The 115,343-nt window shown below is 40.6% G+C and carries 87 protein-coding genes, 1 tRNA gene and 1 pseudogene (2 of these 89 running past the window's edge); 50 read left to right on the top strand and 39 right to left on the bottom strand.

Annotated elements, in window-relative coordinates; translation table 11 throughout:
- Positions 1-864 carry the 3' portion of a PhoD-like phosphatase gene (locus H6G76_RS00705; protein ID WP_190694251.1) on the top strand. The gene continues 1,446 nt to the left of window position 1, outside the view, so only the last 864 of its 2,310 coding nucleotides appear in the window; the start codon falls outside the window, past its left edge; its stop codon occupies positions 862-864.
- A gap of 121 nt (positions 865-985) precedes the next feature.
- Here the strand turns inward: H6G76_RS00705 and H6G76_RS37990 are convergent, their stop codons facing one another.
- Entirely contained in the window at positions 986-3,301 is a 2,316-nt protein-coding gene (locus tag H6G76_RS37990) for an ATP-binding protein (protein WP_190694253.1), read from the bottom strand.
- 1,022 nt (positions 3,302-4,323) lie between these two features.
- Between H6G76_RS37990 and H6G76_RS00715 the strand changes: the two genes are divergently transcribed.
- The 5 genes from H6G76_RS00715 (at position 4,324) to purU (ending at position 9,900) form a co-directional block, all read left to right on the top strand.
- Positions 4,324-5,325: an ABC transporter ATP-binding protein gene (locus H6G76_RS00715; protein WP_190694255.1), complete on the top strand. Its 1,002-nt coding sequence runs from the start codon at positions 4,324-4,326 to the stop codon at positions 5,323-5,325.
- Positions 5,326-6,138 (top strand): ABC transporter permease, encoded by an 813-nt coding sequence (locus H6G76_RS00720; protein WP_190694257.1) that lies wholly within the window; start codon positions 5,326-5,328, stop codon positions 6,136-6,138.
- 193 nt (positions 6,139-6,331) lie between these two features.
- A complete protein-coding gene (locus tag H6G76_RS00725) occupies positions 6,332-8,212 on the top strand; it encodes a Gldg family protein (RefSeq protein ID WP_190694259.1) in 1,881 nt (626 codons plus the stop codon).
- Positions 8,213-8,287: 75 nt separating this feature from the next.
- The gene (locus tag H6G76_RS00730) at positions 8,288-8,911 is read left to right on the top strand and encodes a DUF4340 domain-containing protein (RefSeq protein WP_190694791.1); all 624 of its coding nucleotides are present in this window, start codon (positions 8,288-8,290) and stop codon (positions 8,909-8,911) included.
- Between the two features lie 134 nt (positions 8,912-9,045).
- On the top strand, positions 9,046-9,900 hold the full coding sequence (gene purU, locus H6G76_RS00735) for a formyltetrahydrofolate deformylase (RefSeq protein ID WP_190694261.1): 855 nt from the start codon (positions 9,046-9,048) through the stop codon (positions 9,898-9,900).
- 76 nt (positions 9,901-9,976) lie between these two features.
- Here the strand turns inward: purU and H6G76_RS00740 are convergent, their stop codons facing one another.
- Complete coding sequence (locus H6G76_RS00740; RefSeq protein ID WP_190694263.1) at positions 9,977-11,047, bottom strand: patatin-like phospholipase family protein; 1,071 nt, start codon at positions 11,045-11,047, stop codon at positions 9,977-9,979.
- Between the two features lie 353 nt (positions 11,048-11,400).
- Here H6G76_RS00740 and H6G76_RS00745 point away from each other — a divergent pair, with 353 nt between their 5' ends.
- The 3 genes from H6G76_RS00745 (at position 11,401) to H6G76_RS00755 (ending at position 14,392) form a co-directional block, all read left to right on the top strand.
- On the top strand, positions 11,401-12,087 hold the full coding sequence (locus H6G76_RS00745; protein ID WP_190694266.1) for an ATP-dependent Zn protease: 687 nt from the start codon (positions 11,401-11,403) through the stop codon (positions 12,085-12,087).
- A 71-nt stretch (positions 12,088-12,158) separates the two neighbouring features.
- Positions 12,159-13,079, top strand: coding sequence for a ribonuclease D (locus H6G76_RS00750; protein WP_190694268.1), 921 nt, complete (start codon positions 12,159-12,161; stop codon positions 13,077-13,079).
- Positions 13,080-13,564: 485 nt separating this feature from the next.
- Complete coding sequence (locus H6G76_RS00755; protein WP_190694793.1) at positions 13,565-14,392, top strand: tetratricopeptide repeat protein; 828 nt, start codon at positions 13,565-13,567, stop codon at positions 14,390-14,392.
- Between the two features lie 187 nt (positions 14,393-14,579).
- Here H6G76_RS00755 and H6G76_RS00760 read toward each other — a convergent pair whose 3' ends face one another.
- Positions 14,580-16,334 (bottom strand): serine protease, encoded by a 1,755-nt coding sequence (locus H6G76_RS00760; protein WP_190694270.1) that lies wholly within the window; start codon positions 16,332-16,334, stop codon positions 14,580-14,582.
- Positions 16,335-16,409: 75 nt separating this feature from the next.
- Between H6G76_RS00760 and H6G76_RS00765 the strand changes: the two genes are divergently transcribed.
- Positions 16,410-18,563, top strand: a complete 2,154-nt coding sequence (locus H6G76_RS00765) for a pentapeptide repeat-containing protein (protein ID WP_190694272.1) — start codon at positions 16,410-16,412, stop codon at positions 18,561-18,563.
- A 47-nt stretch (positions 18,564-18,610) separates the two neighbouring features.
- Here H6G76_RS00765 and H6G76_RS00770 read toward each other — a convergent pair whose 3' ends face one another.
- Positions 18,611-19,453, bottom strand: a complete 843-nt coding sequence (locus H6G76_RS00770) for a methyltransferase domain-containing protein (RefSeq protein WP_190694274.1) — start codon at positions 19,451-19,453, stop codon at positions 18,611-18,613.
- A gap of 251 nt (positions 19,454-19,704) precedes the next feature.
- On the opposite strand from H6G76_RS00770, the gene H6G76_RS00775 reads away from it, so the two are divergent.
- The 3 genes from H6G76_RS00775 to H6G76_RS00785 all read left to right on the top strand — a co-directional run bounded on the left by H6G76_RS00775 (position 19,705) and on the right by H6G76_RS00785 (position 22,339).
- Positions 19,705-21,039: a TrkH family potassium uptake protein gene (locus H6G76_RS00775; protein ID WP_190694275.1), complete on the top strand. Its 1,335-nt coding sequence runs from the start codon at positions 19,705-19,707 to the stop codon at positions 21,037-21,039.
- Between the two features lie 136 nt (positions 21,040-21,175).
- Positions 21,176-21,871, top strand: coding sequence for an NAD-binding protein (locus H6G76_RS00780; RefSeq protein WP_190694277.1), 696 nt, complete (start codon positions 21,176-21,178; stop codon positions 21,869-21,871).
- 84 nt (positions 21,872-21,955) lie between these two features.
- Positions 21,956-22,339: a DUF4346 domain-containing protein gene (locus H6G76_RS00785; RefSeq protein WP_190694279.1), complete on the top strand. Its 384-nt coding sequence runs from the start codon at positions 21,956-21,958 to the stop codon at positions 22,337-22,339.
- Between the two features lie 42 nt (positions 22,340-22,381).
- On the opposite strand, the gene psb32 is transcribed toward H6G76_RS00785, so the two are convergent.
- Positions 22,382-23,116 (bottom strand): photosystem II repair protein Psb32, encoded by a 735-nt coding sequence (psb32, locus tag H6G76_RS00790; protein WP_190694281.1) that lies wholly within the window; start codon positions 23,114-23,116, stop codon positions 22,382-22,384.
- 354 nt (positions 23,117-23,470) lie between these two features.
- On the opposite strand from psb32, the gene H6G76_RS00795 reads away from it, so the two are divergent.
- On the top strand, positions 23,471-24,640 hold the full coding sequence (locus H6G76_RS00795; protein ID WP_190694283.1) for an MFS transporter: 1,170 nt from the start codon (positions 23,471-23,473) through the stop codon (positions 24,638-24,640).
- Between the two features lie 17 nt (positions 24,641-24,657).
- Here the strand turns inward: H6G76_RS00795 and H6G76_RS00800 are convergent, their stop codons facing one another.
- From H6G76_RS00800 to gyrA, 3 genes are all read right to left on the bottom strand, one after another.
- Entirely contained in the window at positions 24,658-25,356 is a 699-nt protein-coding gene (locus H6G76_RS00800) for a Uma2 family endonuclease (RefSeq protein ID WP_190694285.1), read from the bottom strand.
- A gap of 172 nt (positions 25,357-25,528) precedes the next feature.
- Complete coding sequence (gene lnt, locus H6G76_RS00805; RefSeq protein ID WP_190694795.1) at positions 25,529-27,160, bottom strand: apolipoprotein N-acyltransferase; 1,632 nt, start codon at positions 27,158-27,160, stop codon at positions 25,529-25,531.
- Positions 27,141-29,723 (bottom strand): DNA topoisomerase (ATP-hydrolyzing) subunit A, encoded by a 2,583-nt coding sequence (gene gyrA / locus H6G76_RS00810; protein WP_190694287.1) that lies wholly within the window; start codon positions 29,721-29,723, stop codon positions 27,141-27,143. Before gyrA ends, lnt begins: the two co-directional genes overlap by 20 nt.
- A 476-nt stretch (positions 29,724-30,199) precedes the next feature.
- Here gyrA and H6G76_RS00815 point away from each other — a divergent pair, with 476 nt between their 5' ends.
- Positions 30,200-30,412, top strand: a complete 213-nt coding sequence (locus tag H6G76_RS00815) for a hypothetical protein (RefSeq protein ID WP_190694289.1) — start codon at positions 30,200-30,202, stop codon at positions 30,410-30,412.
- Positions 30,413-30,658: 246 nt separating this feature from the next.
- Here the strand turns inward: H6G76_RS00815 and H6G76_RS00820 are convergent, their stop codons facing one another.
- Positions 30,659-31,897: a chloride channel protein gene (locus tag H6G76_RS00820; RefSeq protein WP_190694797.1), complete on the bottom strand. Its 1,239-nt coding sequence runs from the start codon at positions 31,895-31,897 to the stop codon at positions 30,659-30,661.
- Between the two features lie 301 nt (positions 31,898-32,198).
- Here H6G76_RS00820 and H6G76_RS00825 point away from each other — a divergent pair, with 301 nt between their 5' ends.
- From H6G76_RS00825 to H6G76_RS00850, 6 genes are all read left to right on the top strand, one after another.
- Positions 32,199-32,429: a type II toxin-antitoxin system HicB family antitoxin gene (locus tag H6G76_RS00825; RefSeq protein ID WP_190694291.1), complete on the top strand. Its 231-nt coding sequence runs from the start codon at positions 32,199-32,201 to the stop codon at positions 32,427-32,429.
- A gap of 111 nt (positions 32,430-32,540) precedes the next feature.
- Positions 32,541-32,759, top strand: a complete 219-nt coding sequence (locus H6G76_RS00830; protein WP_190694292.1) for a hypothetical protein — start codon at positions 32,541-32,543, stop codon at positions 32,757-32,759.
- A gap of 49 nt (positions 32,760-32,808) precedes the next feature.
- On the top strand, positions 32,809-33,729 hold the full coding sequence (locus H6G76_RS00835) for a histone deacetylase (RefSeq protein WP_190694294.1): 921 nt from the start codon (positions 32,809-32,811) through the stop codon (positions 33,727-33,729).
- Positions 33,730-34,399: 670 nt separating this feature from the next.
- Entirely contained in the window at positions 34,400-34,537 is a 138-nt protein-coding gene (locus H6G76_RS00840) for a hypothetical protein (RefSeq protein ID WP_190694296.1), read from the top strand.
- A gap of 167 nt (positions 34,538-34,704) precedes the next feature.
- Positions 34,705-35,151: a tellurite resistance TerB family protein gene (locus H6G76_RS00845; RefSeq protein WP_190694298.1), complete on the top strand. Its 447-nt coding sequence runs from the start codon at positions 34,705-34,707 to the stop codon at positions 35,149-35,151.
- Between the two features lie 266 nt (positions 35,152-35,417).
- Entirely contained in the window at positions 35,418-35,969 is a 552-nt protein-coding gene (locus H6G76_RS00850) for an acireductone dioxygenase (protein ID WP_190694300.1), read from the top strand.
- Here H6G76_RS00850 and H6G76_RS00855 read toward each other — a convergent pair.
- The gene (locus H6G76_RS00855) at positions 35,966-37,789 is read right to left on the bottom strand and encodes a tetratricopeptide repeat protein (protein ID WP_190694302.1); all 1,824 of its coding nucleotides are present in this window, start codon (positions 37,787-37,789) and stop codon (positions 35,966-35,968) included. The two genes, H6G76_RS00850 and H6G76_RS00855, sit on opposite strands and share 4 nt — an antisense overlap.
- A 280-nt stretch (positions 37,790-38,069) precedes the next feature.
- Between H6G76_RS00855 and H6G76_RS00860 the strand changes: the two genes are divergently transcribed.
- Positions 38,070-38,327, top strand: a complete 258-nt coding sequence (locus H6G76_RS00860) for a hypothetical protein (protein ID WP_190694304.1) — start codon at positions 38,070-38,072, stop codon at positions 38,325-38,327.
- Positions 38,328-38,611: 284 nt separating this feature from the next.
- On the opposite strand, the gene H6G76_RS00865 is transcribed toward H6G76_RS00860, so the two are convergent.
- The 4 genes from H6G76_RS00865 to H6G76_RS00880 form a co-directional block, all read right to left on the bottom strand.
- A complete protein-coding gene (locus H6G76_RS00865; RefSeq protein ID WP_190694306.1) occupies positions 38,612-39,325 on the bottom strand; it encodes a rubrerythrin family protein in 714 nt (237 codons plus the stop codon).
- A 204-nt stretch (positions 39,326-39,529) separates the two neighbouring features.
- On the bottom strand, positions 39,530-41,002 hold the full coding sequence (locus tag H6G76_RS00870) for a serine hydrolase (protein ID WP_190694308.1): 1,473 nt from the start codon (positions 41,000-41,002) through the stop codon (positions 39,530-39,532).
- A 126-nt stretch (positions 41,003-41,128) separates the two neighbouring features.
- Positions 41,129-42,442 carry an efflux RND transporter periplasmic adaptor subunit gene (locus tag H6G76_RS00875; protein ID WP_190694310.1) on the bottom strand — a complete coding sequence of 438 codons (1,314 nt, stop codon included), beginning with the start codon at positions 42,440-42,442 and terminating at the stop codon, positions 41,129-41,131.
- A 462-nt stretch (positions 42,443-42,904) separates the two neighbouring features.
- Positions 42,905-42,977: transfer RNA gene (locus tag H6G76_RS00880), tRNA-Arg, on the bottom strand.
- 361 nt (positions 42,978-43,338) lie between these two features.
- Between H6G76_RS00880 and H6G76_RS00885 the strand changes: the two genes are divergently transcribed.
- From H6G76_RS00885 to H6G76_RS00895, 3 genes are all read left to right on the top strand, one after another.
- A complete protein-coding gene (locus H6G76_RS00885) occupies positions 43,339-43,995 on the top strand; it encodes an Npun_F0813 family protein (RefSeq protein WP_190694311.1) in 657 nt (218 codons plus the stop codon).
- A gap of 146 nt (positions 43,996-44,141) precedes the next feature.
- Positions 44,142-44,993, top strand: a complete 852-nt coding sequence (locus H6G76_RS00890) for a hypothetical protein (RefSeq protein ID WP_190694313.1) — start codon at positions 44,142-44,144, stop codon at positions 44,991-44,993.
- Between the two features lie 14 nt (positions 44,994-45,007).
- A complete protein-coding gene (locus tag H6G76_RS00895; RefSeq protein ID WP_190694315.1) occupies positions 45,008-46,015 on the top strand; it encodes a transposase in 1,008 nt (335 codons plus the stop codon).
- A gap of 71 nt (positions 46,016-46,086) precedes the next feature.
- Here the strand turns inward: H6G76_RS00895 and H6G76_RS00900 are convergent, their stop codons facing one another.
- A complete protein-coding gene (locus H6G76_RS00900) occupies positions 46,087-47,034 on the bottom strand; it encodes an ADP-ribosylglycohydrolase family protein (protein ID WP_190694317.1) in 948 nt (315 codons plus the stop codon).
- 480 nt (positions 47,035-47,514) lie between these two features.
- On the opposite strand from H6G76_RS00900, the gene H6G76_RS00905 reads away from it, so the two are divergent.
- The 4 genes from H6G76_RS00905 to H6G76_RS00920 all read left to right on the top strand — a co-directional run bounded on the left by H6G76_RS00905 (position 47,515) and on the right by H6G76_RS00920 (position 53,280).
- A complete protein-coding gene (locus H6G76_RS00905; RefSeq protein ID WP_190694319.1) occupies positions 47,515-48,051 on the top strand; it encodes an outer membrane beta-barrel protein in 537 nt (178 codons plus the stop codon).
- A gap of 530 nt (positions 48,052-48,581) precedes the next feature.
- Positions 48,582-50,546, top strand: coding sequence for a sulfite reductase, ferredoxin dependent (sir, locus tag H6G76_RS00910; protein ID WP_190694321.1), 1,965 nt, complete (start codon positions 48,582-48,584; stop codon positions 50,544-50,546).
- Positions 50,547-51,264: 718 nt separating this feature from the next.
- On the top strand, positions 51,265-51,687 hold the full coding sequence (locus H6G76_RS00915; RefSeq protein WP_190694323.1) for a BON domain-containing protein: 423 nt from the start codon (positions 51,265-51,267) through the stop codon (positions 51,685-51,687).
- A 741-nt stretch (positions 51,688-52,428) separates the two neighbouring features.
- Positions 52,429-53,280 (top strand): amino acid ABC transporter substrate-binding protein, encoded by an 852-nt coding sequence (locus tag H6G76_RS00920; protein ID WP_190694324.1) that lies wholly within the window; start codon positions 52,429-52,431, stop codon positions 53,278-53,280.
- Between the two features lie 173 nt (positions 53,281-53,453).
- On the opposite strand, the gene H6G76_RS00925 is transcribed toward H6G76_RS00920, so the two are convergent.
- The 5 genes from H6G76_RS00925 to H6G76_RS00945 form a co-directional block, all read right to left on the bottom strand.
- Complete coding sequence (locus tag H6G76_RS00925; RefSeq protein WP_190694326.1) at positions 53,454-55,460, bottom strand: TrkA family potassium uptake protein; 2,007 nt, start codon at positions 55,458-55,460, stop codon at positions 53,454-53,456.
- 197 nt (positions 55,461-55,657) lie between these two features.
- Positions 55,658-56,854 (bottom strand): glycosyltransferase family 4 protein, encoded by a 1,197-nt coding sequence (locus H6G76_RS00930; protein WP_190694328.1) that lies wholly within the window; start codon positions 56,852-56,854, stop codon positions 55,658-55,660.
- A gap of 90 nt (positions 56,855-56,944) precedes the next feature.
- Positions 56,945-58,180, bottom strand: a complete 1,236-nt coding sequence (locus H6G76_RS00935; RefSeq protein WP_190694329.1) for a glycosyltransferase family 4 protein — start codon at positions 58,178-58,180, stop codon at positions 56,945-56,947.
- A gap of 178 nt (positions 58,181-58,358) precedes the next feature.
- The gene (locus H6G76_RS00940; protein WP_190694331.1) at positions 58,359-59,159 is read right to left on the bottom strand and encodes a WecB/TagA/CpsF family glycosyltransferase; all 801 of its coding nucleotides are present in this window, start codon (positions 59,157-59,159) and stop codon (positions 58,359-58,361) included.
- 510 nt (positions 59,160-59,669) lie between these two features.
- Positions 59,670-59,867 carry a hypothetical protein gene (locus H6G76_RS00945; protein WP_190694333.1) on the bottom strand — a complete coding sequence of 66 codons (198 nt, stop codon included), beginning with the start codon at positions 59,865-59,867 and terminating at the stop codon, positions 59,670-59,672.
- A gap of 200 nt (positions 59,868-60,067) precedes the next feature.
- On the opposite strand from H6G76_RS00945, the gene H6G76_RS00950 reads away from it, so the two are divergent.
- Positions 60,068-61,249, top strand: coding sequence for a sugar MFS transporter (locus tag H6G76_RS00950; protein WP_190694334.1), 1,182 nt, complete (start codon positions 60,068-60,070; stop codon positions 61,247-61,249).
- 17 nt (positions 61,250-61,266) lie between these two features.
- Here the strand turns inward: H6G76_RS00950 and H6G76_RS00955 are convergent.
- The 3 genes and pseudogenes from H6G76_RS00955 to H6G76_RS00965 all read right to left on the bottom strand — a co-directional run bounded on the left by H6G76_RS00955 (position 61,267) and on the right by H6G76_RS00965 (position 65,040).
- Positions 61,267-61,655 (bottom strand): annotated as a pseudogene (locus tag H6G76_RS00955) (type II toxin-antitoxin system VapC family toxin).
- Positions 61,652-61,894 carry a hypothetical protein gene (locus H6G76_RS00960; protein ID WP_190694336.1) on the bottom strand — a complete coding sequence of 81 codons (243 nt, stop codon included), beginning with the start codon at positions 61,892-61,894 and terminating at the stop codon, positions 61,652-61,654. Before H6G76_RS00960 ends, H6G76_RS00955 begins: the two are co-directional and overlap by 4 nt.
- Before the next feature lie 227 nt (positions 61,895-62,121).
- On the bottom strand, positions 62,122-65,040 hold the full coding sequence (locus H6G76_RS00965) for a cation-transporting P-type ATPase (protein WP_190694338.1): 2,919 nt from the start codon (positions 65,038-65,040) through the stop codon (positions 62,122-62,124).
- A gap of 230 nt (positions 65,041-65,270) precedes the next feature.
- On the opposite strand from H6G76_RS00965, the gene ppsA reads away from it, so the two are divergent.
- The 10 genes from ppsA (at position 65,271) to H6G76_RS01015 (ending at position 79,735) form a co-directional block, all read left to right on the top strand.
- Positions 65,271-67,772, top strand: a complete 2,502-nt coding sequence (gene ppsA / locus H6G76_RS00970; protein ID WP_190694340.1) for a phosphoenolpyruvate synthase — start codon at positions 65,271-65,273, stop codon at positions 67,770-67,772.
- 265 nt (positions 67,773-68,037) lie between these two features.
- Positions 68,038-68,574: a bidirectional hydrogenase complex protein HoxE gene (hoxE, locus tag H6G76_RS00975; RefSeq protein WP_397333628.1), complete on the top strand. Its 537-nt coding sequence runs from the start codon at positions 68,038-68,040 to the stop codon at positions 68,572-68,574.
- Complete coding sequence (gene nuoF, locus H6G76_RS00980; protein ID WP_190694341.1) at positions 68,561-70,171, top strand: NADH-quinone oxidoreductase subunit NuoF; 1,611 nt, start codon at positions 68,561-68,563, stop codon at positions 70,169-70,171. Before hoxE ends, nuoF begins: the two co-directional genes overlap by 14 nt.
- A gap of 105 nt (positions 70,172-70,276) precedes the next feature.
- Positions 70,277-70,993 (top strand): bidirectional hydrogenase complex protein HoxU, encoded by a 717-nt coding sequence (gene hoxU / locus H6G76_RS00985; RefSeq protein ID WP_190694343.1) that lies wholly within the window; start codon positions 70,277-70,279, stop codon positions 70,991-70,993.
- Entirely contained in the window at positions 70,981-71,523 is a 543-nt protein-coding gene (locus tag H6G76_RS00990; RefSeq protein ID WP_190694345.1) for an oxidoreductase, read from the top strand. The genes hoxU and H6G76_RS00990 overlap by 13 nt, the downstream gene beginning before the upstream one ends.
- Positions 71,524-71,664: 141 nt before the next feature.
- Positions 71,665-73,116 (top strand): Ni/Fe hydrogenase subunit alpha, encoded by a 1,452-nt coding sequence (locus H6G76_RS00995; protein WP_190694346.1) that lies wholly within the window; start codon positions 71,665-71,667, stop codon positions 73,114-73,116.
- 9 nt (positions 73,117-73,125) lie between these two features.
- Entirely contained in the window at positions 73,126-73,581 is a 456-nt protein-coding gene (locus H6G76_RS01000) for a hydrogenase maturation protease (RefSeq protein ID WP_190694348.1), read from the top strand.
- A gap of 184 nt (positions 73,582-73,765) precedes the next feature.
- The gene (gene nifJ, locus H6G76_RS01005; protein ID WP_190694350.1) at positions 73,766-77,413 is read left to right on the top strand and encodes a pyruvate:ferredoxin (flavodoxin) oxidoreductase; all 3,648 of its coding nucleotides are present in this window, start codon (positions 73,766-73,768) and stop codon (positions 77,411-77,413) included.
- Positions 77,414-77,570: 157 nt separating this feature from the next.
- Complete coding sequence (locus tag H6G76_RS01010; protein ID WP_190694352.1) at positions 77,571-78,608, top strand: dihydroorotate dehydrogenase-like protein; 1,038 nt, start codon at positions 77,571-77,573, stop codon at positions 78,606-78,608.
- A gap of 11 nt (positions 78,609-78,619) precedes the next feature.
- The gene (locus tag H6G76_RS01015) at positions 78,620-79,735 is read left to right on the top strand and encodes an ATP-dependent 6-phosphofructokinase (protein WP_190694353.1); all 1,116 of its coding nucleotides are present in this window, start codon (positions 78,620-78,622) and stop codon (positions 79,733-79,735) included.
- Positions 79,736-79,931: 196 nt separating this feature from the next.
- Here H6G76_RS01015 and H6G76_RS01020 read toward each other — a convergent pair whose 3' ends face one another.
- Positions 79,932-80,468, bottom strand: coding sequence for a universal stress protein (locus H6G76_RS01020; protein ID WP_190694356.1), 537 nt, complete (start codon positions 80,466-80,468; stop codon positions 79,932-79,934).
- 411 nt (positions 80,469-80,879) lie between these two features.
- On the opposite strand from H6G76_RS01020, the gene H6G76_RS01025 reads away from it, so the two are divergent.
- Both H6G76_RS01025 and H6G76_RS01030 read left to right on the top strand, forming a co-directional pair.
- Positions 80,880-86,225: a translocation/assembly module TamB domain-containing protein gene (locus H6G76_RS01025; protein WP_190694363.1), complete on the top strand. Its 5,346-nt coding sequence runs from the start codon at positions 80,880-80,882 to the stop codon at positions 86,223-86,225.
- 368 nt (positions 86,226-86,593) lie between these two features.
- Positions 86,594-86,803, top strand: coding sequence for a hypothetical protein (locus H6G76_RS01030; RefSeq protein ID WP_190694365.1), 210 nt, complete (start codon positions 86,594-86,596; stop codon positions 86,801-86,803).
- Positions 86,804-86,851: 48 nt separating this feature from the next.
- On the opposite strand, the gene H6G76_RS01035 is transcribed toward H6G76_RS01030, so the two are convergent.
- From H6G76_RS01035 to H6G76_RS01045, 3 genes are all read right to left on the bottom strand, one after another.
- Positions 86,852-87,655 carry a hypothetical protein gene (locus tag H6G76_RS01035; RefSeq protein WP_190694367.1) on the bottom strand — a complete coding sequence of 268 codons (804 nt, stop codon included), beginning with the start codon at positions 87,653-87,655 and terminating at the stop codon, positions 86,852-86,854.
- Between the two features lie 84 nt (positions 87,656-87,739).
- Positions 87,740-89,968, bottom strand: coding sequence for an ATP-binding protein (locus tag H6G76_RS01040; protein WP_190694369.1), 2,229 nt, complete (start codon positions 89,966-89,968; stop codon positions 87,740-87,742).
- 341 nt (positions 89,969-90,309) lie between these two features.
- Entirely contained in the window at positions 90,310-92,265 is a 1,956-nt protein-coding gene (locus H6G76_RS01045) for a DUF1565 domain-containing protein (RefSeq protein ID WP_242056278.1), read from the bottom strand.
- Between the two features lie 248 nt (positions 92,266-92,513).
- On the opposite strand from H6G76_RS01045, the gene H6G76_RS01050 reads away from it, so the two are divergent.
- Together H6G76_RS01050 and thiS are read left to right on the top strand one after the other, a co-directional pair.
- Positions 92,514-93,632 (top strand): thiamine phosphate synthase, encoded by a 1,119-nt coding sequence (locus H6G76_RS01050; protein ID WP_190694370.1) that lies wholly within the window; start codon positions 92,514-92,516, stop codon positions 93,630-93,632.
- Between the two features lie 46 nt (positions 93,633-93,678).
- Complete coding sequence (gene thiS, locus H6G76_RS01055; RefSeq protein WP_190694372.1) at positions 93,679-93,891, top strand: sulfur carrier protein ThiS; 213 nt, start codon at positions 93,679-93,681, stop codon at positions 93,889-93,891.
- Here the strand turns inward: thiS and H6G76_RS01060 are convergent.
- Positions 93,888-95,099 carry a glycosyltransferase family 4 protein gene (locus tag H6G76_RS01060; protein ID WP_190694374.1) on the bottom strand — a complete coding sequence of 404 codons (1,212 nt, stop codon included), beginning with the start codon at positions 95,097-95,099 and terminating at the stop codon, positions 93,888-93,890. The two genes, thiS and H6G76_RS01060, sit on opposite strands and share 4 nt — an antisense overlap.
- 1,384 nt (positions 95,100-96,483) lie before the next feature.
- Between H6G76_RS01060 and H6G76_RS01065 the strand changes: the two genes are divergently transcribed.
- Together H6G76_RS01065 and H6G76_RS01070 are read left to right on the top strand one after the other, a co-directional pair.
- Complete coding sequence (locus H6G76_RS01065) at positions 96,484-97,461, top strand: DUF1517 domain-containing protein (RefSeq protein WP_190694375.1); 978 nt, start codon at positions 96,484-96,486, stop codon at positions 97,459-97,461.
- A 164-nt stretch (positions 97,462-97,625) separates the two neighbouring features.
- The gene (locus H6G76_RS01070; protein WP_190694377.1) at positions 97,626-97,850 is read left to right on the top strand and encodes a Uma2 family endonuclease; all 225 of its coding nucleotides are present in this window, start codon (positions 97,626-97,628) and stop codon (positions 97,848-97,850) included.
- Positions 97,851-97,945: 95 nt separating this feature from the next.
- On the opposite strand, the gene H6G76_RS01075 is transcribed toward H6G76_RS01070, so the two are convergent.
- Together H6G76_RS01075 and H6G76_RS01080 are read right to left on the bottom strand one after the other, a co-directional pair.
- Positions 97,946-98,854, bottom strand: coding sequence for an LD-carboxypeptidase (locus H6G76_RS01075; protein ID WP_190694379.1), 909 nt, complete (start codon positions 98,852-98,854; stop codon positions 97,946-97,948).
- Between the two features lie 244 nt (positions 98,855-99,098).
- Positions 99,099-99,284, bottom strand: coding sequence for a hypothetical protein (locus H6G76_RS01080; RefSeq protein WP_190694381.1), 186 nt, complete (start codon positions 99,282-99,284; stop codon positions 99,099-99,101).
- A gap of 26 nt (positions 99,285-99,310) precedes the next feature.
- Here H6G76_RS01080 and H6G76_RS01085 point away from each other — a divergent pair, with 26 nt between their 5' ends.
- Together H6G76_RS01085 and H6G76_RS01090 are read left to right on the top strand one after the other, a co-directional pair.
- The gene (locus tag H6G76_RS01085; protein WP_190694383.1) at positions 99,311-100,696 is read left to right on the top strand and encodes a sensor histidine kinase; all 1,386 of its coding nucleotides are present in this window, start codon (positions 99,311-99,313) and stop codon (positions 100,694-100,696) included.
- A gap of 81 nt (positions 100,697-100,777) precedes the next feature.
- Positions 100,778-101,233, top strand: coding sequence for a DUF2141 domain-containing protein (locus H6G76_RS01090; protein ID WP_190694385.1), 456 nt, complete (start codon positions 100,778-100,780; stop codon positions 101,231-101,233).
- Here H6G76_RS01090 and H6G76_RS01095 read toward each other — a convergent pair.
- Positions 101,228-102,403, bottom strand: a complete 1,176-nt coding sequence (locus H6G76_RS01095) for a peptidoglycan-binding protein (RefSeq protein ID WP_190694386.1) — start codon at positions 102,401-102,403, stop codon at positions 101,228-101,230. The two genes, H6G76_RS01090 and H6G76_RS01095, sit on opposite strands and share 6 nt — an antisense overlap.
- A gap of 281 nt (positions 102,404-102,684) precedes the next feature.
- Positions 102,685-103,755, bottom strand: coding sequence for a DMT family transporter (locus H6G76_RS01100; protein WP_190694388.1), 1,071 nt, complete (start codon positions 103,753-103,755; stop codon positions 102,685-102,687).
- 301 nt (positions 103,756-104,056) lie between these two features.
- Here H6G76_RS01100 and H6G76_RS01105 point away from each other — a divergent pair, with 301 nt between their 5' ends.
- Both H6G76_RS01105 and H6G76_RS01110 read left to right on the top strand, forming a co-directional pair.
- Positions 104,057-106,177, top strand: a complete 2,121-nt coding sequence (locus H6G76_RS01105) for a serine/threonine-protein kinase (RefSeq protein ID WP_190694389.1) — start codon at positions 104,057-104,059, stop codon at positions 106,175-106,177.
- Positions 106,178-106,362: 185 nt separating this feature from the next.
- On the top strand, positions 106,363-106,959 hold the full coding sequence (locus H6G76_RS01110; protein ID WP_190694391.1) for a Uma2 family endonuclease: 597 nt from the start codon (positions 106,363-106,365) through the stop codon (positions 106,957-106,959).
- Between the two features lie 21 nt (positions 106,960-106,980).
- Here the strand turns inward: H6G76_RS01110 and H6G76_RS01115 are convergent, their stop codons facing one another.
- The 7 genes from H6G76_RS01115 to H6G76_RS01145 all read right to left on the bottom strand — a co-directional run.
- On the bottom strand, positions 106,981-107,574 hold the full coding sequence (locus H6G76_RS01115; protein WP_190694805.1) for a type I restriction endonuclease subunit R: 594 nt from the start codon (positions 107,572-107,574) through the stop codon (positions 106,981-106,983).
- Positions 107,575-107,589: 15 nt separating this feature from the next.
- Positions 107,590-109,347 carry a serine/threonine-protein kinase gene (locus H6G76_RS01120; protein WP_242056280.1) on the bottom strand — a complete coding sequence of 586 codons (1,758 nt, stop codon included), beginning with the start codon at positions 109,345-109,347 and terminating at the stop codon, positions 107,590-107,592.
- A 356-nt stretch (positions 109,348-109,703) separates the two neighbouring features.
- Positions 109,704-110,558, bottom strand: a complete 855-nt coding sequence (locus H6G76_RS01125) for a protein-glutamate O-methyltransferase CheR (RefSeq protein ID WP_190694393.1) — start codon at positions 110,556-110,558, stop codon at positions 109,704-109,706.
- Positions 110,558-111,622 (bottom strand): chemotaxis response regulator protein-glutamate methylesterase, encoded by a 1,065-nt coding sequence (locus H6G76_RS01130; RefSeq protein WP_190694396.1) that lies wholly within the window; start codon positions 111,620-111,622, stop codon positions 110,558-110,560. Before H6G76_RS01130 ends, H6G76_RS01125 begins: the two co-directional genes overlap by 1 nt.
- Before the next feature lie 93 nt (positions 111,623-111,715).
- Positions 111,716-113,020 carry a methyl-accepting chemotaxis protein gene (locus H6G76_RS01135; RefSeq protein ID WP_190694397.1) on the bottom strand — a complete coding sequence of 435 codons (1,305 nt, stop codon included), beginning with the start codon at positions 113,018-113,020 and terminating at the stop codon, positions 111,716-111,718.
- 12 nt (positions 113,021-113,032) lie between these two features.
- Positions 113,033-113,482, bottom strand: coding sequence for a chemotaxis protein CheW (locus H6G76_RS01140; RefSeq protein WP_190694399.1), 450 nt, complete (start codon positions 113,480-113,482; stop codon positions 113,033-113,035).
- A protein-coding gene (locus H6G76_RS01145) for a chemotaxis protein CheA (protein ID WP_190694401.1) crosses the window boundary here: on the bottom strand, positions 113,475-115,343 show its 3' portion. The gene runs 438 nt beyond the window's last position; 1,869 of the gene's 2,307 nt are visible here — the last part of the coding sequence; its start codon lies off the right edge, out of view; its stop codon occupies positions 113,475-113,477. The genes H6G76_RS01140 and H6G76_RS01145 overlap by 8 nt, the downstream gene beginning before the upstream one ends.

The raw sequence follows: 115,343 nt of genomic DNA on the forward strand, positions 1-115,343 counted from the left end.
TTAAAGCAACAATTACTTGAGCCGTTACAACAAACTGCCAATACCAATATTCAAGCTACATTTGTAATTGCACCCACCAATGTATTTGGCTTAAAAGTAATTGATTGGGTTCACCATTGGCACTTGCAAAACGAGATAGTTTTTGCCACCGATGTGGGTGATGCCTGGAATATTCATACCGAAGCATTAGCACAATTTCTCAGCACATTATTTGACCAACGTCAACAAGTAATTGTACTGTCAGGAGACATTCATTATAGTTCTGTGGTAAGACTATCGCATCAACGCAGGCATTCGCAATCGCAATCTGTATTGGTGCAGTTAACCTGTAGTGCCTTAAAGAACGAAGAATTGCTGACGCGGTTAATTCATACCAAATTGAAAGATTGGTTATTACCAGAGAAAGTGCGATATTGGCTAGGCTGGAATAATCCAGATGATATGGTAGAAGTCTCAGCCAAACAATGGCAAAGCGATCGCCTGCATCACCCAAATAAAACATCTAGACAACGCCAGCAGTTAATTACCTCTGATTGGCATTGTGCATTGGAATTGATTCCCTGCCGCAGAACTCAAACTGCTGACTTCAGCACAGATATTTTAGCTTTAGTTGCCCCTTGGAACCGACCAGAAAAATCAAAATGGCGATCGCTACAACCATTAATGTTTTGGAAAGCCCGTTGGTTTCAAGATGGAAAAGAAGTAATCGGAGTGAATAATATCGCCTTGGTACAGTTTGAATTGACCGATGAAAGCCATGTCGGCAAAGTCATTCAAGACTTATATTGGTTTTCTGCCTGGTATAAAACAGAATTAGTCTACAGTCGTTTTGAAAGTCCGTTTTTTAGGTTGCATAGCAGGTGACAGGTGATACAAATTCGCAATTCGCAGTTCGCAGTTCGCAATGACGCTCCTACGTCGCTAACGCAATTGAAAAACTCAGATTTGGTATAATTTCTCCCCTGCCCCCCTGCTCCTCCGCTCCCTACCGTATTGCTAGCCTTGCAACTATCGCAACCACCTGTGCTGGTTCCAGAGGCTTGGGAATGTGTGCTTGGTAGCCGGAAGCGATCGCCTTGGTTCTATCTTCTTCTCGTGCAAAGGCTGTCACCGCTACGGCAGGAATATGCACACCTCCCTCAGTTTCCCACTTTCTAACTTTGCGGATAAAATCATAGCCGTCTTCTAGTGGCATCCCGATATCGCAAAGAATTACTGCGGGTTTCCACGAGAATACCTCTTTTAGCGCGTCTGCGGAACTTCCACAGGCACGCACTTCTGCCCCTTCCTGCATGAGTACTGCTGACAGAAGATCGCACGCGTCTGGTTCGTCATCAACTACCAGCACTCGCACATCCTGAAGTTTCGATAAGCTTTTATCCGCAGATATATTTAGAGACGGGCTAACGCTATGCTGACGAGCAATCACAGGCAATTTAATAGTGAAAGTTGCCCCTTTGCCCTCACCATCACTATCAGCCTGTACTGTGCCGCCGTGAAGTTCGACTAAATGACGGACGATCGCCAAACCTAGCCCCAAGCCGCCAAATTTCCTGGTAGTTGAGCCGTCAGCTTGGCGGAAGCGATCAAAAACATATGGCAAAAACTCTGCGTTGATACCCACACCAGTGTCACGCACTATCACCTCGACAAATGAGTTAACTTGCTTAAGTTGCACTTCCACCCGTCCACCTTGAGGCGTGAATTTAACCGCGTTCGAGAGGAGGTTCCAGACTACTTGCTGAAGCCGATTTTGGTCGCCTAAGACAGGTTCAACCTCGGCAAGTTGTAGCTGCAAATCGATATCTTTGACTTCTGCTGCGTGGCGCACCGACTCGATCGCACTGACAATAACGCTGGCTAAGTTTAGCGGCTGTGGTTCGAGATGAAGTTTCCCAAGAATGATCTTTGATGTATCAAGCAGGTCATTTACCAATTGTGCTTGGGCTTTGGCATTCCGTTCAATAGTAGCGATCGCCTGTTGTATCTTTTCTTGATCAAGCTTCCCGGTACATAGCAAATGGGCCCAGCCGCAAATAGCATTGAGAGGAGTTCTGAGTTCGTGAGAAACGGTAATTAAAAACTCATCCTTAAGACGGTTAGCTTCCTCTGCCTCATTCTTTGCTGCTTCCACCTGCCTTAAGTGTTCGTCTCGCTCATGCTGTTGCTGCGATAGAAGTTCCGCCGAAAATTTTAATGCCTCGCCTAACAAAGCTACTTCCTTAATAGTTGAGGCACTGATGCGCGGACATTCACCGTTGGCGAGTGCCTCTGCCGCCAAAGCAGCCTCAGAGATGCTTTGAGATATCCACTGCGAGAGGAAGAGTGCGCCTGCACCACTTACCAAAAGCAGTACTAGGCCAATTTCAATAACAAGCCACATCGCATGGCGCGCCGGACTGTCAATTAGCTCAACAGGAACGACGACGGCAGTTGTCCAGTTAGAAAAATTGGCTCGCCTGAAGGCAACATAAACTAGCTTTCCCTCCAAGGTCGTTTCGCGGTAGAAGCCTTCTGTGGTTGCCGCGATACGCTTCAAAAAAGACGGAGTACCGTGCTGCCCTACAAAGCGATCGGGATTGCGAGTCCGAGCGACAACAACACCATGACCATCAACAACAGTACGTGTCCACTCGCTATCAATAGTTGTCTTGGTATTAATAATGTTAGTTAGTGCTTCTGAGGTGATGAGGGCAGTCAGCACATACCGTAACTTGCCATCACGCATGACTGGAACACGGACAGGGAAAGCCCATGTTTGCTTAATACGTGAAATTGCGAGGTACCCAACTGTTGGCTGGAGTGTTTTGACAACACGCCGCACGCTTTCAGGCTCATTGGCAAAGGGTAGTGCAGTGCCGAAAGGACGAGAAGTATTCAATATCTGTTGTCCTTCTGGTTTTAGCAGGATGACAGCTAACCAAGTCGGCTGCGTCTGCACTGTGCGCTGCGCCTCGCTATAAAAGGCTTTTAAGTCACGCTGGTTGAGCCTGTCAGAGGCTGCCAGGGCTTGGAGTGTCCGAGTTGTGCTGGAAACTTCGCGCTCGACATCTTGCGTCAAATTGCGTGCCTCTAAAATCAAGCGGCGTTCTGATGCTGCACGTTCATTCAGCGAGAGTTTGTGTACAACCGCAACGCCAAAAAGGACAACTGGCAGTAAGGCCCCGGCGACAAGTAACACAAGGTGCCACTTCAGAGCCAGCGTGCGTCCGCCAAAAGCATTCAAAGTGAAATTTATACTTGTTTTACACAAACCAACTCCCAAGGATGAAGGGAATTTGGTTTTATTAGATCTTGTCACGCTCTTTTGCTAAAAGCACACTAAGTGATTTGTGTACTATCATGCTTGGATTATAACTACCAATTAATTTTGTGTTAGTGCTATGGGAATCAGGTTTGATTACTGAAAATAGTTGTGTAGAACGGCAATAGGCAATAGGCAATAGATTTTTTTGCCACTGATTTAGGTTGCTATTAGTTCTCAAATATTTTCTTTTTGATTATCAAAGTTAAAATACTATGGGATGATAAATTTTATATCTTACACAGATTTTTATAGTATTTGTTAATATATTTAATAACCGCTTGCTTGCGTCCAATAATCTTTTCAATTAACTCAATCAAGCAATTTTTCTAGTTTTTTAGTGAATGTTCTACTAGATAGCTGATTTTGGCTTTGATTACATTTTTAGCTTGCTTGTGCAGTTTTGATTTTATTTACTTTAACTCATTTTAAATTGATTTTGTAGCTATACATATGATGGCATTCATCTAAAACTTTTATCTTATTTGTAGACAGGGATAACTATAGTTTTAGCTATCTATAATATTGTCTAATGATGTTCAATAGTGAAAAAAAAGGTCTGGCTCACCACCAAACCTGAATATAAATCCAGTGCATAACAACATCCCTGATTTATTTACTCATGTTTTTCACTCCAGAGCATCTTCCTCTAGGATGTGTCTAAATATCGTAAAAGCTGATATTAGATGAGCTTGTCCAGTTGTGGTGCATCTAACTTACAGATTTTTCCTGTTCGTAATCATTATTTGGGCAACGAACTGCACAGATGCAGGGAACCCAAAGCGATTTTTACTAATGATTTAGATTTGTATAAGCTAATCATTATAAATGAATAAAAATGTTATAAAACTTAAAATATCTCTCAAAGAGTTACGCATGAAAAATGAAAAATTATCAGCCTCTCTCGTTAGCTGAATTTGTCTTAACTTATTTAACTACGCAGCACTGATTATAACTGTTATTCCATGATGATCTAAGATTGTTGGGTATTCTCTAGTTTGCGATCGCCACGCTTACCAATGATTGAAGTCGAACATCTTAGTAAAACCTACAGTTCTACCCCAGCGATTACTGATGTCACCTTTAGGGTTGAGGAAGGGGAAATTTTAGGATTTTTAGGGCCGAATGGTGCTGGTAAAACCACCACTATGAGAATTTTAGCAGGTTATTTACCTGCAACTAGCGGGACAGCAAAGATTGCTGGGTTTGATGTCCATGAAAATTCCTTGGCGGTGCGTCAACGAATTGGTTATTTACCGGAAACACCGCCGTTATATCCAGACATGACGGTAGAGGGCTTTCTGCACTTTGTCGCCCAAATTAAAGGAGTACCCGCAGGCGATCGCGCTGCCAAAGTCCAAACAGCAATTGAAAAGTGCAACTTACAAGACAAGCGGCGGGTAATTATTCGTAAACTTTCTAAAGGATATCGCCAAAGAGTCGGCATTGCTCAGGCGATCGTTCACGATCCGCCAGCGATTATTTTGGATGAACCCACCGTTGGACTTGACCCCCGCCAAATTATTGAAGTGCGAAATTTAATTAAAAGTCTGGCGGGGACACACACAATTATTTTGTCTACGCACATTTTGCCAGAAGTCAGCATGACCTGTAGTCGCGTTGCGATCATCAATCGCGGTAAGGTTGTCGCTACCAACACTCCAGAAAGCTTGATGACCCAGTTGACAGGAGGCTCAGGTTATGAATTAGAAATCGAGGGCGAAGCTAACCTTGCCAAACAGGTATTGCAAAACGTAGCCGGCGTGAGTTTGGTAGAATCAATTCCTGGTTATCACCTCACTGATGCTAAGGACGGCCGCAGTTACTTGCGAGTCATCTCACGACCTGGAACAGAACCAGGAAGGGATATTGCCGCCACCTTAATTCGTGCCGGGTTTGGATTACAAGAAATGCGCCGGGTCAGTGCCACCCTAGAAGATGTGTTCTTGCAACTAACCACAGAAGAAAAGCATCTTGAATCAGAGGTAGACTCAGCAGCTAAAGAAGGAGAAGCAGCATAAATGGGTATAGTGCTGGCGAATATTATTGCTATTTATCGCCGAGAATTACAGAGTTATTTTGCATCGCCTTTAGCTTATGCGATCGCTGGCGTGTTTTGGTTCATTGCTGGCATATTGTTTTTTTTGATATTGCTAGGGCCGACTGGCTTGATAGCAGAAGCCGCCTATACAGATGTACAAGGTCAACAGTTAGGTGTACCAGTTTCTTTGGATGTCGGTGCGAGATTGGTGCAAGACTTTTTAAATGGATTAGCGTGGATATTATTGTTTGTGCTGCCAATGCTGTCAATGGGACTTTACGCCGAAGAACGGAAGCGTGGCACACTAGAACTTTTAGCAACATCTCCTGTGACCAACTGGGCGATCGCCGTGGGGAAATTATTGGGAGTGCTAACATTTTTTATTACCATGATTTTGCCGTTGGTATTACTAGAGGCGATCGCCTTGAGTAGTGCTAACCCGCCCATCCAACCAGCATTGCCTTTGTTAGCGCATCTAGGATTAATCTTGTTGGCAGCATCAATCTTGTCTTTAGGAATGTTTATTTCCTCCTTAACAGACAGCACAATTTGGGCGGCTGTCTTCACCTTTGCCGCAGGTTTTTTACTATTATTAATCCCAGATTTTGTTTCTCAAAAAATCGGAGGTTCTTTAGGAGAATTCCTAGGGAATTTATCACTAGTTAAACATTACAACACCTTAGTACAAGGAATTTTTGATACCAGCAGTTTAATTTTATTTGCCAGTTACATATTTTTAGGCATTTTTCTGACGGCGCAATCAATTGATGCACTGCGCTTTCAACGGCAGTAATTATGAGTCATGAGTCAACAAGAAGGGTGTAGGGGATAGGGTGTAGGGTGTAGGGAAGGTGTTGGTAGGGGCTTGTATCCCCTAACACAATTGCCCTTAAGGGCAGGGCTTGTATCCCAAGGGTTGTTGGGGCTATTTCTTCCCCCACACCCCGCCCCAACGGGGCTTGGTCAGTAGTAAAGGCAAAGGACAAATGACAAAAAAGACGAAAAAAATTGCAAAAAAGCAACTTTGGCAATATTTATTTTGGCTAGGCCCGTTTCTTTTGATTGCTGGCGTAACAGCAGGTTTAGTTGCCGGAAGTTGGGGGTTAATTCCCCTAGCATTGATAATTTCGGGAACTGTCATTATTATTTTATGGATAGTATGGCAAAGCCAGCGCAATAATTGGTGGGGTCGTCGTTCTACTCAAGCTGGTACTAATGCTTTAATCGCAACTTTGTCTGTAATTCTAATTTTAGGATTAATTAACTTCTTGGGTAGCCGCTATCATGTACGTGCAGACTTAACAGAAACTCAGTTATTTACCCTTGCACCCCAATCACAAGCAATAGTTCGTGGCTTACAACAGCCAGTAAAATTGTGGATATTTAGTCCTAATCCAAATACCCAAGACAGAGAATTACTAGAAATTTATCGTCGCCAAAATCGCAATTTTGAGTTCGAGTATGTCGATCCTCAAGCTAGACCAGGAATTGCCGAAAGATTTGGTGTTAAAGATTTTGGAGAAGTTTATCTAGAATCTGGAAATAAACGGCAATTAGTTCAAACTATAAATGAGAATGAAAGACTATCAGAAGTTAGATTAACTAATCGCTTACAACAAATTACTAGTTCAACTACAGCTAAAGTTTATTTACTTCAAGGTCACGGAGAACGTCCACTTAATGCTGTTGAAGGCGGAATGTCACAGGCTGTTCAAGCATTAACTGATAGAAATTTCACTACAGCACCGTTAAATTTAGTAGAAAGTCCCAAAGTTCCTGATGATGCTGCCAGTGTTATCGTAGCTGGCCCTAAACGCGGACTGTTTGACGCTGAAGTTAAAGCTTTACAAGATTATCTCAACCGTGGCGGTAATCTGTTGGTGATGATTGACCCTGCTACTGACCCCAAACTCACCAGCTTGTTACAACAATGGGGTGTTCGCTTAGATAATCGTTTAGCAGTTGATGTCTCCGGTACTGGTGTAGGACTAGGGCCAGCTGCACCTATCATCAATGAATACGGACAACACCCAATTACTAAAGATTTCGGTAACGGTATTTCTTTTTATCGCTTGGCTAGACCAATAGAAATTACTCCTGTGGATGGTGTTCAGTCTACGCCCCTACTACGTACCAAACCTTATCCTAATAGTTGGGCTGAAAGCGATTTGCAAAGCGAAAAGTTAGAGTTTAATGCTGATAAAGACCTCAAAGGGCCTCTGACTTTAGGCGTAGCGTTGTCGAGAAAACTACCAGCTACAAACCCAACGCCTGCACCTTTACCAACACCAACAACCCAAACTCCGGCGAGTCCAACTCCTACAGCAGCGACAACACCTGCACCTTTACCAACACCAACAACCCAAACTCCGGCGAGTCCAACTCCTACAGCAGCGACAACGCCTGCACCTTTACCAACGCCCACAACCCAAACTCAGGCGAGTCCAACTCCTACAGCAGCGACAACTCCTGCACCCTTACCAACACCGACAACTCAAACTCAGGCGAGTCCAACTCCTATAGCAGCGACAACGCCAACAACACAAGGTCAAGCTAGTCCAATTCCTGCCACCGCAGAGAAATCTGCAACAGTAGCCAAGGAATCACGGTTAGTAGTGGTAGGAAATTCTGATTTTGCCAGCAACGGACTATTTGAACAGCAACTAAATGGCGATGTATTTCTCAATTCTGTAACTTGGCTGAGTCAACAAGACCAGCAACCTCTTTCAATTCGTCCCAAAGAAGTGAAAAACCGCCGACTCAATTTATCAGGTATACAAGCTAGTTTCTTAGCACTAACTTCTTTGTTATTTTTACCTGTGATTGGTTTCTTAGCAGCCGGTTTAGTCTGGTGGCGACGACGCTAAGAGGCAGGGGTGCAGGGGAGAATAACTAATGACAAATGACCATTGACAAATGACAAATGACCATTGACTAACAAGATGAAATTGCCACGCACGACTTTAATTTTGGTATTCTTGGCGCTGGGTTTGGGTGGTTTCGTATATTTCTATGAAATTAAAGGCGCAACTCAGCGAGAAGAAGCGAAGGAGAAACAACAGCAAATTTTCTCTTTTGCGGAAGATGATATACAGTCTTTGACAGTTCAGACAAAAAATAACACTGTGGTTTTGGAACGGAACAATCAATCTAGCAATCCTAAGTGGTTGCTAAAATCGCCAGTATCACAGCCGGGAAATGATGCTATTGTTGCTTATTTAACGGATTTGTTGGTTAAGGGTAAGAGCAATAACACTTTATCAATTCCTGCTAATCAACTGGGAGAATTTGGTTTAAATCAACCCCAAGCAACTATTAAAGTGAACCTAAAAAATCAGAAAACTCATCAATTAGTTTTGGGCAAATCTGATTTTAATAACCGTTTTGTGTACGCTCAAGCTGACTCGGCTACGCAACCAAATGGCAATCTCAATGTATTATTAGTATCTACAGATTTTCAAAACGCAGTCAATCGGGAGTTATCAGAGTGGCAACAGCCAGCTAATAATAGTCCATCAACACCTTTACCCAGCCTAAACCTACCAACGCCAGCTAAAACTCCATAAAAACAAAGAAGCACCAGGCGATTAGAAATCGCAGCTATACAAACAAAACCTGCCTGCGCGGGTTATCTGTCTGTGTCGCTATTTTTAACTCTGTAACCTATAACCTATCACCTGTAACCTGTAACCTGCTTTATATGTCCAACCCAACTGCAAGCTTGCTGATTTCTTGCCCTGACCAACGAGGATTAGTAGCAAAAATTGCTAATTTTATTTATGCCAATGGTGGCAATATTATTCATGCAGATCAGCACACAGATTTTTCGGCTGGGTTATTTCTGACGCGGATTGAATGGCAGTTGGAAGGGTTCAATTTACCTAAAGATTTAATTGGCCCTGCGTTTAATGCCATAGCCCAACCTTTAGGTGCAAAATGGGAACTACATTTTTCTGATTCTGTACCACGCATAGCTATTTGGGTCAGTCGTCAAGACCACTGTTTATATGATTTGATTTGGCGACATCGTGCCAAAGAATTTGCGGCAGAAATTCCTTTAATTATTAGCAACCATCCACATTTAAAAGTTGTTGCAGACCAATTTGGTATTGATTTTCATCACATTCCTATCACTAAAGAAAATAAACTAGAGCAAGAAGCCAAACAATTAGAATTACTACAACAGTATAAAATTGATTTAGTAGTGCTGGCAAAATATATGCAAATTGTCAGCGAAAATTTTATTGCTAAGTTCCCCCAAATTATTAATATCCATCACTCATTTTTACCCGCTTTTGTCGGGGCGAATCCCTATCACCGAGCGTTTGAAAGAGGGGTGAAAATTATTGGCGCAACTGCTCATTATGTCACCTCAGATTTAGATGCTGGTCCAATTATTGAACAGGATGTAGTTCGCGTCAGTCACCGCGATGAAGTTGAGGATTTAATTAGAAAAGGTAAGGATTTAGAGCGGATTGTTTTAGCAAGGGCGGTGAGATTACACTTGCAAAATCGTGTGTTGGTTTATGGTAATCGCACCGTCGTATTTGAGTGATGGCTATCTATAGGCAATAGGCAATAGGCAATAGACAGTAGATTTGTTTGGCTCTTATTGAGGGTTGCTATAGAATTTACATTGGTTTGTCATTTGCTGAAGTCAAATTATTAATAAGTTGCTCTAATTTGTTATTAGTTTCAGGTTTATTAATGTAATCTTCAGCAGTCTTTTGCAAGGCTTCAATATTTTCCTGATTAGCACTGAAAGTGGATATATTTGTGGTGAGAGTAGGTTGAAAACGAAAATATAAATCATTATTCATAATTTGCGTGGATATATAGCCAACGGAATCGCTAGCACCATCGGAAAATACATCCACCAGTGGGATACCTCGCAGTGGACTAATCCATTCTGCTGCACCCCAACCTCTGGCCTCTGGAATACCAATTCGATTAATGCTTTTACCTGTACCAAAACTGGTAACGACAATCTGATCTATAGGTACACTATTTTCTGGCTGTTCATTGTTCCACTTCAGACGTTCTGCGATCGCACATAAGGCTGGATCATTGGCAAATACTCCACCATCAACTAAGGGTATACCTTTTTCTTTAGGTATTGCATAGCCATTACTACTCCAATCTGCAATAAAATCTGCGTTAGTCATAACATGGCCAGGAAAAGCAATTGGTGCAGCTGCTGAAGCCCGACAAATTTCCCATACAGGAATACTTTGATGTAATTGTTTAGTGTTTTTAAACACCACAACTTCTCGATTATAAGTATCGTAGCTAGTAATTAGGGTCAGTTTTTTTAGTTGACCAAAAGTAATATTATCTCCAAACACTCCAGGGCCTTTCAAAACTTGCTCTAACCCTTTACCATCAAAAATTGGTTGACTATATCCAATCCGAAATCGGCTCAATAAACTAGATATAACATCTGGAACTCTGGGAAAGATAACAATTGCTTGATTTAAATAAAGTTCCTTAATTTGGGTAGCACTCATCCCTTTAGAGATACCGCAAGCAATCAGACTACCGGTGGATGTGCCAGCAATAATATCAAAGTAATCTTTAAGCGATTTGTTGCGATCGCGTTCCTTTAATTTTGTTTCTAATTTCTCTAACATGATGGCTGTAATCAGCCCCCGGAGTCCACCACCATCAAGAGAGAGAATCCGACACGATGCATTATTTGCCATTTTTTATCTTCTTAATACTAAATTATGGTTTAACTATTGAGAGACTCAGATCCTTGACTTCTTAAAGAAGTCAAGGATCTCTTTATTCGATAGCAAAATATCTATAGCTAGCTACCGCTTTGATAACATTAATTTTTCCTCGAAATTCTGTAAAAAATATAAATAATTTTCTTGATTTGTAGTTTTAAGTGATTGCGCCTACAAGTTGCACTATTGAAATTGTAAATAAAAGACTCAAACCCTCTCCCCTGCACAAGAGCGGCCTATTTGTATCAAATTTAAAGTGAAACTGTATAAGGTGTCAGCGATCGCCGCATAATTAAGAAAGATTAAGCTATAGTTAAAAATTCAAAATGAGCCAGACAGCCCTCAATTTAGTCGCTATATCCGTCTTTCTAATGACTTTCTCCGCACTGCTGGGGCCATTCATCAACTTATCACCCGCAGTACCAGCCCTCGCCACCTTCGCCATCTTGGGAATCGCCACCTTAGACAATTTCACCTTACAAGGAAAAGGCGGAACCATCCTGTTAGATTGGATTGCGGGATTTTCGAGTGAACACCGCGATCGCATTATCCACCACGAAGCCGGACATTTTTTAGTAGCTGATTTGCTGGGTATTCCTGTGACTGGTTACACCCTCAGCGCGTGGGAAGCTTGGAGACAAGGACAAGCAGGACAAGGTGGTGTGGCTTTTAATGATACTGAGTTAGCCGCGCAATTAGAAAAAGGTTCCATCAGCGCGCAAATGCTAGACCGCTACTGCACAATGTGGATGGCTGGTATTGCGGCGGAAGCTTTAGTATATGAGCGTGCCGAAGGCGGTGGTGATGATAAAACTAGGCTGGCAGAGGTATTAAAAATTATCGGTTTTTCCGAGTCAGCTTTTCAGCAGAAACAACGGTTTCATATCCTGCAAGCCAAAAATTTATTACAAGAAAATTGGGATAGTTACCAAGCTTTAGTTCAAGCGATGCAACAACGCGCCTCGGTTGCAGAATGCCAAAGTGCGATCGCTAGTGGAATAAGTCAAAAGTAGAAAGGTAAAATACCATCTCTCCTCTGCCCCCCTGCCTGCCGCCACAGACAAACTGCTGAACTGAACAATTTATGCCTTATTTGACTGATGCAAGCGAAATTCAAGACATCGTTGCTAAATATACCAAAGCGAAAACTCTGTGGATAGATACAGAAGTAGCTGAATATAACAGCCGTAATCCTAGATTATCCCTAATTCAAGTATTAGATGATCCTGAGGATATGAGTGGCGATCGCGTCTTACTTTTAGACGTACTCGATCAGCCTGATGTCGTCGCTAATTTCATTGAGCAAATTATGCTCAATCCGGCTATCGAAAAAGTGTTTCATAATGCTAGTTATGACTTGAAATTTTTAGGTAATAAAAAAGCTAAAAATATTACTTGTACTTTAGATATCGCTAAAAAAATTCCTTATTATTTATTACCTGTTCCTAATTATCAACTCAAAACTCTTGCTGGTCTTTTATGTAACTTTCATAACGTTGATAAACAAGAACAAAATAGCGATTGGGGACAACGACCTTTAACAGAAGAACAAATAGACTATGCTTACCTCGACTGCATTTATCTTGCTCAAGTGCATCGGCGTTTGTTAGAATTAGAAGCAGAAAGTAATCCCGATCCAGAAACAGAAAATTTAATAGCTCTCGGCATTAAATACACACAACTTGAGGAGCAATGGAAGCTATTAAATTCAGAATATGAGCATTTGCAAGAGCGGATTAAAAAAGCTATGCAGACGCAAAATGTATCAGAAACATCCTTTTGTAAACTGAGTGGCTATGAACGCAAAACTATAAAAACCCAGTTTGCAGAATTAGCCAGACTAGTACAAACTAAAGGTTTAAATTTAGACTTCCCCGTGACATTGACTCAAAAACTGCAAAAAGATTTAGGTGAAAACTTAGAAGAATTATCTGTGGAGATAGACACTAATACAGCTTGGCGGCTGACTTCTAAATCTCAGGAATATAATGACGAGAATCCGTAAAAAGTTTTAATATTAATTAAAGTTCTTTAAAAAATTATAAAGTAGTTCTAAATAATTCTTATATAAAAAGATCCCTGACTTCTTCGAGAAGTCGGGGATCTGAAGCCCACTAATTTTTAAATTAAATTTTGAGTATCAGCAGTTACAAGCGTAAATAGTGCTAACAGCATAAAAAGTAACTTTTAAATACCAAAATAACAGATATAAAGTTGATAAAGTTCCCGGTTGAGGCGGCAGATATCCGTTATTAAACCTAGGGAATATATAGCACTCCTACTTAATTTACAAACTAGTCGTGGAGGCAGGTAATAGGCAACAGACTTTTTTGGATCTCATACACGGTTTGCTATATAACTTTTGCAGTCTCAGTGACTTTGCACGTCGGCAAAAAGTTAGAATCGCGTTCAATTTAAAAAACGAACCAAATTGGGTGCTAATTTAATCCAGGTAGATAACGGTTGAGAGCAACTTATAAAGCTGCGGTTATGGAGCAAAAGCGGGTGAAGGTAAAAAAAACATTGACCACAGTTGTGCTTGCCACATTGAGCGCAATTACTCTTGTCTCATGTAATAGAGACAAGAGTGTTTTAGTGACAGAAGTAGGAGTCACACCTCCCAGCCGCCGTACCATTAAAACCTCTCAAGCTGGCGCACTGTATCTTCAGGGGCAAAATCAGCACCTTAAAGGTGATTTAGATGCAGCGATCGCATCTTATACTAAAGCACTCAACCTAAATCCTGAATATGGTGCAGCCTACAAAGCACGCGGCCTAGCCCATTTTGATATGGGAGACAAGCAAAAAGCGATCGCAGATTACAACGAAGCCCTACGCCTTTCCCCCAACGATGCCGAAGCCTATAACAGCCGAGGAAATGCCCGTGCCTCACTGGGAGATAATAGAAGTGCGATCGCTGACTATAACCAAGCAATTAAGCTTTCACCCAACTATGCAGAAGCTTATAATAACCGCGCCAACGCCCGTGCAGCCTTAGGTGAAAAAGACGGCTCCCTAGAAGACTACGACCAAGCAATACTCCTCAATCCCCGATATGCGATCGCCTATAATAATCGCGGCAACGCCCGTGCAGTCAAGGGAGATAAACAAGGAGCCATAGCTGATTATAACGAAGCCATACGCCTCAACCCGCGTTTTGCCCCAGCTTATAATAACCGAGGTAACGCTCGTGCCGCCCAGGGAGATAAACAAGGCGCAATTAAGGACTTAGAACAAGCCGCAGCTATCTTTCAAAGCCAAAATAATCAACAACTGTATCAAGAAGTAATGAATAATCTCAGAGAACTGGGGCAGTAAGCTGTTAATCACCTAATTTGCAGTTTAGACCGCAGAGGGGCAGGGGAGCAGGGGAGAGGCTTTGATACTCGTTCACCAGTATTAATAACAGTAAAATGAGTTAACGCGATCGCCTATTGCACCTAATTATCTGTTAAGCAGTGCATTATAGTTGTTGGGTTTTGCTATCGCTCTCCCCATGCTAAAACTATTCATTTTTCAGTACTTCTAAAGCTTTGAGAATACCTTTAGTAAGACTCTGACCAAGAATGTCAGCAGCACTAGGGTCTCGTTGTATCTTTTCTAGAGATTCGCGATCGCTTTTATTAGCTAAATCACCTACAAAAATTACAACTGCTGGTAGATTCACCTTTCGGCAAAACATTAAACCACGAGTATTGGTATAAGAATCAGGAAAGGCACGGATGTAGAACGATGGATTGTCTTGTTGAAGAACTGTTTCTAACACTTGTGCCAATTGTTGAGCGCGGGGATTGCCAGCGTTGTAGTAGAGTTTGATGCTAAAGTTTTTAGATTTATTAGAAGTATCTGAACTATTAACCAAAAGTTCAATCGCTAGTTCACCCTTTTGTTCCAGATTGCGCTGCTGGTTAATATCTTGTACAGCCAGTTTCAAGGCTTCCGATTCATCTGTCCGTCCAGAGATGGAGACAACATCCACATTTTCACTTGCAGTCTTCATTTCTTTAATAATTGACTGTCGCAGGTTCTCCATTGCTTTTTGTTCTAGTGCTGCGTCATTTCCTAAAACTGAATTTCTTTTTCTTGCGGCTAGGATAAATACTTGAGGTTTGATGGATGGGATAATACCTTTGAGGTACGTATTAATAAAATCCTGCAACCGTGTATTGCTATTTTGTTGTTTCAGATCTTCCAAAATGCAATCCATCCGAATGCCTAGATAACCCTTGACATTCCCCTCATTATTTAAGACTGCGGCTTGATGAATCCCAACTACCTGCCACTCTGTATTAAACACAGGACTGCCTGAGGAACCTGGTTCAGCATCGGTGTCATATTCCAGAAAATTCTCATACACATTGACGAGACGATTATTAAACACAACAACTTCCTTGGGTCGTCCCCCAGGATGCTGAATCATGTGGATAGGATCACCGTCAATATTTTTGTTCTCGATGAGGGTTAAAAAATTAGGTTCAATGGCTGCTTTGAGGTCGGAATCAGTAGCCAAAATGTCAATTATGCGCGGAGCCACTTCTCCTGTTAAGTCTTGTGCTAAATTAACTTGCCCAAAGGTTTTACTTGCAAAATTACCGTTGAGTGGCTTCAGTTTCAGCAACACGTAATCTAGTTCTGGCTTGGATGAAGTGACCCGAAAATCAGTGTCAAACTCATACTTGTCTAATTCAGCCAATAGTTCTGGGTCGCTTTTCTGTCCCAGGCGATCTGCTTCATAGTTAAACACCGCACGAAATTCATTCAGATCAATGTGGTCTTGATCTTCTACTACATGGCGATTTGTGAGCAAGTAGTCACCACCCACAAGAAATGCGGAGGCATAAGGTAAATAAACGTTTGGGGCTTGAGTTTTAAATCTATCTGGCTCATTAATGGGGTCAATGCCATACCATTTGAGGGTTGTTGCTTGCAGCTTTACATCCTCTCTAGCTGCTTCGATTAATTTATCTAAATCTTCGGGTTTATCAATTCGGCGGACTAGACAGCAAACACTTTTACCAGCCTCTAGGCCTGTCTCAAAAAAACTGAAAGGTAAAAAATCGTTCTCGTTTAAAACTGGAGTCAGAGGTTGACTAATTTTCTGCTGTAGTCGGTGTAATCGCTGATTGATCAAATTTGCCAGCAAGCTTCCTGAAACACGGCTTTCGTCTAAAGGTATGTCCTGTGCATCAGATTTAATGTCTTGTAGCACTGTCCAAATCTTGAATTTAGGCCATATTCTATTCAGTACAATCTTTGCCATAAGATATTTTGAAATTATGTGCTAATTTTATACAAGCTTTTTACTGAAATAATAAGTGGCTGTCATATTACTTAAATGAATCAGGCATCACCATTAACCGGCCAGTCTCGCTTGATTGATCTCAGAGGAAAACGCGTTTCGCAAGAAATGCTGAGTCAAGTGGACTTGAGGCAATGTTTACTAGGACTTTCTTTAGCAAGCCGAATTGGTATATTTTTTTTCAGCTTATTACTGGGCGTATTATGTGCAGTAGTAGCAGCCATAGCTGGAGGTCGGTTAGCCCTGGATCTAGGATTTTTAGATCAGCTAGGGCGGTGCTATGTAACAATCGCAACTGTGGCAATTATTTTAGCTGCGTTTGTTTTCTGGGCGCACAGCCAATGGATGCAAAGTATTTTAGTTGCATTGGTTGGATGCTGGCTGGGTTTGCCGATTTTAGTGCTGGTTGTACTGGGTTATGGGGATTTTATGTTCCTTATCCCTTTAGTTGGTACTTTATTGACAGCTTGTTCGCTGTTGAGTTTAGTTGGTTTGAGCTTGACGAGTTCACTGTTAGCTATAGGCTTTCAACGACAATTTCGCTGGTTCCAAGGGTTGTTGCTAGGTAGCTTTATGGTGTTGTGTGGTGCAATGGGAGTGATCTTAGCGACAAGCGGTATTTTAGATAATGAGCATTTAGACAAAATACGGCCTACTGCACCCATGATAGTTTCTATGACTGGATTCATAGGATGGTTAGGTAGTAGTGTTTTGGCTGTAGCGATCGCTTTGGTTATTCTGCGATTACGGCAAAACAACCATCTTAACCCAGGACAACCTGATGTCATACTGGCATTGGGAAAAGCGATCGCTAACTTGGGAGGCACTTCTTTTCGGGAGTTAGACTTAAGCCAAATCAACTTTTCCGGCACATCCTTAGCAAACATCGACTTGCGGGCAACTAAACTCTACAGGACGAGATTTTCTCATACCACTGCTTGGGAAGCCGCAACGGTAGATAATTCCTACTTAGATTTGCATCAGCCCCAAGTTCAATCTTTACTAGCAGGAGAACCCAAAACCAAAAATTTTTGTCGTACCAACTTGCGGGGAGCTTATCTGCAAGGGGCAAACTTAGAGGATTTCGACTTCACAGAGGCAATTTTGGATGGCGCAGACTTTCGAGGAGCTAACCTTCGTTATGCCAAATTTGTGCGATCGCTTGTGACTAATGTGGACTTTTCCCAAGCAGATTTAACTGGTTGCTGTGTGAGAGATTGGAGCTTTAATCGCCATACTTGTTTTCAAGGAGTTATTTGTGATTATATTTACCGTGACTTTGAAGATGGTAAGCCTGAACAGCGTTATCCATTAGACCGAAACTTTTTACCAGGAGAATTTGAGGCGATCGTTCGTAAGCTAGAAACTTCTTATGAACTAGTATTTGAGCAGGAAATTGACCCTATCTCCCTCAGTTTTGTGTTTGAAAAATTTCGTTTGGAAGATGAAAGTCTAGGCTTAGAGTTGCAGGGTTTAGAACAACGTGGCGATTTATGGATTGTTAAAGTGGGTCATCGAGAAGGAGTTTCTCGTTCCCAAGTGGTGGAACGAGTTAATGAAACTTACGAAGAGCTACGTCAAATGTTTGAGGCTCGTTATCAGTTAGCTTTAGAAGCAAAGGAAGGTGAAATTGCTAGGCTGAATAGTTACTATCAGCTATTAATAGATATGTACGGACAATTCTTACAAAAATTAGTTGAACGTACAGGTAGTTCGGCTGCAATTTACCTGACAAATCAAGTAGGAAAAATTATGGAAAATCAAAACATTAGTGCTGGTGGTAATGTAGATGCCTCTACAGGGGCAAAAATTACAGCAGGAAGAGATATTACAGGTTCAACTATTAATTTGGGCGAAATTAGTGGTAACGTGTCAAACGTTGTCAATCAACTGCCTAGTTCTCCAGATCCTACTCAACCTGGAATTAAAGAACTACTGCTTCAACTTCAAAAAGCAATTGATGAAGATACTGATTTACCTTCCGAAGATAAAGCCGATTTATTAGAACAGGTGAAAGCTTTGGCAGAAGCAGAGCAAACACCTGAGCCAGAGAAAAAGAAAGGATTAGCGCGAAATGCCAAAAAAATCTTTGACGCGACATTGAAGAGTTTGCCAGACACTGCAAATATTATCGAGGCGTGCAGTAAGCTATTACCGCTTATTCTCAAAACTTTGGGATTTCCCGCATAGTGTTTTGCACCATCCTGCGCCCTCTTTTCATTCATGTCTGTGCATCTTTACTTATTACCAGCTACCAACCCAAACCGCACCAACCCCCGCTCATAACCGCGACTCATTAACCCCAGCGATAATGCCCCCTGAATAGTATTCCAGCCAGAACGCAACAAGCCAAAAATTGCACTTGGAGTCAACGCCGAATCAATTACCATATTCCAAAATGGCGCAACAGCCTGCGACCAATCAGCTGTGCGGATATTGTGTAATGGTAATTGACGGGCAATTTCTTCATATTGGGGTAACGAAATCACATAAGGCAAACAATACACGCGGTAAATATCTTGCAAGTGCTTTTGTTCATCCGCCGTTAATGGTGCTTCATCTGTTGGTCGATGACACCATGTAACCATAATCAAAGTTCCACCGGGCTTTAATACTCGATAACACTCCTGCATAAACTTGGTTTTATCAGGCATATGTTCGCCACTTTCCAGCGACCACACCAAGTCAAAAGTATTATCTGCAAAAGGCATAGCCTGAGCATCAGCCACCAAAAACTTACTTCTGAGATTTAATAGCATTTCCTGGGCGCGTTCTGTGGCTCTCGCCGCTTGCACAGGACTTAAAGTAATACCAGTACTCCTAGCATGAAACTTTTCTGCCAAATATAAAGAACTACCGCCAATACCACAACCTACATCCAAAATATTAGTTGCAGTTTCTACACCAGCCCAATTCAGAATTTCTTCAATTAAATCAATTTGCGCCTGACGACGGTCTTTTTTTAGCTTTCCATCTGCACCATAGTAGCCGTGGTGCATATGTTCTCCCCAAATTTCTTCCCACAAACCAGAAGAAGCATCGTAAAACTGCTGAATTTGCTGATATAGTGTTGTACTCATAAAACAAATAATGCTAAGACAAATCAAAGTTTAAATAAACATACTCGTTAGGCTACCATGTGTGTTCTTAATTAAATAAAGTTTGTATATCACTTAGGCGACTGGAAGTCTTAACTACATAGACAAAACCCACGGAGGTGGGTTTGAAACTCTTGATCTTTATTAGTCTGCTTTCGCGGACTTTGTTTGTGTAGTAGTGAATTCTATTTGCCAAATGCTTCCTTGGAAGAATTTAGAGGCTCTACCTAAATATGACTGTTTCGCGGACAATTTGCTTGGGATTTCTGGCTGTCATCACTGTGGGGACGATTTTGCTGATGCTGCCTATTTCAACTAGCGACGGCAGCTGGAATAACTTAGTTGTGGCATTATTCACCTCAACATCCGCCGTTTGTGTGACTGGCTTATCAGTGGTTGACCCTGGGACTTATTTTTCTTTTTGGGGACAACTGTTTATTGCGCTGTTAGTTCAGATTGGTGGGTTGGGTTATATGACAACTACAACCTTTTTGATTTTGCTAATTGGGCGCAGATTTGACCTCCGGCAAAAAATGGCGATTCAACAAGCATTAGACAGACCAGGAATGCACGGTAGCTCCCACGTTATTCGCTCAATTATTGCCACTACTTTAATTTTTGAAATTACAGGTATATTTCTGCTTCTACCCGCTTTTGTTCCGCAATATGGTTGGTCACAAGGGCTATGGTTAGCGATTTTTCATAGCGTTAACTCTTGGAATAATGCAGGTTTTAGCTTGTTTAAAGATAACTTAATTGGTTATCAAACATCTGTGTTAGTGGTTTTCACAGTTACTACATTAATTATCTTTGGTGGCATTGGTTATCAAGTCATTTTAGAGATGTATCTTTGGTTACGCGATCGCGTACTCAAACAGAAGACAAATTTGGTACTTTCTTTAGATTTCAAAGTAGCCACCAGTACAACTTTAATCCTGTTATTTATCGGCACATTTGCTTTCTTTTGTATAGAAGGTAGAAACCTTGATACCTTTGGAAAATTAAATTTTGGTGGTCAATTTTTAGTGGCTTGGTTCCAATCTGTTACCCCTAGAACTGCCGGGTTTAATACTATTGATATTAGTCAAATGACCACGGCTGGTTTATTTATTACAATCGCACTGATGTTTATTGGGGCAAGCCCTGGCGGTACAGGCGGCGGCATTAAAACTACAACTTTACGAGTTCTGACTAGTTGTACTAAAGCAATTCTTCAAGGCAAAGAAGAAGTTTTATTATATGAACGTAGCATAGCAATATCTTTAATATTAAAAGCTGTGGGTGTATTAGTCGGTTCCGTAGCTACGGTAATTTTTGCAACGATTCTTATCGCCCTTACAGACCCACAATTAGACTTTATTCAAATTCTGTTTGAAGTAGTATCTGCCTTTGCAACAGTCGGTCTTTCTACAGGCATCACAGGCACAGTATCTACCGCAGCTAAACTGATATTAATTATGACTATGTATATCGGTAGAGTAGGTGTTTTACTATTAATGTCAGCTATTTTAGGTGACCCTCGTCCTAGTAGAATTCACTATCCTGAAGAAAACTTACTGGTGGGATAGCCGTACTTTGTATCAGTGCCATTAACCTAAGCTGATAAAATGTAAAACACTAGGCAAAAAATAAAAATTGTTACTTTAAGTTAGATTGAAGCATTTTTTGTCCTAAATACAGGGAGCGTTAATAAGGATAGCAACTGTGAATCTTGCATCACTAGGATTTTTTCGCAGTTTACGTAAAGATAACCATCAATTTGCTGTAATTGGGTTAGGTCGCTTTGGTCGGTCTGTTTGTTCAACACTGCATAAATTTGGTTATCAAGTGCTAGCAACAGATGTTGATGAAAAAAGAGTATCAGAAGCTTTGACAGAAGAAATAGTAAGTCATGCTTTGCAACTAGATTCAACAGAACCAGCAGCACTCAAAGAAGCAGGAATTTTTGAATTTGATACAGTAATTGTAGCGATTGGTAATTATGTTCAAGAAAGTATTGTGACTACTCTCAATGTTAAAGAAGGTGGTGTACCTCACGTTGTGGCCAAAGCATCAAGTGAAGTTCACCGCAAGTTATTAAAGAGAGTTGGTGCAGACCACGTTGTTTTTCCTGAATATGAAGCAGGCTGTGCTTTAGCGCGTACCCTCACCAAACCATCGATATTAGATAGATTTGACCTCGACCCAGATCATAGTATTGTCGAGTTGATAGTTCCCGATGAATTTCATAGCAAAACCATTACAGAAATTCAACTGCGTAACCGTTATGGGTTAAATTTGCTGGCTGTGAGTCAAGATGGCAAATTTGTAATTAATCCAGACCCTCTCAAGCGTCTAGAACGTGGTTCCGCAATGGTAGTTATTGGCTGCAACAAAGATATTAATCGCTTACCAATTTAATGCTCTAACTAAGGAAAATAAGAATTACACTTAAGTATATGGTGTAATAACCCTGAATAAAGAATTTTGTTTTTGATAGCGGTTATGGATTTAATAGTTAAAGATTTAGCAGCCATTGATGATCGACTTTCTCAGCGTCATATTGACCTTGACCCGGCTGGATATTTCATCATCTATTTAGATAGAGGCGAGGGATTAATTTATGCAAAGCATTTCACAAATGTCATTGATGAACGTGGTTTAGCTATAGATCCCGAAACAGGTAAAGTAATTCCTGCCAAAGGTAAAGTAGAAAGAACTCACACCACAGTTTTTAATGCTAGAACAGCCAAAGAACTCTGCGTCAAAATTTTTGAACAAACTCAACCCTGTCCAGTTACTCAGTTAGACCATGCAGCCTATTTAGGCAGAGAATTTGTCCGGGCTGAAGTAGCTTTAGTGACAGGGCAAGAGTATGTTCAAGACTAAGAAAAGTATGAAGTCTGAAATTTCAGACTTCATACTTCAGAATTAGCCGTTAGATGGTGGTTGATAGACTAGATAGATGTAGTAAGTCGCCATCGGGATAATGGTTGCAGCAATTAGCAGTCCTACCACCCAAGCAGTCGCGTTACCTTGGTTGGTGTCTTCTGCTTTTGTGAAGGTGCCTTCTACCTGTACGTTGTCAGCAATTTGGGGTGGGCCGGGGTCGGGTTCACCAGAGAGAACTTTAACTAGGCGATCGCTCGCATCTAAAAATGCTTGATTATATTTATTACCATTGCGTAATGGTGCAGCTAAGGTTTCAGCTGCGATACTCTCGGCAATAGAATCAGTTAGCAAAGACTTGACTTTATCTCCGCTAAGAATCGCAGTATTGTTGGTAACGGTATCCAGCATTAACAAAGTTTGGTTGGCTTGCGCTTCCTTTGTCGGGAACCATTTTTCAAAAAGCCCTTTAGTAAAGCTTTCTGAGGTTTCACCATAGTCTAAACGGCGAATGGTGACAAATCTCACTTCATTGCCAGTTTTCTTTGCCAAATCCTCAAAGGCACTACTAATCTTACCTTCGTTGATGCGACTAATAACTTCACCTTGATCTACAACCCAGTCACCGCCTGGGGTTAAATTAGGAATTTGATACACGCCAGTAGCTAGCGCAGGGCTAGCCAAAAGCGATGCACCAAGAATAATTGCCAGTATTGGTGTAAGCAGCCAAATGATGTATGTTTTAATGCCAAATACTGTTCTGAGGAGCTGGTTCATTGGATTGATCCTAAGACAGACTAGCACCAAAAATACTACACAATTAATGACAAAATCACCTGGTTAGAGAATTTATCTATGTAAAAAATTAGAATGCTGTTGAGAGTTGACTGTCAAAGTTCAACGACTCCATGAAGTGATCATGCAATAAATAGTAATTTTTGTACTGTCAGGCTGAATCCAAATGTTTAGAACTGACTTTGCTATCTATTCAAGAACATTATGATATAACCGAATTTCTGCCTTAGCTGCTACATAAAGTAATTTTTGGGAAACAGGGTGGTTTTTTTCCGGTTGCAAACGCAGAGTGAAGACAGACTTTTATAAAGTAGCAATTTGAATAGATACAAGAGTATGCCACAGAAATCAGCCGCCTTGAAGTTTGTGATTTTACTGGGCTTTGTTAGCCTCTGTGCTGATGCCACCTATGAAGGAGCGCGTAGTATTACGGGGGCTTATTTGCAGGTTTTGGGAGCAAGCGGCACTGTGGTAGGCCTAGTAGCAGGCTTTGGAGAACTAATTGGTTATGGCTTGCGCCTAGTCATTGGATATCTCAGCGACCAGACGCGCAAGTATTGGGGTATTACAACTTTAGGATTTATTTTGAACACTGCCGTTGTACCACTATTAGCCTTTGCAGGGAGATGGGAAGTTGCAGCAGGTTTGATGATGGCAGAACGCACAGGTAAAGCCGTGCGTACACCCCCAAGAGATGCACTTCTGTCTCATGGTGTGAGTCAAATTGGCAGAGGTTTTGGCTTTGGTCTGCATGAAGCAATGGATCAAACCGGCGCGGTGATGGGGCCTTTAGCGGTAGCCGCAATGGTTTATTTCCAAGGAGAGTATCGCAACGGCTTCACGATTTTGATTGTACCTGCGGTGTTGGGATTGATTGTGTTATTGGTTTTGCAATTCCTTTATCCCAACCCCAGCGATTTAGAAATCGAACATGAAATTAATGAAGAAGACGGAATCCCGCGAGCATTTTGGATTTATCTTGGTGCTGTTGCCATTATTGCGGCTGGTTATGCAGATTTTCCCTTAATCGCTTTTCATTTTCAAAAAGGAAATATTGCTTCAGGACAAACAATTCCCCTATTTTATGCGTTTGCAATGGGAGTTGATGCTGTAGCTGCACTCATATTTGGCTATCTGTTTGACCGCGCAGGTATTTCTATTTTGATGGTTGCGGCTTTTGTTTCATCCTTTTTCGCACCGTTGGTATTTTTCGGCGATACCCAACTAGCACTTTTAGGCATCGCATTTTGGGGTATTGGGATGGGCGCACAAGAGTCAATTTTAAAAGCGGCGATCGCCGGACTCGTACCCAAAAACAAACGCGCCACAGCTTATGGTATCTTTAGCACTGGCTATGGTTTTGCTTGGTTTTTAGGCAGCACTTTAATGGGTGTTTTGTATGATCGCTCTCTCACCCTATTAGTAGTATTTTCCACCGCCACTCAACTACTAGCAATTCCCTTCTTTGTTTGGGTGCAATTGCAAGCGAATAAATCTAAACTATAATTAACCGACAAGCCTTTTTAAATCAAAGAATCTGGGTCTACACCCAGGTTTCTCAATTGTTCGGCTAATATTTGAGCGCGTTGTTCTGCTTGTTGTAAGCGTTCTTCTGCTTGTTGCGCCCGTTCTTCGGGTGTTAACAAACGCCTTCCTTGTTCGTCATACCAATAAAGCCACTCTCGCGTAATTCCTAGATAAGTTCCTCTTTCATAGCCAATTTTTAAACCAATTTCTGTGAGCCAAACTGGGTTTCCTGGTAGTAATTTATATTTCCCATCCGCTAAATAATATACTTCTAAACGAGCTTTTTGCCGCCGTAGGGGATTGTAAATCACATAATACAAAATTCCCAACTTAGCATAAAATTCTTTTTTACTAGAATATTCTCCTCGACGTTTGTGAGAAACTACCTCTAACACCATCGTTGGTACGCGCCTTTCTTCCCAAAGCACATAGCTGAGACGCAAGTTTTCATCGAGAATGCGTTCTACACCCAGACTCAAAAACCCATCCGGAACAATAGCTGGCTCATCAGGATCGTAATAAATCCCCATATCAACGCCAAAAAACCAGTCCATTCGCTCTGGCCAAGCCATAGCTAAGATAGCTTTGAGTAAACCCGGAATTAAATCTTGTAGTTCGTTATCCACAGGGGTGTCGTCTGAGTCTGGCAAATCCTCAGCCGAGGGTAAGCAATCCAACGGATCGTACTGTAGCATGGGCTGATACGCGATTATTACCTAGTTTTAGTCTAATTAAATTAGGTTAAAGTTTTCAGAATTTTAAAATTACAGCAATATTGGGTACTTTTGGTGCCATTTTCTCCTATTTCCCTCAACTACACTCCTCTTCCTTTGCGTTCCTCCGCGCGTACTCTGCATCCCTCTGCGTTTAAAATACTTTCGCCACAAACCAACCTACAACACCCAAACCTAAAAATAACGGTGTCAACCAATCACCCCAACGCACATATAAAGTCTGCGTTTGGCGGCGATATATGGTTTCTGCGTGAGTTTGGTAGATGTTATAGCCAGATATCCACAGAGTTCTGCCGTGAGAGTCTACAAAAGCCGAATACCCGGTATTTGTTGCCCTTGCAGACCATCTATCAGTTTCAATTGCTCGCATAATATCCTGTGCATGATGCTGAAATGGCATAGCTGCACTGTAATGAGCATCGTTAGAAGAACTAAGGATAAATTGCCCACCCGCCGCAGCTTGACGGCGAAATATCTCAGGAAATGCAGATTCGTAGCAAATACCTACAATTGCCCGTCCAAAGGGTGTATCAAATATCTGGTTGGCTGCACCATGAACTTGATGTTCATCCAAAGGTGACAAGCGGCTGACTAGTTTACCTAAAATTTCTTCAAAGGGAATAAATTCACCCAATGGTACTAATTTAGATTTATCGTAGCGGCTGGTAACTTCGCCCTGACTATTAACTGTAAATAAACTATTTGTATAACTGCGTCCGCGTTCGCCAAAAGCGCCAACCCAAACCAAAACCCCTTTTTGCTGTACTGCGGAAATTAGAGGAGTGTCGCCTAAGTTACGTTCAAATATAGGTAAAGCACCTTCGGGTGTGAGAACGGCATTCACACCTTGTTCGGCTAGAGTTAAATAGCCGCTAGTATAGCCTGTGATGGCGCGGCGATAACCTTCGGGTTTGACTTTGATTTTGTTGGGGATGTTACCTTGAACAACTCCGATTTTTAAGGCGGCTTCTGGTGGTTGGGCTAAGGGTTGGCTATATAAGAAAAAGCCAAGCAGGTGTAAGGTGATGAATAGTCCTGTGGCAGTAATTAAATATTTATTTACGAACCGCCGAGGCGCAGAGAAGCCAGTACGTTGGGCGGGTTCCCCGACTTGAAGCAACTGGCGCGACGCAGATGATAGATAGGCTTCGGCGATGAGGCCGTTGATAGCAGCGATCGCAGCTGTTACAGTATTAGGGCCAGAGAGTTGACCGAGATGTAAAATTACTAGATTATGCGGTGATTGAGTGTAAGCTAGAGAACTCCACCACAAGGAACCAGAACTCCACAAGCTTTCTAAGGCGCACCAGATGGCTGTACCAATTAGAACGCGTAACCACGGTTTTGACTGATTCAAGCGTGCCATGACAGCAGCCCAAATACTAACAAATAGCCCTCCCCATAGGCTAATAAATCCCCAGCAAAATAGGGTAATAGCCAAACTCGGCCACCAAGGTACACCCAACCAATCCATAGGGTGAATCCCGGTAATCCAAAAGAGGGCAACGCTGTGATAACCTATACCCCAAGCCAAGCCGAGGAGAGGAGAAGAGGCTTTTTTCTTATTTGCAGAAGTAACAACTAATACCCAAAGCGGGGCTAAGGCTATCCAAGCCAAAAACCATGCACCCACGGGGGCGACGGTTAGCCCCATCAAAACACCACTGAGTAAAGCAATTAAGTAAGGAAGCATGGAAGTTATTCTTTCCCCCTGCTTCCTCTGCTTTCCTTGCTCCCCCGGCTTTTTACTCTGCTTCTTCTGCATCACCAGTATCAGGCGGAACGATCGCAACGCCTGTAATTGCGTCATCTTCATCCAAGCGTTGCACTCTTACACCAGTTGCCGAGCGCGATTGGATGGAAATCGCATTGGTAGCCTGACGGATAATAATACCGCGATTTGTCACCATCATGATTTCATCATCGCTGTTGACGATTTGCAAGGTTGCTAATTTGTCTTTGGTTTTGCGGTTCTTGAATTTGGTAGCCATTAAACCTTGACCAGCACGGTTTTGCAATCGGAATTGGGCAACAGGTACACGTTTGCCATATCCGCCCATTGTGATGACTAACACCCAAGGCCCAACACTGCTGTTTTCGGGTACTTCTGTGGTTTCTTCCACAGTTTCGATATCTTCGGTTTCGACCTCTTCGATTTCTGGTTCCTCCGTGTTGAGGGTGTCCAGAATGGCTGCGGGAATAATATCCATCCCCACGAGTTCGTCGCCGGTTTTGAGTTTCATCGATTTCACGCCCCGCGTCGCCCTACCCAGAGGACGCAGTTGTTCATGGGTACATCTAAAGTGAATCGCCATCCCTAGACGAGAACCAATGATGATGCTGTCTTCGACTCTGGCGCGACGTACCCACCGCAGTTGATCACCTTCTTCCAAGGAAATGGCAATTAAACCATTCGCCCGAATATTACTAAAAGCAGCTAATGCGGTTTTCTTGATATTGCCACCTTTAGTCAGCATGACTAAATATTCGTCGTCGCTGAACTCGTCAACCGGGACAATCGAGGTGATTTTTTCTTCTTTGGGAATGGGTAGCATCTGCACTATGGGTGTGCCGCGACTGGTACGCGAACCCACTGGAATTTGATAAGCTTTGAGACAGTAAACTACGCCGCGATCGCTAAAGAATAAAACACTATCGTGATCGCAGCAAGTTAAGAAATGCTCTACGGTGTCATCATCTTTTACCTTGGCAGCAGCTTTGCCTCTGGTGGCACGGCTTTGTGCCTCGAAGGTGTTCACAGGCATCCGTTTGATGTAACCTTGTTCTGTTAACAGAATAATTGCCTTTTCGTTAGCAATCAGGTCACGTTCATCAATTTCACCTTCGGCGTGAGTAATAACTGTACGCCGGGGTGTGGCAAAGCTAGTTTTAATTTGCGAGATTTCAGTTTCAATAATTTCTAAGATTCTTTCTCGCCGTGCCAAAATATCTTGCAAATTGGTAATCTGTGTTTGCAAATCTTCATGTTCTAGGCGAATTTTATCTGCTTCTAGGGCAGTTAACCGCCGCAGCTGCATTTGCAAAATCGCATCGGCTTGAACTTCCGAAAGCCCGTAAGTTGTGATTAACTCACCTTTAGCTGTGGGTGCATCAGGGGCATGACGAATTAGATTTATAATTGCATCTAAATGTGATAGAGCAATCAATAACCCTTGCAATATATGGTCGCGTTCTTCCGCTTTTCGCAGTTCGTAGCGGGTGCGTCTGGTAATAGATTCGATGCGGAAATCTAGGAAGACTTCTAAGAACTGCTTGAGGGTGAGAATTTGCGGTTCGCCGTTGACCAACGCCAGCATATTCGCCCCAAAGTTAGCTTGCAGTGGGGTTTGCTTGTAAAGGTTGTTCAATACCACACGGGGATAAGCATCGCGCTTGAGTTCGATGACAATTCGCATCCCGTCGCGATCGCTTTCGTCCCTGATATCTGCAATGCCTTCAATCCGCTTATCGTTCACTAATTCGGCGATTTTCTCGATTAATGCCGCTTTATTAGTTTGATAAGGCAGTTCGGTAACGATAATTGCTTCTCGTTCTGGACGACCGCGTTGTTCGATGGTTTCAATGTTAGCGACACCGCGCATGGTAATGGAACCGCGCCCAGTGGTATAAGCTTCTTTAATTGCTGCCGTTCCGAGAATCTGCGCCCCAGTGGGAAAGTCTGGACCAGGGATATGCTGCATTAACTGGAGGTCGGTGATTTCCGGATTGTGAATCAATGCGACTACCCCGTCAATCAGTTCGCCTAAGTTGTGGGGAGGGATATTAGTTGCCATCCCCACAGCAATGCCTGATGAACCATTTAGTAGAAGTTGAGGAATCCGCGATGGCAGAACTGTTGGTTCTTGCTGGGAACCGTCGAAGTTGTCAGCAAAGTCTACGGTTTCTGATTCGATGTCTTGTAGTAAAGCAGCACTAGTCAAAGCTTGCAAGCGACATTCTGTGTATCGCATTGCGGCTGGCGGATCGTTATCTACTGAACCAAAGTTACCATGACCATTAATTAGGGGCGATCGCATGGAAAAATCCTGCGCCATCCGCACCAAGGCATCATATACTGCTGTGTCGCCGTGAGGGTGATATTTACCCAACACTTCCCCAACCACACGAGCGCACTTTCTAAACGGGCGATCGTGCAATAAACCTAGCTCGTGCATTGCGTAGAGGATACGGCGATGCACAGGTTTCAGACCATCCCTGGCATCTGGCAGCGCCCGACCCACTATCACACTCATGGCGTATTCCAGATAAGACCGGGACATTTCGTTCCGGAGATCTGTTGGGATAATCCTCTCCTGTGAGGTTGTCATAACCTAAAAAACTCCAAAAATCGTAGATTTTAGCCTTTACAATTGGCAAAGCGTAAAATTATTCCAAATTACTCTTGAATAATTGACATATTTTGATACAATTCTAGCACGTATTGTTTTTTTTTGCCCCAACAGTTAACCTATAAGTATGATGGCAATTGGTATTTTTGGGCGCGGTAAATAGCATCTAATTAAAAAAGTTTTAGCTACAAAAAATAAATTACTAAAATTCTCCCAAAAAAGGGTAAATCCGCCCAATTACTAAGGAATGACTGAGCCTACATCAGCAAGAGGAAGTAAATGGCATTCAGTTAAAAATTCCGATAGACACGATAAGCAGAAAAACTAACAATCTAAAGAAATTTTGAATAATTTTTTTTAGCTCTTGTTATCAGATTATCCGGTTTATGATAGTAACGATCGCCAATCAATATTGATTTTCGCAGTAGTTATTTAATCGAGGTTCTGAGGCACTGATGACATTTCAACAATTAGCAATAGGTAGCTATTTTCGTTTACCTGGTGTAAGTTATGGCTGTGTATATAGAAAGGCCAGCCATTCTTGTGGCAGTTTAAATGCATTATTACAGACAATACGCCCAACAACAAAAGTTATTCCCCTAAATGCGGCAGCAGTCGCTAAATATTTGGCGGATAAAAAAGAAGCTCTGAATAATCTCAAGATTTAGTTATAAGTTTTGATAACTACACATACTTGTTTAGGCTAGGGAATAGGGGACAGCAAAGAAATAACATCGAAATTGAGTTTCTGCAAAAATCAAAATGAGTCGTGCATAAAGAATTGATTGCGAATTTTTAAACAAATGGGCTGAAAAAACCAAACTATACGCCTAAAAAACTAGTCCCTAGCCTTTAATCCCTAGTTCCTCTTTCATATATGTCTAAGAAATTTATTTCATCGAAACTCTCTGATTTTAATGAATAGCTTCTTGCTGAGACTTCAATTGAGCAGCAATCAAAGGAACTTTGGGAGCCAGAAAGAATCCCACCAAACTAGCAAATAAAATTGGTGTAAATGGACTAAAACCAGTCAGTTTTGATAACAACAAAGTTGTACTTATGGGTGTGCGTGTTACTGCGGCGTTAATAGCAGCCATTGTACAAATCATCGCCAAGGCAGGATTAATTCCCGGAATTAAAGTTACTACGGCTTTGCCAATACAAGCACCAGTAAAAAATAAGGGGATAATGAATCCACCGCGCCACCCACCTGTAACTGTCATGCTAATGGCAGCCATTTTACCTAAAGCTAAGGTTAACAAGAAAACAACAGAAAAGTTAGTTGTCAGAACTGTTTCTAATTCTTCATGTCCAAAATAACGGGTAAGTGGTAAGAGAGTTGCTAAACTACCAAGTCCTAATCCTGCTAGTGTGGTGCGTAAATAAATAGGGGTGGGAATGTGGGCAAAAAGTCTGTCGCAACTCCGAAAAATCCACATAAAAACCCATCCGGCGATCGCTCCAATTATGCCAAACAAGATAGCAAAGGCAAAATCATCGATGTTTTCCAGGCGATATTGCGGGAAATGCCAAGTCGGTGCAATTCCCAAACGCGTAATCGCCGCAAATACCAAATAACTTGCACAACTAGAAACAATCGCTGGCATTAAAGCTTCGTAATATTCCACAATATGCTGATGGTGCAGAATCTCTAGGGCGAACATCGCCCCACCCAGAGGTGCGCCAAATAAAGCCGTAAAACCACCCGCCATCGCCGCCAAACTCATAGATCTGAGATCTTCGCCTTCGAGTTTGAGGCGATCGCCTACCCAAGTCCCAAAAGAACCTGTAACCTGTACTAATGGGGCTTCTGGGCCAGCACTCCCACCAGCAGCGATACTAACTAACGAAGCCAGAATCATCGACGGATTTTTGCGCGCATCCAAGCGTCCACCGCGAAAGTGAATATTATCCACAATCACGGCAATTTCGCCCGGATTCCCCAAAAAATGAATTACTAGCCCAATAATTAAACCTGCTAACGGCATCACAATCAGCAGGCTGATACCTTGGAATTGATGCAACTGATGAGTTAATAGTTCTAGAACATTCCAATATAAACCAGCAAACAGACCACAAACGGTTCCCACAACAGCCCAGCGCAATACCCATCGGGAAATCATCAACGGATTTCGCCTTGACAGTCCGAACATTTGAGCGAATTTCCAGCGTTGAGTTTGATTATCTGTGGGGGGCTGATTTGGTAGCACTAGTGTTTTCCTGTTTTAGTGACTCTTAAGATACTGAATATTTACGTCTTTTATGGTAAATGCTATTTGCCTCTGTAAACCGAAGAAAAGACATCAACTTTACTGCTGCATCCGATAATATTTACCAATGGTTAAAATTTCCTGAATTAAGAAAGATAAGGCTAAAGTCCTTAAAATGCCCAAAAAAATTAGAGAGTTAAAAGCGATAAATAGAAAAATCTGGAGAAATTAATGCGGAGGAAGAATGAATTATCGCTATAGCATGATTATTCAATGGTCAGATGAAGATAAATGCTATTTAGTCCATCTACCGGAATTTCCTTGGCAGCAGTACCACACTCACGGCGCAACCTACGCAGAAGCCGCCAAACACGGACAGGAAGTTATTGAATCACTCATTGAATGGTATCAAGAACAGGGAAAGCTTTTACCGGAAGCGATCGCTTTACCTGAAAAGCCGTTAAAAGTAGCGTAATAACGTTGGAAATCTATCTAACACTGAGTACATAACAATTTAAGCCCCAAGATAGTGTGTGCTTCGTGGCTGCATTGCTTAGGCTTGGTCTAGAAATAGGAGACAAAACTTATGAACAAAGAAACAGTTCCTAGCCAAGCTGAAAAAATGAATCCTGAAGGCCACGCATCAGAATTAAGCCCAGAAACGCTAGACAAAATCAAACATCCCGCGAAAATGGATGATGTGATTCGGGAACAATCAGCCGAAGAACGCCGGAGTAACCCAGCTTTAGTACCAGAAATGCTAGATGAACCTACCGATGAAATGATTGGGTTCACCAAAGAGTAGTGAGACTGCTGAGGATACAATAGCCTCAGTGTCTTGCTTATCGCTCCCTATGCTACCAGTCATCTATTCCGATGAGTTTTTAGATCACAAGACTGGAACCTATCATCCAGAAAACCCAGAACGTCTGACGGCGATTGTCAAAGCTTTAAAGGAGGCTGCATTCGCAGAACAAATCGCTTGGCGATCGCCGACTCCCGTCTTTGATAAGCCATCATTGATGTCTTTGTTATTACAAGTACACAGCCCGTCCTACGTTAAAAAAGTTGGGGATATCGCTGCTAGTGGTGGTGGTTATTTAGATGGGGATACACCAGTTTCTCCCAACAGCTATGATGTGGCGTTATTGGCTGTAAGTGCTTGGTTGGATGGTATTGATATTGTCCTATCTACTGAAAACCCTGCGTTTGTGCTGGCGCGTCCACCTGGACATCATGCTGAAAGTGATGCGGGAATGGGGTTTTGTTTATTTTCTAATGCGGCGATCGCCGCGTTTTATGCTTTAGAAAACCCTGAAGTGAACCGTGTCGCTATTCTCGATTGGGATGTGCATCATGGTAACGGTACACAGGCGATCGTCGAAACTCATCCACAAATTGCCTACTGTTCTCTACATCAGTACCCCTGTTATCCCGGAACTGGCAAAGCTTCCGAACACGGTTTGCATCATAATGTTTTGAATATCCCGATACCGCCTAGTAGCGACATCGCTATCTATCAGCCCCTTTTAGAAAAAAAGATAATACCATTCTTAGAAAACTTTCAACCAGACTTGTTAATTGTCAGTGCTGGTTATGATGCCAATGCCGCAGATCCTTTAGCCAGTATCAATTTGCAACCAGAAGATTATGGTTTATTTACTGATTACTGTTTAGGTATAACTCGAAAAATTCTTTTTGGTTTAGAAGGTGGCTATGATTTTCAAACTCTTTCTCAATCTGTTGTAGCAACAGTTGAACGCTGTTTACTATAATTTCAAGCCATTATTTCTTCAAGGGTGGTGTGAGTTAATCCACCCTTTAGTATGTCAAACTAACTACATCAATAATTTTTTTTATAACTAATATATTCACTTTATCAAGTAGTTCTACTTAGAACCCCTAGAATTCGTAAAAGTTAATTACTCAATCAGCTTTACAATTCTTTACATTAGTTTTAATCATCATCACCATCAGGTTAACTATAATTTTGTCCCTTCATTGGGAATGAAATAACCAAAAATTTTGTTTAAAAAAATTGCCTAAAGTAAAAATAAATTGCTTACAAGTTTTTTTCAGTACAGGTTGGCAATAAAATTTGATATCGCAGCCTAAAATCCTTGTAGTGATGGAATTTGAGCGATAGTTGCCAGCTTCATAATTATATAGTTTTGACTAATATCAGTTAGTTGATTTACTAAATTAACAGGCAATTTTACTGTAAGTATGGATGCATAAATTTCTACATAAAAAAACTTCTGTATTTGTTGTGCCTAAATTTTGATGGAATTCATCGAAACTTTAAAAAGAAAAATTTAGCAAACTCTTATCTAAGACCTAAAGTTTTGTTAAGATGCAATTGCTAGCAATATTTCAACGGGAATCCTTAGTCACAGTGTTGAAATATCAAATAGTACTAGCCACATAGAGTTCAAAGGTGAAGGAATGACCACCTACATTTTTTTTGATGAAGCCCTTCGGATGCTGACTAACGCCTACTTGCTATCAGCAGTTTTCCTAATAGCTGCCTCTGGTATAGGTTTAGCAGTGATTGAAACGATTGAAAAAACAGGAGAACGTTAATTTAGACTTTGACGGTGTACTGCTTGGCGAAAACCTCTGAGTGCAGGTGTTCGCTATAAAGAAATCCTGGGAACACTAAACCTTGAAAGTCTCACAGCGTTGCAGATCTATCTGATATTTGGAAGCAGGGAACTGTACGCTGAGACAAAAATCCAGGAGCATCAATTATGAATTTATTAGACACAATCTTGGGCATAGACAACCAAAGCCCAGGGGTGTTGACATCGGCGGAAGCTTTTGCTGCTATTACCTTAGTGGCGATTACCCCAGATGGTTTGCTGTCGGAACAGCAAACCCGTAGTATCTTTTCTGTACTATCGCGGATCAAGCTTTTTAACAGTTATTCGGAAGATAATATGAATAATCTGTTAGAAAAAATTCTAGGCATTCTGCGACGCGATGGTTTCAATGCCTTATTTAATGTAGCGAAAGAGTCTTTATCTTCAGAACTAAGAGAGGCTGCTTTTGCTGTAGCTGCTGATTTGGTATTGGCTGAAGCCATAGTCACAGAGGAAGAGAAAAATTTTTTAAATGATTTATCTCATGCTTTAGATATTCCTCACGATACTGGCATCAAAATTTTGCAGGTATTAATGATCAAAAATCAGCGATAATAGGTTGAAAGTGTCTAAATCAATTAATATCCTGCAATTTTAACTAACATGATTGGCTTACAACAGATTTGGCTGCTTAAATTCCAGTTGCCACACTGTGATTGTAATATTTGGTCGTGATGATACACCAACACAGTTGTTTAAATATTCACCATTTAAAATTATCAGGCTCAAAGAATAACTCCGGTATACCTATCGGAAATAATGACTTTTTGAGCAAAATTTGAGTATACTTTTTTTAATAGTTAGTTATTAGTCCTTGTGTTATGGCAATCCTATTACTAGAAGACGGTACAGTCGAGAGCGATTTAAGTGAGATAGTTCATGAACTTGCTCCTATTGGGGTACATCTGAAACACTATGACCCCGGAACATCGCTGCTTTTCCCGGACTTACTAGAACAGGAAGTTTTGACTCATTCCGAGAAGCACTACATTGTAGATTTGCATAGTAGTGTATTTGAATTTCTCCAGCAAGAAACAGGTTCTCTCTGGTGTGACTTATTGAATTTGCATCCAGGTGCGCCTAATCTTAAAATGCTGCTAGATACCTACAGTCGTTATCATACTCATACTGCTGCTGAACCTCTTTATGTATTGGCAGGCGAAATGATTTTTGGTTTTGTCAGACCTGATGGTAGCCAAGTGCAGCTTTTAGTTCAGTCACAAGATTACATTTGTATCCCCGCAGGAGTAGAGCATTGGTGTAGTCTGACAGCATCTTTAAGTTTTAAAGCGGTGCGCTATTTCACTTCGGCAGAGGGTTGGGTTCCCAATTACACAGGAACTCAGTTAAATGATGCGCTCAAGCCGCGTTAAGCCTGAAGCTGGGCGATCGCAGCTAGCATTTGTTGGTAGTATTCTATGTTTCCTTCTTGATAATAGATGTTGGCAGATTGTTGAAAATCAGCGATCGCGCCTTGATAATCTTGTAATTGACGGTAAATATCAGCACGTAACATATAAGCTGATGCCCAATGAGGATGACGCTGCAAGGCTTGGTGCAAGTCTGTTAATGCTCCTTGTAAGTCTCCTAATAGTAAACGGCTACGGCCTCGGTGATACCAGTCTTCTGCAAAACTAGGGTCAAGGGCGATGGCTTGGGTGTAATCTTCAATAGCTCTGTGATATTGTTTGAGAGCATAATAAGCACCAGCGCGATCGCTGTAAAATGCCGCAGATTTGGGATTAATTTGCAGCGCTTGGCTATAATCAGCAATTGCACCTTGATAATCTTGCAAAGCATAGCGCAGTGAACCCCGATTGTAATAAGCCTCCACTAATTTGGGGTTAACTTTTAATGCTTGATTATAATCTGCCATAGCTCTTTGTTCGGCTCCTAACAAGCGGAGTGCATTACCGCGATTGCAGTAAGCTTCGGCAAAATCAGCAGAGAGTTTGATGGCTTGGGTATATTCTTCGACGGCGGCTAAATAATCACGTAGAGCTTCGCGGGCTAATCCCCGACCGTAGTATGCTGTAGCTAAATTAGGATTCAGCTGCAATGCGCGATTGTAATCTAAGATTGCGCCTTGATAATCTCCCAAACAACGACGGGCCGTAGCGCGATCGCAGTATCCTTGGGCAAAGTCGGGATGAATTTGTAAGATGCGATTGCTATCTGCTAATGCGCCTTGATAGTCTCCTAGTTGGCAACGAGCATAAGCGAGAAAACCGTAAACTAAAGCTAACGTCGGATTTTTTGCTAGTGCTTGCTCATAATCAGCGATCGCACCTTGATAATCACCTAATGTTGCCCGTACCAGTCCTCTTTCGTAGTATGCTTGGACATCTTCAGGATTTAAACTTAGAGCTTGGTTAAAATCAGCAATCGCTGCTGGATAATCTTGTTGGTATGAACGGACTAGTCCGCGATTATAGTATGCAGGTGCAAAACTCGGATTAATTTGTAATGCCCGATTGTAATCAGCAATTGCGCCTTGACAGTCATTTAAGGCAAAGCGCGTATTACCTCGATAATGATAGGCTTCCACTAGATTAGGATCTAGCTGTAATGCCCGTTCATGATCGGCGATCGCTTGCTGATACTCTTTTAAAATATGAAAAATATTACCGCGACTGCTATAAACGGCGGCATAATCGGGATACCACTGTAAAGCTTGTTGAAAATCTGCTAAGGCTGCTTGATAATCGCCGTTCTCGCTTCTGGCTACACCACGCTCGTGAAATGCCCGTGCAATATCAAAATCTATATATGTCACTAATTCCGGATTAATCTCAATTGCTTGGTGATAATCAGCTATGGCTTGATCATACTCACCTAATGCACAGTAAACATTTCCCCGGCCGTGATACGATTCTGCCAAGTTGGGATTGATTGCCAATGCCCTCTCGTAATCAGCGATCGCTTCCTCATAATCGGCTAGAGAGTAACGACTATTACCTCTGTTATGGAAGGCTTCAGCAAACTTAGGATTGATTTGGATTGCCTTGTCGAAATCAGCAATTGCTCCAGAATAATTTAGGAGTGAGCTATAAAGAATATTGCCGCGATTATAGTAGGCTTCAGCAAAGTTAGGATTTAACTTAATTGCTTCTGTATAATCGGCGATCGCTCCTTGATAATCTCCTTGCAAATTTTTGTGAAAACCCCTGTTAAAAAAATCGACAGCATTCATCTGTGTTAATTGGGCTGTAAACTCCCGTCCAATAATTTTAAGATGGGTGCCGTTTTGTATCAATTGATTTGGGCGGATTTTTACAATTCCACCTGTAAATATTAATTAGAGGTTTGTAATGTACAGCAGAAATACGGATAATAGTATACTCGTGCAACAAAAAACACAGTTGTAGATATTTTAATATTTGTATTTTTGTCTTGGCATATTAGTTAGTAAAAAAGCTATTAATAGCAAAACACAGTAAAATTCAATAAAAGATAAAAGAGGTAATTAACCAATGAATATCTTTGTCACATCTGAAGATGAGCAACTTAATAAATTACGGATTGAATTAGGAAAATATACAAGCACTCCCGAAGTGAATAGCAACACTTTGAAACTAATAGAAGAAAATACGCATCGCCCTACAGACATAAATCAAAAAACAACTATAGAAGATGAGCAACTTTGTTGCCGAACTTTCAGGGATCGCTCAATGGCAGAAGGATGTAGTCATTATGAAGATTACATTTATACTGAATTGATTGAAAAATGATGTCATAGCTAGTATAGCTAAGGAGATGTCAATTTACTAAGTATTGTTACAGCAACTTTTTATTAACCAAATTTCTCTATTTGTGCTAACAACTTTGTTTTATCAGACTGAAAAATTTAGCTTGCCTCTGAATAACAAAGATAAAGTTCATAAAATAGAGTAAATCAAAGATTTTGCCAAATTAGCTTTTTGAAAAAACTACAGATAAACACAGAAAAACAACTGTGTTTATCTGGTTTGTTAGGTTGCGCTACGCTTGTTCTAACCTACTTATCTATGCCATCTTAGGCAGCAATTTTTTCTTCCAAAGGTTTAAACGTCTTTTTAGTAGCACCGCAAATAGGACATTGCCAATCATCGGGAATATCTTCAAATGGTGTACCAGGGGCAATTCCGGAATCGGGATCGCCAGCAACGGGATCGTAAATCATGCTGCATTGTCTGCAAATCCATTTCCGAGTTTGAGGATCATCACTAGCAACTTTGGTGGCGGCTTGTCCACCGTTTAATACTTCTAAAGCTTCAGTGTAGCGATCGGCGTGGTAGTTTTCGATAAATTTGAGCAAACCAAAACGGTGTGCTGCTTCCCGAAATGTATTAGCGTGTTCACCAGATTCTTGTGCTTGCTTGAGAAACTCTGCTGCGGCTGGGTTATCGCGCTCGCTTTGTGCTGCTTCTGCAAATTCAGGATACATTGTAGTGTATTCGTAAGTCTCACCTTCAATTGCCAAAGATAAGCAGCGAGAGACAATTGCCCGCTTTTGTTCCTCAGTTAAAGCGGCAGGATTTTCTACTACAAGTTCTGGATGCAGCAACTCAAAATGAGCAAAAGCGTGTTCAGTTTCTTGTTCTGCGGTTTCACGAAAAAGTTTTGCTAAGTCAGAAAATCCTAATTTACTAGCAACCTTAGCGAAAAATAAATACTTGCGGTTAGCCATCGATTCACCACCGAAGGCTGCTTCTAAATTTTTGAGAGTAGTAATGTTAGATAAATCCATAATTTCTGGATGCCTGTCCACTGAGATTTACTAGTAAAAAAAATAGACTCTAAATCAGGTTAATGAGCCAATTTTGTATAATATAAAACGTTTTATACAATTTTTTCCGCCCATATGTCTTTACTTGATTTATTTGTCTTTCCAGGAGAATTAATCAAATTAAAAATGAGTAATTGTTTATATCTCATCCAGCTTTGAGATTATCTAGATAATTGTGAAATACTTGTTAGTTTTTGTTAGAAGATCAGATGCGTTTTCACTGCTGGGTATCTGGGTAAATAAAATATCTTTCACGGTTGGCTCTAGAGGGACGGTAACGCCACTAATATTACCTTTTTTATCAGTTAAGAAAGATATAAGTTGTGGTTGATCATCCAAATCATCTGCAATAAAAATATCATAGTGGTAGTGTTCTAATTTATATACAGTTGAATTATAAATTGCTGTTAAATGGTTATCATTAATTAAAATTGATAAGACCCCATAGGCTGGATGCTCAAAATCACCTGTGTAATCCTCTAGTGGATGAGAAGGCTGAGTTCCATTTTTACGGGCATCGATGATTGACAATGCGGCTTTTGCTTTCTCTTCTTTGGCTTGAGCATATCTTTCCTTCATTCGTTCATTCCAAGGTGATTCGTCTAGACCGAGCAAGCGATCGCATACGTAATAAGTTACAGTATGTATCACTGGATTTTGCTTTAAATTAGTTAAAACTACTATGCCAATATTGTCTTGAGGTAGCAAAGTTGTCCTCGACGTAAATCCATCAATATTACCGCCATGCTGAATTAAATTATGACCTCTGTAAACACTAATAAACCATCCCAAACCATAAAAATAATGAAAAATATCATTAAATTGCAGTCGTTGTGAAGTCCCAAATTGTGGAGAGTGCATCTCTTCCAAATGAAATGGTGAGATAATTTGTTTGTCGCCATATTTACCCTGATTAAGATGAAGTAAAAGCCAGTTAGCCATATCAGCAACATTGGAATTTATCGAACCTGCTGCGCTAGAGACATCAATATTACAAAAGGGTATTTTGTCTACTTTGTCATCTTTTTCTTGATAAGGAAATGCAAAATCATCAGTTTTCGGGAATTCCGCAAGAGAGAAATTACTGGCTCTCATTTCTAAAGGGTTAAAAATCTCCTGTTGTACAAATTCTTCCCAGCTACTCCCTGCAATTTCACCAACTAAGTAACCAGCAACCATGTACATCAAATTCTGATACTGAAAAACAGTACGCAATTCGTGAGTGGGTTCGAGATATCTTAAGCGGTTCAATATCTCTTTAAGAGTGAAGGGACTTTTGAACCACATACGATCATGACGGGGTAAGCCAGAGCGATGAGTTACCAGGTCACGAGGCGTGATGTGGTCAGTTGCATAGGAGTCATAAAGCTTCAAAGCGGGCAGATAATTTCTGACAGGTTTATCCCAATCTAATAAGCCACGTTCTACCAGGATACTCATCGCCATTGTGGTAAAGGGTTTGGTGCCAGAAGCAATAGCAAAGAGGGTTTGTGGTGTAACCATTAAATTTTGTTCGACATCTCGCAATCCAAAGCCTTCACAAAAAATTATTTCATTATCTTTAACGATTGCGATCGCCAGCCCAGGTACTTTCCACTGTTGCATCGTCTTGTTAATAAATTCACTTAGACCTTGCATAGTAAATGTTTATACCTCAGTATAAAAACAGTCCCCGCTTTTTTCGTTCTCCCGTTTTTCACAAAATAGGCTGTTTAGTAGAGATGATTAGCTGTTAGCCTACAACATCTAGGTTAAATTTATCGCTTACAAAGATTCAGGAACGATAGACACACCATTTCTCAGATTCAGCAGCCCTGTAACGACAACTTCTTCTTGTGGCTGTAATCCTTCGAGAACTTGATAATTGTTACGTTTGATGTCACCTACCCTTACCCGCCTTTGTTCAGCTACTAATTGCTCTACGCCTTGGGGAGTGGTTTGTTTTTTCGCCACATAAACATAAGTTTCACCAGCTATCCGCGCTACTGCTGTGGTAGGAATTAAAACCCCTGAACGCTGATTCCAAATTACCCTCGCCCTGACTAATTGATCAGTTCGTAGCAGCCCTTGGGAATTATTAAACAATGCTTTAATTACAATTGAGCGTGTGTCAATACTGGCATTTGGCGCAATGAAAAATACTCGACTCATACCCAGTACCTGCCCTTGAGCATTCATAATCTCTACAGGCATTCCCTTGCGTAATTGTGACGCTTTTTCTAGAGGTACAGATATATTGACTTCTAAAGGTTTGTTTTGTGAGATGGTAACTAATGGTGAAGAAGGATTTACAAAATCACCAACTTTTACAGGAATGTTGCCGACTGTGCCATTCAAGGGAGCAGTAATTTTGTCATACTGTTGGACTGGTGGTTGTCTATTATTGGTATCAGCTTGCAACAAAGCTCTTTCAGCTTGCATAATGCTGGCTTTTTGGGCTTCAATTCGAGAATTGAGTGCCGCCAGATTTGCCCTAGCTGTAGTCAGCCTAGTAGCGGATAAATCCTTAGTTTGTCGAGATACTGCTCCTTGGTCTGCTAAATTGGCATATTTTTCGTAGTCTTGCTGATTTACCTGCAAGTCAGCAACTTTGGAGAAGCGTTCTGCTTCTAAGGCTCGGAGTGTAGTACGGGCATTTTCTAACTGTACTGCAACCATTTGTGTAGCAGCATTATTACCAATAAGCGCCGTTTGTGGCATTGGGTTGATTTGGATAATTGGTGTTCCTGTAGCGACAGTATCTCCTGGCTTGACAAATATCTGGGTGACTTGACCTTGAATGGTCGGCTGGAGATTTATAGAACGTCGAGATTCTAAACTAGCAATAAAATCTGTACTTTCTTCTACTGTGCCTATTTGTACAGGTGCAATTTTGACTCTTACTCCTGGTGGTTGAGAACTAACAGATGGTGCTTGTTTTATCGGACTAAGTAAACGCCAAACTATGGCAGTTCCACCCCCCAATATGAGTATTAAAGCTAACAATAATCTTAACCACCGCCGTTTTTGTGGAGGTAGTTCATAGGATTTTTCGGAAAGTTCGTTTCCAAAATCAGTTTGAGGCTCAGGGGATGTCATGGCTTACAACTCATCTAAAAACAACAATAAAACTTCATTAAGTTTGGGGCTGTTGAGATGCAATTACCTGATATTGGTTGAGGAGCAAGGCCAAATTGTATATTAACTCGTCCAAATATACTGCTTTTAGAGATGATGGCTAATCTACCAAAAGGTCAATGAGAAAAATTTAGATATAGGTAAGTTTTTTAACTGTCTTGTCAGTTATTGCTTACAGTATTCCAGTGTTGATAGACTCAGGTATTTTAAAATATTTATCGAGAAATAAATATTAAAATTTTAGGGATTTAAGGTGATAAAAGTTACCCGATTTTAAAATGTTGTTTTAATAGCTTTTAGTCTTGAGATTTTTTCTTGAAGATTTATTGTGGCGCATGATAAAAATCACATTTTTATCTCAACAAAGGTAGAGACAGCCTATTTATTTAAATAGACTTAACTAAAATTTGCATTTATTTAAAACGAGCGCGGCAGGGTTCGAACCTGCGGCCGATTGCTTAGAAGGCAATTGCTCTATCCACTGAGCTACGCGCCCAACATAAAATTATGGCTCTGTTAAGAGTCACCTAAACAATTATATCGTTTTCTGAACTCAGAAGCAATCAAAAATTGCAGATCTGCTATGGGCAAGGCTAAGATGCTAGTCGCTAGTTAGTCAATTTCAGCTAACTAATGCAGCATAAGAGCGATTGATTAGCTATATTGTGTGGTCAAGGGTAAGCTATTTGCGTGTTGGTGTATGTATCGTTGGGATAATTTACACTAAGGTGGCTAAAAAGCGATCGCGCTTTTTAACCTCTATTACACCTAAGTAATCGCACTCTTGGCGATACTACCAAATCCGATTATAGATCGCATATCCACAAAGCCCCTGTGAGGAGTTATTTGCTAGTGCCATGTTTATTCTCAAACGGCAGGATGTTGAAATATCAAGCATTCAGCACCCAAAAAGGGATCAGCAGGTGCCGATCCTCCATTATCAGGGGCAAACCTTCCGGTTGATTAGTGTATTCAAAGCTAATCAAGAAGAAGAAGCGCGCTCCTTGTGGAGAGATTTAACTGATAACCGAGGCAAAGCTTGTGTCTTGTTGGAGGAACCAGAGCGGTTTAGCGTTTGGGGGAAAATCCGATTAGAACAGCTAGAAGGTGATACTGGTGGGCATGGTAAGACAGTAATACTTATCCAAGCCAGTATTTTGCTACTACAAGCAGTTCACATGGATATTGAAGAGTTTTTAGGCTCTCGCCAACTAACATTATTTGAAAAAGATCTTGGGGAAGTTTTGCGGCAGCAGAAGTTTCCTGAATTTTCCCCTGAGTCAGTTAAACACCTAGTAACGATAGATCCCTTAGAAGGAACTAAACTTCCGGCTTGGCAAGAAAATCATGTCACTACTTTCTTGCAAGAACTATACAAGCTAGGGAAAACCTATTTTGGTAATGCCAACTTTGCCAACAAAGTAGCAGGTAGGTTACAGGATATGGCAGACGGCGAGCGATCGCTATTTATCTCTTGGCTAAACCAATCTTCACTCAATAAATTGTGGCAATAGCCTCAAAAAGTATGAATTATGAAGTCTAAAGTCTGAAAACCCTGCTCTGACTCTATTCTTCACACTTCATACTAGCCTCCGGCAAGCCACCTCAAAGCTGTCTACACACTTCAGACTTCCAGCGTGCATATACATAATAAATTCCTATGAGTAGCTCATACAAAAATTCTTTGCCTTCTAAATCGCTGTTTACTAATCGCAACATCATCTTGGCAGCTATTGGCTGGGGTGTGATGGCGCTATTATATTTTTTGCTATTTAGTGCTAAAATTCCAGGAGCCAACGGCGTAGAAAGTCGTGCCGAATGGTATGTGATTGGCACAAATATTTTTGAAGCCTTAGCTTACTTGGGTGCTGGTATTTTATGCTTAAGGAATTGGCGTAGCCCCCAAATTGTTAGTAGTCGCAATGTTTGGCTGGCAATTGCCATAGGTATGCTTTCTTATTTCCTAGGAGGGATATTTTTTGGCTATACAGAAATAGTTTTAAAAGAAGAACCTGATGTATCGATTGGCGATGTATTTTTTGTATTGACTTATATTTCTCTTGGCGTAGGCATGATTTTAGCGGTGGCTTCAAGACGCATTAATTTAGAAAAATGGCAATGGCTGATTGTATTGGCGATAGGAGTGTTTGGCAGTTTGGTCGCATGGTGGATTTCTATGCAGCAAACAACACCCACAGAAATGCTAGCCGCAATTTTGAATTGGTTTTATGTAGTTAGTGATGTAGTGCTGTTGATTATTGCTACTACATTGCTGTTAGCTTTTTGGGGAGGACGGGTAGCTCAATCTTGGCGAATGATTGCAGCGGCCGCGTTTTCGCTTTACATTGCAGATATGTGGTTTAAATTCGCTCAAGGGCCTAACTATCAAAGTGGAGACATATTAGAAGTGTTTTGGGTGTTTAGTGGAGTGCTATTTGGACTGGGCGCTGTTCTAGAACATGACGCTTCATTAAGTCGGACTCGGCGCGAGCGTGGACGTAAACGAGCTTAGATTTGGTGTCTACCGTGAGAAAACTAACAGATTCAGATAAACAAGAAATTCTTAAGTTATATCGAGAAACTGCTGAAACAACCTCGACTTTAGCAGAGCGTTATGACGTGAGCAACTCGACAATTAGCCGCTTGCTCAAAAGCACCTTACCAGAAGATGAGTACGAATACCTCGTTTCTTTGAAACGGGCAGCACGGACTCCTGAAGGTAGGGCGCAGGTAAACTATGACCAGTTGCCTTTGTTGATTCCTAAGGAGCCGGAATTAGAACCTCTTAAGAGCGAAAGCAAACCTATCGAGTTGCCTAGGCTGAGGACACAGGAGCCAGTAATGGAGGCGCAGCCAGAACCGGAGCCTGAACTAGAAGAGGATACGGAAGAATCATCGGGTATTAGAAGAGTACGGCGGCGTTCTTCGGCACCAGTAGAAAAACCAAAGCCAAGAATCATCAAAAAATCGGATGCTCCTAAAGAAGAGCCACCGGAGATTCCTAGCATTCCTAGCCCAATATTGGATGAAGAACGTCCAAAAGTGGCCGTCTTTGCAGAAATGCTAGGCGAGGAAATATTAGACGAGTCTGAAGATTTAGATGATTTAGATGACGATCTAGATGATGATGATTTAGATGATGAAGATTACGAAGAAGACGATGATGATCTAGATGAGCCAAGACCTTTAGTTACAAGACGTAGGTTAGGTGAAGCACCAGTTCAAGTTTTACCCTTGTCGGCTGCTAATTTACCGAGAACTTGTTACTTGGTAATCGACCGTTCCGCAGAGCTAATTACCCGACCACTTAGGGATTTTGGTGATTTGGGGCAAATTCCCAGCCTGGAAACCCAGCAAAGAACCCTGCCAATATTTGATAATCATCGGGTAGCTAAACGCTTTTCAACAAAGCGCGATCGCGTGATTAAGGTTCCTGATAGTAGAATGCTGCAAAAGGCTCGGACTCATCTCCAAGCTAAGGGTATTACTCGACTGTTAATTGATGGTCAGGTTTACTCTTTGTCTTCGCTTTAAGAAAAAGGCAATAGGCAATAGGCAATAGGCAATGAACACTATTCACCTGTTACCTGTTACCTGTTACCTTTTTAATTGTGAGTATACACAGCTATGGCAAAACGTCTAGCTAGATTAATAATGTCTTGTTTACGGGCGATGGAGTTAACCCACTGTTGCGGAATACCTTCTACACCGTAATAAATTCCGGCTAACCCACCTGTGACAGCCGCAGTTGTGCTTGTATGTTCGCCCAAGTTCACCGCCTTTAACACTGTTTCTGCATAGGATGAGCTATTTAATAAACACCATAACGATGCTTCTAGGGTGTCAATGACATAGCCGCCAGATTTAATCTCTTCAATTGGTAGACTGGCAATGTCACCACTAAATACCCTGGCAAAATGGGGCATTTCGCTCTGAAATTGTGCGTCAGAATAAATTGTTTGGATTTTTTGTAAGCCTTGTAAATAAGCTGTGGGTAGGTCAACACCTTGCAGTAGTTCAATAGCGATACTAGTATAAATGCCACAGGCAATTTGCGATCGCAGATGAGCATGAGTAATACAAGACACTTGATGCACCCGCGAAATTAATTCTGGAAAGTCTAAGGTTTTGTGACAATAAGCCATCGGCAAAATTCGCATCAACGAACCATTGCCATTACTCATTTCGCTAGTTCCCCCAGCTTCTAAAGATGGAACTCCTTGATTAAGACGCATAATAGCTGCATGAGTACTTTGCCCAATACCAAATATTTCTCCTCTGGGAGTCCAGTAAGCTTGCTTATACCAACGCCAAAAAGACAAAGCTATAGCATCTAAGGAATATTCTCTACAAAGACTTTCTGCCAAGCAAAACGTCAACGAACTGTCATCTGACCAAGTTCCTGGCGGCTGATGCCATGTGCCATAACCTAGCATCTTCGTGACTGGGGACTTCATTCGTTCAGCGCGGCTAGTAAACTCCACTGGCACACCCAAAGCATCACCGACACATACACCCATCAAACCAGACAATGTTTGTGTAGCGGTTAGCATTTTTCTATCTCCACGAAAATTGCCAAAAATGAACGCCAAAGTCTGATACAGCAGGGAACAGGGTTAAAATATTTAGGTACATAGCTTTTTTTGAAAATTTGTACCTCATTTATCTGTAATCTGCTGTATTTGAGAACTAAACTTTTATAAATTAACTTTATATATTTCTGCTATAGCTTATTGCTATTGCTGTTACAGCCACTAAGAATAATTAACTTTAATTAGCAGTTGTGTATGCTGTATAAAATTAGCTTTTAAATTTAGAATGTGCCAGTTTCACAAGTGCATACTGAACAAAAATATTCCCGAATTCTTTAAGAAGTCGGGAATATGAGCAAACACGATTTTTTCAAATCAAATCTGTTAATTTTATGCACCAATCAGCATAAAAATTTAATAGCATAAAAAATTTAATGGAACCTTTTTACACAAGTTTCGACCTAGTAATTAACAGCAAAAAACACAAATTTTTCCAAAATTATGAAGCGTTTACTTCAGTCTTTCGTGACAATTTCTGCATTGTCCTCTTTAGTTATAGCTCCTCTTGCTCTTAATGCTGGTCAAGCTGCTGCGGAACAGAAAAAAGGTACTGATGCTAGTTATATTGGTGCTGGTGTTGCAGCAAATGTCACTAATGGCGGACTCAACAATGATGCTGCTAACTTGGGTGGTAATATTACTGGCCGGGTGAAATTGGGAAATCTTCCTGTTTCCGCGCGCGGTAATGTTTTATGGAATGATGATACAACTAGCATTATCCCAGAAGTTTCTGTAGACGTGCCAATTGCTAATAAAACTAATGCCTTTGTGACTGGTGGATATTCTTTTGTAGAGAAAAATGGCGCACCTAGTCCTTTAGGAAATAGAGATTCTGTAGTTGTGGGTGCTGGTGTAGAATCAGAGGTTGCTAATAACTTCCTTGTTTACACTAACGCCAAAGTTGGATTGCGTGCTTATCAAGATAGTCCTGCTTCTGCTGTTACTATTAATGGCGGAATTGGTTATCGGTTTAAGTAAGTGTCATTAGTCATTAGTCAATTGTCATTTGTAATTAAAAATTAGCAAGGACGACAATAACGAGAGTTTTTATAACTCAATTAGGATTGCTATATGTGTTGAATAATCTGAAGAGATAGACAAGTAGACATAAATTACTCAGTTCAAGTTAAAGCACATATAGATCAGGACGTTGTTTTTCTCTTGCTTTTTGGCTTCTAGTTTTAAACTAAAAATTCATACTTAAGTCGGTTGGTGGAATTACAGCCCAATATTGTGCATAACCCTGTTGAACTTTAAACGCTGATGAAGCATCGGATTTTTCGGTTAAAAGTCAACAAAAACCAATAAATTTTGAGTTGATTTACACCGCCTACTTATATATGCTATATGCTGGTTTTGTTATGTGTGACACCACCGACAAAGCCGGCTTTTTGCCGTGTTACAATTGTCATATTCATCAGATTTCCGACCGAATTACCGGGAAACACTCAGCCGAAAACATGGCTTGGCTCTGATAGCTGCTTTATTGAGAATACTATACAACTCTAATGGTTAAATCTGCTCCTCCCCCACTCACCGCTCGTAAGCCCTCGAAAGTAGAAGGCCTCAAAGAAAATAGTAATTTTTTGCGTGAACCTGTAGCAACGCAGATCCTTGAGGATACTACTCACTTTAGTGAAGATGCGACTCAAATCCTCAAGTTTCATGGCTCCTACCAGCAGGATAACCGCGATAATCGCGTTAAGGGACAGGAGAAAGATTACCAATTCATGCTGCGGACAAAAAATCCTGGTGGACTTGTACCGCCGCAACTATATCTGGCTTTAGATAAGCTGGCTGATGAATATGGAAACCACACCTTACGCGCAACTACTCGTCAAGGTTTCCAGTTGCATGGGATTTTAAAGAAGAATCTCAAGGCGGCGATCGCTACTATTATTAAAAATCTGGGTTCTACTTTGGGTGCTTGTGGTGACATCAACCGCAACGTTATGGCCCCCCCAGTTCCTTTCAAGAATCGCCCTGAGTATGGGTATGCTTGGGAATATGCCGAGAAAATTGCTGACTTACTCTCACCCCAAACTGGTGCTTATTACGAAATTTGGCTAGATGGGGAAAAAGCCATCAGTGCGGAAGAAGACCCAGAGGTGAAGGCGGCACGTCAACGCAACGGCAATGGCACAATTGTTCATGATAGTGAAGAACCGCTTTATGGTACTCACTATATGCCGCGCAAATTCAAAGTTAGCGTGACAGTGCCAGGGGATAATTCCATTGATTTGTATTCCCAAGACTTGACTTTGGTAGTAATTACCAACCCTGGAGGCGAACTGGAAGGTTTTGATGTCTTTGCAGGTGGCGGTTTAGGCAGAACCCACAATAAAGAAGAAACCTTTGCGAGGTTAGCAGACCCCATTTGCTATGTAGACAAGGCAGATGTTTACGACATAGTTAAAGCCATTGTGGCGACTCAAAGAGATTATGGCGATCGCACCGACCGCCGTCACGCTCGATTAAAATATTTAATCAATGATTGGGGTGTAGATAAATTCCGCGCCAAAGTCGAGGAATATTTTGGTAAACCAGTCGCCCCCTTCAAGCAGTTGCCAGAATTTAAATATGAAGACTTTCTGGGTTGGCAAGAACAAGGCGATGGCAAGTTATTTTTAGGTATCTCCATCGACAATGGACGGGTAAAAGATGAAGGTTCCTTGCAACTCAAAACTGCTTTGCGGGAAATTGTCGAGAAATTTAACTTAACTATTCGCCTGACACCCCACCAAAATCTGATTCTCTGCGACATTGACCCAGAAAATAAACCAGCCATTCAAGAAATTCTTGACCGTTGCGGTGTTGTTTCTGACCCTGGCAAAATCGAACCTTTATTCCGCTATGCAATGGCTTGTCCAGCTTTGCCTACCTGCGGCTTGGCTATTACCGAGTCAGAACGGGCAATACCAGGAATTTTAGAACGCGTCCGGGCGTTGTTGGATAAACTGGGTTTACAAGATGAACATTTTGTGGTAAGAATGACAGGCTGCCCTAATGGTTGCGCTCGTCCTTACATGGCAGAATTGGGTTTTGTGGGTAGTGCGCCGGAATCTTATCAAGTTTGGTTAGGTGGTTCACCACATCAAACCAGATTAGCGCAACCAATTGTCGAAAAATTGCACCACAACGATATAGAAAGCTTCTTAGAGCCGATTTTTGTTTACTTTAAGAAATCACGGCAACTTGAAGAAAGCTTTGGTGATTTTTGCGATCGCGTTGGCTTAGATGCTATACGTGAATTTGCGGCACAATATCAACCCGAAACTGTCCCAGTCACAACAGAAGAAACTCCAACCCAAGTAGCCGCAACCAAGAAAAAAGCTGCACCTAGCCGTTCTCGTTCTCGGATTAGCCTTTATGACGAGGTTTATAACAAACTCAAAGAAACCGCCACCAGTGAAGGTAAATCAATGACAGAGATCGTCAACGAAGCATTAAAAGCTTACTTGCAGATAGATTAAGGCTGGAATCACAAAGAATATCGTAAAAATAACAAGCTGTACCTTAAATGCGGTGCAGCTTTCTCATTACTTGCAATTTTACCTGTTTTAGGGACAATACGGTTCGGTTAAAGGGGAAAGGCGAAGGGGGAAAGGAGAAGAAAAAACCTTTAACCCTTACCCTTTAACCTTTTCCCCAAACCAATTTCTAGTTCAAAATGCTTATCCGAACCGTATTGGTTTTAGGGAATGAAACAGCCCTGGCCTTAAAAAGAGGGCTAGGGGCGAGCGAATCCTATGCAGCCTCATAAAAAATTGGAATTACGTAGTGATTAAAAGTATTATTTTTACAGATATAGGAATCATATTTGATTTGGGAAAAAAATCAGTACGCTCAGACAAGACTTATTTTCTACTCCCTACTCCCCATTCCCTATTTACACAAGTAAATTCCCAAATCAAACCGGATTCTTATAATTGTCCATTAATCAGCTAAATAATCATTTTTGATTAATATAAATTTTTGACAAAATATAGGCAAATCTTCAATAATTTGATAATATCAGAAAACCGTAGTTTGATTCACAGCATAGGTCTGTAAAACTATCTTGGCATCTACAATACTTAATAACTATCAACTTGCTTATTCAACTCAGGGCTTCTTAGTTGTTTTTTTATTGACTCCTCAGCATAGCATCTATCTCAATTGACGCTTCAAGTATTCAATTCGGAGACAGATATGAAAAAGTTAATTCCGTTGCTCATCAGTGGTATTTTGGTAGTTGGTGCTTTTGGTTGTCAAGAAAGTCATAAAGATGCTGATAAAGCTCCTCAAAATCCCAGTGTAGTTTCACCACTACCAGTAAAACCAGCTTCTCAGACAACTCCAATTACAGATAAAATCGAAAAAGCAGCAGCAACAAAAAATACTACTGCAACTACAAAATCTGAAGGTGCATTAAAAACTGAAGTGGTTAAAAAGCTTAAACAAAGCCTACCAAATAATAAATTAGAGGTAGAAGCTAAAGCAGACCAGATATTAATTAAAGGTACAGCCACCTCACAAGCCGAATTACAAAAAGCAGAAAAATTAGCTAAAGAGGTTGAAGGGGTTACAAGCGTGAAAACAGAAGCTAAAGTGCAACCACCGAATAAAATTTAAACCTACAACTAAGCTTTGTTTCCACATTTGAATTATTAATCTTTTAGGACTTCAATTTTAGGAAGTCCTATTTTTTATTTGTGTCGGCTGTTGTCAATACTGAGAAAATATATAGGAATCTGGCTTGATTACTGAAATACTTGTGTAGCGAGGCAATAGGCAATAGGCAATAGGGAACAGGAAAGAAGGGATAAAGGTATACTGAGTTTTTTTCCCAAATCAAATATGAATCCTATATAGGAATCTGGCTTGATTCCTGAACTACTCGTAGAGAGAGGGAACAGGGAATAAAAGTGTACTGAGTTTTTTTAGAAATTAACTATGATTTCTATAGTTTACAACTTATTAAATAAAATTATAAATTTTGTGGTTTCTAATATCTATACCTGACTGCTATGGCAATCCGTGTAGGAGATTCAAACAAATGTATTGCCTATTGCCTATTGCCTGCCTCCGTAAGTAGTTTGTAAATCAAATAGGATTGCTATATATGTATACATAAACCTGATAAAGTAAAAAAGTATTGCTGTAAGAAACTACTTTGTGTTTAACAGACATAATTGCTGTACTTTGAGCTATCACAACATTATTGTTGATATTTGAAGTAGTTTTGTACATAAGTTTAAATGTGAGGGTATTGTGAATATTACAGCTAATTTAAACTACTTATCTAAATTCAGAAGCATAATTAAATATACTCAGATTGCGATTCCTGCTTTTAGCCTCACTTTAGCAGCAATTATGCCTAGTGTATCTGCTGAGACTGTTATGCAAAAAGTTGCTCGTACAGGAATACTCACTGCTGGTACTAGTAAAGATGCACTGCCTTTTGCCTATACCGATAACCAAGGTAATTTAACTGGTTATTCTGTAGATATGTTAATTGTAATCAAACAACAGTTAGAGAAACAATTAGGCAAAAAAATTCAATTAAAATTAGTCGGCTTGACTCCAGCACAGAGGATTCCGAAAATAGTTAACCGCGAAGTTGATATTGTTTGCGATGCTAGTAGTTTTACATGGGAACGAGATAAACAAGTTGATTTTTCTGTTAGCTATGGTGTGACTGGTACGCAATTATTGGTGAAATCAGGAAGTAATATTGGTTCTGCTGAAACTTTGGTTGGTAAACGAATTGGTGTGCTGGCACAAACTACAAACGAACTCGCAATTAAACGGGCGCAACCTCAAGCTAAATTGGTGTATTTGAAAAATCGTGCAGAAGGATACGCTGCTTTAGAACAAGGCAAAATAGACGCTTTTGCATCTGATAGCATTTTGTTGGAAGGATGGTTGCAAAAGGCTAAAAATCCTGATAGTTTTGCGATCGCACCAGATCGTCCTTATTCACGAGAAGGTATTGCTTGCATGGTTCCAGAAAATAATTCTAAATTTCTGGATACGGTAAATTATTCGCTGGTCAAGTTTATGCAAGGCTTTGTCAACGGCGAAAAACAATATGTATCGATTTTTGACCGTTGGTTTGGGCCACAAGGCGCGGTTTTTCTCAATCGAGATTTACGCGATTTAACTGTGGAAACGATGCAATTGGTTATAGAATTTCGTGAGGAAATTCCGAAAAGAGATCTTTAATAAAGCCCCTTCTCCTGCGGAGACGCTACGCGAACGGGGCGGGTGTGGGGTGTAGGGAATTGAGAGAAAACTTTTGTTCTGGGTCTGAAGCGCAGTTTAACTTGATTTTTTCTTAGTCCATGCACGTAGACTTTTCTTCTTCCCACTCCCCACTCCCAATTCCCCACTCCCCACTATTCAATGTGTGCTAGAACTTGCGCTTTACTCAATTCATGTACTAAACGATGTGCTTGGTGCTTGTAGAGAGGATATTGTAGGGTGGCTGGTAGTTGATTCATTAAAGTTCTAGCTAGATGCATATCACAACCAGTCACCCGTGAAATCACTGCTGCGCCTTCAAATGCGGCTTCTGGTGAGTTAACTCTTTTTATTCGCACTAGCAATTGACCTGGAGTGATGAGTCCCCGTTCTACTCGTTGCAGTCCTTCGATGGTGGCTAATACCACTAAGCGATCGCCTACAACTAGTTTGATATCATCAGAAGGCATCAATTTAGATGTGTATTGATTAACCTTCATGTGTAAAATTGGTACTACTCCATAGCCATAGGCAACATCAGCAAGTAATTTTCCATTTAGATTATCGTCAGCTGCAATTTGATATTCGGTAACTAGCGTAGTTTGGTTATCCAAGCGAAACAAATTCAAGATATTTTCTCCAAATGCAGCCCCCGCAAATGCTTCGGCGGCTAAGGCATAAACCCCTAAAACTCTGGCATAAGGTAATAGTCGTGCTACATTTTCACTGAACCGGGGGTCAAAGGTACGAATTACCAAATTGGCTTGAGGGTTAACAGTCTTTGCTTTCAAGGCAATTTCTAAATTTGCCACTTCATCATCAGTAAGCACAATGACGCTTTTTGCGCTTTGAAGATTGACTTTAGTTAAAGCGTTGTTGATGTTTCCTACAACTAAAGGCATTTGGGGTAATATTCCTGGTTCTAAGTCTTTAGTATGCACGCCTACCAAAGGTTGTCTCAGTTCTTGCAATAGCTGTGCAACTCTTAGACCTACTCTACCTATACCAATTAACACTACATGATCTAATTTCGGTACAGGAGGACGACCTTTAGAAAACTGGAATCTAGTCGATAACAGGCGTTCTGTCATCACAGCATAAATAATGCCGACAAAAATAGTCCCGGCTACACTCATACTGATACTAAATAAATACAGCCACCAAGGAACTGGATAAGATTTTTCTTGTAGTGTAAAAGATATTTCTTCTTGTCCAAATAAATCACCGTAGCCGCCGAGACTCAAAACTAAGGCAACATTAAAAGCATTTTGCCAAGCGATTTGGGGATACTGTAATTTGTACAGCAGTGTGCCACAGAGAAACAAACTTACAATCACAATACCAGCCGCAAAGGCCACACGCCTTGTTTGGCTACTTTCTGCCCAAAACTGAGTTAACTTCTGGCTGAGATTTTGCCATGTCATCTTTGCAAAGATATTAAGCCAGCTTTGCCTACTGTTGTTAACATACCTTGTTTGTCGAGCAACTAAATTTTCATTGACATCAATATAGACAACTGTATCGCCAGGAAGGACTTGAGCATCCGGTTGCCATTGATAAAAACCTTTGAGTAGATGTTGGCTGGCTCTAGTATGGATAAGTACTCGTCGCTGAGAACTGTTGATTTCAGACAAAGGACAATTACACCAACGATGACAACTATCAATTGATAGGCTAATTACTCGCAATAAGCGGTTTTCTAAAGTAAAAAACCCTCTAGTTTCACTACTTAATGCGGCGAGGGCAAAGCTGTTAGCTGGTAACTGGGTAGCTTCAAAGGCAACAAAATTGCCTAAATTTTCCGCTAGTAATTCATTAAGATTATCTTGGGCGGAACGAATTACTAAGCGAACATTTGGATTGAGCGATCGCGCCGCAAATGCTACAGCTATATTCACACGCTCATCACTTGTTACAATCAAAATTGCCCGACACTGTTTAATTCCTGCCTGTTCTAATATTTTAGGTTGGCGACAATCACCAATCACTAGTTCGTCTATCAAATCAGGTAATTCAGGAATTTCCCAATTTTGAATTTTTACCTCCTCAATTGCATTTACCTTAACTCCAAATTCCTTTAACGCAGATACACAATATTGACCTAAACTACCCAGTCCACAAACTAAGAACAAGTTCGGATCTATTGTTGTATTTTGTGTCATATTTTGATAATAGTCAGACGATTGTAATTGTCTTTACCTTTGTTCTGATTGTGAAAGCTGGATGATTTGCTGTGAGCCATGTATTAAGCGATCACAATTGCTTTATTGTATTTCACAAGATCCCCGACTTCTTAAATAAGTCGGGGATCTGAGCCTCTCGAATTATCCTAAACCAAATAATTTAGAAATTACAGGTACTAATTCTCAGACATCCTTTTTGCGATCGCATTTTTGTAAATAGCCATCAACTCTTTGTAATTGCCTGCTGAACTGTATTTCGATTCATAAACCAACCGGGTATTTTTCCCCATAGCTTCTAAAATTTCAGGGTGATTAATTGCCCAGTTGATTTTATCAGCAAAATCTTGAGTATTTCCCAATTCAAAATGTAAACCCGTCACCTTATCTTCAACTATTTCCTTCATACTTCCTAATTTGGAAACTACTACAGGTAAACCCGCAGCAAATGCCTCTGCTATTGTTGAAGGAAATCCTTCATACCAAATTGAAGGAAACAATAAAAGTTTGGCATTCCTCATTAATTTCATGACTGTTGATTCATCTTTAAAGCCTAAAAATTCAATCAAATTATCATAGCCAGCTTGCTTGACTTTTTGTTCCAAAGCTTGACGCAACGGCCCATCACCAACAATTTTTAGAGGCATAGACATTTTATGTTGGATATAAGTATCAATCAGAAAAAAAATTCCTTTTTCTTCTGATAATCTGCCAACAAACAACAAATATTCTTGACCCTGATTATCTAACCCTAAAGTGTTAAGAGGAAAAACAAAGTGTGGTTTAATGTGAATTTTTTCTGCTGGTAGCCCTGCCTGAATCATTTTCTGTTTTTGAAATTGACTCAAAGCAATATAAGCATCCACTTTTTTGTGCCAAGTACCCCGCAATTTATGCAAAGTAGTCATTGTAGCTACAACTAAGCTTTGCAGACGAGAATTACGATAGCAACCATGTACAACACCAGGTAACGGAATTAATTTACCAATGCAATCTTCACAAACTTTGCCATCTCGAAGCGGTATTGCTTTGGGACAAGCAAGGCGATAATTATGCAGAGTTTGCACAACAGGTACGCCCGCACGATAACAAGCATCATATACAGATGGAGAAAATAGGGGAAAAAAGTTATGTACGTGGACAATATCAGGGCGAAAGCGGTCAATTTCTGCTTGGACTCTTTTCTTGGCTGCAAAAGAATATATAGCACCGCCAGCTGCAACTAATGTATCCCAAATATTGCCTATTCTATGATTATCTTCTTCCAAAAGAACTACATTATGCCCATTTGCTTCTAAAAGCCTTTTTTCTGCTTGGACTACCCTGTCTTCACCACCTGCAAGTCGGTAGCGATTATGCAAAATTAACAGCTTCATGCTTATGTCTATAACTGGTAGATGATATAGATAGTCTACAGAGTAGGTAATCACAATTAAGCAAAGCAAAAGCAGATGGCAATAAATTATTTATTGCTGATTACCCACATCTTGATAGCATTGAGACATAAAAGAACCTTTAAGTTCCCAACTAAAAATATCTCTTACCCTTTTTTGCCCAGCTTGACCCATACGTAATCTTAAATCCGCATCTTTCGCTAAACATATCATTGCTTGGGCAATATTATTTACTACTTTCTCAGGTGTACTTGCCGGAATTTTAAAGCCAGTTTCTTCTGTCACCTGAACTGCTGGGCCTCCTACATTCAAGCAAATTACTGGAATACCTGCTGCCATTGCTTCTAAACAGACTAATCCTCCAGAATCATGTAAGCTGGGGTGAATTAGTGTGTAGCATTCAGCTATTTTAGTTAAAGTTTCATTACGAGATAAATTACCCCAAAATTTTACTTGTTTCCTAATACCTAATTCTTGGGTAATATTTTCTAGATTTTGTTTTTCGCATCCTTCGCCAATAATCCAATACTCAGAATTAGGTAGCTTTGCTTGGGCAAATGCTGCTAATCCTAGATGGAATCCTTTCCAAGATATCAGTCTACCTACACTAATAAATCTAACTGGGGATAGATTAGATTTAATGTCCTTGCTCAGGCTAACGAATTCTTCTTGAGATATGCCCAACTGAGAATATAATTGTACATTTTTGGCTCCTAATTGGCGTAACCTACAAGCAGTCTCCTCTGTAGTTGCCCAAGCTAAAACACTCCTTTTTGCAGCCAAGCGAACAGAAGGATCGTACTCTCCTATTGAGCGAGCTATGCTGCGAAAAAACTCATAAACTTTGCCATATAAACTTAAGCTTTGCCAAAAGTTTGAGGGAATTAACTCCCCACCTCCCACAGGCCCCCAGATAAAAGGAATGGGTAATAAACAAAGAAAGCAAGGACTAGTATATTTAACATAAGTTACATGATGTAAAATATCAAATTTAATTTTTTTATGCAGCGAACAACTAACAAAATAGGCTTTTATTTGCCAAAGATAATAATGAATATAAACCCATTTTTGAGTATGTTTTCCTTGGTGGTTCCAATTTATTTGGAAATCGAAAGGGTCTAAATAAATGAAGTTAAGTTGAGATTGAGGGTTACGTGCTAATTCGGTTTCAATAGCTGGGCGATGACAGTGAGATGTCAAAACCCAAACATGATGATATTTACTCACTTCTCTCACAACATTCCAGCCTACTCCTGGTTCAGAACCTTGACCTGGTTCACAGGCGTAGGCAGAAATTAGAATTTTCATACGATTTAATTTAGTAGCTTTTAAAAATAAAATAATGTGTTCATAAAAGCTATTATTCTTGAAACATTTTCGCCAAGTTCTACAACAGCTATACTGATAAAAATATTACAGCTAATAATGAAGCTTTAAGCTGTAATATTTGGGAAAAAGTTATAGATTGATGATTCAAGAAGGTTGTTTAATCGCCAGTCGTGTGAATAAATACACCAGAGATACTATTACGATTAGATAACAACTGCCTAGTCGCCAACCAAATAAAAGCTGGAATTGTTGTTGTATAACGCCGCCAAAGCCTACGCGGCTCTTGCATCCAACGGTAAAACCATTCTAGCCCTAAGTCACGTACTAGACGGGGTGCGCGTTTCTGTATTCCGGCATAGACAGGGAAAACCCCACCCACTCCTACCATGACTGCCTGAATTTTACCTTTATGTTTAATCATCCACTTCTCTTGTTTTGGACACCCTAGAGATACCCAGACTATACCAGCACCACTAGAGTTGATTTCGTTAATTAAAGGTTTGTCTTCAATTTCTCTAAGTGGGCAGAAGGGTAAGGGTTCCATTCCCGCTATTTTTAATTTCGGAAATTCCTGTTTTAATTTTGTGTGTATTTTGTCAAGAATTTCTTTCTTTGAACCGACAAAGAAAACACTAATATTATGTGTTTGTGCGTGTTGACATACCTCAAGAAAAATATCCATTCCGGCCACACGATCTTGACAACGTACCCCCATGTGGCGCATCATCCACACCAACGGCATACCATCAGGAGTAACTATATCTGAATTTTGGAGTCTGTTTGCAAATTCGGGATTCCAGTGAGCCTCCATGAGCATATGTACATTTGCTACACATACTGTTTTACTTTGTCGAGACATCCCCCATTTGAGTATTGTTTGTATCTGATCCTCAAAACGTAAGGCTGTAATAGGGAAATCAAGCACTCTTTGAGTGGGCAGAAACACCTTTCCTACCATAGCTTACTCCTTGTATCCAAGATAGGCAGTGACAGATTATTTCTGGCACTCTCAATCTTTGAATGAAACAATTATCTGAATATTAACTTTGATTTAAGGTTAGATCATTTTTACTTAAAAACACATGGTTATAAAATACTTTGTTCAGTAATTTTACTATTTACTTATTGTACTTGAACCATTAAAACTGGCTCTTAGCTTACTAGCTTAACAAACTTTATTTAAATATTAATGCTTAACTTTATAATTCCCTTATAATATTTAGTGATTTGTTTACACTAGCATTACATTTATACTTAGCTGATTTTATGTAGTTGTATATGTTACATAAGTAAATATAATACAGCGTTTCTCAGTTTTGTGCAGTACATATTTCAAGGGTAGAGAGGTTAGAGGCTAGGGGCTAGAGGCTAGAAAAATGCTGTATGTAATCCAATAAGATTTCCAAACTTATTCATCCAGAGGTTTTAGTAGATTCACTATGTAGCAACTGTCTAGATGAAATGAGAATCAGAAACAAAAAAGAGGGAAGAATTGTTTTTCTTCCCTCTTTTTCTCATTGTTATTGTTATTTGAACTGTTGTTTTCTTTTAATCGCTGCCGCAGCATTTGTCTTTGTTTTTTGAGTTGCCGCTTTCTGGCCGAACCACCTTTGCCTTTATCGTTTCTCCCTTCTCGGCGGGGAGATTCCCATCTTTTTAAACGCATAATTGAGATTTACCTTTGTGTCAATCAATTTGTCAGCTAGATATGCTTATTTTTGATTACTTATTCAATATTAGCTCATTTTTCTATCTTGCGATCGCTAAAATTTAAAATGACTGCAAAAAGTCACCATATAAACCATCCTACTAGTTATGTTTGAGGATGTCAGTAGCCAAATCGCCAGATCCAGGAGCATTCAGCCAATGAGAGATTATCAAAAAACTCTACCGCCTCTGTGGATTGGGGTAGCGATCGCCTATTATGCCTTTATTGCTATTGGTATTGCTGAAGCGGGATTAGGAGTTCTGTTACCTTCGATTCTGTCTACCTATAATCTGACTCCAGCTACTGTTACGTTACTATTTGTCAGTCAAATTAGCGGCTACATTTTAGCAGCCTTCACTAGCAGTATTGTAAGTAGTCGGCTGGGGTTAGGGCGAATGTTATTGATTGCTGCGATCGCCTTGACGATGGCTTTGGTAATTTATGCCGCTTCACCCTACTGGTTAATTATGGTTGCAGCCGGCACAATATTGGGATTAGGCATTGGGCTGATTGATGCAGGGATCAATACTTATATTGTGCAAGATTCACGCAGTGCCAATCTGATTGGTTCGCTACATGGATTTTATGGGATTGGCGCACTCTCTGGCCCGGCGATCGCAACTACATTGTTAGCAATTGGGATGAACTGGCGACAGGTTTATTGGGTGTTAGCCGGAATTGTCAGCTTATTAATTGTAAGTGTGCTGGGTGTGATTATCTACAATTACACACCCATGACAGTCAAAGTATCAGCATCAAATACAAACGCGTGGGAAAATTTAGGGCGATCGCTCAAAACTCCGATAGTATTACTAACTGGGCTACTGTTGGCGGTTTATGTTGGCACTGAAGCCTCCATTGGTAACTGGGCATACACTGTGCAATCTGTCGCGCGTTCCACTCCTACACTGATTGCTGGTTACAGCGTGAGTGCCTACTGGTTCGGATTAACATTGGGACGTTTCATCTTAGGTTATTTTTTGCAAAGGCTGGGGGGAGTCCGCACCATCACTATGTCTCTTAGCCTGGTGATAATTGGATTGCTGGCTTGGTGGCAACTGCCAGATCAATTGATTAGCTTACCTTTAATTGGGTTTGGGTTAGCAGCAATCTTTCCTGCCACCATTTGGTTAATTCCGCAACGATTGCCAGATACTCTCGTTCCTGCGGCTGTTAGCTTTGCCACCAGTGTTGCCAGTATCGGTGCAGCCCTCATCCCTACGGCTACAGGCTGGATTGCAAGTTGGACAAGTTTAGAAATTATTCCCATTTTGATGCTGCCATTAGCAGTTTTCATGGTAGGTTTACATTGCTGGCTGGCGCAACATTCGGTAAGTTAATACCAAGGTGAATACTTCTAATTAAGAGTTTGCACATCCGGATAGTCAAGAATCTTCGCATCCGCCGTTAATAATGGACAATTATAAAATCTGGCTGTAGCCACAATAAGTTGATCAAACGGGTCGCTATGGAAACCGCTTAACTGAGTTGAATCAATTACTATCGGCAAGGACAAATTTAATAGTGTACACCAGGATAAGCTAAAGCCACTTCTAGCCATTTATCAATAGCCAAGGGTAAAATTAATCTATTTTTCTCTACCAATTTGGCTACTTCCCAACAAGAAAGAATGCTCACTCCTAAACCGTCAGACTCGTAATCTTGTAACCATTGTCGCTGTTGCTGGGTCAGTCGTGAATCGTTTTGTACCCACCAAACCCAAATATGAGTGTCAAGCATAATCATTGCAAAACTTCCCAGTCTTCTAAAGCGACGGGTTCTGTGGGGTCGTCATAACGGTATGGCTGTGTGTTGTGCAAATGATAAGGATTTGTACCTGATTGGGGTAAATGTTGGGCTTGCTGCTGTGGAGTTTTAGTTTCTAGAATAATCACTTCCACAGCATCCCCAGCATGAAAAGGTAAACCCTGTAGCGTCAGGGTTCCATCTTCAGTTAAAACGACTTCTATCTTGTGAGCGTTCATATTTCACACAATAAGCAGGGTTTTTAGTCTGAGTTACAGTTGTAATAATGTAATTAAATACAAAGGCTATCTGTTACTCAAGATAAAATACAAATTTGTAAAAAAAAGAGAGGCGTAATACGCCGAAAGAAAACCGAAGTACCTGCACAATAATATTAATGTGATCGCCCTTCACTGTTTGGGTGTCCGGCTGGGACGATCGCTCTGACATTGTTCAGCAAGTATTGCTATGGTTTATGTCTTCGATTTATGCTCAATGAGGCTTTTCGTAGTTCGTCTGCGCCTAAAAGGATGGGTGGACATATCAGCAGCAGCAACCATTGCCAGGGTGCTAAAGGTGCAGTAGAAAAAATGTTGCTTAAAGATGGGCTGTTGGTAATCAGCAGGACTAAAATCCATTCGATCGCAATTCCTAACCAGATGAATGGATTAGAAAATAACCCCAACCGCCGAATAGAAGTGTGTTCGGAACGGCACGCAAAAACATTTCCATCCTGACAAGCCACAATTGTGGCTAAGGTCATTGTTGTCGCTTGGGTATAAATTGCAATGGTGGCGGCGTTGGCTGAGTGAGACAGAATATTAGGGGTTAAAAGTTGTAACTCTTTTAAACCATAGCCGTAACTCCACCAAACGAGAAAGAATGCAATCATTCCCAGAACAGCTTCGATTAATCCTAAAAAACAATAGGCACGTAAAATCAGAGAACGGTCAAGGAGCGATCGCGTTTTTTTCCGGGGTGCTTGCTGCATTGTGCCGGCTTCTGGCTTTTCTGCACCCAAGGCGAGAGCAGGTACTAAGTCTGTACCTAAATCAATGGCGAGAATCTGCATTATCACTAACGCTGGGGGAATTTTTAATCCCACCATCAGCAAGAAAGGTAATAATTCCGCTACATTGGATGCCAAAATATACGTGATAAATTTGCGGATATTTTGATACACAGCGCGACCCTGTTCGATCGCTGCAACAATGGTAGCAAAATTGTCATCCGTGAGAACTATATCTGCGGCTTCTCGTGCCACATCTGTGCCATTCATCCCCATTGCGATCCCAATGTGGGCGGCTCGTAAGGCGGGGGCATCATTGACTCCATCGCCTGTTACCGCTACGACTTCGCCAATATCTTTGTAGGCTTGGACTAACCGCAGTTTGTGTTCAGGAGACATTCGCGCAAACACCAACCCAGACCTATATTTGACAATTTGCCTTAGTTGTGCGTCTGATAAATGTCCCATACCTTCACCAGTGACTACCCGTACTGTGTTATTTATCAGTCCAATTTGACGAGCGATCGCCTCCGCCGTCAGACCATAATCACCTGTGACCATAGTTACTTTCACGCCTGCGGAATGGCACTGAACCAGCGCATCTTTAACTTCTGGACGGGGTGGATCAAACATGGCCACCAGTCCAATAAATGTCAAATTTTGCTCTAAGTCTTGCGATCGCATATCCAACATTTCACTATCTCCACGCCGCGCTGCCACCCCCAACACCCGAAAACCTTGGGCAGCTAATCTATCGTTACTGGTCAATACTTGATCCCGGTCATCTGGGGTGATGTCTGCAATCATGCCATTGCGTAAGATAGATGTGCAGTGCCGCAACACTTCTAATGGTGCGCCTTTGGTAAAAGCTAGGTTGGGCAAGTCACTACCCCATACCGTCGATGTTCGCCAATCTAATACCACTGTCATCATCCGTCGCTGGGAATCAAACGGCACTTCGCGCAAACGTGGCAGTTGTTTTTGCAAGATTTCCAAATTCAGCCCGGCTTTGGCAGCAGCTACTAACAAAGCCGCTTCGGTGGGGTCGCCAATCTCTTGCCAACGACTCGGTGCAGTCAGATGAATTAGACGCGCATTCGAGCAAAGTGCTGCACCTGTAAGTAATAAATTCACTTTCCAGGAGGCGGTAAAATTCCGGGGCATTTTTACTTTGCCTTGTGTGGGATCATATCCAGCCCCAGTCACTTCAATTAAATAGGGCGCGATCGCTTGTTTAGTTTCAGGTTGTGCATCGTCAGTAGGTTGCCAAGGAATCCAGAGATAATGCACAGTCATTTCGTTTTTGGTTAACGTTCCGGTTTTGTCGGTACAAATAACCGTTGTCGCGCTTAAAGTTTCTACAGCCGAAAGGCGACGGACTAGGGCATTACGCCGCACCATTCGCCGCACTCCAACCGCTAATGACAATGTGACTGTCGGTAATAATCCTTCTGGGACTAACGCTACAATAATGCCGATCGCAAAAATAAAGCTTTCTTTCACCTCCATACCTACTAGTAGGGATGTCAGCAAAAATACAACAATCCCCATAGTCAGAGCGATCGCCGTAATCACCCGCACAAGTTGACTGACTTGCACTTCTAAGGTGCTGGGTTCCCGTGTGACAACAGTTGTCAGATGAGCTACATGACCAAACTCGGTTTGTGCGCCAGTAGCATACACCACAGCCACGCCTCGTCCTGATGAAACTGTCGAACCTGCCAATACTAGATTAGGAATTTCAACTAAATTGACTTTCTCTTGTTGAGTCTGTTCACCAGATGGAATAGTTTTACCGCCTCGGAGGGAAGCAACTTCACGTATCCGCACCGGATGGGCATTTCGAGCCACAGGCAGAGATTCCCCTGTGAGAACAGAGATGTCTAAATATAGGCTTTCAGCAGCCACAAGACGAGCATCCGCCGAGACGCGATCGCCTTCTTCTAATTGCATCACATCTCCTAGCACCAGTTCCCGCGCTGGAATCTGCTTCAGTTCGCCATTCCGATACACCTTTACCTGCATCGGCAACACATTCTTTAATGCTGACAATGCCTGTTCAGCCTGAAATTCTTGCCAGAAACTGAAAATTGCATTAATCCAAATCACCGCCCAGATTGCCCAACCTAACTGCGGTGTACCAGAGATAAATGCCAAAATTCCTGCCACCCACAACAAAAGAGCCATGAAGTGTCGCAATTGGTCGGTGAACCTTAACCACAAGGGGCGATGAGGCGGTTCTGGCAGTTCATTCGCACCAAATTTAGCTAGTTGCTGGTCAGCTTTGTCATCAGATAAGCCACTTTCAGTAGTCTCAAGAAAGTGATATACATCTTGAGTTGATAAAGACCAAATCGGTTGATGATTTAATTCCATGCTGCTGCCTTTAAACGTAATCTTTATTTATAGGCAAAGAACTTGGCAAAATTGTGAGGAATTGAATGAATTTGGTAATTTTGTACTGTGATGTAATGCTCACAAATTCCTCACATTATTTTAGTAAAAGCATAGATGTCAGGGTTACAGGGCTTAATAGAAAGTAATCGCCTACTACACAATTGCTTGTAGCTGTGTAACTAAGCTTTGGTATTTAGGGAATTTAAGGTATGTTGCTAAAAACAGTCGAGCTAGACAATAACCTCTCAGTTTCTAAAGAACAAGCTTTAGTGCTGTGGTTTGAAGAAGTCGGAATTGCTGATATTGCCTTAGTTGGCGGCAAAAATGCTTCTTTAGGGGAAATGTTACAACAGCTAACACCATTAGGAATTAAAATTCCTGCTGGCTTTGCTACTACTGCTTATGCTTATCGTTATTTTATTGAAAAAGCCGATTTAGAGCGGAAATTACGGCAATTATTTGCAGATTTAAATGTCGAAGATGTTCAGAACCTACGCGATCGCGGGCAGCAAGCACGTGCTTTAATTTTACATACTCCCTTTCCCAAAGAATTAGAAGAGGCGATCGCCACTGCTTATTTACAGTTATGCAAACGATATAGTGCAGATTCCGAATTTTGCCAGCGAGTTGCACCTGAAGAAAGAGAAGCCTGTCAACAATATAGTAGTAATGTAGATGTGGCAGTCCGTTCTAGTGCGACAGCCGAAGATTTACCTGATGCTAGTTTTGCCGGTCAGCAAGAAACTTACTTGAATGTACATGGAGTTAATGCCGTATTAGAAGCTTGTCATAAATGCTTTGCTTCTCTATTTACTGACCGGGCAATTTCTTACCGGACTATCAAAGGTTTTGACCACTTTAATGTCGCGCTTTCTGTGGGTATCCAAAAGATGGTGCGTTCTGACCTCGCATCCTCTGGAGTTATGTTTTCTATCGACACAGAAACAGGCTTTAAAAATGCTGCCTTAATTAGTGCTGCCTATGGACTCGGAGAAAACGTTGTCCAAGGTGCAGTAAATCCCGATGAATACTTTGTATTTAAACCAACTTTACAACAAAATTTCCGCCCCATTTTACAAAAACGCTTGGGTACTAAAGAGTTGAAAATGGTTTACGACTTGGGCGGCAGCAAGTTGACAAAAAACATACCAGTACCCGAATTAGAAAGACGTAAATTTGCCCTCAAGGATGAGGAAATCCTACAATTAGCTAAGTGGGCTGTCATTATCGAAGAACACTATTCTTTAGTACGTGGTAGCTACACTCCTATGGATATGGAGTGGGCAAAAGATGGGCTTACAGGCGAACTCTTCATTGTGCAAGCACGTCCAGAAACAGTGCAATCCCAAAAGTCTAGTAACATCCTGCGTAACTATAATTTACAAGGTAGTAGCGAGGTATTAATCACAGGTCGTGCTGTTGGTGAAATGATTGGTAATGGTAAAGCACGAGTAATTTTAGATGTGCATAACCTAGACCAGTTTCAAGCAGGAGAAGTTTTAGTTACCAACCGGACTGATCCTGACTGGGAACCAATTATGAAAAAAGCTAGTGCGATCGTCACTAATCAAGGTGGACGCACTTGTCACGCCGCGATAATTGCGAGAGAAATGGGTATCCCTGCAATTGTGGGTTGCGGTAGTGCTACAGAAGTTCTGCACACAGAACAAGAAATCACGATTTCTTGTGCTGAAGGAGAAGAAGGTAAAGTTTACGCTGGTTTAGTACCGTTTACAGTTCATGAAACTACTCTAGATACATTACCTCACACTCAAACCAAAATTATGATGAATGTGGGGAATCCAGACCAAGCGTTTGGTTTAGCTGGGATTCCTTGTGATGGTGTGGGTTTAGCCAGATTAGAATTTATCATTGCTAACCATATCCAAGTTCATCCTCTGGCGTTAATTCACTTCTCGCAGTTAGAAGATCAAGAAGTTAAGCGAAAAATAGCTAACTTAACAGCATTGTATCCCCATAAACCAGATTTCTTTGTGGATAAATTAGCTCAAGGTATCAGCATGATTGCGGCTGCTTTTTATCCTTTGCCTGTAATCGTGCGAATGTCTGACTTCAAGAGTAATGAATACGCCAACTTACTAGGAGGTAAGCAATTTGAACCCCATGAAGAAAACCCAATGATTGGTTGGCGGGGTGCTTCTCGTTACTACGATGAAAAATATCGTGATGGTTTCGCCTTAGAATGTCATGCGCTAAAACGAGTCAGGGATGAGATGGGCTTAACTAACGTCATCCCAATGGTTCCATTCTGCCGCACACCTGCTGAAGGTCGTAAAGTATTAGCCGAAATGGAGAAAAACGGACTCAAGCGCGGGGAAAATGGTTTGCAAGTTTATGTGATGTGCGAAATTCCTAATAACGTGATTTTGGCAGATCATTTTAGTCAAGTATTTGATGGTTTTTCCATTGGTTCTAATGACTTAACTCAACTTACCTTAGGACTAGATCGAGATTCTGCCTTAGTAGCCCATATCTTTGACGAACGTAACGAAGGCGTGAAAGAAATGGTACAAATGGCGATCGCTAAAGCTAAGAAAAATGGGCGTAAAATTGGGATATGCGGTCAAGCACCGAGCGATTATCCAGAGTTTACGCAATTCTTAGTAGAACAAGGCATTGATTCTATTAGTCTGAATCCCGATTCTGTAGTCAAAACCCTCTTAGCAGTCGCAGCTTTAGAAACGAAGTAGACTGTTAACTAACTTCCTTAACAAGGCTATAGTTGCACAAGTTTAATTACCCCCCTTAATCCCCCCTTGGAAAGGGGGGAAACTAACTAATCTAGTTCCCTCCCCTTTATAAGGGGAGGGTTAGGGAGGGGTAAAACCAAGAATGAGAGCATGGCTATAAATTTCAGGCTTAACAATTCTAATCTCAAAATATTAGCTAATACCTATTTTACAAAAATACTATTCATAAGTTGAAAAATCATCGCAACCAATCGATTCCTAGAGCATGAAAATTATGGTTGATGCCGTAGAAAAATCACAAATACCTGCCTCGCAAACACATCCAAGTGGTGACAAACGCTTCAAAATGTTGGATGTTACCATGAAGCGTCATCACTATAAACAAGATGCTTTAATCGAGATTCTGCATAAAGCTCAGGAACTTTTTAGTTATTTAGACAATGATGTTTTAATTTACGTTTCTCGCCAACTAAAATTACCACCTAGTCGTGTTTATGGTGTAGCGACATTTTATCATTTATTCTCACTTGCACCTAAAGGAGTTCACACTTGTGTTGTTTGTACTGGGACGGCTTGTTATGTCAAAGGTGCAGCTAATTTACTGACAAACATTAACCAAAATTTGCAGATAAGTGCTGGTGAAACAACTCCAGACAATCAAATATCACTGCAAACAGCGCGTTGTTTAGGTGCTTGTGGAATTGCCCCTGCGGTTGTTTTTGATGGCACAGTAGCAGGAAATCAAACACCAGAATCAGTAGTCACTCACTTGCAAGGATGGCTAGAAAATGGATCTAATTGAACTACAAGAAATTGCTCAAAAGGAACGCCAATCTCAGAAACCAGTGGTGATTCGTTGTTGCACTGCTGCTGGTTGTGTGTCGTCTCAATCACAAGCAGTCAAAGAAGAACTAGAAACAGCAGTCAAAGCATTAGGTTTAGAAGATAAAGTACAGGTTTCTGGTGTGGGCTGTATGCGCCTTTGTTGCCAAGGGCCGTTAGTTGAAGTACAGAAATTTAATGAAGAAACTCTTTATCAAAAAGTCCAAGTTAATAATGCCTCATCAATTGTTGCTGCAATTAATGGTGAAGCAACTACTATTCAAAAAGGTAATCTTAATCAACCATTTTTCACACAACAACTACCCATTGTCCTAGAAAATAGCGGCAAAGTTGAACCAGAAAAAATTGAATCTTATATTGCTGCTGAAGGGTATCAAGGACTATACCATGCACTAATAGAAATGAATCCACAGCAAGTAGTAGAAGAAATTTCTCGTAGTGGTTTAAGAGGGCGTGGTGGTGCAGGTTATCCTACAGGTTTAAAATGGGCAACTGTAGCCAAAGCAGCAGGAGAACGGAAGTTTGTTATCTGTAATGCTGATGAAGGCGATCCTGGTGCATTTATGGATCGTAGCGTCTTAGAAAGCGACCCGCACCGAGTTTTAGAAGGAATGGCGATCGCGGCTTATGCTGTAGGCGCAAATCAAGGTTATATCTATATTAGAGCCGAGTATCCTTTAGCCATTGACCGCTTACAAAATGCTATTAAACAAGCACAAAAATTAGGGCTTTTAGGTAGTAAAATTTTCGATTCTCCATTTGATTTTCGGATTGACATTCGTATCGGTGCTGGTGCATATGTTTGTGGTGAAGAAACCGCTTTAATGGCATCAATTGAAGGCAAACGTGGCACGCCTCGCCCTCGTCCACCTTACCCAGCACAATCAGGTTTATGGGGTTCTCCTACATTAATTAATAATGTAGAAACTTTTGCTAATATTGCACCCATTATTCGTAAAGGTGCTGATTGGTTTGCTGGTATTGGTACAGAAAAAAGTAAAGGTACTAAAGTTTTTGCTTTAGCTGGCAAAATTAGTAACACGGGATTAATTGAAGTCCCAATGGGAACAACATTGGGCGAAATTGTTGAAACAATGGGCGGCGGTATTCCTGATAATGGCAAAGCTAAAGCAGTACAAACAGGAGGCCCTTCTGGAGGGTGTATTCCGGCATCTGCATTTGATACTCCTGTAGACTATGAATCCTTAACTCATCTTGGTTCAATCATGGGTTCTGGCGGCATGATTGTTATGGATGAATCGACCAATATGGTTGATGTTGCAAAATTCTTCATGGAATTTTGTATGGATGAATCTTGCGGTAAATGCATTCCTTGCCGCGCGGGTACTGTGCAAATGTATCAATTATTAAAAAAGATTAGTGAAGGTAAAGCATCATTAACTGATTTACAACTATTAGAAGAGTTGTGCGATATGGTAAAAAATACTAGTCTATGTGGTCTTGGTCAGTCTGCACCGAATCCTGTATTGAGTACATTGCGTCATTTCCGCAATGAATATTTAGATTTGATTAATGTAACTGTAGAAAGGAGATAAATATAGGCAATAGGTAAGAGGCAATAGGCAATAGTAAAGGAGGCAGGTAATAATATACTGCTTTTTTCAAAAATCAAATATTATCTTAATAGATGCTGACTCATTATGACAGTAAAAACCCTCACAATAAATGAGAAACTAGTAAGTGCTAATGAAGGACAAACAGTTTTAGAAGTAGCACAAGAAGCTGGTATTCATATTCCTACACTCTGTTATTTAGAAGGAGTATCAGAGGTGGGTGCTTGCCGACTATGTTTAGTAGAAATTGCTGGTAGCAATAAATTACAACCTGCTTGCGTTACCCAAGTTTCTGAGGGGATGGAAATAAAAACTCGGACTGAGCAGTTACAAAAATATCGGCGCATGATTATTGAAATGTTATTTGCTGAAGGCAATCATATTTGCTCTGTTTGTGTAGCTAATGGTAATTGCGAATTGCAGAATTTAGCTATCGAAATGGGCATGGATCATGTGCGATTAAATTATCAATTTCCTCAGCGTTCAGTTGATATTTCGCATCCAAGATTTGGTGTTGATCATAATCGTTGTGTTCTTTGTACTCGTTGCGTGCGTGTATGCGATGAAATTGAAGGCGCACATACTTGGGATGTCGCAGGTAGAGGTTTTAATTCGCACGTAATTACTGATTTAAATCAACCTTGGGGAACCTCTCAAAGTTGTACTTCTTGTAGTAAATGTGTTCATGCTTGCCCAACAGGTGCAATTTTCTTCCAAGGTTCTACGGTGGGTGAAATGACCCGCGATCGCACCAAGCTGGAATTTATTATGAATGCAAGAGAGCAGAAACAATGGAACGTTTAAAATTAGCAACAGTTTGGTTAGGCGGCTGTTCAGGTTGCCATATGTCTTTTTTAGATTTAGATGAATGGTTATTTGAATTAGCAGCCAAATTTGACATAGTTTTTAGCCCTTTCATCGATATCAAAGAGTATCCAGAAGGAGTAGATTTCGTATTAGTAGAAGGCGCAGTTGCTAATGAAGATAACTTAGAATTGATTCTCAAAGTTAGAGAGCGATCGCACACACTCATTTCTTTTGGCGATTGTGCCGTCACAGGAAATGTTACGGCTTTACGCAACCCTTTAGGTAATGCTCAATCTGTTTTACAACGCAGCTATATTGAAACCGCAGATATTAATAAACAAGTTCCATCAGAACCAGGTATCTTACCAACCTTACTAGATAAAGTACAACCTGTTCATACAATAGTACCTGTAGATATTTATCTACCTGGATGCCCACCTCCAGCAGATAGAATTAGGGCAGTACTAGAGGCAATAATCGCAGGAGAAAAACCTCATTTAACAGGTCAAGAAATCAAGTTTGGTTAACTAAATTTATTGCCTAATATTAGGACTCAGATTTAATTTTTTCAAAAATCAGTATATGTTACTAGCCTTCTTTACTATTGCCTATTGCCTATTCCCTATTGCCTCCATACCCAAGTATGTTCACTAATCAAACCAGATTTTATGTCAAAACGCATCGTTATCGATCCAGTAACTAGAATCGAAGGTCACGCCAAAATAACAATTTATCTTGATGACTCTGGACAAGTTACTGATGCTCGTTTTCACATTACAGAGTTTCGAGGTTTTGAAAAATTTTGTGAAGGCCGTCCCCTGTGGGAAATGCCAGGAATTACTGCTCGTATTTGTGGTATCTGTCCGGTTAGCCATTTGCTAGCTTCTGCTAAAGCAGGCGATCGCATTTTGTCTGTCACCATTCCGCCTGTTGCCGAAAAGTTACGCCGCTTAATGAATTTAGCACAAATTATTCAATCTCATGCTCTCAGTTTTTTCCATCTCAGCGCGCCAGATTTACTATTAGGAATGGATAGTAATCCTGCCACACGCAATGTATTTGGATTAATGGCAGCCGAACCAGAATTAGCCCGTGGCGGAATTCGCTTACGCCAATTTGGACAAGAAATTATTGAACTATTAGGAGGTAAAAAAATTCACCCATCTTGGGCAGTTCCAGGCGGCGTGAGACAAGCCCTTTCGGAAGCAGGACGTACTCATATTCTGAGCCGGATTTCAGAAGCGCGAACTACAGTTATCAATGCTTTAGAACATTTTAAAAAATTACTTGCAAATTACGAACAGGAAATCCAAACTTTTGGTAATTTCCCAACCTTATTTATGGGGTTAGTGAGTGCTGATGGCACGTGGGAAACCTATGATGGTTATATTCGGTTTGTAGATAGTGGTGGCAATATTATTGCTGATAAACTCGATCCAACTCGCTTTCAAGACTATATTGGAGAAGCAGTTGAAAGTTGGTCATACTTAAAATTTCCCTACTATCGTCCCCTTGGTTATCCAGAAGAACAAAATCGTTGTAATTTAAATAATGGTATTTATCGAGTTGGGCCGCTAGCACGCCTAAATATTTGCGATCGCATTGGTACACCTCTAGCTGATCAAGCGTTGCAGGAATTCCGCCAAAGGGGAAAAGGCACGGTTAACTCATCCTTCTTTTATCACTACGCACGTTTAATTGAAATTTTGGCTTGTATTGAACACATTGAATTATTACTAGATAATTTAGATATGTCGCCTTCTCATTTGCGTGCTAATGCTGGTATAAACCAATTAGAAGGAGTCGGTGTCAGTGAAGCACCGCGCGGTACATTATTTCACCACTATCAAGTAGATGAAAATGGCTTAATTCAAAAAGCCAATTTAATTATTGCTACAGGTCAAAATAATTTAGCAATGAACCGGACTGTAGCTCAAATTGCTAAAAATTTCATTCATAGTTCAGAAATAACTGAAGGAATATTGAATCGCATTGAAGCGGGAATTCGGGCTTTTGATCCTTGCTTAAGTTGTTCAACTCATGCAGTCGGACAAATGCCTCTACACGTACAATTAGTTAGTTTGAATGGTAGTCTGCTTAACGAAGTTTGGCGAAATTAAAAAAAGTAAGTGAAGAAGAAAGTTAATCCATCTATTTTAGTAATTGGCTACGGAAATGAATTACGTAGTGATGACGTTGTTGGCAAACAATTAGCTGATATTATTGCAACTTGGAAAAATCCTTGTTTACGTTCGTTGCCTGTACATCAACTCACGCCTGAATTAGCTGAAGAATTAGCAAATGTTGATATTGCTATTTTTATAGATGCTTATCCAGCTATAGATGCAAAGGAAGTAGAAATAATACCTCTAGAAATAACTACTAGCTTAACATTAGGACACATTTGTGACCCTCCAGTACTATTAGCGATCGCATATGCTATTTATGGCTACTACCCCCAAGCTTGGTTAGTTAAAGTTCCAGCAGAGAATTTTGAAATAGGCGATCGCATTTCACCTTTTGCTAGAGAAAGTATGAAGCAAGCTTTAGCAGAAATAAATAAATTATTAAATTTAAAACAGTAGGTAGTTAATTAAATATTATTTCACTTTTCTTGTAAATACTTAATATTTATAGTAATTATTTTTAATAAAATTGTTGTAGAAATAGTAGTAGCGATCGCGCTTATTAGTTTAGCTCAATCTCCTCACAAATTCCTCAAACTTTTGTCGTAACTTAGGGTTAGAGGTAGATTAGCGGTGTAACGCAATGAAAGCGAAAATCTTTGCAACTATAGATGGTAACGAAGCTGTTGCCAGAGTTGCATATAAACTCAATGAAGTTATCGCTATTTATCCCATTACTCCTTCTTCTGTGATGAGTGAATGGGCAGACACCTGGACAGCAGAAAAAAAAGCAAATCTCTGGGGTACTGTACCTACTGTTATAGAAATGCAGAGTGAAGCGGGTGTCGCTGGTGCAATCCACGGTGCTTTACAAACAGGTTCTCTGGCTACAACATTTACTGCATCTCAGGGATTATTATTAATGATCCCAAATATGTATAAAATTGCCGGAGAGCTAACGCCTACAGTATTTCATATTGCGTCGCGATCGCTAGCTGCTCAGGCTCTCTCTATTTTCGGCGATCATAGTGATGTGATGGCAGCGCGTGCCACTGGTTTTGCAATGCTTTGTGCTGCTTCGGTACAAGAAGCACATGATTTTGCTTTAATTGCTACTGCTGCGACTTTAAAATCCCGCATACCTTTTGTACATTTCTTTGATGGCTTTCGCACTTCTCACGAAATATCTAAAGTGGAATTATTATCAGATGATGATTTGCGATCGCTAATTGATGAAAACTTAATTTTAGAACATCGTTATCGAGCCTTATCCCCAGATCATCCAGTTATTCGAGGAACAGCACAAAATCCTGACGTATATTTTCAAGCGCGCGAAAGTTTGAATTCTTACTACGCAGCTTGTCCAACAATTGTGCAACAGGTAATGGATAAATTTGCTCAATTAGTAGGCAGGCAATATCAATTATTTGAATATTATGGCGCACCTGATGCTGAGAGAGTCATAGTTTTGATGGGTTCTGGTTGTGAAGCTGTACAGGAAACCGTTGATTATCTCAATAATTGCGGTGAAAAAGTTGGTGTCGTAAAAGTTAGATTATATCGGCCATTTGATACTGAAAAGTTTATTGCGGCTTTACCATCCACTGTCCACGCGATCGCTGTTTTAGATCGTACTAAAGAACCAGGCAGTACAGGTGAACCTCTTTATTTGGATGTGGTTAATGCTATTTACGAATTACAGTCTAAATCGACTAAAAATTTGACAAATCTCAAATCTATTGTTGGCGGACGCTATGGTTTATCTTCTAAAGAATTCACGCCAGCAATGATTAAAGCTGTATTTGATAATTTAGGGCAAAGTGAGCCGAAAAATTATTTCACAGTCGGTATTAATGACGATGTTACACATACTAGTCTGACTTACGATCCTGATTTTTCTATTGAATCAGATAATGTCATTCGCTCGATATTTTATGGGCTAGGTGCTGATGGTACTGTAGGAGCAAATAAGAATTCTATTAAAATTATTGGTGAAGAAACAGATAACTATGCCCAAGGCTATTTCGTTTACGATTCTAAAAAATCAGGTTCAGTTACTATTTCTCATTTACGCTTTGGTTCCCAACCTATTCATTCTACCTACCTAATCAATCAAGCTAACTTTGTTGCTTGCCATCAATCACCTTTTTTGGAACGATTTGATATGTTAGATCATATTGTTCCAAACGGAATATTTTTACTGAACACTGCTTATACTTCAGAACAAATTTGGGAACATCTGCCGAAAACAGTTCAATGTCAGATTATAGATAAACAAGTCAAATTTTATGTGATTAACGCCTATAAAGTAGCGCGAGAAAGTGGGTTGGGCGGACACATTAATACAGTGATGCAAGTTTGCTTCTTTGCTTTATCTGGCGTTTTACCAAAAGAAGAAGCGATCGCTAAAATCAAACAATCAATCGTCAAAACTTACAGTAATAAAGGCGATGAAATTGTGCAAATGAATCTGTTTGCGGTTGACCATACGTTAGCAAATCTCTATGAAGTAGCAACTAGTGATCGCACTATTAACAGCGACATAGAACAGCTTTTACCTGTACCAGAAAATGCACCTCAATTTGTGCAACAAGTTTTAGGTAAAATGATTTCTGGTTGTGGAGATGAGTTACCTGTCAGTGCCTTACCAGTGGATGGTACATACCCTACAGGTACGTCTAAATGGGAAAAACGTAATATTGCTCAAGAAATTCCAGTTTGGGAACCAGATATCTGCGTACAGTGTGGTAAATGTGTCATGGTTTGTCCCCATGCTGTAATTAGAGGTAAAGCTTACGAAGCAGAATATTTAGAAACAGCACCAGCTACTTTTAAAGCGAGTGATGCACGCGACCACGATTGGACTAATTTAAAGTATACGATTCAAATATCACCAGAAGATTGTACAGGCTGTGGCATTTGTGTAGATGTTTGTCCAGCAAGAAATAAATCAATTCCTGCCCAAAAAGCAATCAATATGCAACCGCAACCACCTCTGCGGGAACAAGAAACAGAAAATTGGGATTTCTTCTTAAACATTCCGCCTTTAGACAGGAGAAATTTAAAACTGACAACTATTCGCCAACAGCAACAACAAGAACCCTTATTTGAATTTTCTGGTGCTTGTGCAGGTTGTGGTGAAACACCTTATGTAAAATTAGTGAGTCAACTATTTGGCGATCGCGCTATTATCGCTAATGCTACTGGTTGTTCTTCGATTTATGGCGGTAACTTACCTACTACACCTTGGACTCACAATGCTGAAGGACGAGGCCCTGCTTGGTCTAATTCTTTATTTGAAGATAACGCCGAATTTGGTTTAGGTTTTCGAGTATCCATCGACCAACAAATAGAATTTGCTACTCAGTTACTTAACCAACTAGCATCCTTAGTAGGAGAAGAATTAGCTAATAGCATTTTAAACGCACCGCAAACCGATGAAGCTGATATTTACGAGCAGCGTACTCGTATAGTTTTACTGAAACAAAAGTTAACAGCTTTATTAGATAATAACCAACAATTACAAGTTACCAATCAAATTAAACAACTGCTCAGTTTAGCTGACTATTTAGTGAAAAAGAGTGTCTGGATAATTGGTGGTGATGGCTGGGCTTATGATATTGGTTTTGGTGGATTAGATCACGTTTTAGCAAGTGGTCTAAACGTGAATATTTTGGTACTAGATACAGAAGTTTATTCTAATACTGGCGGACAAAAATCTAAAGCAACTCCGCGTGCGGCTGTAGCGAAATTTGCCGCATCCGGTAAATCTGCACCGAAAAAAGATTTAGGTTTAATTGCTATGACTTACGGCAATGTTTACGTTGCTAGTGTAGCGATGGGTGCGAAAGACGAACATACTCTCAAAGCATTCTTAGAAGCAGAAGCTTATTCAGGTCCATCTCTAATTATTGCCTACAGTCATTGTATTGCTCACGGCATTAACATGAGTACCGCCATGCAAAATCAAAAAGCAGCTGTAGATTCAGGTCAATGGCTACTGTATCGCTATCATCCTGAACGCATTCAACAAGGAGAAAACCCATTACAGCTTGATTCTCATACTCCTAAAATACCAATTGAAAAATATATGTATTTAGAAAATCGCTTTAAAATGTTAACAAAAAGCGATCCAGAAATAGCAAAGCAACTACTACAAGTTGCACAACAGGATGTAAATACTCGTTGGCAACTGTATCAATATTTGGCTTCAAAACCAATACAGACATCGCTTATTCAAAATAGCGATCGCATCAATTCTCCAGAGATAGTTAATGTTTTGAAATTGTAATTATATGCATACCATGCACCTATATATAGCAAGCCTAAATCAGTTACAAACAAATCTATTTTACCTTCTTTTCTATTGCCTATTGCCTACTGACTATTGCCTGACTACACAAGTCTGTTCAGTAATCAAACCGGATTTTTATATTAGGTAGGTTTTTATGAATTTAACAACAAATTACATGGGATTACAACTGCGATCGCCTTTAGTCCCTTCCGCCGCCGCACCTCTCTCAGAAGACATTCATAACGTGAAGCGTATGGAAGATGCAGGCGCAGGTGCAGTAGTTTTACATTCCTTATTTGAGGAACAAATTCGTCAAGATAAATCTGACTTGCATTATTATTTAACACAAGGAACAGAAAGTTATCCAGAAGCAATTACTTATTTTCCCGCAGCTAACATTTTCCATGTAGGGCCTCAGGAATATCTCAACCATATTCGTCAGGCAAAAGAAATGGTAGATATTCCGATTATCGCCAGTCTCAACGGTCTTACCCTAGGTGGTTGGCTTGACTATGCCAAACAAATAGAGCAAGCAGGAGCAGATGCCTTAGAATTAAATATTTATTATCTGCCTACAGATATAGAATTGACTGGATCTGAAGTAGAACAAAACTATATTAATATCGTTTCTACAGTCAGATCGGCAGTTAGTATTCCGATTGCTGTTAAACTTAGCCCTTATTTCAGCAACATGGCGAATATGGCTAAGTTGTTAGCTGAAGCTGGTGCTAATGGTTTGGTACTGTTCAATCGCTTTTACCAACCAGATATTAACTTAACAACTTTAGAGGTTGAACCAAATGTGGTTTTAAGTACCTCCCAAGCTATGCGTTTACCGTTACATTGGATTGCAATTCTTTATAGTCGCATCAATAATGTCAGCTTTGCTGCCACTAGCGGTATCTATACAGCAATTGATGTTTTGAAAATGCTAATGGTAGGTGCTGATGTGACGATGCTGTGTTCTGTTTTATTGCAGTATGGCATTGAACATATGCGTGTCATTGAAACAGCAATGCGCCAATGGATGGAGAGAAATGAATATGAATCTATTCAACAAATGCGAGGCAGTATGAGCCAGCAAAACTGTCCTAATCCTACAGCTTTTGAGCGAGTTCAGTATATGCGATCGCTGCAAACCTACATACCAGAATCGCAACGAATCTCCGAACCAACACACTTTTTCGGTTAGCTATAAAAATTATGCAAAAACACAATAGGATAGGTATCTTAACAAGCGGTGGAGATTGCCCTGGATTGAATACTGTGATTCGTTCCGTCGTCAGCCATGCCACACTTACTTATGGTTGGGAAGTATTAGGTATTCCTTATGCTACGCAAGGCTTACTTGAGCGTAAGGCCAGCCACTTAAATATGCATGGTTTAGATGTACATGGTATCGATCCATTATTAAGTATGGGTGGCACTATTTTAGGTACTATTAATCGCGGTGATACTTTAACCCATGCCGATGAACTTAATGCTGGTTATCAAGCATTAGAACTAGATGCACTAATTGCCATTGGTGGAGATGGCAGTCTCAATATTCTGCATCAGCTTGCTTGCCAAGGAAATTGGAATTTAGTTGGGATTCCGAAAACCATCGATAATGACGTAGCCTTAACAGAACGAGCAATTGGCTTTGATACTGCTGTCAATACGATTACTGATGCACTAAACCGTTTAACTTATACCGCCGCAAGTCACGATCGCGTTATGATTGTCGAGGTCATGGGTAGAAAAGCTGGTCATTTAGCCTTACATTCAGGTATTGCTGGCGGTGCAGATTGCATTTTAATTCCAGAAATTCCCTATTCTATTGAGGCAGTTTACCAGCAGATTAATGAATTGCGCGATCGCTGGGGAAGAAAATTTGCCATTGTCGTAGTAGCAGAAGGGATCAAACCTACTCAAACATCATCCTGTAATAATGGTGCTGGTCAGCAACCAATCTGCGGTATGGGTCAATATATAGCCGATCAACTCGCGCTTTACCCCACTAATTGGGATATCAGGGTTTCTGTGTTAGGACATATCCAAAGAGGCGGTATACCTTCAGCTTTAGACCGACTGACAGCCACAGCCTTTGGTAAAGCCGCAGTAGACTTAATCGCACAACAAAATTATGGGCAAATGGTTGCTTGGCAAAACGGTCAAGTTGTGAATGTGCCTTTAGAAGCAGTTTTACAGCAAAGTCCTATTGGAGTAGACCCACATGGTTATTTAGTAGAGACAGCACGTTCTATTGGTACTTATATAGGAGATTTCACCGCTATACCTAATAGAAGGGAAGAGTTTGTTGAAGCTTTAATTCATTAGATTTCTTTAGGACTTACGTAAAAGACCTCTCATATCTTGTCCGGTTAAAGACTTATCATTAAGGCCGCAGAGGGGCAGGGGATGAGGCAGAGGAGAAATATTTATTTGGTGAAATGGCGTAAGTTCTGTTCTTATAAAAATCGGAGAAAGGGCAAAGACTTGTTCTTACCCTTTCCCCAAATTTCTATTGGAATTCTTATGAAGCAAGAACCTCTAAATTTTTAGATTGGGGACTGGCAATTGCATTAACAGGATGCTGTACAGTCAAGACTGAACAAGAAGCATGGTGTACGACGTAATTGCTGACACTGCCTAAAAATAACTCAGCAAGGCCAGAGCGACCCCTACGCCCGATGACAATTAAGTCAAATTTGCCATCACGGGCAATTTCACAGATAGTGCGCCCAGGGCTACCTGGTTTTTGGATAAATTCAGTACTGATACCATTGGTAATCGCTTCATCTGCGAGCGATCGCAGCATCTCTAGCCCCTGATGGGCAAACTTTTCCCACTGCTTTCGCTGTATCTCCAAAACTTCGGCACTTATTCCTAGCCCCATGTAATATTCAGGACTAGATAGTAAAGAAATATCTGGGCATCCATCTTCTTGTGAAGATAGTACGTGCAATAACGTCAGGTTAGCGTGTAAAGCCGTTGCAAGGATAAGTGCCTCCTCAAATACACTCCTATTACTAATAGATGTGTCTAATGCAACCAGTATTTTATCAAACATATGAGTTTGCCTCAAAACTATTTTGCTCAAGCTTTTAGCGAGTTATGACGGGAGCGTTTGCTAATTACCTCTCGCTGACAATTATGTTTATAAGAAAATGAGTTGAGGAACTTGTGAAGGTACTGCCTTTTAACGGCATATTGAAAAGATTCTATATATTGAGACATTTGATTTTTGAAAAAAATCAAAACATTATGACCGCCTTTTTGACTGTTGCCTATTGCCTATTGCCTGTTACCTCGTTCAGTAATCAAATCTGATTCTTACACAGGGTTAGTAAGTTTATATGTCAACTACTATAAGGATGAATTACTAATCTATCTAAAATAAGTTTTTAGCAGTTAGGAAAAACAACTATTTTGTTCTAGAGTAATAAGTTATTGTTACTCAATAGCGGTATTGGTAACGAAAATGACGCGTTCTCCAAACTCAGGCAATGATCAAGAACGAGCTATACGTAGTTTAATATATCTTCTCGTAATTAGACGTATTACTCTGACGATCGCAATCATTTTACTCATTGGAATTGCCTATGGCATCTGGTGGGGAAGAAGGTATGTATATAACGATTTAGCACCGTTAGTAGAAACCAATCTTGAGCAATTGCTGGGGCGACCGATAAATTTAGGTAGAGTTGATGCGTTTTCCCTTTCTAGTCTAAGATTTAGCTCTTTATCAATACCACCAACCGCCACAGACCCAGACCAGCTAACAGCAAAAGCTGTTGACGTAAAATTCTCACTCTTACCAGTCCTTTTCTCTCGGACATTGCCATTAAATGTCACACTGGTTCAGCCCAATGTCTATATCCAGCAAGATAAAGATGGGCGTTGGGTAACAGCCCAAGTGAAATCTCAAGAGGGCAAAGGTGTTATTCAAACTCAGTTGCAATCACTGAGTCTTATTGATGGGAATGTGGAATTGTTGCCCGCGCCTGCACCTACAAGTCCAAAAGGTTCGGTAGTCATAGATAATTTTAGTGGTGTGGCTCGATTTGCACCAGATAACCAAGAGATTGGTTATGACATAAATGGGCAACTTACCAGAGGCGGTACAGTAAAAATATCTGGTGAAACGCAACCCAAAACCCAAGAAACTAATCTTAAAGTTCAAGCACAAACGTTACTTGCATCTGATGTCAGCCGATTAATTCAGTTACCCATTGTTTTACAAGCAGGTCGCGTAAATGCAGATTTAGCAGTCAAAATTCCGCCTAAACTGTCAGATATAGCCATTACCGGAACAGCTTTTGCCAATGGGGTTACGGCTCAAATTCAAAATGTTCCCCAACGGTTTTCTAATTCTAATGGTCAATTAATATTTCAAGGTGAGGCGATCGCTTTAAATAATCTCACGACAAACTTTGGTAAAGTTCCTTTAGTAGCCAATGGTGAAGTTAATCTTAAAAAAGGTTTTAACCTAGCGGCTCAAATCAAATCAGTCACGGCTAAAAATCTATTAGACACTTTTAGAGTCAAGTCACCAGTCGTCGCTACTGGCGCAGTCCAAGCCAACGTTAAAGTTCAAGGTTCCCTGCAACAGCCAGTCCTCAACATTACAGCCAAAAACATCACACCTATTCAAGTTGACCGTTTACAATTCCAAGCTGTCAATACTGACTTTCGCGTGGGGGTATCTAAAGCTGGAACTCAACTTGCAGTCTCAAATTTAAGGCTAGTCCCCACAGCAGGCGGTCAAATCACAGGCGGCGGTCAAGCTACACTAGGGAATCAAGCAAAATTTAATGTGGCAGTTGAGGGTGTATCTGGGGATGTACTAGCCCGCACCTACGGCTTTACGCCGCCAATTAATATTGGCAATATCTCAGCTAAGGCAGAAATTACTGGTGCTATTGGCAAACAGCCTTTAGCAATGAATATTTCTAGTGTGCAAGTGCGACCGCCAGCCGGAGGGCAAATTTTAGCGAGTGGTCAACTTCAACTTGCACCCCAAGGCAATGTGTTGTTGAATGTGCAAGCTCAAAATTTACCAGGAGATGCGATCGCCAAAACAAACAACAATTCATCTACAATCAAAGTGGGCATCGTATCTGCAAACGCAAAAGTTACTGGCTCTCTTGGTAATCTGCGAACAGTCGCGCAAATACAAGCACCTGCTGCTACCTATCCCACCACCGGGCAAGTTGTCATTGCTCAACAAGGAAATAATATCGTCTTCCCGAATGCTGTTTTGAATGTGGCAGGCGGTAAAATCACAGCCAGTGGTCGAGTTGCACAGCAACGTTGGCAAGCTTCTGTGAATGCCCAACAGTTGCAATTGAACCGTTTTGGTCAAATTCCGCCCCAATTCCAGGGAGTTTTACGCAATGCAGCGTTGAATTTGTCAGGAAGCACTACTTCTTTTCAACCTACGACTATTCAAGCTTCAGGACAGGCAAACTTGAATGTGGCAGGGGGTAGAGTTAACCTCAGAGATATTAGTTTGAATTCTGGTCGTTGGCAACTGCTTGCCAACGCTGAGGGAATTCCACTCAATCGTTTTTCGCCACAACTAAGAGGAAGACTTAGTAGTAATGTACAGGTGGCTGGAACTACCGCATCTTTCCAACTTGCAGATATTCGTGCGGCTGGGCAAATTCGCGCATCGCAAGGGGTAGCGCAGTTAGCACAGCCCTTGACAGCCCAATTTCAGTGGAATGGACAGCAAATTATTGTTCAGCGTGCGACTACTCCCGGAATTAGTGCTAATGGTGCGATCGCTGTACAATTACCCCAAAAAGGTACACCGCAAATTGCTGGCTTTAATTTAAATGTCACAGCCCAGAATTTCAATCTGCAAAACACTGGTTTTAAAATCCCTGGAGACACTCAACTAGCCGGGTTACTAGATTTTAATGGCCGAATTACAGGCACTCCTGATACACCGCAAGCCAATGGTAATATCCGCCTAGAGAATTTCGAGGTAAGTAACTTAACATTTGACCCGCTTTTAACAGGGAATGTCAATTTTCAAGGCGGCCAGGGAGCAAGTCTGCAATTGGCTGGCACACAAGATAGGATAGCAGTTAATTTAAATGCAAATTATCGCCCAACCTCATTTTTAGTTAAGCGTGATGAGGCTGTCACTACAGGCAGAACCGAGGGAGATAATTTAATTATCAATGCTCAACAGTTTCCGATCGCTCTTGTGAGTAGTTTTGTACCTAATAATAGATTGAAACCTTTGGCAGGGCAACTCTCAGGCAATTTAGTGGTTAATTTAAATAATTATGCCGTGAATGGTGATGTAGCGATCGCTGGGCCGCGTGTTGCCAGAGTTTCCGCCGATGAATTTCGCGGTAATATCAACTATGCTGACGGCACTGCTAGCTTAAGTAACGGTCTATTGCGCTTAGGAGACAGCAACATTGCCCTCAGTGGTAGTTTACAAACTGGAAACGACCCTAAATTTGCAGTCCAAGCTAACTTAAATCAAACTAAAGTAGAAAGAATCTTACAAGCTCTTAATATATTTGACTTTAGCGATTTGAGTAGTGGGTTAGAAGCCCCAACATTGGCTGGTGCAGAGGTACTTGACACGACACCTCGGAGATTGCCCAATGCAGATTTAAAAACGCAGTTAGCATATTTTTCTAAACAAACAGATGCGTTCGCCCAACAACAGCGACAAGAACAAAAACAAGCACCTAATTTACCTACCCTGGCAGAATTAACTGGTGCTTTGAGTGGTGTAGTTACAGCCAGTGGTTCCTTGAAGACGGGGTTAAATGCTGGCTTTAATCTTCAAGGTGCGAACTGGCAATGGGGTGAATATTCCATTAATCAAGTCGTTGCTAATGGTAACTTTGCCGATGGTGTTGTTACACTATCGCCATTAAGTCTTGGCATAAATCAAGGCTCAGTCGCTTTTTCCGGACAATTAGGAACCGACCAACTAGCAGGACAGTTGAATGTAGCAAACTTACCCTTATCACTTTTTCAGCCCATCATAGACAGATATCCTGTAGATGTCACAGGTCAAGTAAATGCTGTAGCTAATTTGCAAGGCAGTTTAAAAGACCCCAGAGTTAATGGGCAAGTGTCGCTGGCAAATGCAACATTAAACCAACAACCTGTACAAACAGTCCAAGTAAACTTTGATTACAACGATGCTCGTGTGAACTTTGACAGTACTTTGCTGTTAACAGGGACACAACCAGTTACCATTAAAGGTAGCGTACCTGCTCCGTTGCCGTTTGTAGCAGTGCAACCCAGTAATCAAATTAACATCAACGCTAATGTCAGCAATGAAGGTCTTTCATTGTTAAACCTGCTGACCAATAATCAAGTTAGTTGGGTAGATGGTCAAGGACAGGTGAATGTCAACGTTGGCGGTACTCTTAACCAGCCAATTATTAATGGAAATGCCACACTCAATAATGCGACTTTTCGCGCTCAAGCCTTACAAGAACCACTAACTAATGTCGCAGGGACAGTGCAATTTAATGGTAGGACGGTGAATGTTGAAGGCTTTCAGGGCAATTATAATGAGGGGTTAATTACTGCTTCAGGAATTCTACCGATTTTTTCTGGGCAAACTGTATCAAATCCCCTCACAGTCTCAATAGAAAAACAACTAGATTTTGAAGTTCCAGGATTGTATAAAGGTGGTGTTAGTGGGGATGCCGTTATTCGCGGAACAGCACTCAATCCTGTAATTGGAGGAGAAATTGAACTCAAAGATGGTCAAGTCACGATTGGCAAAACTGCCACTGCTAGCTCAAAACCAGCAACCACAACAGCAAATAAAATTACCACAGTAACTTTATCAGAAGCGAATAACGCTACAACAGCTAATACTAGTACTGCAACAACAACCACAACAGCAGCTAATACTAGTACTGCAACTAGGCCTAACTTACCTGTGGAGTTTACAGATTTACGCTTGATTTTAGGCGATGACGTTAGCGTTGGTACGCAGTCCCTACTGGGTTTTGTACCGGGAGGAGCCGCATTTAGTCAACCGCTACTCAACTTCCAGGCAAAAGGTGACTTGACGATTAACGGTACATTAGCCAAGCCTCTCCCCCAAGGAACCATTCGTCTGACAGGAGGACGAGTCAACTTATTTACAACACAGTTCACCTTAGAACGCGGCTATGAACACACGGCAAAGTTTACTCCCAGCCAAGGAGGACTTGACCCGACTTTAAATGTCCGACTGCTAGCGATTGTACCTGAAGCATCGCCAACGAACAATCGAACTTTAGAATCACCTTTGTCTGGGGAAATTAGTGATGTTTCTGCTTACAACTTTGGGACTTTACGCACCGTTAGGGTTCGAGCAACGGCGACAGGTAGGGCGAGCGAATTAGCAAACAATCTCGAACTCACGAGTGAACCTGCTCGTAGCCGTGGAGAAATCATAGCTTTGCTGGGTGGTTCAATTCTGAATAATTTCGCGCAAACAGGAGATGCAGCACAAGGGCTGACTAATTTTGCCAGTTCTACTATTTTAGGTGGTTTGCAAGGAACTATTACTGCGATCGGGCAAGCTGTTGGCTTTAATGAATTTCGCATATATCCTACCCCTGCTACTAATCAAGCATCCAGGAGATCTTCAGTTCTCAATTTATCAGCAGAGGGCGTTTTTAATATCAACCGTAACTTTTCTGTCTCTTTATCACGAGCTTTCTCTAGTGATGAATCTTTACGATACAACCTACTTTATCGTCTCAATGATGAAATTCTCATACGTGGCTCAACTAATTTAGACAATGAAAGTTTATTCTTATTAAACTATGAAACTCGATTTTAACTAGAAGGCAGAAGGACGATAGTCGTTTATTTGGTGAAATGCTATCACATCTTGCACCTAGCCTCAGCGAATTCCATTCGCTCGGCTATACAAACGCACGTCCGCACTTCGACAAGCTCAGTGACCACCTGAAAGCGCGAAAAATTAAAGGTTTGAAACCCGCCTTCGCGGGTTTTGTCCGTGTAGCCGCGACTTCAGTCGCTTGGTGCAAGCTGTGAATCAACAAGTTTTTTAAAGAAAAATAACTTGATGGCTAGCCTGAGCCATAACCCTGTATAATTTTTTTCAAAATTCAAACGTAGCGACAATCCTAGATAAAACAAATAGTAATTGAACTTGACTTTCAAAATTTTAATAGGTGTTAGACTATGATTTCTCAAGATTGTGAATCAGTTGATATTGTGAACGACCTGTTGAGAAAAATCAGAATTAAAGAAAGTCAGCTAAAAATAGCTCAAGAATCTAATATGGTCTATACAGCTGAAGCATTAGAAAATCAAATCTTAGAATTACGATATAAGTTATCCCAATCGCAAGACCCTGAATTGCAAGCGTTGATGAGTTTGCTAGACGATTGATTTTTAGGTTACTGCCAAATTGAAGACTCACCTAAAACCTGAGCTACTCTATTTTTGGCGATGAATATAGATTGGCTGAGGGATTTTTGGACGTGGGTAAATCTGCTGCATTTGATCCCAAATAGAATGGAAAAGCTGTTGAGAATATGTAGGTAATTGAGCAACAATATCATAAAACATTTTTTCATAGCGATCCATCTCTGCTTCTAAAAATTTTGGAGCTTCTTGCCCATACAGTTTTACGAATAAATCATAAGTATTAAAATCTCCAGCTACGACATCACTATTGTATGAATAAATATCATCATATATTTCTGTAACAATTTCGATAGGCCACATTACATCAAAGATGGCTTTATCGTAATCTTTACCTAAGCTTTGAATTAGAAGACTGTGTAAAAGTCGATAATCAGAAGAACGTAACTCATTTATTTGAGAAATATCAGCATGAGTAAAAATTTTGGTTGTGACTAACTTGGTTTCCAGATCACATAGTTCTGCTAGTTTATTTACATAATATTTGATAGACCAATGTTCAAGATTAAGTTCTTTTACTAGTTGCAAAATAATACTTTGTTTTGCTGACCAACAAGAAGATTTCTGAAGTGGAATTTGTTGATGTTGTTCAGTCTCTACTTCAAAGTCTGCTTGATATATCAGTGCTTCTATAAATCCTAAAATTGCATAATACTGAAAAAAGTCAACTGTATTTAAATTATAAATAGGGAAATAGCATAAAGTTATATCGCGCATTATCCGTGCAGATTTACGCATATTGTAGTAAGAAATACAAGGGGATTTACTAGCAATACTGCTGTTGATTTTATTTTGATTTGTTAGGTTATTTATCATATTTATTGCTTATTTTGTTTTATATTAGTGTTTTTCCTTTTGTACTAATAGTCAACAGTATTATTAACTAGGATTGACTAAAAATTAGTTTATTGGAATAGTAATAACAAACTCAGATCCTTGCCCTGGTAGAGAATTAACCGTTAAATTTCCTTTGTGTTTTTCTACCACAATTTTATAGCTGATATATAAACCCAAGCCTGTGCCTTTACCTATAGATTTAGTAGTAAAAAATGGGTCAAATAGCTTTGAAGCTACTGTATCTGTCATCCCTAAAGCATTATCAGCAATAGTAATTGTTGCGTTCTTTTCATTTATTAACTGAGTCTTGATTAAAATCATTGGGGATTTTGAATTCAGATTTTCGTATTTAAAATTAGAATATGGGAAACCTTGTTCTGATGTAACTGAACGACTTTTTTCTTCTAGTGCATCGATCGCATTCGCAATAATATTCATAAATGCTTGATTTATTTGGCTAGGATGACACTCTATAATAGGTAAATCTTCATATTCTTTAACTACTGTAATTTTAAAATTACTCTCTATACCTTTTAAGCGATGATCTAAAATCATTAAGGTACTTTCTAAGCCTTCATGAATATTAACTGCTTTGAATTCAGCTTCATCAAGGCGAGCAAAGTTCTTCAATGAAATAACTATATCTGTAATTCTTTGGGTTCCCGATTCCATTGAACCCAGAATTTTTGTTAAGTCTGATGTTAAAAAATCCAGTTCAATATCATTGATTATTTTTGTTATTTCTGGTGATGGATTTGAATAATATTTTTGATATTCATTTATTAATTTAAATAAATCTTCTACATATCTTCTGGCATAGGTTATGTTGCCGTGAATAAAACTAACTGGGTTATTAATTTCATGAGCAATACCTGCTACCATCATGCCTAAGCTAGACATTTTTTCTGTCTGAATTAATTGAGCTTGGGTTTGCTGAAGTTCGGTAATAACTTGTTTGAGTTCAGCAGTACGTTCTTCTACACGATTTTCTAATTCGACATTATTTTGTTCTAAAATTTTAAATGCTGAGATTAGCTGTGCTGCCATTTTATTAAAAGATGAGGCAAGCATATCCAGTTCTGCAACTTTATTAGCTGGTACTTGTTGATTTAAATCTCCCGATGCGATCGCTTTACTGGCTTTGCTCAAAATTAAAATTGGCTTGCTAATCCATCTGGAAGTGTACATACCTAATAATGTTGCTGCGCCTAAGGCTAAACCACACAATAAAATAGTAGTTTGGTTATTAGCATCAATTTGCTCCATAAAATCTGATTCTGGCAATAAAACAACTACTATCCAGTCCAAAGAAAAATGATCCCGCCAGTTTGTAACATGGATAAAATAACGTTTGCCAGCAAACTCAAACTCCAATTCTTCGTGTTTTGATATTGTTTGATAATTTCTAAACTTTTGCTTTAGATAATTTGCTGTGGCTTTAATTAATGGGTCTTGGATTTCAGTATCTTTAAGTCTTTTTATTTCTTCCTTTACAGTCTGAAAATTTGGTTGTCCCAAAGAATTAGCAATTAATAACCCATTCCGTTCAATAATAAAAATTTTGTCATTAGGGCTAATATTTAAATTCCGAAGAAAATCACTAATATTTGATAAAAGTAAATCTACCCCAATCACAGCAACCAGCTTTTGGTTACGATCGTAGATGGGATAATTAGCGGAAGCTGCTACATATCCATCAAAATTCAACCCTTCACTAGCAAACCCTTCACTAGGATAAATTCGACTCCAAATTGGTTTGCCTGCTTTGACTGTATCTGCATACCAAGTATCAGTTAAGGGATTATAATTAGTGCTATACAGCAACTGGGTGCGATTTCCTTGATTATCAGTAGCGTAAGTGAAATCTTTTTGAGCATAACTTTCATTAATTAAGGCATCTTGACCTTCTTTCAAGCGTCCCGCTCCGGCTCCTTTACCTGTAGGCAGTACATAACCTATCCAACTGATATTTTTAAAAGTTTGAGCTTGTTTCCAGAAATAGTATCCAGAGCTTTTTAAATCCTGTAAGTCAAGCCTTTTCTGTTGAATGATGTCAGCATTTATTTGGTTAATTTGGTGGGGAGTTGCGAGATAGCTATCAAGATGCTGAGTTACGGCACCGCTACTTCTACGCATTACTTCACCAACTAAACTTGATACTGCTTTTTGTCCGTTTTTAAAGGAGAAATATCCTACAAGTCCTACAGCCCCAAAAATTTGGATGACAAAGGGTACAATTAGAAACAGACGTAGAGGTAGCTTGTAGGAATATCTAACATCAGTATTCTTCACGGGTTAAGTACCACTTGGCAAATCAGGATTACATCGCTGAGGTTAGTATTCCCATAATTTGTAATGGGGTATCACAAATTACTGTTATTTTCTAAAATGGCTAATTTTATAAAGGTTGCTCATATTAGAATTTCAAGTAATAAAAAAACAGCCTGTTTACACAGGCTGTTTGGTAACTTATTTAGGTAGATGCCATTTTTCTATACAGATATAGGAATCCGATTTGATTACTGAATATACTTGTGTAGTCAGGCAATAGGTAACCCAAAAGAAGGCAAGTAACAATGTCTGATTTGTTTCAAAAATCAAATACTAATCCTATAAATCGATCAATTTTTAATTTAATTTAACGGCTCAATAATAGTTCGTAAGCCATTGCTGGTGAGTGTTTTTAACATTTCATCAGCGTTAGTGCGATCGCTAAATACTCCAGCTTGCATAACTTTCCGCCCTTGCCAGATTGTGGAAAATGCACCAGGAGCAACAAATCTCACTAATTCCTGTTCTTGGTCGTTGGTTACTTCTACTATGATGCGGTAACGCACGCCTCTAACAGACTGCAAATAACTTTGATTGTAAGCAGTTGTATTAGTTTGCGGAACTGGGACTTTTTGCAGATTGCGAGTATTGCCGAGGGGAACATTGCCATCTGGAACTGGTAAAGGAGTTTCTCTAATGCTGGATGCTGGTTGGGGTATGGTTAATGCTGATGCTTGACCTTGAGTAGGTTGCACATCAGAATTGGGTGCAGCAAATTCGATGGTGTTCGGGTTAATCTGCACGTAATTTAACTGTGGTGATGCTGATTGCAAAACTGGCAGTGGTGTGACTTGAGTTTTAGGCAATGGTTGTTGTGCAGTTAAACTGCTGGGAACAGGGAATCCACCAGTGGGCGGGGTGAGTGGTTTTGGATTAGATCTAAGCGCAATAGGCTTTCTGGGTAGTTTTGCTACTGGATTGGTGGTTTTTGGTACTTCAGGGAGAGATAAAGTGATTTCTTCACGCGAAGTAGTGACAGGGATGATGTTATTAGGCGTAGCAGGTTGAGCGTTATCGGTAGGTGCAATCGGATTTTTGGGTGATGTTGTGATTTCAGGGGAAGAAAAGCTGATTTCTTCACGCGAAGTAGTGACAGGGATGATGTTATTAGATGTCGCTGGTTGAGAATTATCTTCAACAGTGGGGGCTTGAGCATTAAAATCTACTTTGCCTGCGATTTTTTCGCTAGTGAGGGTATTCCCAGGAGCTACGATCGCTTGCTTGGCAGCACTGGCATTGATATCATAGCGGGTATTATTGCGAAATTCGTTACTACCAGCCTCCGTAGCACTACCTAAGTTTGGCATCGCTTGGGCGATCGCTACTAAACCATCTTCTTTACTACCCTCAATGACATTATGCCGTAAAATCGGCTGCGCCTTCCCTTGGACTAAAATTCCTGCCCGATTATCTTTAATTTGATTACCTATGACCATAGGAGCCGCATTTTGAGTAATATTTACCCCAAAACCTGTTTCTTGAAAGATATTTTCTTGCACTTTCGCCTGAGAATTACCACTGAGGGTGATGCCGTTGGCTCCATTGCGATAAAAATAATTTTTACTAATTGTGGGATTGCCATTACCACTAACGGCCACTCCATCTTGAGTACTTCCTGTAAATGTATTTTCGGCAATTACTGGGTTGCTTGATTCAATCCACAACCCATAACCACGGAGATTCGGATTAGTGACTGTCACCCCTGTTAATCCGGCTTGGTTTGCGCCCACAATCGTGACATTCTGCCCGCCATAGCTGCGGCTAAGGTATGCACCGCCTCCTTGAATGATAATTCCACTGCCTTTGTTAGTTGTATCTCCTTGAATGGAAATACCAGCTTTTAGCATTAATGGAAACACTTCGCCTGTTTCTGTACTGTAAGTACCAGGAGCCAGCATAATAACTGTATTGCCTGTGGTAACTCGCAGAGCTTGGGTAATAGTTTTGTATGGGGTGCGATCGCTACCATTACCTGTTGTGTCATCTCCGACACTTGGGTTGACAAACACTGCATGAACCTGAGAGAGTGTTCTTTCACCCAGGGGCATTCGATCTGATATAGATGGTACCTGAGCAACGACGCTGCCGTTGATCGTCAGCAACGTTAAGCCGGTCACTCCCACACCAACCGTACAAAGCAAAGCTGAGTAACCAAAAGCTATAAGTATAGCTAAGTCCAGAGATGGATGTGGTTTATCAGAAGCTCTAAGCTTGAGTGCTAGTCTACGATGTTGACTAAACATAATGGGGGAAAACATTTTTACAAGACTCCTGGAAAGAACAATAAAGTCTTATACCCTTAGACACTGATATGTCGATAATGTTACCCACAATATTGACCTATTGGCTATTTTAAAGACAAAGTAATTAATGAAGGGAGTAGGGAATGGGGAATAGGGAATAGGGACGGGAAAAAAGTCTTCCCAAGACCTAGCATCTAATACTCAGTAACTAATCCCTGATACGTTTTACTTAATAAATTAATAATGCTAAAAACATTGCACATATGAAAGAGGCTGACTGTTACGATAAAAGCACTAATGGAGTTGTGGTAATGGTCGAGCCGTATAGCCAAAAAGAGCAAATACAGCAAATTGTTTACCGCATATTAGATGCTAATTTAGACCGCGCTCGTGAAGGCTTACGCATCATCGAGGAGTGGTGTCGTTTTGGTTTAAATAATGCCCAGTTAGCTGGGGAATGTAAATACCTGCGACAAGACTTGGCTAAATGGCATACGGCGGAAATACGGGCGGCACGAGATACACTAGGGGATGCTGGCACGGATTTGTCACACCCTCAAGAAGAACAACGCTCTGGTATTAAGTCTTTGTTGCAAGCAAACTTTTGCCGTGTCCAAGAAGCGTTGCGGGTGTTGGAAGAATACGGCAAGCTACATAGCTCAAACATGGGAAAAGCTTGTAAGCAGATGCGCTATCGAGTTTATACCCTAGAAACTAATTTGATGGGTTATCAGCGACATCAATTGCTGTGGCGATCGCATTTATATCTGGTAACATCTCCGTCAGAAACTTTGTTAGATACGGTAGAATCTGCACTCAAAGGCGGATTGACTCTGGTACAGTACCGCGATAAGAATACTGATGATACTGTGCGGCTGGAACAAGCAACAAAACTGAGGCAGTTATGTCATGCTTACGGCGCACTGTTGATTATGAACGATCGCGTAGACTTGGCTTTAGCGGTAGATGCTGATGGTGTACATCTAGGACAACAGGATATACCAATCGCTCTGGCGCGGCAATTATTGGGGCCTCAGCGCTTAATTGGTCGTTCCACCACTAATGCGGAAGAAATGCAAAAGGCGATTGCGGAAGGTGCCGATTATATCGGTGTCGGCCCTGTTTACGAAACTCCGACAAAATTAGGTAAAGCTGCGGCTGGCTTAGAATATGTCCGGTACGCCGTCCAAAATAGTTCTATTCCCTGGTTTGCCATTGGTGGGATCGATGCCAATAATATCAATGATGTTATTGATGCCGGAGCCGAACGCGTAGCAGTGGTGCGATCGCTCATGCAGGCTGAACAACCAACTCTAGTCACTCAATATTTACTGTCTCAGCTGAATCGGATCAAACCACAACCAGAAATTACACACAATTAAGTGCTGAGTTAAAAATACTAGCCCCTAGTCCCTTTTTCAAAAATTTATGTCCGAGCAAATTAGTCTTCAGGTAAATGGGGAAACGCGCAGTTGTTCATCCCAAACTCCTTTACCCGATTTACTGCAACAGTTGGGTTTTAATCCCCGCTTAGTAGCGGTGGAGTATAACGGTGAAATTTTGCATCGCCAATTTTGGTCACAAACTACCGTACAACCAGGCGATCGCTTGGAGGTAGTCACCATTGTTGGCGGTGGTTAATTTTCTTGATAAAGCATCCGGTGAAGAGTTTTGCGCCTAGCTAATTCTTTACCTTTGCGACCTAATTGTTCTCGCAATTGCTGGTCTTGACACAAGCGTTTAAAGGCGTGAAAAACTTCGTACCCAGATTGAGGATTCACTAGTAAGCCATTTTCTTCATGACTAACTACTTCAATCACAGAACCATTACGCGAAGCAATTACAGGCTTACCAAAGTAGCTTGCTTCTAAATATGTCACACCAAAACCCTCAATAAATCTAGCTTTGGCATCATTCAAAGTCAGCATGGCAAAGATATCACAAGCAGCATAGTAGCCTGCTAATTCCCTTTCTGGGACATAACCAGCAAAGTGTACTCGCCCATCTACACGCAGGCGTTGTGCTAGAGTTTGCAGTTCTGATTCACAAGGGCCTTGACCGCAAATGATGTAATGAACATCCACTCCAATAGTCAGTAATAACGGTAAATTCTCAATAACGCGCTCAAAGCTTTTATGTTTTACCAGCCGTCCGACAGAAAGGATGACAACTGCTGTTTCTGGAATATTGTAAGTTTGACGCACCTGCACCCGTAAATCATCCAGATTGCTGTGGTTGGGACTGACACCAAATTTCTCTGGTCTCATTACAGGATGAATTACATGGGTGGGGGTTTGTAAGCGGAAATTATTTCTTAAATAATCTCTTGTAAAAGAACTGTTACAAACAATGCCAGTGGCGCGTGTCAATGTTAATTTAAAGAGCGATCGCCACACAGGATTGCCTAATCCAGAGCGAATATCATTCCCATGTAAATAAATAAAAAAACGGATAGGTAAAAGATAGCTCAATAATAAAAGTGAAGGAAATTCGTAGCCATGTCCCCATTCAATATAACGATAGTGATAGCGGAAATAAAGTTTGATCGCTAGCACAAATGACGAGACTAAATTAATCAGTGGCTTAAACAAGTTCGCCCAAAAATTACCTAGCCAGTCTTGAAAACTTGGCCAACGATAGATAGGGAACTGTTGAGTCTGATCAAACTTTTTGTCACCTGCACAACTGGCAGTTAAAACAATTACGCGCTCTGGATCTTGAAGACAACGATTATAGAGATATTCCCCTATAACGGCCTCTTTTGGTAAGAACAAACGCGATATAACTAGAATATCTGGATATGCATCTTTTTCTCTGACAGTTGTTGCTAGTTGAGAAATATGTTCCATGTTAACTTGGGTAACTTTAACTTAAAAATTTGTAATTATGAATGCTAAAGTTAAGTGAGAGTGCAGCTAATCACAGTTACCAACTCGGTTGCACCTTTGCTGGTTGATGTTGCCACTCAAAATTTGCGATCGCAGAAACATCAACAGCCAGATTAAAGCATTTACTGACTTATTGGTAGTAATTACTACTCATAAATTTCTGACTACTTTGTAGGCGATACTTTTACTCCAAGTAATTTTAATAAACCAATTGCTTTTCAACCCCTGATTCCTATTATTGCTATTTCTACTATATGTTGAGCAACAATTTATTGCTATGGCTACATTAGAAAATTTATTACCGTAAGAGCGAATTTCCCTGATGAAAGCCTTTTAACCAACATACATTGTAAAAAGACCATACTGCCTATATATATTAGTTGCAGCTTTGTGAGAATAAATAAATTTTATTCTGTGGAAAAATTTATTTATTCTCACAAAGTAATAACGTTGGTTGTTGTCAACCAAAAACTACTATATTTTTTACAAAATTTAATCAATTTATCCAGGTAAAATATATCAGCATCCATAATTACCACTCTGTTGTATCGGGCTGTGAGAAGCATTTTTCTCAATCCTTATTTGAGTGAATGTATTTACCAAGCTTTAAAAATATTCTAGATCATTAAATATGGAGATTTAATACTTATTTATATGAAGTATGTGTTAATTATATAGTTTGGTAACAATTACGGCAATTCAAATAATATCTACGAAACATAAATGGGCAATTATAGCCAAGGAAATTCAGAACAATAGCTATGCAAGATACTAAAAATAGTTAATAACGACAGATTAACCTAAGCCATGTACTAAGTGCAGCCAAAATGTTCAATAAATATGAGGGGCTAGAGAAAAAATTTTTCCATATTTGGTTGTGATACCAATTCTCTATAAGATGCGCCTAATTATTTTAGGACAGAGCAAATTGTTTCGATAAAACCTCAGCGCACCTCCGCGTTCCTTTGCGTTGCCAAAAGCTAGATTGAGCGCAGTGTCACCCAGAAATACTATGAGTAAAAAATACTAGCCTCTACTTCCTAGCCCCTAACTTCCCCCCTGCGCCAGATTTTAGGGAAATTATTAATTGATTCCAAAGTTCCTACGATAACCCATAGGTTGTAAGGTACGGTTATCTACTACAGAAATCTCTCCTGCGTCTGCTGCGTATCTAGGATAAGACGCGGTAAATTGAAGATGTAGCAGCAACTTAATGATGTTACACAAAGCTACTGCCAATTAAATACTCGCTTACTAGTCGCGGGCTGGCATCAGCTACATACCGCAGAATCCTACCAGCATAGGATGCAATCATCAGCAATAAAATTTTTCAAGCGACTGTGTTATGCGTAAAAAAATACAACAAACAATCAAACCTCTGTTAAAAACTGTCTTTGTCCTGGGCTTAGTTTTAGCTTTAGCACTAGGTCATGCTGACGGAGCGTTAGCTGCCCGCAGTGGTGGTCGTATTGGCGGGGGTTCGTTTAGAGTTCCTTCTAGCCGTACTTATACACCGCGCACATACGCACCTCCTGGTGGTGGCGGATATTACGCGCCCTATCCTGGCGGTGGTTTTGGCTTTCCGTTCATACTTCCGTTTTGGGGTATTGGCGGAGGATTTGGCGGTCTATTTACGATTTTAATCTTTATTGCGATCGCTAACTTTTTAGTCCAAAGTTTCCGTCGTGCTAGCAGTGGAGATGTTGAAGAAGTAGGTTACAGCAGCAACCCGAATGTTTCTGTAACTCGTTTGCAAGTTGGTTTGTTAGCTCAAGCCCGTGATTTGCAACCCGAACTCAACAAAATTGCCGAATTTGCTGATACCAACTCTCCCGAAGGCAGAGCAGAAGTTTTACAAGAAACTAGCCTAGCTTTACTCCGCCATCCTGAATATTGGGTATATGCAGGCGGTGGTACCGAACAAGCAAAGTTAAGTTCTGCTGAAGGTCAATTCAACCGTTTAGCACTGGCAGAACGCAGCAAATTTAGCGAAGAAACTCTTTCTAATTTCAATAACCAACTAAAAGCAGCTCGTACTCAAGATGCATTGCCTTCTAGTGGTGAACTGGACAACCCAACACGTCTAATTAGCGAAGGCCCTGGGGAATACATCATTGTTACTTTGTTAGCAGCAACCTTAGGCAGATTTGAAATCCCAACTATCAACACCACAGATGACTTACGCCAAGCTTTGCGGCAAATTGGTAGTCTTCCTAGTGAGCAACTGTTAGCAATTGAAGTGCTGTGGACTCCTCAAGCTGAAGGCGATACCTTAACTTCCGATGATTTGCTAGCAGAGTATCCCGATTTGAAAGTGGTATAACTCGGTTGCTGGGGTAATAACGTCTAAGTCCAAAATCAAGCGTTAGTTATTGCTCAATTTACAAAACTCAATTTTTATAACCCGCTCAGGAGATTAAACCGTTCCTGTAAGCGGGTTTTACAATATAGAGAATTAGCTTTAGCCTTTCTCACAAACAAAAAACTATGAGCCAAGCTTTAACCAAACCCATAACATTTGATGAATTTATCGAATGGTATCCTAATGATAATAAATGGTATGAATTGCATAGAGGAGTATTTTTTGAAATGCCACCTCCAACAGGAGAACATGAAAAAGTTATCGCGTTTTTGTCGCGGAAGTTAAGTGATACCAATTCAAATAATGTTTGCGACGGATACCCCACCCGCCTGACGGCACCCTGCCCTTGAAAGGGGTTGGGGAGGGGTCTTATTTATGTGTCGCATTCTTTTTTCAAATTGGTATGAGATTAAAAATTGTCTGTCTATGGGCATTAGCTAATCAATCAACTATTATCCTGAACAACATCTAATATTCCTTGATCGCCATCTAAAATTACTGGTACGCCTACTGGTAATGTGGCATTTTGTTCGCCGTGACCAAAGGGTAAATCAGAGACAATCGGAATACCTAAATCACCCAAGCGATCGCGCAAAACTTCCTCTACACTAAAGCTAGGTACGTTTGCTGGGGGTTCACAACGAGTAAAACCACCTAAAGCAATTCCCCGCACTTGTGATAAAAGTCCACTTAAACGCCACTGTGTCAACATCCGGTCAATGCGATAAGGTGCTTCTGTCACATCTTCAAAAGCCAAAATCACATCCTCGAAATCAGGTTGCAGTGGTGTGCTTAACAAGTGAGTAGCGACAGTCAAATTCCCAGGAAGCAAAATCCCAGTCGCCACACCCCCACCCCAGCCACAACCTTTGAGAGTGTCTACCGATCGCCCTTCTACCCAATTAAACAATCTAGTGATTGACCAATCTGGTTCATTGGCAAAAGTCGTCAGTACAGGCCCATGAACGCTAGAAATCCCGACCTTGTACAGACTCCACAACAGGGCGGTAATATCAGAAAAGCCAATCAGCCACTTGGGATCTGTGGAGTTGGTTTGCCAATCCCAACTTTCTAAAATGCGGGTGCTACCAAAACCGCCTCTAGCACAGAGAATTCCGCTACAATCAGGGTCTTGCCAAGCAGCAGCTAACTGATGGCGGCGCATTTCATCTTTATCAGCTAAATAGCCCCAACTTTGGTCAATATTAGAACTAATTTCGACGCGATAACCACGCGATCGCCAAAGTTCTATACTCCGATTAAAAGCATCAAACTCTCGCAAAGCACCACTAGGCGCGATAACTCGTAACAAGTCGCCAGGTTTTAAGGGTGCAGGTAAAATTGTCGATTTCATTAATGAACTTTTTCAGCAATTAGAATTTAAGAATTACAGAACTCCAACTATACAACCATAAATAAACAGTATTGTCATGTTGAGCTTATCAAAGTGCTGTTGTTTACTTTTGATACCATTTCTACGTAAAGATGCACTAAATATTTATCAACAAACCGCCAAGAACTCCAAGCAAGAGCGAAACTAATTAAGTGCAAGTTTATAGAGAATTGGTATGAGCAAAAAAACTTGTTAAGCAATCAGGTTAAATTAAAGTTAAATTTGGATTAACTAAAGTCAGTAAATTCGCTTTTATTGGACAGCGATCGCACTCACCACCAAACCAGCTAGAATCTATAAATTTGCTCAAGCAGCCTAAAGATTTATGATTACTTTTTGGGAAAAATAAATCTAGCAGTACCACTTTTTTATACTTCTGCTTTGAAACCATTATCTAAAGGGCAAAGGATTGATATTATGCTGGCTATGCATAGCACGACCAATGCTAACAATCTGAACTTGCAACTAGAATCAAGCCTACAAGAATTACCTATGTGGGAAGTTCAGATTGAGCTACAATGCCCAGGAGGTGAGTTAATTAAACTCTTTGAACAAGAGCCTCTACTCCCAGGAATCATCGTAACTAGAAATCAGTGCTTTGTGGGAATGATTTCACGGCAGAAGTTTTTTGAACATATGAGTCGTCCCTATAGTTTTGGGTTATTCTCTAGACGACCACTTAAAAGCCTATATAATTTTCTGAAGCCAGACTTTCTAATGCTACCTGGAGAATTCCCAATTGTCGAAGCGACTAAAAAAGCATTACAGAGATCATTCAATTTAGTTTATGAGCCAATTTTAGTAGCAACCTCATCAGGAAAATACGGATTAGTTGACTTTCATCAACTATTGTTAGCTTACTCTCAAATTTATGCTCTCACTCTAACTAAACTACAACTGGTTGAAGAACAATCAAAAATTGCTAAAGCAGGTTTTCGAGATTTACAACACAACTATACCCGACTACTACAAAATGAAAAAATGGCAGCCTTGGGACAACTAGTTGCTGGTATTGCCCACGAAATTAATAATCCCGTTAACTTTATTGCAGGTAATATTGTCCATAGCATTGATTATACAGAAAGCTTACTAGAGTTAATTAGCTTATACCAACAACATTATCCGAAGCCAGTTCAAGAGATTCAAGCTAAAATTTCCGAAATTGATCTAAATTATGTAACAGCAGATTTTCCTAATTTGCTAGCGTCCATGAAATATGGATGCGATCGCATCGAAGAGATTGTTAAATCATTGCGTAATTTTTCGCGCCTTGATGAAGCTGATAAAAAAATAGTTGATATCCATGAAGGTATGGATAGCACTTTACTAATTTTACGCAGTCGTTTCAAAGAAGAAATCAACGGTAAAAGAATTACGCTTGTGAAAGAGTATGGAAACATACCCTTGATAGAATGTTATCCTGGACTACTCAACCAGGTATTTATGAATATTGTAGCGAATGCTATTGATGCTCTAGTTGAGAATTTTCCATCTTCAAGTTTAAAGTGTAATTTACCACAGAATAACCCGACAATTTGCATCCGAACCGAACTTACCAACGACCAATACGTCAAAATTTGCATTGCCGATAATGGTATTGGCATTGCAGAAGACATTCAAAAGCATTTGTTCGATCCATTTTTTACTACTAAACCTGTCGGGAAAGGGACAGGTTTAGGATTATCTATTAGCTATCAAATTGTTGTGGAAAAACATCGTGGACAATTAAACTGTCTATCCACTTTAGGAAAAGGCACTGAGTTTATTATTACAATCCCGGTAACAGCTCCGAATTTTCAGTAAAGCTTGCAAATTTTAACTAAATTATGTCAGGATAACTCTGCACTAACTTTATTAGTATTTGTTTTAGCCAGTAAAAGTTTTATGACCAGAAGATTGAAATTGAGCATGATTATGCTAGCAAGTTTGGGAAATTTTGCCTTGCCATCGAATGCTATGGCAAATTTTGACGGTAATCTCACCATAGAAATTGATGGTTTGAAAAACAAACAGGGGCAAGTCTGCGCCAGCATATATAATAGCAGTCAAGGATTTCCTGGCGATGGCGATCGCGTATTGCAAAGAGAGTGTAGCAAAATTACTGACACGCCTGTAACATTGACCTTCACGAACTTAAAAGCAGGTAACTACGCCGTCGCTGTCATGCACGACGAAAATAACGACCTCAAGGTTAATCTTAATGATCTTGGTATGCCTCTCGAAGGCTTTGGATTTTCCCAAAACCCAGAAATTCGTAACAGTGCGCCTAAATTTAGCGAAGCTGCTGTTTTTATTGCAGGTGCCAATACCAGTATCAAAATTCAGATGAAATATTTATAAATCTGATTGTCCTGAATCTTTTTGATGATCTTCTGGTAAATTTGGTTGACTGGGTAAGCCACGCACTTTCTTCATCTGAGATAGAGCATACTTTGCTGTTGCTTGCACTTCTGCATCTGGGTCTTCTACTGCGTGGCTCAACATCTGGCTCATTTGGGCCATCATATCATAGACACGAGTTAGGTCACGGATAGCATTTTGCCGTACTTGTGGGCTTTCATCTTGCAGAGAGATTGCCAACGCACGGTTAATTGGCTTGAGAGCGCGAGTACTAATTTCTGATAATGCTCCTAAAATCAAGCTACGTTGCTGCGAATCTGCATCAATCATCAAGTCCATTAAAGGCTGAATTGCCCGTGAATCTCCCTGTTGCCCTAAATCCCAAATCGCCTTCTGCCGCTTTGTAGGATCGGCACTTTCTAAGTCTTTAATTAACTCATCAACAATATTCAGTTTAGCCAAACGGGCTGTTTTTTCTATTGGTAGCACTGTCGGAGTTAGTGATGATTGTGCTTGTGAACTAGTTTCAGATGCCGTATTTTCCTGACTTGGTGTATTTTCCAATTCTGATAATGATGGTGTAGCTAGGTTTTCATTAGCTGCACTCAAAGCTAGAGTGTTTGAATTTGGATATGATACTTTTTTGAAATGACGAAGCTTTCTGAATAAAAATAAGAGTGCGCCAGCACTTCCCAAAAATGCCAGCCCCAGCAGTGACCACCAAAAAAAGCCTTTTTGCTGAGGCTTGGCTGTAGCTTTTGATTGAGGATTTGGGCTAATAGAAGCAGCAATAGGAGAGATAAGAAACTGATTTTTTAATGAAAGGGCTGCTTGTAACCTCGCCTGAGTTGCCTTATCAGCAATTCCATCTATTCTTTTTAAATTTTGCGCTTTTTGAAATTGAGATACAGCAAGTTGCGTACTTGCGCTGTACTTTCCATCTATTGCGTCCTTGTAAAACCCTAAATCTTTTAACTTGGATTGTAATCTCTGCACATCCGTCCCTTGACTACTGGGTTTAAGAACAGCTGGTTTCGCCGACTGCTGAGAATTGACTTGAGCAATTTCTCCAGACGCGGGGTTAGATGCGGCTGTACTTGAATGAATGGGATACAAACCCACACAAGTAAAACAGCTAAATATCAAGATGGAGGAAGGACACAGCCTCATATTGCAAGTTTCAGCCTGAACGTGCTTTTGAAGTTATTCATACATACCACAATAACTTTCATTATGTCTAAATGTTAACTTGCTAAGTGACAGAAAATTCTTAGGTTGGTAGTTGATGGTTATTTGTCATTTGTTATTAAACCTCTTGCACTCATTGCTTTTTGCAAGAGATGGGAAAAGGGTAAAGGTTAAGGGGAAAGGGCAAAATACAGAACCTTTCGCCTTTTCCCGACTTCTGCAAGAAGTCTATTAGTTCTTCTCGCCCTTCCTTGATTCAGCAATTATGATAAAGTTTCAGTCTCAGATTCTCTGACTTGTACAGTTAGGGAATTCAGCTTTTTCGCTTGTGCTTCTAAAATAGGTGGCTGCTGTGTAGCGGTTTTTTCGGGAATATTTACCGTTTGGTTTTTTGCCCCTAAGGTATCGCGTTGGTTAATGAGATAGATGCTGATTAATGTCAATCCAACTCCTATCCACTGCAACGGACTGAGCATTTCTGAGAGGAAGAGATTGCCAAATAATAGGGCAAAGACAGGCGTAAGGAAAGTTAGCGAACTGAGACTAGTCAGGCTACCACTAGAAGCAAAATAGAAAAATAAACCATAAGCGATCGCACTACCAAATACTGTGGCATATCCCATCGCCACCCAATCAGATGTCACCAGATTTTGCCATTGTTGAGATTCTGTAAATGCTGAAACTCCCCATAATGGCAACCCACCTAAAATCATGTGCCATCCAGTAGCACTCACAGGGTCAGCATACCGGCTGACAAATCTAATCAATACTGTTCCCACCGCCATCGATAACGCAGCTAACAGCATTAACCACTCACCACTAGCAAACAAATCTTGCCAGCTACCAATTGTGATATTTCCTTCTGTACCCAACAAATGGAAAATCCACTCATCTGGTAAACCAATTAAACTAATACCTGTAACTCCTAAACCAAGTCCTAGCCATCCCCAAAAACCTATATGTTCTTGGAATAACCATAGCGATAGCAACGCCACAGCTAAAGGTTGCGAGTCAATCATCACCGACCCCAACCCAGCACTAGTTCTGACTAATCCCTCTGCCAAAAAGCCTTGAAATAGTGTCCCATCAATCAAGGCAAACAAGGTAATCCATAACCATGCCCTCCAACCCTGCGGCTGGGGTCTACCCATAAGTGTAGTGGCGACCAAAATTAACACTCCAGCTGGTAGCAAGCGCACACCAGCCATAAATAAGGGTGTGGTATGAGGTATTACTCCTTTCATTGCTACCATTGCTGTTCCCCACAGGAAAAAGGGAGCAATTAATAATAGAGGTGCAAAGGGTAGACGAGATGCACTGAGTTTCAGCTGCATGGTTTTACTGACACAAGGGCAGAGATTACTTTAACCAATTCTACCCAATTGTGACTTTTTGTGAAGGAAAGAATACTCAAAGTTTGTCAGTAGGCTGCCGGCAGAAACATTAATTTTCCTGACACGCACACTTCAATATTTACATTTAATAAACCCATGTCTCCCTGTTCCCCTGCACGCCAGTTGCTTCAAGTCGGCAGAGCCGCCCAACGCACTGGCTCCCCTCTGCTCCTCTGCTCCCCTGCTTCCCGCTCCCCTGTGGCAAGATTGGAGACAGATTGCATTTAACTAGGCAAACGAGATGCTGGGAAACACGCTTGTTGGAAGATACCAAATTATCAGCCACTTGGGAGGAGGAGGATTTGGGGAAACCTTTGTCGCTTATGATACCCAATTGCCTGGAACGCCGCAATGTGTGGTGAAGCAACTCAAACCCCAATCAAGCGATACAGCAACTTTAGAAATAGCTAGGCGTTTATTTGAGACAGAAGCTCAAGTACTTTATAAATTAGGCACTCACGATCGCATTCCCCAACTATTAGCGTATTTTGAAGAGAATGCCGAATTTTATCTTGTGCAAGAATATATTCCAGGTCATGACTTGAGTAAAGAGTTAGCTTTAGGAGAAACATTGAGTGAACAATTGGTTATTTCTCTGTTACAAGAAATCTTGGAAATTTTAGAATTTGTTCACCAACAAAATGTGATTCACCGCGATGTTAATCCGCGAAATTTGCTCAGGCGTGGCTCAGATAACAAGTTAATCTTAATAGATTTTGGTGCTGTAAAACAAATCACTACTCAAGTGATTACTCCTGAAGGGCAAACTAAATCTACTGTTGCTATTGGTACTCCTGGATATATCCCCGGAGAACAAGCTCATGGTACACCAAAATTTAGCAGTGATATCTATGCTGTCGGCATAATTGGTATTCAAGCTTTAACTGGTATATCACCTGAGCAATTAGAAAAAGATACTGAAACTAATGAAATTATTTGGGAAAATCAAGCTCAAATATCGCCAGAATTTGTCAGATTTTTAAATAAAATGGTGTGTTATGATTTTCGGCAACGCTACCCTTCAGCAACAGCAGCATTGCAAGCACTCAAAGATTTAAATAAACCTAATGCTCAAACTATAGCTTTAAATACAAATTTATTAGCTAAGAATATTAAAGCTAGCAAACCTAAAAAAGATTTAATTGTAAAGTTATTATTAGCAGTGTTTTTAACAGGAATGGCTGGAGCCACATCTTTATTTGTTATCAATAATATTAATGCAAATAATGCCATAGAATTATCTAAAAAAGGAAATACCTTTTTTGAATTGCAACGCTATCAAGATGCGTTAGCCAGTTATAAACAAGCAGTTGAACTTAGACCAGATTATGCTCAAGGATGGAATGGTCAAGGTAATACGTTATTTAAATTAAAGCAATATCCCGCAGCATTAGCAGCATATGACAAAGCGATTCAAATTCAGCCAGATTACGTAGAAGCTTGGAGCGGTAGAGGTTTTATCTTACAAAAATTGCAACGATATCCAGAAGCGATCGCAGCTTTTGATAAAGCTTTACAACTACAAGATGATTATCCAGAAGTGTGGAATGCTAAAGGGGAAGTTTACACCCAATTAAAGCAGTATGATAATGCAATTAAAGCGTATGAACAAGCGATAGAATTAAAGTCAGATTATGTTGAAGCTTGGTATAGTAAAGGCTTGGCATGGCAAAATTTAAAAAATTATGATCAGGCGATCGCAGCTTACGATAAAGCTCTAGAAATTAAATCTGACTATTATCAAGCATGGTATCATCGTGGCAATGCTTTAGTAAATTTGAACCGCTATGAAGATGCTTTTACAGCTTATGATAAAGCAGTACAATATCAACCAAATTATTATCCAGCTTGGTTATCTAGAGGTAATGTTCTGATTACATTACGACGCTATCCTGAGGCAATAGAATCATTTAATCAAGTTATTAAAAATGATAACAGTAACTATCAAGCATGGTATAATGTTGGTTGGTCATATCATCAAACACAACAATACGATAAAGCAATTACTGCTTATAATAAAGCCGCAACTATTAAACGCAACGACTATCAACTGTGGTATAGCTTAGGTAATTCTCAATATAATTTACAGAAATACGAAGACGCGATCGCTTCCTATAATAGGGCAGTACGTTATCAGCCAGAGCATTACGAAAGTTGGTATAGCAGAGGCAATGCTTTATTAAATTTAAAGCGATATCAAGAGGCGATCGCATCTTATAATCAAGCTCTTAAATATAAATCAGATTATCAACAAGCCATAGATGGCCGTAACCAAGCCGAGAGTCAACTACAGGCTGACAAACCAAAACCAATAATTGTACCCATCATTCCCAGCCCTGATAATAATAGAGGTCAACGCTGAAACCTGAAAGTAGATTTAAAATAAACAAACTACCCTCCTCATACAGATTTGCGTTCAAAAATACTAGTTGAGGAAGGCAGGGGGGCAGGGGAGCGGAGGTGCAGAGGAGATACAAATATTAAATATGATTGCAACTTGGTATCAGCCAGAAATATTTTTCATCTGGAAACAGACTGGAGACTTTCATGACCACAGCAGCAACAGCAACACCCACAAAAGAATCACCTCTGTTGTTCGAGGGGTTAACTTGGAGAGAATTCAAAGCAGTTGAACAGTTGCTAGACCGCCCTGGATATCGGCTGTCTTTCTTAGATGGAGTTTTGGAGATCAGAAGAATGCCAGGAGAACCCCACGAAACAGTTAAGAAGAGAATTGCTGCATTGGTGGAACTGTATTTGCTTGTGGCAGGATTCGATTTTACTCCAACAGGTTCCATGACCTTGGAAAGTGAAGCAGGTGCTGTCAAGCGAGAAGCGGATGAATCTTATAAACTTGCACCTGGTCGAGTGCGTCCTGATTTGGCAATAGAGGTGGTGTTTACCAGTGGCGGAATTAACAAATTAGAGGCATACAAGCGGCTGTTAATTCCTGAAGTGTGGTTTTGGGAAGATGGTGTGTTAGAAGTTTATGATCTGCGTTCCAAAGATGACGGACTTTACTATGAAAAACTTTCCCATAGTGAAGAGGTCAAAGGAATCGACCTGGATTTATTGTTACGTTGCATTAATATGGTGAATCATGTCGAAGCAATTAAGACTTTTCAACAGGCACTTCATAAATAATATGAGTTGAAAAGATTACAATTAAATTAATTCACTGAATCTTTCGAGTACACTTAAAACCTGCTGAAGTTCATTTAATTTTTCTATGGATAAAGCATCAGAACGTGCATATTTTGGGTTTTGTGCCTGAACTAGTTTGATAAAAACAAACTCTCTACCGTTGACAAGCAACCCAAAAGTTGGTTTTTCAACATTGGGAGTATCGAGCATATATGCAAGTGCTTGAGGTAGTGCAGATATTACATCAAATTTAGTACTTTTAGATTCAATAACCTGTATCCAAAGTTTTTTATTTACAACTAAAATATCAATACTACCTTTAACAATAACTCTTTCATCTACAGCAGAAATTTCAGTGGAAGTTTCTGTTTCTATCTCGAAAGTAGGTTGATAAAAGCCAGCTAAATCAAGCAGTGGAGACAGTACTACCATCTTCACTACCTCTTCTGACATGAAACGGCGTTTGGTTAAATTTAAATAATTACTTTTTACTCGTTCTAAAGATGATTTTTCAATATCTGATATTAATGGTAAATTCTCTATCCACTCAGGAAAAAAATCAGTATTACTAACTAACTCTAGCCCAAATCTTTCTTCAAGTTCGTAAAGAATTATACGTTACCTCCCATACTACCGAATATTTACTTCTTGCAGGTGAGTTTCAAAATGGGAATTCACCAATTTATTTGAGTTTTGTTGAGGATAAACCAAGCTAAAAGCTAAATTTTGACTTTGAGTTTGGATACGTTGCTTTTGAGTATATTCTTGCAGTTTATTTTGAGCTTGAGCATACACAGTAGTATCTTTAGGGATTTTGCGTAAATAGCGCACAGCACTATCAAAGTCACCAAAAGCTGCTTTTTTATAAGCATTTTGTAAAAAGTAAGCTGCTCTAATCTGACGTTTTTGATTGTATTCAGCTAATTTTTTTTGCACTACAGCACCAGCCGAACTTTCTTCGGGAATTTGGCGCAGATAATCTAATGCGGTCGAGAAATCTCTAGCTTCGGCTTTTTCGTAAGCTTTTGCTAATAAACTTTGTGTTTGGTTTTCGATATTAACTCGTGCTTGCTGAACTAGTTTATCTGTTTTAGTTTGCCAATATAAAATGTCTGGAACTTGATTAGCAGCCTTCATCACATCTGACCATCTACTTTCATTGAAAGCTGTTTCTGCTAATAAATATTGTTCCGCAGCTTGTTGCCATTGTTGTTGCCATTCTTGAATAGTGGCTTGAACGTCTGGGTAAACATTGCTGTAGGAAGGAATTGATTTAGCGAGCGCGATCGCACCTTGCAAATCCCCGGCTTGATAATTTTCGGTGGCTCTATATAAAGTTTCGGTTTCTGAATATGCTGGCGAATTGCTCAGTAAAGAATAAACACCAAATCCCATTAATAAAGAATTAGCCGCTAGTCCTATTTTCATAGTTGTTAATAGCGGTGATAATTTTTCCGCAGTCTGATTTGGCGACGCAGTATTACTTGCACGTTCTGCTGCTAATGGCTCATTGTATTGTGTTGGCAAAATTTCCAGTGGCATTTCGCCTTTCATTTGTTTAATGATCCGCAACACTTCAGCAGCAGACTGAAAGCGTTCTTGAAAATCATAACGGATCATCCGGCTGAGTATAGCAGCTAAATAATCATTAACTGGTGTGTCTGGAGAAAGCCACAGAATCTCATTAGTATAAGGATCAACTTTAAATTGTAGTGGTTCTAAACCTGTCAACGCCTGAATAGCAATCATCCCCAAAGCGTAAATATCACTATTGGGTCGTGTTTGACCAATAAATTGCTCTGGTGGGATGTAACCCAAAGAAGTCACAGGAATCCAATCGATAGGAAATTCTGCATCTATGCCAATATTGGCTGACTGGATAGAACCAAAATCAATTAAAACTAGCTTGCCATCAGATTTACGTCTAATCAAGTTTTCAGGTTTGATATCACAATGAATCACACCTTGAGAATGCACAAAGTTTAAAATCTCTAAGACATCCTCTAAAAATTCCACAACTTCGCTTTCAGTCCACAGACAGCCCCATTGTTGATAAATTGGCAGTTCTGCTGTTAAATCATGTCCTTCGACAAACTCTTGTACCAGATAGAGCCGCTCATGTTCTTCAAAACAGGCGATAAGTTTGGGGATTTGTGAATGGCTACCCAGAAGTTTAAGAGTTTCCGTTTCTGTAAGAAAATATAACCTTAATGTGTCTAAATAGCTGGTTTGAAAATTGCTAGTTTTTAGCTGTTTGATAACACATTTAGGATTTTCTGGGTAGTCTATATCTATAGCAGTATATGTCTGCCCAAATACCCCTGCACCCAGATTGTCAACGATTTGGTACCGTGACTGTAGTACTTTACCGATCATGTAGTGGCTCATAAGCTGGTTACTTAGTAAGTCCTTATATATGATTTCGGACATCACTTCATTGTTTCCGGATGTCTTGAAAATAAATTACTACAGCATTTATCGCCGTAATCCTAGCTTGTTAAGTTTTAAGTATTTTTACTAAATAAGATAAATCTTTTTTAACACTTACAGACATTAGCACCTTAACAGCAATTTTGTTTCAGGGATTTTGATTATACCTTTGAACAGGGTGTAGGGTGTGGGGTGTGAGGATGGCGTTGGAAGAGGATTCTGACCACTTCCAACGCAAGCGTCTTGAAGAAGACGGGGCTTCTGACCCAAGGGTGGTTGGGGCTATATATCCCCTACACCCTAAACCCCACACCCTACACCTGCCCCAACGGGGCTTGGTGATGCAAGCGATAGCAAATACTTTTGTTAAATTGAACTCGCTCGAATGATTCATTGAGGTTGAGTGTTGTTTCACCACTACCAAGAAATAAATAGCCATCGGGTCTTAATTGTTGTTGAGCTTTTTTGAGTAAGGCTTTCTTAGTAGGAATATCAAAATAAATTAAAACATTGCGGAGAAAGATAATATCAAGATTGGGTAGAGATGACCAAGAATGGACAAGATTTATCTGATGAAAATCAATCATTTGGCGGATTTCATTTTTAATTTGCCATTCACGTTCTTGCTGTTGAAAGTATTTTTCTCGAAAATTTTTAGGTAGCCCGCGCTTGATTTCTAGCTGGTTATAATGGCCTTTTTTAGCACGGGCTAATACTTTACTAGAAAAGTCGCTAGCTATTATCTGTATAGACCAATTATTCAGTATGGGATAATATTCTCGAATGAGCATGGCGATGCTATAGGGTTCCTGTCCATGAGAGCAGGCAGCACACCAAATATTAAGCGATCGCTCTATTCTCCGTTTTTTGATCAACTCTGGCAATACAAATTGTCTCAGGGCTTCAAAAGGGTAAGTATCCCGAAAAAAAGATGTTTCATTCGTCACCATTGCTTCAATCGCTTGAATATGCAGGTCACTCAATGGTTGATGTCGCAGATAAGCTATTAGCTCGGTAATTGAGTTAAATCCTGCCGCTTCGGCAATTGGCTGTAAATATAGCTCTGCCAAATAAGTTTTATGGCCATCCAAGACCACGGCTGAATGCTGTTGAACTAATGCTCGCAAATAGTCAAAATCAATACTACTGATACAGGTAGTCTGTTTCATCACAGACCTAACCTTTTGCCAGGATGGAGGCGTTGCATGATTTCACCTGCCATTTGCTTCAAGGGAACAGTCTGATCTGCTAACCCAGCATTGACGACAAAACTAGGCATTCCCCACACAACACTACTAGCTTGGTCTTGCGCTAATACCTGTCCACCTGCTTCACGGATACATCGACAACCATGCAAACCATCTTGACCCATACCCGTGAGAATAACAGCGATCGCAGCAGCACCGTATACCTGAGCAACTGAACGCAAAAGCACATCAACTGAAGGGCGGCAGGAATTTTCCGGGGGAGCTTGATGAAGCGCCAACTGCACTGCATTTGCATTACGCTGGACAATCATATGAAAATCTCCTGGGGCAATCCAGGCTTGTCCAGGTTTTAATACAACTCCAGGAACCGCCTCCTCTACAGGAATTTGACACTTAGAAGATAATCTTTCGGCTAGTAGCTTGGTAAACATTGGTGGCATATGTTGCACAATCAGGATGGGAACTGAAAAATCTGCTGGTATTTCACTCAACAGTATCGCAAGGGCGTTTGGGCCTCCCGTAGACACCCCAATGGCAACCACATCCACTGGTTCTATTTTGGTGCGGGTGGACAGAACGACTGAATAAACTGCACTTGAGGGAGAAAATGCCGTAATTCCTGCACCGAATAGCTTGATTTTAGGAATTAATTCCTCGCGGATATGTTGGTTGGCGGCCTCCACGCTCCCTAGATTACTGGGTTTAGTGGCATAATCTGAAGCACCTAAAGAGAGAGCTTCGAGGGTGGCACTTGCGCCAGCCCATGTGGATGTACTAAACATGATGACTGGCAAGTGTGGATAAATTGGCCGCAGGGCTGCCAAGGTTTCTAAACCGTTCATTTCTGGCATCTCCACATCCAGAATCACGACATCGGGATTAACTTGAGGTATTTTAGCTAAGGCAATGCGACCATTAGCCGCAACCCCTACGACCTCTAGCTGCGGATCGCTGGCTAAAATTTTACTGACGCGACTGCGAACCACCACCGCGTCATCCACAACTAGCACCCGAATTTTTGGCATGGTGTAAATTTTAAGAATAATTTAATGTCTCGCGCGAAGGCGCAAAGGCGCAGAGAGTTAACAGAGTAATCAATTCCCTACTCCCTACTCCCTTCAATACTTAAACTGCGTGACGACTTTCTGCAAATCGACAGCCATCCGGGCTAACTCAGCAGCTGCCTCTGAGCTATTACTAGCACCAATAGTGGTAGTTTGAGCATTAACAGCTACAATCCCGATACTTTTGGCAATATCTGTGGTTCCTTGGGCGGCTTCGGCTATATTGCGAGCGATTTCATTTGTGGTTGCTGTTTGTTCTTCGACTGCACTGGCTATGGTGCTTTGCAGGTCGTTAATTTGGTTAATAATGTCAGTTATCTGCGTGATTGCTGCCATCGCACCTTTAGTATCGGTCTGAATTGCTTCAATTCGTTGACTGATGTCTTCGGTAGCATTGGCTGTTTGTTTGGCTAATTCTTTAACTTCATTGGCAACGACGGCAAATCCTCTGCCTGCATCTCCGGCTCTGGCTGCTTCGATTGTGGCATTGAGTGCTAGTAAGTTTGTTTGTTGGGCAATTGAGGTAATGACTTTAATCACTTTGCCAATTTCAATGCTGCTTTGACCGAGTTTATCTATTGTCGCATTGGTGCGATCGGCTGTTTTCACTGCTTCATTGGCAACTTTTGCACCTTCGGCGACAGTTTTGGCAATTTCGCGGATGCTGGCATCCATTTCTTCTACAGCAGTCACGACTGTCATTGTATTTTGATTGACTTGTTCTGCGGAAGCTGAGGCTGAAGTTGCTTGTTCTGCTGTTTGTTTAGCGTTTTCGGTCATTTCTTTACTAACTGCGGTTAGTTCTTCGGAAGAAGATGCAACGGCTGTTGCTACATCTGCCATTTGTCTAATAGAAGACTGCAAGCGGCTAATCATCTGATTGGTATTATCGGTAAGCTGCTTAAATTCTCCAGCATTATCTGCATCGATTTGTTGGGATAAATCTCCTTGAGAAACTACTAAGGTGACTTCTCTAATACTCTTAATCTGCTCGGAGATATTTGCAGACATCTGGTTCAAGTTAGCCAGTAATTCTCGCCAAGAACCTTTAGCTTGTTTAACAACGGCTTGAGAACCAAATTTTCCCTCTGTACCAATCTCAGATGCTATACGTGCAACTTCGTGGCTGACATTTTGGTTCAAACTCACTAATTCATTAAAAACTGTGGCAATTTCGCCTAAGCCATCGTTTTCAACTGCTAACCGGACTGTAAAATCCCCATTTCTAGCTGCTTTCAGTGCGGCTAATAAAGGTTGTAGTTGTATGTCTGTGATATTTTGATTGGTTTGTGTTGCTTCTGCACCATTGTCTGCGGGAGATTTAGAGTTGGCTGTTCTCCCAGCCCGGTTTGTAGCCATTGCCAATAGCTCCTAAATTACTTGAAGGTTGAGAATTTTTTCAATATCGATAACTAGCAGAAACCCTTCTGTTAGTGGGTAGGCTCCAGCTAGTATCTGACGCATTCTACCTTTTAAAGTTGCGGGTGGGGGTTGAAAGGTATTTTCTGAAAATTCCAAGACATCTGCAACATCATCAACAAGTAGACTCACTACTTCATTGTCAGAATATACAACGATATTAAACCCCTGCGGTTCTTCTAGCTGAATGTGCGATCGCCTTTTTGACTCACCCATATCTAATCGCTGTTGCAAGTCGATGACAGTAATAATTTGTCCCCGCAAGTTAATTAATCCACAAATATCTGGGGGTGCTAACGGTATACGAGTCATCGGTTGGGGACGAATCACTTCTTGAACGTGCTGTACGTCGATGCCAAAATAAATTCCATTTAGCGAAAAAGTGCAAAGTTGTTCAACCACGCTGGCTCACTTGCAATAAATAAGGGTTGGCAATCTTAATCACAGCATCAACATCCAAAATTTCTGTGATTTTTCCTCCAATTACAGCATTAAATAAAACCCCTGGTCTACTGGGGATACCTTTAATTGTCAATGATTCCTCCACAATATCAAGAATGCGTTCAACTACTAACCCAACATTCAGTTCGGCGTTAGGAGAGACAACAATTAATTGCAGCATATCGGTTTGATAGGCTGGTTCATCGCTGATAAATATGCGCTTTAAGTCAATTAAGGGAACAATTTTGTCAAAAATTCGCACAACATCTTGATTGCCGACTTTCTCTATCGCTGTACAGGTAATTCTTTCTAACCGTAAGGCGATCGCAATTGGAATTCCCATCAGTGCGCCTTGCGGCCCCTGAAATAGTAAAATCATTTGGCGATCGCTATCTTCTTGGGTGATGTTTGCACCTGACATACTTGACAATAACTGTTGTTTTTCATTCAATTGCGCTAGTCTTGCCAAACTTACCACATCCATAATTAATGCGACTTTGCCATCTCCCATAATTGTGGCTCCCGCAAATAAAGACAGCGATTTCAACTGCTTTCCTAAAGGTTTGACAACGATTTCTTCGATGTCTTCAATTGTGTCTACAACTAGCCCAAATTGATAGTTATCAGCTTGGATAATTACTAAGTTGAGGGCGTTGGGAGTGTCAGCAGATATGTGCATATTTGGCTGACTTTTCACGGTATCAGAAAAACCTCTCTCCAAACCTCTCTCCTTTGAGGAGAGAGGCTTTGACTTCTCCCCATTCCCTACAAGGGAATGGGGCTGGGGGGTTAGGTTTGGCGTTAGCTTCGCCCCATCTGGTGTATCTGAAGGCTGCAATATTTGATTGAGGTAAAGCAAGGGGATGAGTTGCTCCCGTAGCCTGTATACGGGTACGTCGTAATATACTTCAATATTCTTGAGTGCTTGTTCTGGTTCTAAGCGCACTAGTTCTTGCAGGCTGGCTTGGGGGATAGCATAGCGATCGCCCCCACTAGTGACAATTAATGCTGGAATAATTGTTAATGTTAGCGGAATTTTAAGTTTAAATGTTGTGCCTTTTCCTGGCTGGTTGTCAATTTCAATATTGCCGTTAATTTTGTCAATATTACTTTTGACTATAGCCATTCCAACTCCGCGTCCTGAAAGGTTTGTCACTTGTTCTGTCGTGGAAAAGCCAGGTAAAAAAATTAAATTAATTGCTTCTGTATCGCTCATTATTTCTGCTTGTCCAGGGCTGATTAAACCTAGTTGCTGCGCCCGCCTTTTTAATTGTGTTGGAGATAAACCTTGCCCATCGTCGCCAATTTCAATATTGACTTTGCCGTTTTCATGAAAAGCCTTCAGAAATATCTTTCCTGTGGTTGATTTTCCCCTGGCGGTGCGCTCTGTAGGTAATTCAATGCCATGATCTATACAGTTGCGGACTAGATGAGTTAAGGGATCTTTAATGCCTTCAATAATACTTTTATCTAGTTCTATATCTGCACCTTGCATTTCAACTTGAACTTGTTTACCATTTGCGATCGCTAAATCTCGAATTACACGTGGGAATTTTTGCCAAATAGTACTAATTGGTTGCAGCCGAGTTTTCATAATCCCTTCTTGCAATCCTGTTGTAATCAAGCTCAGGCGTTGGCAACTAGCAGCAAAGGTTGTATCTTTAAACTTATCTGACCATCCGATAACTTGGTTACGCACTAAAACTAGTTCACCCACCAAATTCATCACCTGATCTAGCAGGCTCACATTCACTCTAATATAAGCTGATTCAGATGTCGTGAGCGAAACTTCTGCAAGTTCACTTGGCTGTTGTACTGGTGA

Source organism: Nostoc sp. FACHB-152 (genome assembly GCF_014697475.1).
Taxonomy (GTDB): Bacteria; Cyanobacteriota; Cyanobacteriia; order Cyanobacteriales; family Nostocaceae; genus Nostoc_B.

Bases quoted from the DNA above. Each gene is read 5' to 3' on its own strand.
- H6G76_RS00715 (WP_190694255.1), top strand. From the start codon at position 4,324: ATGATTGAAGTCGAACATCTTAGTAAAACCTACAGTTCTACCCCAGCG.
- H6G76_RS00720 (WP_190694257.1), top strand. From the start codon at position 5,326: ATGGGTATAGTGCTGGCGAATATTATTGCTATTTATCGCCGAGAATTA.
- H6G76_RS00725 (WP_190694259.1), top strand. From the start codon at position 6,332: ATGACAAAAAAGACGAAAAAAATTGCAAAAAAGCAACTTTGGCAATAT.
- H6G76_RS00730 (WP_190694791.1), top strand. From the start codon at position 8,288: ATGAAATTGCCACGCACGACTTTAATTTTGGTATTCTTGGCGCTGGGT.
- purU (WP_190694261.1), top strand. From the start codon at position 9,046: ATGTCCAACCCAACTGCAAGCTTGCTGATTTCTTGCCCTGACCAACGA.
- H6G76_RS00740 (WP_190694263.1), bottom strand. From the start codon at position 11,047: ATGGCAAATAATGCATCGTGTCGGATTCTCTCTCTTGATGGTGGTGGA.
- H6G76_RS00745 (WP_190694266.1), top strand. From the start codon at position 11,401: ATGAGCCAGACAGCCCTCAATTTAGTCGCTATATCCGTCTTTCTAATG.
- H6G76_RS00750 (WP_190694268.1), top strand. From the start codon at position 12,159: ATGCCTTATTTGACTGATGCAAGCGAAATTCAAGACATCGTTGCTAAA.
- H6G76_RS00755 (WP_190694793.1), top strand. From the start codon at position 13,565: ATGGAGCAAAAGCGGGTGAAGGTAAAAAAAACATTGACCACAGTTGTG.
- H6G76_RS00760 (WP_190694270.1), bottom strand. From the start codon at position 16,334: ATGGCAAAGATTGTACTGAATAGAATATGGCCTAAATTCAAGATTTGG.
- H6G76_RS00765 (WP_190694272.1), top strand. From the start codon at position 16,410: ATGAATCAGGCATCACCATTAACCGGCCAGTCTCGCTTGATTGATCTC.
- H6G76_RS00770 (WP_190694274.1), bottom strand. From the start codon at position 19,453: ATGAGTACAACACTATATCAGCAAATTCAGCAGTTTTACGATGCTTCT.
- H6G76_RS00775 (WP_190694275.1), top strand. From the start codon at position 19,705: ATGACTGTTTCGCGGACAATTTGCTTGGGATTTCTGGCTGTCATCACT.
- H6G76_RS00785 (WP_190694279.1), top strand. From the start codon at position 21,956: ATGGATTTAATAGTTAAAGATTTAGCAGCCATTGATGATCGACTTTCT.
- psb32 (WP_190694281.1), bottom strand. From the start codon at position 23,116: ATGAACCAGCTCCTCAGAACAGTATTTGGCATTAAAACATACATCATT.
- H6G76_RS00795 (WP_190694283.1), top strand. From the start codon at position 23,471: ATGCCACAGAAATCAGCCGCCTTGAAGTTTGTGATTTTACTGGGCTTT.
- H6G76_RS00800 (WP_190694285.1), bottom strand. From the start codon at position 25,356: ATGCTACAGTACGATCCGTTGGATTGCTTACCCTCGGCTGAGGATTTG.
- lnt (WP_190694795.1), bottom strand. From the start codon at position 27,160: ATGCAGAAGAAGCAGAGTAAAAAGCCGGGGGAGCAAGGAAAGCAGAGG.
- gyrA (WP_190694287.1), bottom strand. From the start codon at position 29,723: ATGACAACCTCACAGGAGAGGATTATCCCAACAGATCTCCGGAACGAA.
- H6G76_RS00815 (WP_190694289.1), top strand. From the start codon at position 30,200: ATGACATTTCAACAATTAGCAATAGGTAGCTATTTTCGTTTACCTGGT.
- H6G76_RS00820 (WP_190694797.1), bottom strand. From the start codon at position 31,897: ATGTTCGGACTGTCAAGGCGAAATCCGTTGATGATTTCCCGATGGGTA.
- H6G76_RS00825 (WP_190694291.1), top strand. From the start codon at position 32,199: ATGAATTATCGCTATAGCATGATTATTCAATGGTCAGATGAAGATAAA.
- H6G76_RS00830 (WP_190694292.1), top strand. From the start codon at position 32,541: ATGAACAAAGAAACAGTTCCTAGCCAAGCTGAAAAAATGAATCCTGAA.
- H6G76_RS00835 (WP_190694294.1), top strand. From the start codon at position 32,809: ATGCTACCAGTCATCTATTCCGATGAGTTTTTAGATCACAAGACTGGA.
- H6G76_RS00840 (WP_190694296.1), top strand. From the start codon at position 34,400: ATGACCACCTACATTTTTTTTGATGAAGCCCTTCGGATGCTGACTAAC.
- H6G76_RS00845 (WP_190694298.1), top strand. From the start codon at position 34,705: ATGAATTTATTAGACACAATCTTGGGCATAGACAACCAAAGCCCAGGG.
- H6G76_RS00850 (WP_190694300.1), top strand. From the start codon at position 35,418: ATGGCAATCCTATTACTAGAAGACGGTACAGTCGAGAGCGATTTAAGT.
- H6G76_RS00855 (WP_190694302.1), bottom strand. From the start codon at position 37,789: ATGAATGCTGTCGATTTTTTTAACAGGGGTTTTCACAAAAATTTGCAA.
- H6G76_RS00860 (WP_190694304.1), top strand. From the start codon at position 38,070: ATGAATATCTTTGTCACATCTGAAGATGAGCAACTTAATAAATTACGG.
- H6G76_RS00865 (WP_190694306.1), bottom strand. From the start codon at position 39,325: ATGGATTTATCTAACATTACTACTCTCAAAAATTTAGAAGCAGCCTTC.
- H6G76_RS00870 (WP_190694308.1), bottom strand. From the start codon at position 41,002: ATGCAAGGTCTAAGTGAATTTATTAACAAGACGATGCAACAGTGGAAA.
- H6G76_RS00875 (WP_190694310.1), bottom strand. From the start codon at position 42,442: ATGACATCCCCTGAGCCTCAAACTGATTTTGGAAACGAACTTTCCGAA.
- H6G76_RS00885 (WP_190694311.1), top strand. From the start codon at position 43,339: ATGTTTATTCTCAAACGGCAGGATGTTGAAATATCAAGCATTCAGCAC.
- H6G76_RS00890 (WP_190694313.1), top strand. From the start codon at position 44,142: ATGAGTAGCTCATACAAAAATTCTTTGCCTTCTAAATCGCTGTTTACT.
- H6G76_RS00900 (WP_190694317.1), bottom strand. From the start codon at position 47,034: ATGCTAACCGCTACACAAACATTGTCTGGTTTGATGGGTGTATGTGTC.
- H6G76_RS00905 (WP_190694319.1), top strand. From the start codon at position 47,515: ATGAAGCGTTTACTTCAGTCTTTCGTGACAATTTCTGCATTGTCCTCT.
- sir (WP_190694321.1), top strand. From the start codon at position 48,582: ATGGTTAAATCTGCTCCTCCCCCACTCACCGCTCGTAAGCCCTCGAAA.
- H6G76_RS00915 (WP_190694323.1), top strand. From the start codon at position 51,265: ATGAAAAAGTTAATTCCGTTGCTCATCAGTGGTATTTTGGTAGTTGGT.
- H6G76_RS00920 (WP_190694324.1), top strand. From the start codon at position 52,429: ATGCCTAGTGTATCTGCTGAGACTGTTATGCAAAAAGTTGCTCGTACA.
- H6G76_RS00925 (WP_190694326.1), bottom strand. From the start codon at position 55,460: ATGACACAAAATACAACAATAGATCCGAACTTGTTCTTAGTTTGTGGA.
- H6G76_RS00930 (WP_190694328.1), bottom strand. From the start codon at position 56,854: ATGAAGCTGTTAATTTTGCATAATCGCTACCGACTTGCAGGTGGTGAA.
- H6G76_RS00935 (WP_190694329.1), bottom strand. From the start codon at position 58,180: ATGAAAATTCTAATTTCTGCCTACGCCTGTGAACCAGGTCAAGGTTCT.
- H6G76_RS00940 (WP_190694331.1), bottom strand. From the start codon at position 59,159: ATGGTAGGAAAGGTGTTTCTGCCCACTCAAAGAGTGCTTGATTTCCCT.
- H6G76_RS00945 (WP_190694333.1), bottom strand. From the start codon at position 59,867: ATGCGTTTAAAAAGATGGGAATCTCCCCGCCGAGAAGGGAGAAACGAT.
- H6G76_RS00950 (WP_190694334.1), top strand. From the start codon at position 60,068: ATGAGAGATTATCAAAAAACTCTACCGCCTCTGTGGATTGGGGTAGCG.
- H6G76_RS00960 (WP_190694336.1), bottom strand. From the start codon at position 61,894: ATGAACGCTCACAAGATAGAAGTCGTTTTAACTGAAGATGGAACCCTG.
- H6G76_RS00965 (WP_190694338.1), bottom strand. From the start codon at position 65,040: ATGGAATTAAATCATCAACCGATTTGGTCTTTATCAACTCAAGATGTA.
- ppsA (WP_190694340.1), top strand. From the start codon at position 65,271: ATGTTGCTAAAAACAGTCGAGCTAGACAATAACCTCTCAGTTTCTAAA.
- hoxE (WP_397333628.1), top strand. From the start codon at position 68,038: ATGAAAATTATGGTTGATGCCGTAGAAAAATCACAAATACCTGCCTCG.
- nuoF (WP_190694341.1), top strand. From the start codon at position 68,561: ATGGATCTAATTGAACTACAAGAAATTGCTCAAAAGGAACGCCAATCT.
- hoxU (WP_190694343.1), top strand. From the start codon at position 70,277: ATGACAGTAAAAACCCTCACAATAAATGAGAAACTAGTAAGTGCTAAT.
- H6G76_RS00990 (WP_190694345.1), top strand. From the start codon at position 70,981: ATGGAACGTTTAAAATTAGCAACAGTTTGGTTAGGCGGCTGTTCAGGT.
- H6G76_RS00995 (WP_190694346.1), top strand. From the start codon at position 71,665: ATGTCAAAACGCATCGTTATCGATCCAGTAACTAGAATCGAAGGTCAC.
- nifJ (WP_190694350.1), top strand. From the start codon at position 73,766: ATGAAAGCGAAAATCTTTGCAACTATAGATGGTAACGAAGCTGTTGCC.
- H6G76_RS01010 (WP_190694352.1), top strand. From the start codon at position 77,571: ATGAATTTAACAACAAATTACATGGGATTACAACTGCGATCGCCTTTA.
- H6G76_RS01015 (WP_190694353.1), top strand. From the start codon at position 78,620: ATGCAAAAACACAATAGGATAGGTATCTTAACAAGCGGTGGAGATTGC.
- H6G76_RS01020 (WP_190694356.1), bottom strand. From the start codon at position 80,468: ATGTTTGATAAAATACTGGTTGCATTAGACACATCTATTAGTAATAGG.
- H6G76_RS01025 (WP_190694363.1), top strand. From the start codon at position 80,880: ATGACGCGTTCTCCAAACTCAGGCAATGATCAAGAACGAGCTATACGT.
- H6G76_RS01030 (WP_190694365.1), top strand. From the start codon at position 86,594: ATGATTTCTCAAGATTGTGAATCAGTTGATATTGTGAACGACCTGTTG.
- H6G76_RS01035 (WP_190694367.1), bottom strand. From the start codon at position 87,655: ATGATAAATAACCTAACAAATCAAAATAAAATCAACAGCAGTATTGCT.
- H6G76_RS01045 (WP_242056278.1), bottom strand. From the start codon at position 92,265: ATGTTTTCCCCCATTATGTTTAGTCAACATCGTAGACTAGCACTCAAG.
- H6G76_RS01050 (WP_190694370.1), top strand. From the start codon at position 92,514: ATGAAAGAGGCTGACTGTTACGATAAAAGCACTAATGGAGTTGTGGTA.
- thiS (WP_190694372.1), top strand. From the start codon at position 93,679: ATGTCCGAGCAAATTAGTCTTCAGGTAAATGGGGAAACGCGCAGTTGT.
- H6G76_RS01060 (WP_190694374.1), bottom strand. From the start codon at position 95,099: ATGGAACATATTTCTCAACTAGCAACAACTGTCAGAGAAAAAGATGCA.
- H6G76_RS01065 (WP_190694375.1), top strand. From the start codon at position 96,484: ATGCGTAAAAAAATACAACAAACAATCAAACCTCTGTTAAAAACTGTC.
- H6G76_RS01070 (WP_190694377.1), top strand. From the start codon at position 97,626: ATGAGCCAAGCTTTAACCAAACCCATAACATTTGATGAATTTATCGAA.
- H6G76_RS01075 (WP_190694379.1), bottom strand. From the start codon at position 98,854: ATGAAATCGACAATTTTACCTGCACCCTTAAAACCTGGCGACTTGTTA.
- H6G76_RS01080 (WP_190694381.1), bottom strand. From the start codon at position 99,284: ATGGTTTCAAAGCAGAAGTATAAAAAAGTGGTACTGCTAGATTTATTT.
- H6G76_RS01085 (WP_190694383.1), top strand. From the start codon at position 99,311: ATGCTGGCTATGCATAGCACGACCAATGCTAACAATCTGAACTTGCAA.
- H6G76_RS01090 (WP_190694385.1), top strand. From the start codon at position 100,778: ATGACCAGAAGATTGAAATTGAGCATGATTATGCTAGCAAGTTTGGGA.
- H6G76_RS01095 (WP_190694386.1), bottom strand. From the start codon at position 102,403: ATGAGGCTGTGTCCTTCCTCCATCTTGATATTTAGCTGTTTTACTTGT.
- H6G76_RS01100 (WP_190694388.1), bottom strand. From the start codon at position 103,755: ATGCAGCTGAAACTCAGTGCATCTCGTCTACCCTTTGCACCTCTATTA.
- H6G76_RS01105 (WP_190694389.1), top strand. From the start codon at position 104,057: ATGCTGGGAAACACGCTTGTTGGAAGATACCAAATTATCAGCCACTTG.
- H6G76_RS01110 (WP_190694391.1), top strand. From the start codon at position 106,363: ATGACCACAGCAGCAACAGCAACACCCACAAAAGAATCACCTCTGTTG.
- H6G76_RS01120 (WP_242056280.1), bottom strand. From the start codon at position 109,347: ATGAGCCACTACATGATCGGTAAAGTACTACAGTCACGGTACCAAATC.
- H6G76_RS01125 (WP_190694393.1), bottom strand. From the start codon at position 110,558: ATGAAACAGACTACCTGTATCAGTAGTATTGATTTTGACTATTTGCGA.
- H6G76_RS01130 (WP_190694396.1), bottom strand. From the start codon at position 111,622: ATGCCAAAAATTCGGGTGCTAGTTGTGGATGACGCGGTGGTGGTTCGC.
- H6G76_RS01135 (WP_190694397.1), bottom strand. From the start codon at position 113,020: ATGGCTACAAACCGGGCTGGGAGAACAGCCAACTCTAAATCTCCCGCA.